The sequence below is a fragment of the Chromatiaceae bacterium genome (assembly GCA_016714645.1).
In the GTDB taxonomy this organism is placed as follows: Bacteria; Pseudomonadota; Gammaproteobacteria; order Chromatiales; family Chromatiaceae; genus M0108.
On record JADKCI010000005.1, the window covers coordinates 228,672 to 344,014 of the forward strand.

Sequence of the window (115,343 nt, forward strand, 5' to 3'; positions counted from 1 at the left end):
AGCCGCTGATGCTGTTCGAGCAACAGGCTAGCGCCCAGGGTGAGGGCCATGGTCAACAGGAAGGAGACCGCCACGGCCAGCCAGACGGAGGCGATGCCAGCCGCCATGAGCCCGGTCAGGCCGGTCTGGACGAGGAACTGCCAGACGAAGGAGTGGGCCAGGAAAATAAAGAGGGAACGGCGGCCGACGTAGGCCAAGAGGGTGGAGCGCATGAGCCAGGCCAGGCCCAGCGGACCATAAAAGGCCGCGATCAGGTAAAGGTCATGAAAGACCAGCTCCAGCGGGTGGTCGAGGGCCAGCAGCCTGCCGCCATTACTCATGCCGTAGCTGTTCATCCGCACGCTGGCATGGATGCAGAGCACAAAGACTACCAGTGTCCCCATAATTCCGATCCTGTCCCCGTAATTCGATGGCGCCATTGCTGCAGCCGATCTCAGAGCCAAACCCCTGGGGCCACCCTCCGCAAAACTTGACGCAGTTTCGACTTTAACAAAGTTTTTCCTGTGTGGTAATTTTCACCAGTAAATGCGGCGATACCAACAGGTGGGCATTCCCGCTTGAATCGAAGCACCACGGTTGGATCATTCCGAAAAGGGAGCACCCTTAACGCAACAAATTCTTCAAGGTGCGAGCAGCATCTGAGCATCTCCTCGCTCTGGCCAAAAAAGTGATCAAAATAAAAACTTTTTTCGATCAACATCAACTGCGTCCTAGCCTTAATAGGTGATCCAGTCTCGCGCCTGTAGGCTCGCCGACAGTCAACAGCGAAGCGTATATCTTGATCAAAGGTATCTAATAACTTGGAGATTTCGGGGAATATTAATCGTCCAGTAACCTTGAGGAAAATATTTGTCCCTGCCAGAAGATGACTATTGGTCACCGCGTACTCGAGATGTCCAAGCTCGGAATAACCGTAATGCATCCCGGCCGGCCGTGAGTTGCCCCCGAATGTCAGCCATTCTATCGGCAGATTCGCCGCCGATTCAGCTAGCCGGGTTTTCAACAATGTCAGCTCACCGCCAGAATTTTCGCAAAACACTACTCCCTTTATCCTCTGGTCGGTGATGCGTGCCCAAAACCCCAAGGCATGCACATAGTCTTCCGTCCGTAATCGTGGATCTGCACGTTGCACTGCATTGGAATAGAGCCCCGGATTCAGAGTCGCGGTCATCAATACCACAAGCGGCTGAGTGAACATGCACTTCCCCTCAGTTGACCAGTTGGCACATGCTAAAATAACGCATCAACATTAAACCGAATCCGCAGATTTCACTGCGCGGACAAGGTACTGGTGCACCAGAAAATCTCGTAGCGTTCCCGCGAGCAACATGTTTGCAATACAAGCGGCGCCACCTGATATCGATTTAATGCTTCGAAAGCGTATCGGACCGGTCATGCCGATTTGTTGAATTTCAAATCCAGCGCTTTTAAAAAGCGCAACCACCGATCGCCGGGTGAAGAAGCGCAAATGCGTCTTGTCCAGTATGCCCGCCGCCTGATACTGCCACTCACCCTTGAAGAGAAGCGGAAGAAGCACTTTGAGATTTCTTACATTAGGGATACTCGCAATGATGACTCCAGTCGGAGAAAGTAAGGGCTTGAATTCCTGCAAACGCGTCCACGGATCGCGAAGATGCTCCAGAACATCAAGTAAAAGCAGTAAGTCCACCTGCCCTACATAGGGTTCAAGTTGTTCTAATCCCTCATCCAGATCAGTTACCACAACTCGATCCAGCACTGTAGCCGCAATTGCTGCCACCCGTTGATCGACTTCCACTCCGATAGTCGTAATGCCTTCTCGGACCTGCTTCAGCCAACGTGAGGTCACCCCCGTGCCACATCCGACGTCCATGACTAACGACGGGCTTTCAGGCAGAAAGCTCTCGATCTCGTCTCGCAATACGTTGAAATAACCGGACATATCAGCGGCCTACGTTTTTCCCCGTGCACTCGGGGAATCAGTATCTGAGGGAAGCCTTCGAGCGCGCTGCCCTGTGTAGAAAAAACACGAAAAAACGGTCAGCACCCTTTTCCTGGTGAGGAAATGGTGTTGACCCCCTTATTCGGAAAGATCAGCCGGTAAAGCCGCTGGTGCTGTTCGAATAACAGGCTGGCACCCAGGGTGAGGGCCATGGTCAGCAGGAAGGAGACCGCCACGGCCAGCCAGACGGAGGCGATGCCAGCCGCCATGAGCCCGGTCAGGCCGGTCTGGACGAGGAACTGCCAGACGAAGGAGTGGGCCAGGAAAATAAAGAGGGAACGGCGGCCGACGTAGGCCAGGAGGGTGGAGCGCATGAGCCAGGCCAGGCCCAGCAGACCGAAAAAGGCCGCGATCAGGTAAAGGTCATGAAAGACCAGCTCCAGCGGGTGGTCGAGGGCCAGCAGCCTGCCGCCATTACTCATGCCGTAGCTGTTCATCCGCACGCTGGCATGGATGCAGAGCACAAAGACTACCAGGCAGGCGGCGTGAAACCACACCCGCCCCCCCCAGCGCGCCCACAAGGCCCCCACCGCGACACCCAGGGGGAACAGGAACAGCACCAGATCCAGGCTCCAGGGCACCACCGCCGTCAGGCTCCGCGGCGCCAGGCCCAGCAGGCCATGGGCGAGCAGGGCGCCGCCCAACAGGGACCCTCGCGCCTTGGGTCCCGCCGCGCGGTAGGCCCCGAGCAACACCACCATCGCGAACAGGGCGGGCAGAAACCAGAAGAGGCCAAAGCCGCAGGCCTCCTTATAGTGCTCCTGATCGGAGATCACCACCGCCAGCACCACCTTGCCGGCCCAGTCCGACAGGGCGGCCGCCTCCCAGGGCACCATGAAGAGCAAGTACAGCAGGCAGGCCAGGGCAAAAAACAGCAAGTGCGGCACGAAATAGCGCGCCAGCCGGTCCTTCAGCCCCGCCCGGCCAACCGCGGCGCCGGGCACGATAAACGGCAGCACCAAAAAACAGGCGACGTGAAAGTTGTACAGGACATTGAAGCACAGCGGGCAGGCCGCGAAGAAGAGGATGTTATGGCCGAGCACGATGAGGCTGATAAGGATGCCCTTGAAGGCATCCACCATCGCCCGGTCCGGGGCCGACGAAGCACTTTTCATCCCCTGGGTCATGACAAAAAGGGGCAACCGCATGGGTTCGACCAGGCTGGCTCCGCATTGCGATAGCCGTAACCATCAGGAAGGTTTTGCGCCATGTCTGACCCCTTTTTTTATCTTTCCGCTCGCAGCTCGATGCCGGCCATGGCCAGGGAAAACAGCATCCCTGCCACCAGACCGAGCAGGATCAGGATGGCGTGATCCCCGTACACCTGGGTGGCAACGGTAAAGGTGGCGATGTTGGCGATCAGCAGGGCGGCGAACGACGCCGCATAGTACGACAGGCTTTCACTGGCTTGCGCCAACAGCCGGAAGCCCTCCCACAGCCGCCGCGCGATACGGTACAGCAGCCAGAGAATGACCAGGGCGCCAGGGATGCCCAACTCGATGACAATCTTCCCCAACCCCGCCTCGGCCGCGCCGCCGACGGCCCCAGACACGCCGCCGGCATATTGCGTGCCTTGCGCCGAGACCCCCGCACCCAGGCCGATCCCCGCGGAGCGCGACACGGCCGATCGCAGCAAATCCAGGGATGTCTGGAAGCGCCCGCTCACGTCACCGAACACGGTTACGCCGCGCTCGAAATACAAGTCCGACTCGGAGTTCCGCTCCTGGGGATCCAGCAGGGTCAGCGCAAAGGACCCCACCACACCGAGCACCAGCAGCGTCAAGGTCTGGCGGTTCACACCCTTGTGCAAAAAGGCCAGCAGCGCCCACTGCACCGCCACGAAGATGGTCAGAGCCATCAACATCTTGCGCCGGCCGGTCAGAAGGATGGCACCCACCAGCGCCACCACCAGCAGCCCTGCAATGATTCGGTACGTCAGCGAGGGGCGGCGGGTCGCCAGCATGATCAGAATGGCGGCGGCGGTGGCGGCGTGCCAGGCGGCGATCTCGCCCACCCGGAACAGGCCGGGGTGGGAATCCAGCGCGGTACCCACGTCGTAAATGACCAACTGGCTGCCGACGAAGGAGCCGATGTCCCGGAGGATGGGCCACTGGTCCGAAAACTCCAGCGACAGGTAAACCGTCAGCGCCGCCGGCGTCATGATCAGGACATAGGCCGTCAGGAAGGCGGTGATCCGCCGCTCCGTGGAGGCAAAGGCCACCCCCAGCAGCAGGGCGGCGACGGGGCCGAAGTAAAAGAGCAGCCCGAGCACCGGCACCTGTGGATTGCCCCAGCGAACCAGGGCGTGGCCCGCCTGCGCCAGGACCACCAAAAAAAACAATCCCCAGGCCACCTTCAGCCGGGGGTCGTACAGGTAGAGCGGGCGCAAGCTCCGCACCGCCCCCCCGACGAATGCCGTGGCGAACACCGTCCCGAAGGTCATGGTCGTCCACAGCAGGTAATAGGCCGGTACACCGGGCGTAAGCTTACGGAACACATCCTGCAACACGGCGACGACCAGGATCGCCAACAGACCCCGGCGCCAGTCGCCGAGCGTCAGCGCGATCACGAAAAAGGCAACGAGGGCGGCAAGTTCGATCATGGGGTTAAGGCGCGGACCCCGCAGGCAAAGCCAACAGGTTGCCAAGCGCAGTGTCCTCTGCCTTAACAGACACGAGCCCACCGCGCCGGCCGAAACGATACAGAGCGTATCCCCAGTCCACGAGCAGTCGCCGCGGCTCCTCTCCCCCAGAAAGCTCCACCAGAATCGCCGCGATCCGTTGACGTTCCAAGTGCCGGCGTGCGCCTTCCAGTGCTTGCAACTCATGGCCCTCGACATCGAGCTTCCAGAGCTTGACCTCCGGGATGCGATTTTCGTCAAGAAAAGAGTCCAGGGTGGTCATCGGCAGGGAAAGGGTCTGCAAGTGTTGCTGCCGGTACCAATCTGTCCTAGTGGTCGAGCGCGCGCCATCGACCTGCATGATCACTGTTTCATCGGCGCTGGAAAGTCCCTTCCTGATCACCCTGACCGCCCATTTGGGGTAGCGCGCAAGGCACTCATCCAACCAGTCGGCGGCCGACGGCAAGGGCTCAAACGCGAACAGCTCGACCCCGGGCAACGGCGCCAAATACAGGGCCATCTGGCCAATATTGGCGCCGGAATCGATAACGACGCCTCCCCGATTCAACCAGCGGCGCAGCCAGCCCATTTGCGCGGGTCCCTCGTAATCCCCATAGACGATCCAGCGCTCGCACGGATGCTCCAGATCCAGCTTCCACACCGTGCCGTTCGACGCCTCCACCCAGACGATACCTTCCCGCGCCAACTGGCGGCCGTGAAGGCGTTCGAGTACACCAAGCTTATGGGGCAGCGGCAGGGACCTGAGTAGCCGCAGCCAGGCGGGAAGATGAATCGATACGGGGTTACTCAACTCTGCCTCTTATTTGTAAATTCTACCGGTCTTGCCCACACATCCAGATGTGCGCCTGCCGCGAGCATCCAATCTGCAGGATCGAGAAGCTGACCGTTAAGCCTACAAAGTTCATAACCACCCACCTGGGAAAAAAACTGGACATAGTCCTGGAAGCCCTTCCCACTGTTAATCGTACCCCAGGAATACTCAAAAATTATGCACGGCCGGTAAGTGCTTATCGTCCTTTTCGCTCCCAGCAGGGCTTCTAACTCATAACCTTCGATGTCAATTTTTATCCAGTTTGGCGGTGGAATTTCGCCATCGAAGACGAGACGATCCAGGCAAACCTGAGTTACTTCGCCCCGTTTCGCGGACTCCTGAGGAGCGATCGCGGTTGCGTGAACCGAATGCTCGGTAAAGAAAAATGGGATCACGGCGTCATCCGCGCCAACAGCGACACCGAGCACCTGTAAATTACGCAAGCCATTTAATTGGCTTGCCAACCCAATATTGTCGGCAAGTATCCGTTGAGGTTCAAACGAAATTACATGGATATCATCATCTTGCCTCACGTAAGCCAGCTCCAAGCTGATATACCCGACATTGGCGCCAATATCATAAAAGACATCCCCGGCAGCAATATTTTGGTTAATCACTCGAAAAACCCAATAATCCCAGCTATGTTCCTGCATCAACATCGTTGTGTAAACGTCAAGGGCTTCGGCCACTATCGGCAACAAGGCGCCATGACGGGTAACCATCGAGTGGTGAATCCAAGGCTTGAGGAATTTTCCTAGCTTCCTTGGAAAATAGCCTTTTCCTATTGGAGTTAACTTCGCTACCCAGAACGCAAAATTTAGTGAAAAGCAATTTGTAGCCTTCCAGCGTGCTAGTTCGCTCTTGTTATCAATCTTCATAGTTGCCCTGTAAAAAGAGACTTCAGATCCGTTTGTTTGCTTTCCTGAGGGACGGATGACCCGCAACAATTTCCACCATGCCTTGAAATGCAGAGGCCATGACGCGACGGCCTGATAAAGATACCGACGGGCAGCAGCGGGATCTCGATTCTGGAGAAGGCTACCCAAGAAATAGTTAAATCTGGCCAGAACCAAACCCGGAAACACTATTTCATCCGTCCGGGATTTTTCAAATTCCGCTTGCAGACGATCCAGCACTGTCCGTTCGCTTTCTCCCCGCCACCGGCAGGCGCAACACTCGAAAATCGCGTCGGTGGCCAGAACCTGTTGCTTGCGACGCAGGTGGCTGATCGAGCCTGGTTGCCAAACAGCGCGATAAAGTATTTCGGAGGTAGCCGCGCAACGGCCCTGCTCTACCAGCCGCATCCAAAGATCCAAATCCTGCGCGACCCGAAATTCCGGGCGATAGCCGCCGACGGCGTGATAGGCGGCCTGGTGAAACATCACGCTGCCGTGATGCGATGGTCCCCGAATGTGCTTGCTGTCGAGTTGCTCAAGACCCCGTTGCAACTCGTCGCCGTGCTGAACCTGCTCGTACAAAAGCTCACCCGCCGGTCCGACAAACCGGGTGCCGCAGGCGGTCAGCACCACCTCGGGGTTTGAGGCCAGGAAGGCGGACTGCCGAGCCAGCCGCCCCGGCAGGGAGATATCCCCCGCGTCCTGCCGGGCGATGAACGGGCCCCTTGCCTCGGCGCAACCGTGGATCAAGGCCCGCGTCAGCCCCCTGTTGTCCTGGTGAATCACCCGCAGCCGCTCATCGCGCCGGGCATGGTCATCAAGCAGTGCCCCGCTGCCGTCGGTCGAGCCATCGTCGACCACGATGAACTCGAACGCCACGCCTTCCTGCGCCAGGACACCATCCAGGGTTTCCGTCAGCGTCGCGGCGCCGTTGAAGACGCTCATGACCACGGTAACGAGCGGATCGTCACTCATGGCCGGAACTTATCCGTATTGCAGGACAGCCGACATCCCCGTTCCCAACCAAAAAGGCCAGCAGCCAAACCGTAAAGTCGGAAATCCAAGCCGTTACCCCGTTCAGAACGGCTTGTGCTGCGGGCCACTGAGAAGAGCTTTCTGGATTCACTGCCTGGGTAGCAACAGATCGTCGCTGTCCAGGTACTGGACGAAGTCGCCGCGGGCCACTTGCCGGACCGCCTCTCGCGCGACGCCCGGGCCGCCGTTGGCGATGTGGAGGACGCGAACCATGGCGGGATTGCCTGCCATCAATTCCTTCGCGACGCGACCGGTATCATCCATGGACCCGTCATCGACGATGGTGACCTCAATCGGCCGATAGGTCTGGTCCAGCACGCTAGCCACCACCTGCCGGCGGCAGGGCGCCGTCCAGCAGTCTAATCGGGATTTCCGCCCAACGCGCGGCAAAGCGCCCCTGCCGCAGGTGTCGGAGTGCCAGCAGCACGCTCGCCACCGTGGCCTTCACATCCTGGCTGGGCGCCAGGCGAAGGGAAGCCGCCGCCATCCGCCGGTACAGACCGGGATCCCCGGCCAGGGCGCCGATGGCTTGCGCCAGGGCACCCACATCCCCGCAGGGATAGACCAGGGCATTCACGCCTGGCCGGGCGGTGTCCGTCGGCCCCACACAACCGACCCGATCCGCGGCGATGATGGGATGCCCCAGGGCGAGGGATTCGGTGACGGACAGGGGATGGGCATCCCGGTCCGAGGTCACCGCCAACGCATCCGCCGCCAGCAACACCTGGGCGATCTCGCTCTGGTTGACAAAACCGGTGATGCGGGCGCGGGGTGCGATGCCGAGCTGGCGGATGCGGGCTTCGAGTTCGCCCCGCAGCGGACCGTCGCCCACGAACAAGGCGGCGATAGGCCGGGGGGAATCCGACAAGCGGGCGATGGCCTCCGCCAGGTCCAGGGGCCTTTTCCAGGGTTCGAGCTTGCCCGACAGCGCCACCACGAACGCCTCGGCCGGCAGACCAAACCGGCGCCGCACATCACCACACTCATCCCCGCTCATCTGGTCCCGCACGGCGGCGAAGCGGCCGATATCCACCGGACAGGCGCCGCGAAACAGCCGGTCCGGGGCGACGCCGTAATGACGGTAATAGCGTTCGTTGTTGTCGCCAATGGTGATGAAGGCGTCGCAGCGCCGGAAGAAGGCGGGCAGGACCAGGCGTTTCAGCGTCCGCGCCAGCGGCGAACGGACGTGCACCAGCTCCGAATCGCCGAAGTAGAGCGCCGCCGCCCCGTTGCGATTCGCCCAGCGCACCGCCCGCCAACTGATGCCCTGGCCATAGCCATGCACCCACAGGGCATGGGGCCGATACGCATCCAGCCGGTGGGTCAGGTCCGGGCTGTCGACCTCCCGAAAGCCAAAACTCGCGGGCGAGTAGCCGGGGCGCAGGAATTCATGATCGTAGCCGTCGAGCAGCGGCACATCCCACTTGAAGGCCTGGCCGAAGCCGGGATCGAAGGAATCCCGGACGCCATGATCGCAGAAATAGAAGACCTTCACCGCCAGGCCCGGCACCGTGGCCAAGGCGCGAAACACCGGTGAATAATGCTGGATCGGATGCGAGATAACGGCCGCGAAGCGCAATTCACTCATCAGGCTCTGTGACCCTTTTCGGTAGGCAATGGCAGCAGGGCGGGACCGCGGCGGTGCAGACGAGCGGCCCAGACCAGACCCCGTAGCTCGCCGGTCAGTTTGATGGGGATGCACCAGGGACGGGCCAGATGATAGCGGGTGCGAACCGACCGGAACAGCCGCCAGAGGATGAATCCCAGCCGCTCCCAGCCCCGGCCCTCGCGGAAGGCGAGATAGTATTCCCCCATGGAATGAGCCGGACTGGCGCTGCACAGGGGGTTGCCGTAGGCGCGGGTGCCGCCGCGCGCCGCCTGGAGGTGGCGCAGCGAGGCGGCCGGATCGAACCGGACCTTGCCACCGCTGAACCGGCGCAGTCGGCGGGCGAATTCGGTTTCGAAGCGATAGGCCACGCCCTGGAAGTTCTCATCGAAGCCCCCGGCTTGCAGGGCCACCTCTCGCCGCACCGAAAAATTGCAGCCAATGCTGTCGTAAATATCAGCTCCGTGAGTGCTGTTGAAGGGAAAGTCTAGATCCCGCCAAATCCCAGCCCGTATTCGCCGAACTGGGGGCTCAACGGGATGCTGTCCTGGTTGAAGAACCTGTCCCACCACCCCAACCACCAGCCGGTCTGTATAGTTGCGGGCATGGGCTCCCACCAACCCAGGTCCGGGAATAATGTCGTCGTCGAGAAACAGCACCAGCGGGAAACGGGCGGCCAGCAAGCCGGCGTTCATGGCGGCGGTGACCGATGGGCGCTCCAGGCGGCGCCAGCGGATGCAACCCGCCGCGTCCCACGCCGCCAGTTGATCCGCCGTGGCCGGCTCGTGCCGTTCGGTCTGATCGACCACCAGGATTTCGTCGGCCGGCGGCTCCTGGCGCAACAGGGCGTGCAGGGTATCGACCAGGACCTGCTCCCGGCGGTAGGTAGGGATGACAATGGAGATGGCGTTAGACGGTAGCATCGCGAATTGGATTCACACGGGATTGTCGTTCTTGACCAAATAACGGTGGCATCAACCACCGCATGGGGGTATCAGGGACCGACCAGGTTTCATTATTGATCTCCTGGCACCCAGCAGGTCAGGTTCCACTCGATGATCCAGGGATCTCACGGAAAAGTGGTCTGTCCCGGTTATTGTTCCGCCTGGAGGGGGCATGTAATCACGCGGGATTTCAACAGAGATCTTCCATCCTGGGAGGCCCCTTGCATTCAAAGATCAGCCTGCCTCATTGCGCCGCCAAAACCGGCGCAAGCGATTGTGAAGCGGCACATAACGGCGATAGCCGAGCAGACGTAAGAGTACCCGCTTGATCACCTGCCCTTCAACCACGGCATCAGGGAAAAACCCCGGACCTATTTCATCGAGGCGGGCGAGAATACGCCGGTAGTGGGGAAGGTCAAATCGGTGAGCCACATAAATGTCACGGTACAGATAGTTGCATAAACATTGGCGGCGCCAGGGCGTCAGAAGCTGCCTTTCCCGCATCACTGCGTAAATATGATCAAGAATATGGAAACGGGCATGGGCATACTCACTCAGCGAACTCGCGCTAGCGCGCGGTCCACCGTGATCCCGCCAAACGAACACGGGCTCTTCCAGGGTCGCGATTCGGGGCTCTCGAAGCAGCACCTTAATGAGAAAAAACCAATCATCCGGATGCGGCACTCGCGGATCCCAACGAACCTCCGCAATCGCCGTAGACCGGTACAAAACAGCCGATATCGGCGAGCCATAGCCGGAAAGGATGGCGTCGTAGGGATTGCCAGCATAAGGCATAGGATTCGAAGAAACGGCCCGCTCCAGATTCACATCGTCCATCGACGAGCGCAACCACCCGGAAATCACAAGATCCGACGAAGACCCCTCGATCGTGGCCACCTCTTTCACCAGCGCCCCGGGCAGCAGCAAGTCGTCGGAGTCGAGAAACTTGATGTACTTGCCACTGGCCACTGCCAGACCCTCGTTACGGGCCAACTGGGGACCGCGATTGCGCTGGAGCCGAATATAACGGCAGGTTGGGTGGTCACGGCAGAACTTCGCTAGCCGGCGGGCCTCCTCCGGCGCGGAGCCATCATCCACCACGATAACTTCATGAGACAGGGCAGGCCCCGCGCACAGAGCCACCGACGCGATAGCCTGTTCTGCAAGTCCGGCGCGGTCATGTACAGGAATAATGATCGAGACGATCATGGGCCTGACCGCCGTGAAAGCGGAAGTGCGCTTGCTAGCCGCGACTTAATCAAACGCAATCGCTCGCGAAGATAATAGGGTATTCCGACCCATTGTCTGGCCGCTTGACTCGTCTGCCTGGCATGCTGGACAAGAAGGGAGGGGTCGCCGATCCGCAGCCTGGGCTCCTGGCAAAGGCACTCCAGAAGGATGCGAGTAAACAACACGGAATAAATCCAAACGTCGTGTTGCAGCAGCACTATCCCAGACCGAGTGGCACGCGCGCTTTGCAGGAACTCCGAGACGGCGTCATTGAGGTTGTCTCGGGATAGATCCACCGCGGATTTTTCCCAGTCCCGGGTGGCATGAGTCCAGTTGAGCGGTAAGGAATACTGAGACAACGAGGCCCGACGCCACATGCGCAAAGTGCGGCCAAAATGCCATTGCCCCCAAGGCGGACGAAACAGACTGTGGGCTTGCCCGGTAATCTTGCGAAGGAGACAATCAGTTTTCTGTACCTCGTCAACACAGCACTCGGCGGGAAGCTGCAAGAACCGGGTGTGGCTAAACGAATGGTTACCCAACACGCTGCCGGAATCGTGCAATTTCCGCAGCACATCATGCGTGCTCTGATCGGCGTCCAGAGTATCGCCGCGCACAAAGAATAACGCACGCTGATCGTACTCGGCGAGAACACGCGCCAGATTAGCGGTTGTCGATGCTGCAAAGTTCCAACAGGGATCCACCGCCAGGATTGATTCACGTGCCGTCTCCGCGTCCTGAATCGAATCACCCCAGGCCGCAAAAGGCGATGCTGGACCGTCATCGTAGGTGAGAAAGACCAGCCCAGTGAGCGGTTCAAGAAACGAATCACTATTAAACCGAGCACCGAATCGAAACCAGAAGTCATACGCCACGACGCCCAGGAGCGCCAGCGGCACAAGAATCATGGCGAATGCAGTCATGGTCACAACAGGCTTCAGGACGTGCGCGTAAGGAGTCGGACGCTGTCTTCGTCGCCGGCGCTTGTGACGGCGAAGCCGAAGCGATCTCCAATCCAGCCGAGATCACGATCGTCAAGGCTCCAGCGTAGATCCCCGCCCGGGATGACCCAACGCATACCTCCTATGTCGGTAAGCGCCATGCCACCCGCTTTCAATAAAGCGCTGTAGCTGCACCACATGGTGAAGAAGTGAAACTTACAGCAGGCGGCAAAACTCGGATTGTTGTCGATAATGAAATCAAACTGATTTGGCAGTTGCGGCAGTGCTGGATCGTACTTGTTGATCAGATGGCAACTGTAATTCGGCAGGCCGAGGTCAACAGCGTGCTGCTGCTCGGTCGTGGCGATCGTGATCCCCACAATCTCTGCCACTTCACCGTGCCAGCGCTCGGCAAAGCCGGAGTTGCCCACTCCGACGTGGAGCACCCTTGCGCCTGTGTGCCTGAGAGCGCCGAATACCCGTTCGATGCGCAGTTGATCCGGGGTGGTATGTTTGCTGGACCAGTCGAAGATCCGCTCGCCATCACCCTCGTTCTCGCGGGCGAGGATTTGCGTCGTCCGCCACGTAAGGTCGGGGTTCCCGCAAAAGTCACAACAACCGAGGAAACTGCGCTTGGGGACAAGATTGGAGAGCGGCGCGGGAAGACGCCGGCGTAAGCTCGCTAAGCCGCGATCAAGCATGTTGTATCCATCCATCGGTGTATTTAAGGAATCGAAACGGAGGTAAAACGATCGCCCTCAAAAAGGATTCATGCCGGGGCCTATCGCTTTATAAAAAGCCCATTGTATCCCGCCAACGAAACCATACGATAGCCATGCGCGGACAGTTTCTGGTAAATTTCATTATGCATAATACTTTCCATAGCTTGATGATCCATTTCAATCAGAATAATTATCGGCCTGTATTTATCTAAGTCGATAGATCGTATGACGGCAGCATCATGACCCTCCACGTCCACTTTTAGCAATTCGAACTCTTTAGGGCACCGTTGCTCGTCCAAGATCGCAGTTAACGTCTTCGGGACGAGCTTTCTAACTTCGTTGATTCTGACAGATTCTTTCCAAGCTGCCGCATGTTCTCGCTCGACGGTACTGAGCAGGGAGCCCTCAAACATGATGAAATCCAGTTCTCTTGCCTCATCGGACACCAGGGTGGCAACGACTTGATCCCTAGGCCTGACTTTTTTGTACAGATCTGTCATTTCCTGGTTTGCGTCAATGGCGATGCCTCGCCAACCGAGCTGATAAAGCCTCCAAGTATTAGAGTGGTAAATCGGGTGATTGCAACCGACATCGACATAAAATCCGGGCGTTCGGATAGAGAGAACCTCCGTTAAGTAGAACCAGAGGAGTGCATCCTCCCCCAAGCTGCCCCAGACCAGGTCCACGTACGGATTTAACAGGTTACCAAGCCACCGATGCACCGCCAGTCCCAAGCCGCGCCGCCAACCCAGATGGCGGATATAGGCGCCGAGTCGCTCATAAACGCCTTTCACATCACGATCCCGCTAAAAGATTCATTCAACAGTTCCCGATATATCCCGATATAAGACCGCACCACGATCGGCAGGCCGAGGTCAAAACCCACGGGCGAGCAAAGTCGTCGTGGTTGATGACACACAGACGGCCTGCGTGGGCTCGAACGAATCCACAACCCGACAGCTCATCGGCGTAATGCCAGGTCCAATACTGGTAGCGATCGTCGATCAAGACCACGTCGGCCGTCGCCGGATCAGGAGACACCCGGATTTCGGGCACCTTGCCAGCGCTCTGCTCCAGTGCCTCGATGAAGGCGGCGTTACGCCCGGCAATGGCGGTATCCCCAGGCTTCGCAAAATAGATGTTCAAACTCATCGCGCAGCTCCGGCGGAGGGCTGCTCGCGCCGGCGGAGGCCCGCCAGCGGTTCCGCCCAGGTGGCGAGTCGCCGCCAACCCAGGATCTCCGCAATCCATCCATAGAGGCGATACTCGCCGCGGCGGGCCCTGTCGGTCTCGGCGGCGAGCCCGAGCAGTTGCTTCGCCTCGGCGGTCAGACCACGGGCTCCGGCTTGGCGCGCCAACCGAAACAGGTTGCGGGCAAAGTGCTTCATCTCCTTGGCTTCAGCCGGCACCCCTGCCGCTCGGGCATGGCCGAGCACCTGAACATGCGCGGACAGCAGATCCCGAAACGCCTGCTCGTCGCGGTGCCAACGCAGACCTTCACGCGGCCCGGCATGATGCCGAACGTCGGATACGAAGTCGTCGCAGTAATGGAGTTTCGCGCCCTGCGCACCCAGGCGGCATTCATATTCCCAGTCTTCGAGTATGCGCAGCCCCGACCAGGGCCCGATGCCCTGCAGGGCGGAAAGGCGGTAGAGTGGCGTCTCGGTTGCCCAAAGCCGCCCTTGTAGCGCCGCCGGGAACAGGGTCCGGTGCCTCTGGCCGGTGCGCCGGCTCGGGACAGCCCGAGGCATCTCGCCCAAGCTGTACTCACGCATCTTGCCGTAGGACAACGCACAGTCCGGATTGGCCTCCAATCCAGCCACCTGAAGCTCGAGCTTACGCGGAAGCAACAGATCGTCGCTGTCCAGAAATTGGATATAGTCACCGGCGGCCACCTCCAAGCCGGCCTGCCGGGCAAGTCCGGGCCCACGATTGGAAACGCGAATCGAGCGCACGACCTCGGGGGATTCGCCGATGAGCGACCTGATCTGATGCATCGCCTCCGCATCGGTCGAACCATCGTCCACGATAATGACCTCGATAGGCCGATAGGTCTGGGCCAGCGCACTCTGCACGGCCTCGCGCAACAGCCCGGTCCGATTGTAGACGGGAATGATGACCGAGACGAGCTGGCCGCGGATGCCCTTCATCGCCATCCGCGGGACCGCGCCCTTGTCGTCAGCGGAGCCCGATCAACGACTTTGCGCATGTCCTGGTTCTCCGCGCGGCGGCAGGCCGCAGTGCGACAGAATAAAATCCACGATGGGCGCGGGATCATCCAATCCATGGGGATGATGTCCTACTCCGGCTTTGCTGATCACCCTGATGTCGCCGCCGAGCGCCCGGTACCTTTCCACCACGACATGGGTGTTTTCCGCCACCGGCACGATATCATCGGCATCGCCAACGACATGCAAAATCGGCAGTTGCGCAACTGCCAGCAGTTCTAGCTGGTGAATCGGACTTGGAAACTCGTCGCACACATGTCCTGCTGCCGAGCCATAGGCGTTGACGACAGCGTCCCAGTCCTTTTTCGAACCGCGGCCTTTACCGTCCACTGGCGCGCATTCCCCTTGTTATCCCCATATTGATAATGCACTGCCGGGCACGGTCGCCGCGCCCCTTCAGTAACTGCCACGCCCCTTTCAAGCCGTATTCCAGCTCGCGGAGCCTCGAGCCGCGCACGCTAGGCGCAACATCGCCCATCCGCACGATGGCGACGCCCTTCTGAATACCGTACCGGTAAAGGTAGCCCCATCGAAACCGCGCCGGGTCTTGCCCATGCCAGGCGCTGGTCGCGCCAACATAAAAGCCGGTAAACCCGGCCAGCTTGAGCCGCTGGAAATAGTCCTCCTCCTCGCCCCGGCCAGGAACATCCCCCCTCACCCCTAGGTCGGTACGAAACCCCCCCATCTGCTCGAAAGCGGGTCGGCGCAGGGCGAAGCTGGCACCGAAGGGACAGGGATCCTCGTGCAAGTAAGACCGATTCTGCGCACCCAGGTCGTAGTAAACCAACAGTCCAGCAATCAGCGCCATGCTCTCGTCGCGTAACCAACGCGGCGGTCCGTCTTGCCAAAGGGGGCGGATGCGTCCACCGAACCAGCTGGCGTCTGGTTGGGCGGCGAACGCCTGCTCGTAAGCGACTAGCCAGTCAAGATCGAACCGGACGTCGTCATCGGTAAACAACAGCACCTGACCTCGGCATTCGCGCAACGCCCGGTTGCGGGCAGCCGACAGGCCCTGCTCCGGCTCAAAGACATAGCGCAGTGGCAACCGTCCGATAAACGACTCGGCCACGGCGCGGGTCTGGTCGCGTGAGTTGTTGTCGATCAGCAGCAACTCCCAATTGCCTGCGGGTGCCCGGCAGACCGCAAGACTGCCCAGGGCCTGGCCCAGAAGGGCGTCGCGGTTGTACGTACATAGAGCCAGCGAGAACATCAAACCTCCTGCGTACAAGGGCCTACGGACACGGTTCTCCGCCCCGTCGCGGACCCGCCGCCTTTACACATGCGATTTTAGAGCGCAACAAATATGCTTAGCGCCCTGACATGTTCAGTTTCGTCGTCGGGAATACAGTCTAATCCGGGCGGGGAATGCAACGGTTCAAAAAAAGACTAAAAATAGACAACCCGGTCGAATAACCGACCAAGCAGTCTTTGAAACTGTAAGGATGATAAAAGCAAACTCGGGTACAAACCGCTAAACCGTGGAGCGAGGACCTCACGTTCCAATCGCTGATAACGCTCTTTATTCGAAACCTTAAGGTAAGAATCCGGCACTGACGAAAACCATTGCCTTAGCCACCACATATGAAGCAAACAAGGATGCGAGAATCCGTCGAGTGTAATTTCCGTCGCCAAAAGATTTTTTTCGACTCCTGGAATAATGTATTGAATTGTTCCACCGGACGCGAGAACCGCCCAGAAAAACGGGTAATAAGGCTCTTTTCTGGAATAGCTGATTCTTGTGATATCCAACTTTTCCACATGGTCCCTATTTACCAAACGCTCAACGTCACTATACTCGTAATCCCTCCACCCCACGGCGGAAACCACTTTTTTCAAGGCACTTTTCCGGATAATTGCAAAAAAAGTATTGCATGCTGTCGGATTATAATGCCGGTGAAAAGTACCCCCATCGGGTGTCGCCATTACGGCCACAGCCGGATTTTCATCCAAGCAATCTAGCAACCGCAAGAACTGAGTACGGTCAAGAATAAAACAGTCCTCATCGACCAATACTTGATAATCCGTTTTGACGTCTTCACAGGTATTAACGAAATACAGTGGATCAAACTTCTTTGAGCCGGGAACCACTATTCGCTTGCATTCGGGGAAATTTAATTGCAGCAATCCTTGCGAATAGGCTAGCCATTTGGTCCCCATGGACGGTGTCAGAAAGGTAACGCGCTCCTCCAATCGCTTGGTCATGACGACCTACCTTCCTGCCTCGGTCTGGATGTTCTCGGCGACACATCTAGTCGGACCGCCTTCTCGAACAATGCAGCCTCATCAGCCGAGACCGCTGCCGTATGCGGCCACTCGCCGCCCGCTGATGCATGAGCAAAGCGAATGCCCAGTGTTCGCCGCATGGACTCCGCCAGCCCGACGCCAAACCACCGGTCAAGCCGCCCGGCAGGTCTAGGGCCGACCGCTGGAGCCGTGGCAGGAAGGGGTGGCATTCGGCGTAGCTCACCTACGCACCCAGCCCAAGCCCTAACCGACTGGCCGATGGAGTAGCGCTCGGCTACCATCTGGCGCCCTGCGGCCGCGATCGCAGTCCGCATCCCCACATCCCCCAAGCGGGCAACCTGAATCGATGCGGCTCTATAGTCGCCGACGTTGAATAGCAGAGAGTTCTTCTCGTGCTTCAGGGCACCCTCCAGGCCAGAGCCGACATAACGGCTGCTCACAACGGCCAAGCCAGCGGCCATGGCTTCCCAGATGACAATGGGCCCAGTCTCCCACGATGAGGTCAGCAGAAGGGCATCGCTCTGAGCATAAACACGTGGCCCAACATCCCTCGGAGGCACCACCCCAAGGTACTCGACACGCCCGGCCTGAATCCAAGGATTGAGCGCGTCAAGCAACGGCTGGCGTTCCGGGCCGTCCCCCGCGATTATAAGTCGATATTTGAAACCAATAGCGTCGAGTCCGCCAAGGATTGCAGCAATGCCATGTACGCGTTTCTGGTCTTGTTCCAGGCGCCCGACCCATGCCATGCGCAACACATCTGCCGCGGCAGAGAGCGGGAGCTTGGCCAAACCAGCGACATCGACGCCGTAAGGGGCATATAGCACCCGCGTCGGCGGCATTCCGGCCAGATCCGTGCACAGGTGGCAGACTAGGCGATTGGTGGCGATGACCGCATCCAGCACGTTCACCTCACGATTGACGTCGGCCAGCAGGTCCGCCGCAATGCCATGCAAGGCCATGGCCGTGCGTATATAGACGCCACGGGCGCGCAGCCGCCGGCTTGCCGTGTATAAGTCCGGGATATTCACCCCAATCGCTATGTCAGGCCGCACCTTACCCAAGATGGTTACCAGCGCGCGTATACGCCCCTCGGCGCTGCCGGTTGGGTTCTCTATCGCTATTGTAGGTAACCTCGGGTAGGCACTCCGATAGCACGCTACATTGTGCCAATGGCCGGAAACGAGCCCCGCCAGCGGTTCCCAGCCGTGGGCAGCCAAACCGGCTGAAAGGTAATCAAGCCATACCGCAACTCCCCCCAAGTCATAGGCTGATGGGGCTACAAACAAAACCCGCGGATTCTTTGCCATCTGTCCCTCTACTCCCGGCCCGCCCAATACTCTGGATAATTATTCTGATGGTCCACTTCAGAATACCCTCTTCTCTAATGCAGTAAGTATATCCCCCAAAAGCGCTTATCTCGGACAATACCTGGTTATGCCGTCAGGATCCGAATAGCCATCCCCTGTGTGTCAACATCCAGTCCAACAGTCTCTGATCGGTTTTATCTGTAACATTCAGGGCGGTTACGGAGTGGATACATGACCGATTCCAAAGAAGTTATCAGCGACCCGAGGCTAGAGAAGCGCACTCGTCGGCGGTTCAGCGTTGCTGAGAAGAAGCGGCTGCTGGCCGAAGCCGATGCACTGGGCCACGGAGACAAAGGGGCCTGGTTACGGCACAAGGGTCTGTATGCTGCCCAGCTGTCGACATGGCGCAGGGAGTTGGCCGAGCACGGGGAGGTCAGCCTGGCTGCCCGCAAGCCCGGTCGCAAGGCACTGGACTCGCGCGACAAGGAGATCGAGCGTCTGAAAAAGGCCAATGCGCGCCTGGAAAAACGGGCCTTTGTCGCTGAGCAACTGGTTGACCTCCAAAAAAAAGTGTTGCATCTGTTCGACACCGACAAGAGCGAGCCGGAGTCGTGACCGCCCTGCAGTCACTGCCCACAGGGGTCTCCAAGTCGGCAGCCTGCCGCGCCTTGGATGTCCCGCGGCATTGGTGCTATCCAGATCAGCGCCGGCGATATCAGCCCAAGCATCAGCCTGTGCCGGCACGGAGCTTAAGTCCGGCCGAAGATCAGGCGCTGCTGGATCATCTGCACTCCGAGCGTTTTCAGGACGCGGCACCCCGGCAGATCTACGCCACGCTGCTCAGTGAAGGCGAGGTGATCGCATCCGTCTCAACCATGTATCGGCGCTTGCGGGCCCGCCAGGAGTGCCGGGAACGGCGTCATCAGCGCCCGGCCCAGCACCACGTCACGCCCCAGCTAGAAGCCACGGCGCCGAATCAGATCGTTACCTGGGACATCACCAAGCTGCCGACCCTCACACGAGGCCTGTACCTGAACCTCTACGTCATCCTGGACCTATTTAGTCGTTACGTGGTCGGCTGGATGGTGTCGCGCAAGGAGAATGCTGGCCTGGCCCGACATCTCTTCTCCGAGGTCCTAACACGGCGCCAGATCGCCACTGAGGGGCTCATTGTCCATCAGGACCGCGGTTCACCAATGATTGCCCACAGCTTTGCTGAACTGCTGTCGGACCTGGGTGTTGAGCAGAGCTTCTCCCGGCCCAGAGTCAGCAACGACAACGCCTTCAGCGAGAGTCAGTTCAAGACCACCAAGTACTGGCCCAGCTATCCGGGTCGGTTCCGGGATACGCAACATGCCCGAGACTGGTGCCAGCGTTTTTTCCCGGCCTACAACCGCCGCCCCCATGAAGGACTAGCCTTGTTCACACCAGAGGATGTCTATACCGGCCAGATTGAAGCCGTCTGGAAGATCCGTCAGGCCGCGATAGACCAGCACTACGCGAACCATCCTGAGCGCTATGTCAAGGGCCCGCCCGTGGTGCGGCGTCCCGCTGAGCGAGTCTGCATCAATCCGAAAGATGGGCAGCCTGCTCAGGAGGTGCTGGCCAACCCGGACAGCTTCGAGACCAGCCCAACACCAGCGTGCCTCGAGCTACCCGAGGTTGTTATATAGAATGATCCGCCGATCTGCTGGGAAATGGTTGACACGTTCCGATCCATTACGTTTCCCAGAGCTTTAATTCTCCTCTCCTTAACAAAGTCTTTGCATGGGCCAGAGCGGGAACCGATCCGTACGAGCCCAGCCGCTAGATAGTCAAGCCAAACGGCCACCCCACCACGGGGAAAGGCCGATGCCGCAATGATCAGGACGCGAAAAGAGCAAGCCATGATGATCTACGTTAGATCTATGAAACCGAACTGCCGGAGAAATTATCCATAGGGTAAGGCACGGCAATAAGCCAGTTCATTCCGGCTGGCCGACCTTCGTTCATCAAGTTTCTTTTCAACCACTTCGGCATTGGCCAAGGTAAAGGAAACTCACGATGGACCCTTTCTCGGCTCATGATCACGTTTACACGATGGTACCGCCCCAGTCGTTTAGCAAGCTCCTGGCTACATCCGGGCAGCAGAAAGTCGTGCGCCTCGATCGCTAAAATGCTATTTTTTAAGCGTTCAACAACCCGAATACTCAGTAATTCCAATTCCGCACCTTCGACATCCATAATCAGCAAGTCACGAGAATCAGGTGTTGTTATGTCATAAAGATCATTTTCCTCACAAAGCCCGTAATTTTGAATTTTTTCATAAACCCCATTAATACTTGCGGACTTGCCAATAATATCCCGACCTTTCTCCAGCAATTCATAAGAGATTACTTGATCGACATTCCAGCGAACAGCTATACCAATAGCATAATAACCATCCGCTGCACCAACATCAATAATCCGGCGCCAATAAAGTCCGCTCATCATATTGAAAAAATCATGGAGCTCGGACTCGTAGGTGCCTAATAATTTTGCCATTGGGGCCCCGTAGATACATTCATCACTTCTCGTTACCCCAGAGAAAGGCCCTGATATTATTTTATTTCTCGCATATTTACTAATTATGAAGCTTGTAGCATTAATCACCACACTCCTGCTTTTTCTAATAAAAAAATGTTTTACGTGCCGCGCCAGATTAATTATGATTAAAAACATTGTCTTCATCATTATTTAATGGTCTTAAGAAGGAATATGTATCGATACGCTGCATCAGAGGGCACCAGATCGTACGAGCGGAACAGCGTGTTCGCCTCGATCGAAACTTGATTGCCATGCTGTCAGGCCCGTATCACCATCATGTTAAATAGCCGGTCGTTGACACGATTCACTCTTTCCCAAACGCCTGAATGTCACGTAGCCAGGCGTCAAGTAGGTCCAGTTCCTCCGGCCTGACTACCTGCCTTTCGACCAGCAGCGCATAGCAGCGGGCCAGGTTCGCACAGAGGGCATCCGGTCCCGGCGCGAGCAGCAGGCGCTCCAGCGCCGCCGCAATCTGGTCCGCGCCAAGGTAAATTGCCAGCTCGTCTCTGAAATCACGCATCAAATCATGGACGTTGCGCTCCTGCACCGCCGTCGGGGTCGTAAAGGCGACGCCTGCATCCATCTCCCACAGGCAGCGCATCGCCACGTAGCCGCGCACGATGTCGGTCGCGCGGAACGAGCAGGTGCTGGGCAGATACATCAACGGAAAAGCCGCCCGCGCCCAGCGGGTGTTCTGGCTGTTAAAGGGCGACCATACACCAGGTCCCAGAATCACGGGTGCGGCGACAGAAAACTCGACTCGTTGCCGGCGGGTCAACCGGAAGATGGCGTCCACATCGGGCTCGCCGGCCACCAGACCCTGCCATATCAGGGGACGGGCGGCCGCCTCGCCCGCTGCGCTCGTGAACCCCTGGTTGGCGGACAACACAAGCGCCAACGGGAAACCACGCGGCCAGGCATCGGCCCCAAACCACTCGTAGATGTTGAACCACCCCGTGCCCCGGACCGCGACGAGATCGTCCGCGTGGGCCACATCCCAGAAACCATCGGCGGGATAATTGTCGTCGTCGGTTTCCAGGATGAACTCGGCTCCGCGGGCCATGGCCTGGAGATAGCCGATATTCTTGCGTGCGTAGTGGCGCTCCGGCGCGATCCGGGCAAAAGCGAAAGGCAACTGCTTTTGCGCCGCCAGCGAAAGGAAGTCGCAGCCGTCAAGCGCGAAATCGGGCGGGCTGGGCACATCGCCCACGCAATAGAAAGGGATCGCGCGCGTCTGGGCGCCGGCCGCCAACCGCCGCATGCATTCGGTGGGCGCCGCAATGCTGGTCACGACCAGGGTAGTCTTATCCGTCGTTGCCATCAGGTCATCCTCGCCGCCACGATTCGTTCCGTCAGATCTGGACCGAGAAGGCCAAATTTGACCGGGTGATAGAAGGCCCGGTCCCCTGGCGTGTCGATGAAATTGCGGATGCGGTCACCGTTGCCCCGCCCTGCATCGAACTCCCAGGTAAATCCGGTCGCCAACGTCGGATTCCGATCCAACGCTAGGAAGACATTCGGTACGGCAATCTCGACGAACACCTTGCGCAGGGCCAGCGCATGGAAAGCAACGAGGGCGCGGCCAAGCAGGTCGCGATGGCAGCCGAAGAAATCGGCGCAACCACTGAAAACGAGCCGCTGGTTCGTTCCGCTGGTGCGGTCACCCGGGAAGCTCCATGCGCCGTAATCACACGCATAGACGCCGTCGGCGCGAAGCTTACTGATCACGGCATCGGAACTGCCCTGGAACCAGTTCACCCACTCATCTCTTGGGCAACAGGGTTTGCAAATGACCGAACGGGAACCCGGCGGCACCTTGAAGAAATCGAGAATGTTCCCCTGGTCGATCCCCGGATTGAGCAGCAGATCGTCCGCCACGAACCAGAACCATTCCGCGCTGGATGCGAGCAAGGCGTCCCGCGCCTGCCAGAAGAAATCCTGGAAGTAATACTTAAAGCCGATGACCTTGGCGACATCCGATCGGCAGTGAGCCCGGGGGTGTTCGTGGGGGTTACGCCGGCCGAGAAGGCGCCGCGCATGGTTGACGATCCGGTCACAGCCATTGGCGAGGCGGAAACTCCGCCCGGGGTAACGATACCAGCGCTCGAGCCGGGCGTAGTGGTCCGGGACAATGTAGGAGATCTGCCCGAACCTCCTGCCGTACACCCGCTCGAGGACCGGAATGTTTTTGGTGTAATCCTCGTTGAAAAACAGAACAAGATGATGGGTCATGGATACCGGTAGCCGACGATCAGGATACGACGAGCCGCTTGGCGCCACCCAAGAACGCACGGCTGAACAGGCTGCCCGGCGCCCAGCGTAGGGCACGTGCCAGATGACCGAGACGCGTCCGGCGGGGGCTATTCAGGTTTTGACCAAAGCGGATCTCGCAATATGCCAGTGTGTGGCGCAACTGCCGATTCAGCTCCTGGTAGCGCGGGTGATTTCTGGGCAGATACCGGCGGCGGGCGAGGGTCCAGTCGTATAGAAAAGCCTGACTGCGATTGACGATCTCGCCGTGGAAATTGCTGGTCTTGGATCTTTCGTGGATGCGGAAGGTCCCGGCGACAACATTGTTGATGCGATCCATGGCGTAGCCCCGCGCCACCATGCGCATGAAATACTCGGTATCCATGCCAAGGTGCAGGTCTTCATCGAGCAGACCGATAGCATCGGTGATGCCACGCGACCAGAAGGCGCCCTGCTGGTTGACTTGAACAGCGCTAATCAACCAGTCGTCCAACGAATTGGCCTCTTGCTGTGGGGTCACCGATTTGCGGCCCGAAGCCTCGTCAAAATGCTCGATGGCGAACACCGCCCAGAAACGAACCGGGTCCGATCCGCGACGGGCTTTGGCAACTTCATGAAATATGCCGGTCGAAAAGTAATCGTCGCTGTTGATCCAGGCGACGATGTCGCCAGTAGCGCGCGTCAATCCCTGGTTGATGGCATCGGACTGACCATGATCTTTCTCACTCACCCAACGAGTAATCCAGCACCCGTACTGATTGATGATATCAAGCGTACCGTCCTTACTCCCGCCATCCATGACGAGGTATTCCAAATCTGGATACCCTTGCAGCAGCACCGAGCGGATCGTTTCCTCGATAAACTGGCCCTGGTTATAAGAAGGCGTGACGATGGAGATGCGCGGCCAAGGGCTGCCGTCAGGCATCCGGTCGGGAAGCTGGGAGGATTCCTCGGTCCAGGGCCACCCCGTCCTCCCGGGGGGCGGCGGGGGCAACTCACTCAGGGTGGGGCAACGCATCAATTTTAGTACCACAATTTGGCCAAACCCCGGCCACGAGCCTTCGTGGCCCGTGGCGGAATTTGGTGTTCAGCCCATGACGGCATCGCAGCCGCATTCCAGTCGACTCCGGCGCCAGAAGGTTCAGGTTCAGCCTGGTGCCTTGAGCCAGTCAAGGGCATCGCTGCCCGCCCGCTCCGCCGCGACCATCATCCGCACCACGTCAGGCGCGCGGTAGGTGGCTTCCCAACCGAGACGCTGGCGGGCCTTTCCCGCGTTGCCTGCGCTCGTGCGAATGTCCGAGGCCCGCAGCAGCCCGGGGCTTACCTCGGTATGCTCGCGCCAATCCAGGTCGACCGCCTCAAAGGCGAGTCGGACGAAATCTTCGAGGCCGTAAGGCTCTCCGGTCGCAATGACATAGTCATCGGCGGCATCCTGCTGCAGCATGCGCCACATGGCGTCGACATACTCGGGCGCCCAGCCCCAGTCGCGGCAAATAGCGAGGTTGCCAAGCTGCAATCGCTCACCACTGCCCGCTGCGATGCGGCAGGCGGCCGCCACCACCTTGCGCGTCACGAACCGCTCCGGCCTGAGCGGCGACTCGTGATTAAAGAGGATGCCCGAGCAGGCAAACAAGTCGTAGGCATCGCGGTAGTTTGCCACCACCCAGAAGGCCGCGGCTTTGGCGACCGCATAGGGGCTCCGCGGATGAAACGGCGTGTTCTCATCCGCCGGAAGCTCGGTCTCGCCGAAGCACTCCCCGGAGCAGGCGTTGTAGAGTCTAACCCGCTCACCCAGGAACCGGATCGCCTCCAACAGATTGAGAACGCCCAACGCGTTACTCTCCATTGTCTCAACCGGTTGCTCGAACGAAAGGCCGACCGAGCTTTGCCCCGCCAGGTTGTAGACCTCATCCGGCCTTATCTTGGTCAACCCTTGAAAGACACTGCGAAAATCCGTCAGGGTCATCGACACCAGCTCAACCTGCCCGCGAATCGCCAGCCGCGCCAGGTTGGGAAAGGTTGCAATCTGCGCATCCCGGGATGTACCAAAGACGCGATAACCGCGTTGTAGGAGCAGCCGAGCAAGCAAGGCGCCGTCCTGACCGGATACGCCGCAGATGAGAGCCGTTTTCACCGAAACCTCACCTGGATACCGCCGCACTGGTCGCACGCATCCTAAACATCATAGCGCGACGACCCCTGAAGACGCAGCAGTCGATTCACGATCACCGAACTGTGCCAGTCGCAGATAGACCTGGCCGAGCGCATCTGCTACGCGGTCCCAGGAAAACGCCTGTGCCCGATCGAAGCCGAGGTCCAACAATCGTTGCCGGGTGTCCGGCTGAATGGCACGCGCCAACTGGCGAGCCAGAGCCAGATGGTCATGGGGATCGAAAAACAGTGCGGCATCGCCGCAGACCTCCCGGAACACGGGGATGTCCGATGCGACCACGGGCGTCCCGCAACGCATCGCTTCGATCAGCGGAATCCCGAACCCCTCCTGTAACGACGGAAACACGAAGGCATCCGCCGCGTTGTAGGCGAGGCAAAGCTGCCCATCCGTCGGATGCACCAATCTCACAATGCGCTGCTCGACTCTGGTGCTGATGGCCAAATCAAACAAGTGCGCCGCCACCTGCCCCATCGAGTGTCCCGCAAGCACGAGCAGATGATCCGATAGTTCCTCCGCCGCCGCAAACGCGCGAATCAGCGTTGCGAGGTTTTTGTACGAACCGGTCGAACCGACGAACAGAATAAACTGCTGCCCGTCCGTATACCGCTCCCGGAATGAATGCCGATCACTCGCGGCCCTGACCCTGAACACCGGACTGGCATCGAGATGTAGGGTACTGGTCCGCGTCGCGTCCAGGCCAAAGCGCGCAATCGCAGCGTCCGTACTCACCTGCGAAATGCCCACCACCGCGTCCGCCGCTGATAACACCTCCCCTTGCCGGCTGACAAAACCCGGCCCGTTCGGCATCGCGAACGGAAACTGATCATCAATAAGGTCATAGACCATCGCGAGAGACCGACAACCTTTCAGTGGACATGGCGTGTAATACGTCGAGTGAAACACCGTGGGCTGCCACGCCTGCAACGCGCGATCGAATCGCTTTCTTCTCCACGCATTGACCCGGCTAAACAGTCGAGATGGCCTGAGTGTAAGCGGTTGCCAGCGCACGACCTGGATGCGGTCGTGCACGGGCAGGACGGCGTTAGCAGCCTTACTTACAGTGACAGCGAACTCCCAATCAGCATGAAGGTCCGCGACCTTCGGCAAGACCTCGCGATAAATCCTGGCGATACCGCCGTGGGGATAGGTGTCGAATATTTGCCCATCGACCAAAACCTTAACGCCCATCCCCCCTCGTCCCTCAGCACTCATCGGTATCGCCGCGTTCACGCAATGATTGCTTTATCTTCTCGTGATCCAACCAAACCAAGCTCTGCCCGATATTTTTATGCCGTTCCGTGGGTTCCAGCAGCCGCCGGCCTAGACGGCTCGCAACCCGCTTGAGCAGGTTCGGCGTCGATGTTTGCGACTCGGCAAACACAACCAAGTCATCCCTGACTGAAAGGATATGGGTATTGCGACCATCCGAATACAGCTTCATCCCAAGTTTCTCGGCAAGCGACTCGAGCGCATTCAAAGAATAAAAAGTGACGTGCTGTCCCGTTTCCGGAACCAAATACCACCATTCCTCCACATCGCTTATCGCATTTGGGCGGATATGCGTTGTAAATAGAATCGTGCCGGAAAAATTTGTAATATCCCGAATCTGTGTTAATGGATCATTGAGATGTTCGAAAAGCTCGAACGCTGTGATTAGGTCATAAGAGCCCCTAGCTTCTGAATGCGAAAAGAAGCGAGCGAAAAGATTCGTACAGTATCTATCCATCCAATAGAAATCGAAGCCCTTATCACGCATTAGCCTCACAAACAATCCATACCCGCCAGCGAAATCCAGGAACACCCCACTTGGATCAAAGTTTCCCGAGATGACGTGTGCCGCCAACTCCGTCATCTGGATGTTACGCTGCACTAATCCAGTATCTAGATCGGCAATCGCGGATGAATATGCCTCCGACAACCAGTACGGATCCTCCGTCTTGACTAGCCCACACCCAGGGCACTCGAAGTAATCTACAATGTATTTGTTGAGAACCTTTTTGTCGAAGACCCGCCGCAATGAAGCGCTACAAACCGGACAGAGAAATAGAGGATCAGCCACGGCAGCCCCTCGAAGAAAACAGGAAAACTTAGTCGCACTTCGCTTGAACGCAACCTCTAAACCAGGCGTACGCTGGTCTCCGCTCATGCCAGTTGGGCAATCAGTGAGATAGACGGAGACCCAGCGTGATCCTCTTCAAAATGCGCCGTGCGATCGCGTGCAACCGCGGCTGCGGACGCAGACGCGACCCGCCGAACTGGTGGTCGAAGACATAACGGTCTGCTGCCAGGTTCTGGCGCACTTGCTTTGGATGCGTCAACGGACCGAGACGCGCGCTCGGAAGTCCATCCTGATGGACAGCGGCCGCGGTGTGCGTCGCGTCCGGCCCAAAGCCGATGTTCGACACCAGATTGACATTGGGCGTCGCCGTCAAGCCTCCGCCAAACCACACACTCGCCGTCCAAGGGTAGTCCCAAGTGTCGATCTCGTTCCGTGCCATACGATCGAAGATGCCCTCCCAATACCGACGCTCAACCAGGTCGGGCGCGCTCCATGCCCATGCCTGCGTTTGCCGCCAGCTTGGCCAGAACGACAGATCCCCGTCATAGTGCCGCCAGGCGCGGCGCCACGTCGCCCAGCCCCAGCAGTGCGGATACTTGGAGAAGTAATAGGCCGCGTTGCCGCGACGTTGCCCAGATTGGAAATTATCGCCCGTGATCGCCCACACTCGTTCGTCATCGACATAGCGATGGAGAAGCGTATCACAAAAGCCAAAGAAGTCCGGATGTGGCAGACAGTCATCCTCCAAAATGATCGCCTGGTCGACATGCGAGAACACCCAATCCAATCCGCTGCTGACACGCGCTTTACACCCGAGGTTGCGATCGGCATAGTTGTGTTTGACCTCGCACGGCCAGTCCACTTCTTCAACGATTTGCCGCACCTCCTCGCAGCGTACCGCGTCCGCTGAATTATTCGGACGCGGACCGTCCGCGATGATAAAAAGCAGCGCAGGCTGTTCAGCGCGGATTGCAGCGAAGGTTGTTCGTGTATGTTCCGGGCGATTAAAAACGATGTAGGCAATCGCTGTTGCAATCATGCTTAATTCCTCGCACTGCGCGAAAGAAATCGATCAGTCGAAACATCGGCGCAGATCGAAGCGCGAGTCTACAGAGACTGGACCTGAGATCTCTTACGCTTAGCGTGTATCCCAAAAGATAAGCGTTTTAACAGCTTTACTGATCAATTGGTAGCCTTGGTCACTCATGTAGGTAACCACCGCATCATCGGCGGCGTCGGCAAGCGTTTTCGCTTGCAAGGCTTCGGCCAATACAACGACTGGCCTGTATCTATCCCAATTATTAGAACGCAAAACATTTAGGTCGAGTCCTTCCGCGTCTACGCTGAGAAAATCAATTCGCTGCTCGTTGTTTATATTTTCGCCAAGGACGGTAGATAATCGACGCGTTTTGATCTGAGTTCGTTTTAAGAGCCGATAAGATCTGAGCCCATCGCGTTCCTGTGCTAGGCTTTCTGAGAAAGTATTCAGCGCAGACTCATTAAACTCATAGTAAGTTAATTCGCTATCGTTGTCAGAAATCGCGAACTCAAGATTGATATCACGAGGCCTTAGTTCGTTGAAAACCTTCATACATCCCGGAAATGGGTCGATATTGATTCCCCACCAACCCCGTAGGTAGAAGCGATAGGTATTCGAGAATCGTTGCGGATGGTGCGCACCCACATCAACGTAAAATCCAGGGTCTTTTTTGTCGTCGAAAAGACGCGACAAAATCACATCCTCCCCTTCTTGGGAAAAAGATATTTCGTGATGTTCTAATAAGGCCCGAGGGAAAATAAAATATTGCTTTGGGTAGAGTGCAGTGTGCAATCTAGCTTTAACGGACGAGATCCTTCCGCTAGTTCGTTCCAGAAACCTAATCAGATGATAGTTATTCATGTTGCCACAGCTCGCCAATCACCGCGCAACATGATGGGCCCAATACCACTATGGGGGACGCATCCCGTTCCATAAAAGTCTCCTCCTTCTACGTCTACGATCCCGACGGGATCTTTCGGCCAATCAAGTTCTCGTCTACCGCCCAGGATTCTCGCCCCTATGAGGTAACGTCCGGTAGACAATGGTAGGTCATCAACATAGCACCTAATTGTTCCGATTCCGACCAACTCCGAGAATTTATGGTGTGAGTAATCACTATACAAGATGGCCAGGGTATCACCCAAGGTTGTATGTACTGAAAAGCCGATACTGACATCTTTAACTGGCATAATGGAAAACACTTCATAGTCGAAAGCTAAAACGAGTTTAGAGCCAGACGCCACGGCATGACAAATATTACCTTTTGCATCCTCGATCCTGAAGCCGGTAAGTCTGATATCACCTGAACCGCTACGATTGATGTCGCGCGGTATGCTGCCATCTTCCGTGAGTGGCTTGATAAGTTGAAGATAGAACCCCAGCGCATTTTTTGTCAGCCCGCTGAAGGCTACTCGACCGTTTTTGAGCACTAGACAGTGCGTACACAAGTTTTCGATTGAAGCCATTTGATGGCTTACAAACAGAATGGTCCGCCCTTGATTGGCGACGTCTCCCATTTTTCCAAGGCACTTCTTTTGGAATGCCGCATCGCCCACCGCCAGCACCTCATCGATGATGAGAATCTCTGGCTCCAGGTGGGCGGCCACCGCGAACGCCAGCCGCACCGTCATCCCCGAGGAGTAGCGCTTGACCGGGGTGTCGATGAACTGCGCCATCTCGGCGAACTCAACAATCTCGTCGAGCTTCCGGCTGACCTCCGGGCGGGTCATGCCGAGGATGGTGCCGTTGAGGTAGATGTTTTCGCGGCCGGTGAGCTCCGGGTGGAAGCCGGTGCCGACTTCGAGCAGGCTGCCGACGCGGCCTTTGATCTTAACCCGGCCTTCGGTGGGGGCGGTGATGCGGGAGAGGATTTTGAGCAGGGTGCTCTTGCCGGCGCCGTTGCGGCCGATGATGCCGAGGATTTCGCCTTGCTTGACCTCGAGGTTGATGTCGCGCAGGGCCCAGATCTGGCCATCCTTGCGGTTGCCGTGGTCGCTTTCGCCGATCGGCAGCAGGGGATCGGGCTGGCCGCGGAGCTTGGCCCACCAGCGGTTGACGTCCTCGCGCAGAGTGCCGCCGCCGATGAGGCCGAGACGGTAGTATTTACTGAGGTGTTCGACTTGGATGACGACGGACATGAATGGCGGAGGTGAGGTTAAGGCTTTGTCTGCGTTGAGTGTTGAGCCATCGCCATGCCTTGTGCTTCAGGCTGCGTGTCGGGATGGGCCTGGGGCGTTGGTGGGGTTTGGCGGCGCTAGTCTTGGCTGAGAACCTCGTCGAGGGTCTGGGCGGTGAGTACCCGCTCGGACCAGATCAGCAGGGTGTCGGCGTCGGCGGATTCGATGCGTTTTTGGATGGCGTCGGGGAGTTCCCCGAAACGCAGCCGCACCAGGGCGGTGAGGACGCGGGCTTCGCCGCGTTGCACGCCCTGCTCGAGACCTTCTTGTCTGCCTTCTTGTCTGCCTTCTTGTCGGCCTTCTTGTCGGCCTTCTTGCCGGCCTTCTTGTCTGCCTTCTTGTTTGCCTTCTTCAATGAATCGCTGAGCAAATCCGGTCATGGTGCTGGCCTCTTGCGGGTAAAGTTGGGCGTAACGCTGGCGCTCATTGTCGTCCAGGTCGGCATAGATGTCGATGAAGTCAAGGTATTTGAGCCGCCGCTCGGGGTGGGGTTCCAGCTCAATGAGGCCGCGCATAGCCTGGGCGTACACCAGAATCTTGTCTTGGGGGTCGTAGGCCATGTTGGGCAGGTTGAGCCGGGCTACCAGGTTGCGGCTGGCCAGGTAGTCGCGGGCGGGGGCGGTCAGACCGTGTCCATGAAGGTGCGTTCGACCTTGTTGAACAACAGGATGCCGATCAGCAGGGTGATGCTGATGAGGACGGCGCTGTAGGCGAGCCCGACGAGGCTGAAGGTGCCGGCGCCGAGGTAGGCGAAGCGGAAGGCTTCCATGATGGGGGCAATGGGGTTCAGAGCCATCCAGGCCCGGTAGGGTTCCGGCAGGGCGGACAGGGGGTAGATGATGGGGGTGGCGTACATGAGAAGCTGCACGCCGAAGCCCACCAGGACGGTCAGGTCGCGGTAGCGGGTGGTGAGGGCCGAGACGATGACGCCGAGACCCATGCCCAGAGCGGCCATCAGGATGAGCAGCAAGGGGGTGAGCAGGACCCAGACGTTGGGGTTGAGGTCGGCGCCGCGCCAGATGAAGAAACCCAGGAAGCATAGGAAGAAAAAGAACTGGATGGCGAAGGCGATGAGTTTGGAGAGCAGGCTGGCCACGGGTACGGCCAGGCGCGGGAAATAGACCTTGCCGAAGATGCCGGCGTTGCCGATGAAGGTGTTGGAGGTCCCGGTGAGGACGTTGGCGAAATAGGTCCAGACGACGGTGCCGGCCATGTAGAAGAGGAAGGGGGGGGTGCCTTCCGTGGAGATTTGGGCGATGTGGCCGAAGACGACAGTGAAGATGAGGGTAGTGAAGAGGGGCTGGATGAAGTGCCAGGCCGGACCCAGGATGGTCTGTTTGTATTGGGCGACGAAGTCGCGGTGGACGAAGAGGTAGATGAGGTCGCGATAGCGCCAGAGTTCGCGGAGCTTGAGGTCGAAGAGGTGACCGTGGGGCTCGATGATCTGTGTCCATGCGGGCTCGGGGCTGGGTCGATCAAGTGTCATGTCTGCTGCGTGGGAGTTAAAAAAAGGGGTCAGTACCCTTTTCGGTTTAAGAAAAGGGTACTGACCCCGTTTTTTGCTCAGACTCGGCCATGCGGCGGACGATGTCCATGAGGCCGCAACGGGCGGTCCAGCCGAGGCGGTCCTGGGCTTTGCGGGCGTCGCCCCGATTGTCCATGATCTCCGCCGGGCGGAAGAGGGTGCGGTCGATCACGACGTGGTCGCGCCAGTCGAGCGAGAAGGTGCGGAAGGCGTGGTCGACGAATTCCTGCAAGCTGTGGGACTGCCCCGTGGCGATGACGAAATCGTCGGCCTGATCCTGTTGGAGCATGCGCCACATGGCGTCGACATACTCGGGCGCCCATCCCCAGTCCCGACGGATCTCGAGGTTGCCCAAGCAGAGTTGCTCCTTGCTACCCGCGGCGATGCGGCAGGCGCTTGCGATGATCTTGCGGGTCACGAACCGCTCGGGGCGTAAGGGGGATTCGTGGTTGAACAGGATGCCAGTACACGCGAAGAGTCCATAGGCTTCGCGGTAGTTCGCGACCTCCCAATAGGCGGCTGCCTTTGCCACGGCATAGGGGCTGCGGGGATGGAGGGGTGTGTCCTCGTTGGCCGCCCGGCCTCCGGTGTGGCCGAAGCCCTCGCTCGATCCGGCATTATAGAGTCGGATGGGCTGGCCGGTGAAACGGATGGCCTCGAGCAGGTTGAGCGTGCCGAGGGTGATACTTTCCAGGGTCTCGACGGGTTGCTCGAAGGAGAGGCCGACCGAGCTTTGACCGGCCAGGTTATAGACCTCGTCCGGGCGCACCCGGGTCAACGCACTGAGAACACTACGGAAGTCGGTGAGCACCATGGATTCGACCGACACGCGGTCGCGGATGCCGAGCCGCCGCAGATTCCCAAAGCCCGCCATCTGCGCGTCGCGCGAGGTCCCGACGACGCGATACCCCTGGTCGAGCAATAGCCTGGCCAGGTAGGCCCCGTCCTGCCCGGAGATGCCGCAGATGAGTGCCGTGGTCATGGGTATCCCGAGACGATCTCGCTCAGTCGCGCGGTGAAGCGCTCGAATGAAAAGTAGTCGAGCCCCGGGGGGATGGCCTTGGGGCGGCGCAGGGCTTGGGTGATGGCGTTGCGCAGGGCATCGCGATCATCCGGGTCGACCAGCAGGCCGAGCGCGCCGTCGCGCACAGCCTCGCGGCTACCGTCGAGCGTGCTGGCCACGACGGGCACGCCACAGGCCATGGCTTCGAGGAAGACGAAGCCAAACCCTTCGCCGCGACCCGGCATGACGAAGGCATCGGCCAATCGATAATGATCGGCCTTTTCCCCCTCCTCGATCCGGCCAGCAAAGACGACGCGATCGGAAACACCGAGCGCCTGGGCCTTTTGCTGCAGCCGGAGCCGATCATCGCCGTCGCCGACGACGAGGTACGCGAGGCCAGGGATCTCCCCGGCGAGGGCGGGGAGGACCTCCAGCATCTCGTCGATGCCTTTGTACCGCTCGGCGGCATCGAGGCGACCAAGCGTGAGCAGCACGGTTCGGCCGTCGAGTCGGTAACGGCGCAGGAGCGCGGGCTCCTTCGGCCCGGTTCCGTACCGCTCGGCGTGGATCGCGTTCGGCAGCAGGTAGACATGACGCACCTGCGAGCCAGTCCAATTCAGGAAGCGACGGCGGGTATGATCGCTGATCGACACCACCCGGTCGACCCGGCGGGCCAGGCGGTTGGACAACCCACTCGCGGTCGGCTGCCAGGCGTCGATCCCGTAGATCATGAGGAGCACTGGCGCTCCCGTCATCCGCCGCGCAAGATAGGCCAAGGGTAGCAGGTTGATATGCCCGCAGACGATCAGGTCGAAGGCCCGGTCCGAGACGAATCGACGCAGGAGCGCCATCACATAGCGGGCCTTTCCGCCGACCGACTCCGTGACGTAGGACAGCCGCGGCGGGAGTGGCTCCGGCTCCGGCTCCGCGGGCCGCAGGCGCGGCAGGGCGACCACCTCGGTGCAATGAGGCAGCGCACACAGGGCGGTGAGCAGGTCCCGGTTGTAGACCGAGATGCCACCAAAGCCGCCAAAGGCCTCCGTGACCAACGCAAGCACCCGCATCCGCGTCTAGCCCAAGGTGGTCCCGAGGACGTAGGCGAGTCGGCGTGACCAGTGGCAGCCGTCGCGGCGGAGCAGAGGGACGCGCCGCCAGTCGCCCAGGCGCTCGGCGCGTTCGACCCAACGGCCGGTGGGGATGGTGAAGCCGGTCTTGGGGCGGGCGAGGATCGCCGGGGGAAGGGGCCGGGTTGGGCTCGCGGCCAGGAGCGCCTTGCCGTTGAGTCGGGCCGCGGTCCCGAGCAGCCCGGCGAGGGTGCGCAGGAGGGTGGCATCGACCAGGGGCAGGCGGATCTCGAGGGAGTGGCTCATGCCGGCCCAGTCGGCATCGCGGAGCAGTTGATTGCGCATGTAGAGGGATGATTCCATGGCGGCAACCCGGGCAAAGGGGGTCTGGGGGTCGGGCCGCAGGGTCGCCTGGATGTGGTCGAGGGGCAGGAGCCGGGTCAGGCCCTCATGGGCCAGGTCCGCGCCAATGAGGGCCGGGAGTTCCCAGGGCATGAAGAGCCCGCGGCGCAGGAGGTAGGCCCCGGGGTAGGTGCCGCCGTATTCGATGAGGCCGCCGGCCTTGGGGCTGAGGGCGGGTAGCCAGGGGCCGAGGGCGGTGAACAGGTGGCGCAGGGCGCGGCCGAGGCCGGGGATGCGGCCAACGAGGGCGAAGCGGCCGACCCAGCGGGGGATGTCGCGGAAGGCGGGATAGCCGCCAAACAGTTCGTCGCCGCCGAGGCCGGAGATGGCCACCTTTAGCCCCTGCTCGCGGGCGGCCTGGCTGACGAACCAGGTGTTGATGCCGTCGATGCTGGGCTGGTCCATGGCGTCGATCACGGCGGGCAGGTGGGCCTGGAAGCTCTGCTCGGTAATGACGCGCGTGATATGGGCGGTGCCGTAGCGGCGGGCGATCGCCTCGGCGAGGGGCGACTCATCGTCGGGGGTGCCGCGATATTCCTCGAAGGCGAGGGTGATGGTTTGCAGCCGCGGGCGGTCCGCCGGGAGTCCGGCGCTGTCGGCGGGGGGCATGGTCCCGGGCATCGGCTCCGTCATCGGCTCGGCCATGAGGGCTAAGAGGGTGCTGGAGTCCACCCCCGCCGACAGGAAGGCGCCGACGGGGACGTCCGCGACCAGGTGGTGCCGGACCGAGTCGACCAGGGCCTGGCGGACGCCGGACGCCAGGGCGATGGGGTCGTTGGCCGTGGGGACATTGCTGGCCGCGGCAAAGGTGGCGGCCACCGAGAAGTAGCACACCGGCGCCGCCACCCCCTGCTCGCCGGCGAGGAGGTAGCTGCCGGCGGGCAGTTCGTGGATGGCGCGGTAGCGGGTGTAGGGCTCGGGGACGCTGCCAAAGAGGTAGAAGCCGACGATCCCGGCGGGATCGGGGTCGCGGGCAATGGCACCTCCAGCCAGGAGCGCCTTGACCTGGGAGGCAAGGCGCAGGGTGTTGCCGTCGTCCGACCAGTAGAGGGGCTTGATGCCGTAGGGATCGCGGGCGAGAAACAGGTTGCGCCGGGCGCCGTCCCACAGGGCAAAGGCGAACATGCCGCGGAGGTCGTGGACCATGGCCGCACCCTTATCGGCGTAGAGGTGGAGCAGGACCTCGGTGTCGGAGTTGGAGCGGAAGACGCGGCCCTTGGCCTCCAGGTCCCGCCGGAGGGCGCGGTAGTTGTAGATCTCGCCGTTGAAGGTGACCACCAGGCAGCCGTCGGCACTCACCATGGGCTGGGCGCCGCGCGGGGACAGGTCGATGATCGAGAGGCGACGATGACCGAGGGCGAGGCGGCCGTCGTCGGAATACCACTCGCCCTGGCCGTCCGGGCCGCGCGCCTGCATCTGGTCGCGGATGCGGCGTAGTTCATCCCGGTCCACCGAGGCGGTCGGGCGGTAGGCGTAGAGGCCGGCGATGCCGCACATGGGGTTGGATGACCGGTGGGGGGTGAGGGGTGTGCGGGAAGGTGTTTGTCGCGGAAGGACCAGACTGGCGCCACTGGTCCTCATGCCCTGGCACCCCTTCCAAGGGGGCCGTCGGATGGCACGCTACCGCCCTACCCTGTCCAACTGGTCGGGTATGGATGGGTTTTTGGCCCAAATGGACCGGTATCCATGCGCCAGCCACCAGGCCCGACGCCCTTCCACCTAGGGAGGCGGCGCGCTCTGAAAGAACAGGGCCGCGAGAATCAAGACGCAGATCAGGACCAGCCCCGTGAAGAAGCGATGCTCGAAGCTGGCCGCACTGCCGAGGGCCTGGCGGATACGTTCGCCGATGAAGGGCAAGGATCGCGGGGCACGCCGAGGGCGATGGCGCCGGGCAGGCCCTCGGGTGCGCACGGGAAGCGGCTGGGCGGGGTCGCGGGAGGCCGCGGTGTGGTGGGGCCGCTGGGTGAAGGCCGCATAGGCGAGGTTGATGGCCTCCAGCCGGCCGTTGAGTTGCGTCGCTCGTTGGGGTTGGCGGTCGGGATGATAGGCATGGATGAGATGGTGATAACGCCGGCGGGCGGCCGCCGGGTCGGTGCCCTCGGCCAAGCCTAGGATGCGTGCCGGGTGACCGGGCGGCCCGGCGAAAAGCAGTTGGTCGAGCAGGGCATAGCCGCGTTCGCCGGAGAGGGCGCGGGTGAGGCCGCAGCGCCTGATCGCCTCGTCGAGCACGGCAACCCTGGGATTGTCGGGGTTCCCCAGCCAAACCAGCAGCGGGTCGAGGTGCTCCAGCACCACCGGGTCGGAACGGCCGGTGAGCAGGGCCAGGGCGATCTGATGCGGCCAGTCCGTGTTCATGGCAGACGGGTGAGGGCGAAGTCATCGAGCCAGAGTGTCCCCGCCAGGTGGCGGTCGATGGCATTGGTGGCCGCGCGCCGCACCCGCAGAACCAGCAATAGACCCGTGTCCGGGACATCGAGCTGGAGATCGATAGGCGCCCAATCCCAACTGCCGCGGCGGGCTTCGGTTTGGACTCGCGCCGCTGGCTGGGCATCGACCGTAGCGAGTTCGACGAAGACGCCGGAGCGGGTGCCGAGTTCGTCGGCCGCCCACTGCCCGGTGAGGCGATAGCGTCCACCGGGGGCCACGCGCATGATCTGGGTCGGCTGGCCGAGATTGACGTTATGGGTGCCAGCGAAGTCGATGCGCAGGCTGTGACGGCCCGCATAGACCCGCTCGGTATCGATGGTGATGCGGAAGCCCTCGCCGCCGCTGGCGTGGCGCCAGCCGGGGGTGGCCCAGCCCGGTTGGAAGTCGGGGCCGAGCGGTGTCAGCGGCTCCTCGAAGCCCCCATTGACGACACCGGGGGGGGCACCCCGGGCATCGCTCCAGACCCGTTCCGCGGCGGTGTAGTGCCCCTGCTCGGCCAAGAGCTGAAGGTAGGGAAAGAGGAGGACTTCCAGCGCGCGACTAGCGGGGTCCAACCGGTCCCAAAGACTCTGGGCCAGCTCGAGGTCTTGCGCCCGCCGCGCCTGGTTCAGCAGTTCGCGCTGATAGACAAGGGGCTCGCTCGGCCCCTGCCGCCAGACCTGGTGAGCGGCGGCTACCAGATCACCGGCGGTCGGGCTGAGGCGGCGGGCGAGGGACAAGGTGCGCGCCGAGTCGCTGGGGGCGACGCTCCAATAGTGCATGAGGGCATCGAGGGCGTGCTCCGGCGGGCCGAGCCCGACCTGAAGCCAGGCCGCGCGGCGCAGTAGGGGTGGCCGGCCGGGCCACAGGGCGCGGGCGAGGGCAATGGCGCGGGCGGCCCCGTCCTGATCCCGAACCGACTGCCGCAGCTCTGCCCAATCAAGCCAGGTGGGGGCGTCCAGGGGGCGTTCCCCCAGGCCCGCCCGCAGGAGCCCCAGGGCCTTGGGATGCGGGTCGGGGTCGGTCACCATGAGTTGGCGCACCCAGGCGCGTGCGGCCTCCCCGCCGCTCCAGGGGAGATGGGGGGGCTGAGGAGGCTCTTGTGAAACCTGGCTGGGCAGGGGCGCCACCCAGACCCTCGTCTCCAGCCGCTTAACCCAGCCCCCATGGAGCGCCGCCGCGGACCAGAGGGCGCAGGCCGCGGTAAGCGCGGCCAAGGCCCCTAAACGGATTAGCCAGGAGCGAGCGGGCGGTAGCACGGCGGACGATGAAGGGTCGGCGTTCATCCCTGCTAGCCTCGCCCGCCGCGATCAGGCTGCCTTGCTCTGGTCGTGTTTGTCGGATGCGCCGTAGTTGTAGTAGTAGCTGGTGTAGTAGGCGTACTGGCTGCTGTGACGCTCGACCCGGTTGAGCACGGAGCCGAGCAGGGTGGCGTCGACGGCGCGCAGGCGTTTGACGGCCTCGCGTAGGGCCGAGCGCCCGACCTTGCCGGCGGCGGAGACCAGCAGGACGCCGCCGACCTTGGTGGTGAGCGCGATGGGATCGGCCAGCCCCATGATAGGGCTGGAGTCGACAATCACATAGTCGTAGCGCCGCGCCAATTCCTCGAACAAGTGGCTGCTCGTCGATGAACTCAGCAGCTCGGCTGGGTTGGGCGGGGGTGTGCCCGCCGTGAGGAGGGTCAGATTATCGATACCCGTTGCATAAAAGACGCTGTCCATCCCTTCCTGCACCAACAGTTCGGTAAGGCCGGGCCCTCGCGGCACCTTGAAGACGCGATGCAGCCGGGGTTTGCGCAGGTCGGCATCCACCAGCAACACCGATGCGCCGGTATGGGCCAGGACTATGCCCAGATTGACCGTGGTGGTGGATTTGCCCTCGCCCGGTACCGAACTGGCGACCATGAGCAGCTTGGGGGCGCCGCCCGCCGCCGAGAACATGAGACTGGTGCGGACCGACCGGAAGGCCTCCGACAGGCTGTGGTCGCGGTGCGAATGGGACACCAACTCGATGGAGGTGCCCGCCGGCAGCCCCTTGAGATCGATGCTGGGTACCACGCCAAGATTCGCCAGGCTGGTCAGGCGCCCGACGTCCTCGGGGTCGCGGACGGTGTTGTCGAGCAAATTGAGCAGGAACGCCAGCCCGACACCACCGAGGAGGCCGAACAGCAGGGCCTTCATCAGGTTGTTGCGAAGGTAGGGACCGGAGGGGACGGTGGGGACGAGGGCGCGGTCGATTACGGAGCCGACGGCGCGCTCCATGCCCGCGACTACGCCGACCTCTTTCACGCGCTCCAGGAGGGCAACATAGAGGCTGCGATTGGTCTCCCACTCGCGTTTCAGGATCTGGTATTGGATGGATCGATCCTGCAACTCGAGCAGTTCCTGCTTCTGCTCCTCGACCGCCTGGGTGAGGCGCGCCTCCCGATCGGTGAGACCGGCGAGATTGACCTCCAGACTCTTGACCAGGTTGCTCTGCGCCTCCTCGAGCCCCTGGCGAACCTCTTCCATCTGGCGTTTCAACTCCTGCATCCGCGGGTATTCATCGGTGTAAGTCTGACTCAGGCGCGCATATTCGCTGCGCAGTTCGAACAGCTTGGCCCTCAGTTCCTTGAGCCGCTCGTCCTGGACCACGGCCGGCAGGGTGTTCACATCCGTTTGGGCCACCTGATGCGCCAGTGACTGGGCGGCGATGAGATCGCTCCTCACCTTGGTCAGATCGCTGTTGAGCACCGACAAACGCGTCGCCATGATGTTGGATCGATCCTCGGTATCGACGACCTGGTTCTGCCGGGCAAACTCGTTCAGGTCCTTCTCGGAGGTTTCGAGCTTGGCCTGCATGTCGGTGATCTCGCGGCGCAGGAAGGCCTCGGCTCCCGTGGACCGCTCGAAGCGCATGGCGTTGCTCAGCACCAGATATTCTTCAGCGATCGCGTCCGCGACCTGGGCGGCCATGTGCCTGTCCAGGCTCGTGAAGCTGACCTCAACCAGATTGGAGAGATCGGAGGTGGTGACCTCGAGACTTCCCTGCACAGCCTGGGCCAAGGCACGGACCCCGGCCTGGCCGCCATCTTCCTTAGGGGGGGCGGACGCGGTCGGGGCCGGACTTGCAACCTCCGGGGTGCCTTGCAGCAGTTGGCGCAGGCCGGTAAGGACGGGACGTGCCAGGTTGGCCACCAGGTCGCGAAGCCCGCTCACGAGATCGCGCTGGCGCAGTTTACCATTGAAGGCCGGATGGTCGCCGAGATTCAGCCTCCTTACCACGGCCTCGGCGACGGCCCGGCTCTGAATGATCTGGGTCTGGGTTTTGCGAAAGGTGAACCAATCTTCGGCGCCGGTATTGACGTTGCGGAACTGAACCATACTCGGCGGCTGGGGCGAAATCTCCAGTACCGTGGTGGCTCTATAGACCGGGATCTGGATGAGGGTCGCCGCGACGACCGTAATGACGACGATCGTGGCAAAGAGCAGGATGGTCCACCGATATTTGACGACAATCCGCCACAACTCGCGCAGATCGAGCCCCGTGTCGCTTGGGGGCTCCTGATAATAGGACGGCTCAACGCCGGCGATGGCGCGCTCGGCCTGCCGCAACTCGGGAAAGCGCCCGGAGGCACCGGCGTTAGGGGGCGGTAAGGGCCTCACTTGAGCACTCCTGGCAGGTCAAAATAGAGCGCCCAACGCAATCACCCGGAAGGTATTATCCCAGAGCGTCACGAACCCGGACTTGACGGCATTGGTGTCCACAACGACGACGTCGCCCTCCTGGAGCGGCATGTCGGGCGCGCCCCGATCCCGCACCGCCGCGATGTCGACAATCTTCTCGACGGGGTTCCCGCTTTCGTCGGTACGGATCACCCGGACCTGGTCCAACACGGCATCCCATTTAGTGCCACCGGCGATAGTCGCGGCCTTGTAGGCCGAGGTACCAGGCTGCAGCGGATAGGCACCGGGTCTTCCCACGGCGCCGTCAACAAAGTAGTACCCCGCTTGGGCGACGTAAATGCTGTCTCCGCCGCGTACCAGCAGGCCGTTGGAGTTAGGGTCCTTGAGAAGCTCCTTGATGTCGATGATGAAACGCTGGGGAGCGGACTGCCCGGTACGGGGATCCGACGCCTGGGTGCGGACGTCGATGGTCGAGCCCGCCCCGCTCGCGAGGCCACCAGCCAGGGAGAGCACTTCGATGAGGGTGCGTGGGCGCTGGATGGGGTAAACACCCGGCTTCACGACCGCGCCGGTGACGGTGATTTCTTGTGAGGTATACTCAGCGATGGAGACCGAAACCTGAGGTTGGTGGATGTATTTGGCGAGCCGCTCCACCACCGCCTGCTGCGCCTGGGTGGTAGTCATCCCGCCCAGAGCCACCTCGCCGAGCAGAGGCAGGGCGATGGTGCCGGGTCCTGACAGGCGGGCGGTGAGGCCATTGATCTCCGGGGCCTGTGGGGCCTCGATCTTGATGAGGTCTCCGGGCCCGAGGCGGTAATCGAAGGCCGTGCGGTCCGCGATGGGGCTGGCGCTCGCCCGGGTGGCGAGCTGGCGATTGAGTTCGGCCATGCGGGCCTCGCCAGCCAGCGCCTGGGCGCTCTGGAGACTCGATGCCGCGGGTGTGGCGGCGGGATCCGTCTGGGACTCCGGCATCGACCGGGAGACGCAGCCCTGGAGCGAGGCCAGCAGCAAGGCCAGGACCGGGAAGATAACGGCGCGCCACGCGACCCGTCTGTTGTGGGTCCAGGAGATTGGGGTTTGTTGTCTCATGGTCTCAAGTCTTCACCCGCCACGCGGGAGGGAACCCGTTGCCGGATGGTCTTCCCCGTCACTGGGGCGATGGGGCCACGGGGCTCGAGGGTTCCGCGTCGCCCCGGCCCCAGGACCCCGCGGCCATCGCGGCCCCCGCGGCCACCGCGGCCGCGCCGACAAGGGGAATGGTGACCCCGGGGTTGACTGGCATGGCGAAGAGGCCGCTCTGGCAACCGCACCAGGCCGCGTCGGGGCCGAGTTGGGCGTCAACCAAGCGGGCAATGGCATGACCGACCGGTAAAACCCCCGCCGCCGGAAGGTCGGTGACCAGGTTTCTGCCACCGTTTTCACCCTGCTGCAACAAATAGCCCTCTGCACGGTCCGCCGAGACCGCGACCCGCCCCCTCCCCGTCTTGGCCGTGAGTTCGAACTCCTGGCTGTCCCAGCGCAAGAAGACCCGGTGGCAGTCGCCATCGGAGGCGTCCTTGTCGCAAACCCTGAAGCTGTAGCAAAGCAGACCGTAGAGGCTTTCGACGATATAGTTCTCGCCCTGGCGACGGACGAGGACATGGGTATCGGAGGCGATGCGGATGGTGCCGGCTTCCGGGATCTGCAGCACGGACCAATCTTTCCAGTCCTGGCTAGTGCGGACCCTGACGTCGTCGTTGGGGAACACCAGATAGCTATCGCCGTCCTGAAGCTTGATCTCGGTGTTGCGGCTCTTGACAACCGTCGGCTGAGCCACTGTCAGGTCGCCAATGCGCTCGTCGAGCTCCGCAAGGACGGGGTTGATCAGCCCGCCAAGCAGCGTGAGCAGGATCAGTGGTTGGTGCAAGCGCATCGGGCCTCCACTAGGGTTTGGGTTAAACTGAGTGGTCTCTTAGTCTACGGAATACCCTGATTTTGTCCACACTCTTTCGCCCCGACGGGTCCTGGCCGGGCGTGCCTGGCCAAGTGACTGCCCAACGGCCTGGCCAGGGGTTTGGTACGGGAGGCGGTGGTCGCAAGGGGTCCACGGCGTTGGGGATCTGGCTCCGGTCTGCCAGAGGTGCCACCGCCGCATGATCGACTGCCACATTCACCTTCTGCCGGGGATCGACGATGGCGCACATAACCTGGAGACGGCTCTGAAAATGGCCCGGATCGCCGTGGACTCCGGCGTCACCGCGGTTATCTGCACGCCGCACCATTTTAATGGTGTCTATGACAACCCGGTGGGGCGAATCCGGCGGGCCGTCGCCCGTCTGGCGGAGGACCTGGGCGAGGCGGGGATCCCCTTGAGTCTCTACCCTGGCGCGGAGTTGCACCTGGTGCCTGAGCTGCCCGGTGCGGTCGAGCAGGCCACCGCGCTCACCTATAACGACCGGCGCCAGGCCGTACTGGTGGAACTGCCAACGACCACGATACCGCTGGGCGCCGAGATCGTTCTGGAGCAACTGCTGTATCGGGGGGTGACGCCGGTGATCGCCCACCCCGAACGCAACGCCGTGCTGGCCCACAACCCGGAAAGACTCGGTGACTGGGTGATGCTGGGCTGTAAGGTGCAACTGACCGCCCAAAGCTGTAGCGGGGACTTCGGTGCCAAGATACAGGGGGGGTGCAGGCGCTGGCTGGAGAGGGGCTGGGTGCATCTGATGGCCTCCGATGCGCACCGCCCGACCGGGCGCAGCCCCGACAAGCTGGCCAAGGGACGGGACGCGGTGGCGGCATGGCTCGGCGACGCGGCGGCCGAGGTCCTGACGCTGACCAATCCCCAGCGCCTGCTGGACGGTGAGCCGCTGCTTGATCTCCCGCGCGAGGGGCTGGCCGTGGCGTTACCGGCGGGGACGTGGTGGACGCGGTTCTTGGGCCGACTTCGCTGACGCGGCCGGGCAAGCGTTGACGAATTCACCGAGGCGGATCAAACGCGAAGTCGCGTGCCCTGGAACTGGGCTGGGATTGGGCTCTGGAATCAGGCTGGCCATGGGGATGGGGATGGGGATGGGTTTGTCCGCTGCTTGCACGGTCGCGGGCAGGGGCACCCCCGCCCGCAAGGGTGCTGACTCGTCTGACTCAGACCAGTGCCGCCTCTTTTTGCGCCTCTTAAGGGGCCCGTGCTCAAGCGCGCGATTGGTGAGGACACCGAGCGTTACCCAGAACACGAAGGCCGTGCCAGGAATCTGCAGGTTGAAATCGCCCAGGCTGTGCAGGGCGATGGCGGCCAGCCCGCCCATGGCACCGGCGCGCAGGCGATCGAGGCGTGAAGGCCTGACCCGGCGCCACCAAGGGATCAGCACCACCAGGACCCCCGCGAGGCCAAGGATACCCAGCTCCAGCAGGAGCTGGACCCAGTCATTGTGCAAATACTCAAGGGATTCCATGATCGAGGCGGGTTGCGCCAGCTTAAAAACGTCCTGGAAGGCCCCGGCCCCGGCCCCGGCCAGCCAGGTCTTGGCGGGCAAGGCCGCAAGCGCGACGAGGGCCGCGAGACGGCCCGTATCGTCGATGCTCTGGGCGTAACGCAACAGCAGGGGGACCAGGCCAAAACTGATGGCGAGACCCAGCGCTACCAGTCCCGCGAGCAGGAGCCAGAATCGCTCTAGCCCAGATACCCGCTCTGACCGGTTGGCGCGGGCGAACAGCGCGAACACGAGGAGTCCAAAAAGGCCGGCGGCGGTGCCGAGGCGAGATAGGGTGTTGAAGAGCGCCAGGGCCATGACAATGCAGAACAGTACCAGGAGGGCATAACGCACCTCATGGATGCGATCGGGGTAGGTTTTGACGCTGAACAAGAGATAGGCGATGCCAAGGGGCCAGCCGAGGGCGAGCAGCCCGGCGAGGTGATTGCGATTCCAGAAGGTGCCAACCACCACGCTGTGATTGTCGCGTGCCGGCCACAGGCCGAGGACCGTCTCGAACCTACTGATATGGGCAATGATGCCGTAGAGGGCCTCGGCGGATATCAAGGACACGAGGAGCGCGACCAGAACGCCGAGCTGGCGGCGGGGCAGGCCCGCGGTGAGGTAGGCGGCGGCCCAGTAGGTCGTGAATGTCCCCCAGTAGCCGATGGTGGCGGCGAGGTTGGGCGTTAGCCGGGTGACCGGGAATTCCGGGTACAGATCGAGGAGGACTGGTGGATAGGCGCCGATCCAGAAGAAAATTTGCCGGGGCAGCGGTAGCAACTGCAAAAGGATCCAGAGGGATACCGCGAGCCAGACCCAGAGCCAGGCATAGTCCCAGTCATCGGGAACGGCGTCGCGAGCGATGCGCCAGGCCCAGGTGAGGAAAAACAGCAGGGCCATCGCCACCCCGGTGGCACCGCGCACAGCCGGGTAAACGCCGCCCATCACCAGCATCAGCATCGCCGCCACCCCAGCCATGACGGCAACCTGTACCCAGAAAAAAAAGGGGCCAGTACCCTTTTCCTCACAGGTCCCCAACGTTCCCCTCTCTCGCGGGGAACAGGCTGCTAACCCCCTTTTCTTTGTTCAGCCCCTTTTCTTTGTTATGGAAAAACTGGGGGAGTTTGGATAGGTTCTTCCAGGCCAGGGCCCCGAAGCCGCCAATACCATTGGCCCGCAATGCTCGGTAATCCTCCCAGGACTTGAGGAGGATTTTAGACAAGGAGCGGTTGCTGGTCCCGCCCACCCGCATGCGCACCAGGACCCGGGGCAGATAGACCACCTGCCCCTCCGGCCGGCCCCCTCCGCCACCCAGCATGCGCAATATAAGGTCATAGTCCGCGGCGATCCGATAGCACGGGTCGAACCCCCCATGGCGCTGAAGAACCGAGCGTCGCAGGTAGAGGGTCGGATGGGGCGGCATCCAGCCCCAGCGCAGCCGGGCCGGCTGGAATTCCCCCGCGCGCCAATAGCGAATCACCCGGCCCGTATTCTGCTTGGCCACGTACACCAGGTCGCCATAGACCGCCTCCACGGTCCCTTGATCGGTAGGGGTGGCAAAGGCGGCGGCGATGCGCGTCAGCACGTTCGCGTCGGCGAAGAGGTCGTCGGCGTGCAGAAAGCCGACCACGTCACCGGTCGCCAGCGCTAGGCCCTTGTTCAGGGCCTCGTAGAGGCCTTGGTCAGGTTCGCTCACCAGCGCCGCGAACTGGGGGCGATGGGCCTCCAACACTGCCAGGGTGCCATCGGTGCTGGTGCCAACGATGACGATATGCTCGCGGTCGGGGTATGACTGGCCTGCCACCGAGGCCAGGCAGTCTGGCAGGGTATCGACATCTTGCCGGGTGGCGGTGATGATGGAAATCTTCATGAGTGCTTGCCGCCGTGACGCTTATCCATCCACTGGAATGGCAGGCACATTTTGGTAACCTGCTCGTAAACCGCAGAGCCCTGCCCGGTCAGCAGCTCTTGCGTCTTGAGCACGATCAGATACTCGTAGAGGGCCATTAGCCGGCAATAGGTCAGGCCCGCGTGGCCATCCAGAAAGCCACGGCGCAGCAGGTACATGTAGAGAAAGCGCAGCGAAGGACGAAACGGCAAGCGGTAGGACAAGGCCTTCAGGGTGCGACGGTAGCGGGTCTGATCCCGCGACCACAAACCGCCCCAATCGATATCCCAGTCACCAGCCAACCGCCGCACCGTTTCGCTCGCCTCGTCACTGGCATAGCGGTTGTGCTTCTCAAACCACTCGGTGAGGCCCTTGGAGAAGGAATAGTGCAGATAGGGCTCGGCCAGGGTACCGACACGCCCTGGCGCCAAATCCTCGCGCTGGCCGTGGCCAACCTGTTTGAAGCGGAACCGTTCGCGATACCCAAGCCTGACCTGATAACTGGGGTAAAGACCCGAATAGCGCAGCCAGCGTCCGCGGAACATCATCTTGGAGGGGATGCGATAGGCATCGGCCAGCCCAGTCTGGATGGCCCCCCGCATTTCGGCCCGCAAGGCGGGCGTGACGATCTCGTCGGCATCCAAATGCAGGATCCAGTCGTGCTTGAAGTCGATGTGGTCCAAGGCATGGTTACGCTGTCCGGCGAAGGAATCGAAGGCCCGCTGATAGACGCGCGCCCCCAAGCGCTCGGCCACGGCGACGGTGTCGTCCTGGCTGAAGGAGTCGAGGACCACCACATCGTCCGACCAGGCGACAGCGGCGAGGCAGGCCGGCAGATTGGCTGCTTCGTTGAGGGTCAGGAACAGGACGGAGATGCTCATGAGGATTTTAGCAACAGATACCGCCCCAAACAAAGCGCATCCATATCCGTGCGCTTGAAGCAGTCCAGGGCCTGCTCGGGGGTGTCCACGATGGGCTCGTTCTCGTTGAAACTGGTGTTAAGCACCATGCCCACGCCGGTCTTGCGCCGGAAGGCGTCGATAAGCTGGTAATAGAGAGGGTTGCTGGCCCGGTCAACCGTTTGCAGGCGTCCGGTGCCGTCGACATGGGTCACCGCCGGCAGGCGGTCACGCCACTCGTGGCGGATCTTGACTACGTGCATCATGAAGGGGCTGTCCACCCTTTGCTCGAAATAGGTCGGCACCATTTCCTTCAGCACGCTCGGCGCGAAGGGCCGGAAGGATTCGCGACGCTTGATCTTGGCATTGAGGGTGTCCTTCATGGTCGGGATGGCGGGATTGGCCAGGATGGAACGGTTGCCCAAGGCGCGCGGCCCCCACTCACCGCGGCCCTGGTACCAGCCGGTAACCAACCCGTCGGCGATCAGGCCCGCCGCCGCCTCCACCAGCTCGGGCTCATCGGCACAAACACGCACCGCGAATCCGCTGGCCTCGGCCACCGTTCGGATGCGGTCGTCCGAGTAGCCAGGCCCCCAGAAGGCATGCTGCATGTGGAAGCGTTCCGATCGACCCAAGACGGTATGCCAGCAATAAAAAGCCGCGCCCAGGCAGGTGCCGTCGTCCGAGGCCGCCGCCTGGAGATAATGCTCCTTGAAGGGCGTTTCGCGCTGGATGCGGGCGTTGGCCACGCCATTCAGTGCACAGCCGCCCGCCATCGCCAGGCGCCTGGTCGGGACACGCGACTGAAGGCGCGTCAGACAGTGCATGGCCGCCTCCTCGAAGCGGATCTGCGTGGATCGGGCGATATCCTTCTCTCGCTGGGTGAGTGGATCGGCGCGCCGGCGGGGCGCGCCCAGCGCCTCGGACAGGCGGTCGGTGTAGAAGCGACCCATCAGGATCCGCCGCGTCTCATCAACCGCCCCGCTCTCCCCCCCCGCGTGCATCCCAAAGTAATCAGGTGCCAATCGATACCAGTGCCGGTCATCCAGCCGCACCAGCTCGCGCATCAGATCGCCGTAGCGGTCCTGGCCATAGGGCGCCAGACCCATCACCTTGTATTCCTCGCCGAATTCATCGAAGCCGATGAACTGGCACAGGGCGGTGTAGAAGAAACCCAGGCTGTGCGGCAGGGTGACCCTGTCAAGCACCTCGATACGGGTCCCCTCGCAGCGGGCGGCCATCATACTGGCAAAGTCACCGGAGGCGTCGTACGAAAAGCCGGCCGTCAGGTCCTCGAAGGGCGACAGATAATAGGCGCTGGCGATATGGGCCAGATGATGCTCGACGCTGACCGTCTCGAACCGGACCCTGGCCGGGTCCTCGTCGCAGACCTCGGCGAGCTGCTCCAGGGTGCCCTGGGTACGCCGGTTGCGCCTCAGATGCTCGATCACGGCCCCGGCGGCCTTGAGGGGATGCTGGGCGACATAGGCCATTTTGGCCGCCCGGTTGGCCTTGGGGTCCCGCGCCAGGGCGACATGAGTGACGTCCGCCAGCCGCAGACCCGCGTCCGCGAGCAGGCGGCGGATCGCCTGGGCGGGAAAGGCCGGGCTGTGCTTTTGGCGCTCGCCCAGGCGCTCTTCCGCCACCGCACCGACGAGTTGACCGTCGACCACCAGGCAGGCGGCGGAGTCGGCGTGGAAGGCATTGAAACCGAGGATGACGTTCATCGGGCAGGGTCCGTTAGCAGGTACAGGCACATCGCCTGGGCAAGGAGCCCGAGTCAGTCGAGCTGGACGCAGTCGGGACGGTCACCCTGGCCGAGCAGCCACCGATACAAGTCCAGGGTTTGCCCGGCGATCACCTCCCAGTCGAAACGCCGCACATAGGCTCGGCCGCGCTCGCCCATGGCCCGGCGTTCGGCGTCGCTCAGCGCCATGGCCTCACGCAGGGCCAATACCAGCGGGGGGACCCCGGTCTCGATCCACCAGCCACAGCCGTGGGTCTCCAGATCCGCCCAAGGGGCGCCGCGGGTGGTGATCACCGGCACCCCGGCGGCCAGGGCCTCGGCCACGACCAGGCCGAAATTCTCGCTGAAGGTGGGCAGCACGAAGAGATCCGCCTCGCGATAAAGCGCCGCCTTCGCCTCATCCTCCATCGGGCCAACATAGTCGATGACGGCCTCCAGGCCTAACTGCCCCACCAGGCGCGTCGCCTCGCCCCCATGCCCGCCCTCGTCGGGCCCGGCGATGCGCAGCCGCCAGCCCACCGGGGCCAACTGGCTCCAGGCCCGCACCAGGTCCAGCACGCCCTTCTTCGGATGCAGGCGCGACAAAAACAGCGCCACACGCTCGCGGTTGCCCGGCCGACGGTCTGACCCCCTCGACAAGGGGGTCATGGCCGGCAAGGTCACTCCGTTCGGGATCACCGCCACCGGCTGATGCAAACCGAGGCGGCGCAGATGCTCGTATTCCATCACGGCGGTGGCAACGAAGGCCCGTGCCGTTTCGAGATCCCGCCGCTGAAACAGCCGCAGCGCCAGCCGCTTCTTCAATGGCTTCTGACTCAGGGCCCAGGGCTCGAGCATGCCCCGCGGATGAATGATCAGCGGCACGCCCCAGGTGCGAGCAGCCCGCGCGGCCCAGTGGTTGACCGGGTGCCAGACACCATGGCTATGGATGAGGGCGGGCCGTGCCGAAGAGCCCACGCCCAGCAACCCCCACCGGAATGGCAGACCCAGCGCCAAGGCCAACCGGGAGCGGCTGGTGACGACCCGCCGCGTGACTCGCGGCTCGGCCGATGGAGTCATTGGCCCCTCCCGGGCGCCCTGGCCCAAGAGACAGATTGCGAAACGCGGGCACCGCGCCAGGGCATCGGTGAGGGCCACCAGGGTGCGCGAGGGGCCACCGTGCCGGGGGTTGAGACTGGGGATGCAATGAAACACCCGGCTGGAGTTTGGTTCCTCCATCAGGCCCCTCCCCCCTGCACTCTGTCAAGCATCCGGTTCTACCGCTTCTGGAGCAACTGCTCGATTAGGGGCGTTTTAGTCGCCCAGGGGTCGTTCTTGCAGGGGACGCCGTCGCTCAAGGGGGCGCGGGAGCTGTCCGGTCGGGTCTCGGGCACGCTACCGCCCTACCGTGACATGGACGGTACGGGGTGCGGGGCCATTTGCCAGGGCTTGTTTGGGCAAGCTGAGTCGTGCGTTCAGCCCGGAACGCGGGCGCATGTAACCATGGGGGGGGGGGTTAGTCAACTCGATCGTGGGATCTCCCAGGATAAGTTGCCGCCGTACCTGGGCATCTATTGGTTCAAGTACAATCATCCCAAGTCCCATGACAAAATCCCAGTTCGCCCAGCTACTCGCCGATGTGCCCCCACCGGGGCGCCTTACTGTTATCTCCTCGGCGGTACCGGCGCGACCATCCAACCAAGGGCTTAAATGGGGTACGGGGGTGATGACGTTAGAAACCCAAAAATTTTTGTCCAGGCAGGGTCAAGCCTTGGGCGAGTCGATGCTCGATGAATATCGGTTGAATAATCTGGGGAAAGAATTTGCGGCACGCAACCTGGCACCCGTGATCGTCAAAGGGCAGGCGATCGTCGACTTAGCCTTTCCCAAGGACGAGTTTCGCTTGTCGTCTGACATTGACCTGTTGGTGGGTGATGACGCGGAACCTATTGCCACGGCGCTGACAGAGATTGGCTATGAAGAAGATACGCCACACTCGCGCCATTTTCGGTTCGGGGAGCGCGCATTCCATCAGCATGAAAAGCGGCTACCCGCTTGGGTTGAAGTGCATCGCTGCCTGGACAAGATTCTGCTCCGCCCCATTCCGTATGCCGAGATCCTTGCGCGCGCCAACCCATCGGGCAGAAAGGGTTTCCGTTACCCTACGATCGAAGACCTGTTGTTATTGGTCGTTCTCCACGCCAGCGCCGATCCCCATTTTCATCCGGAAAGGGTCCAGCGCGATCTGCGGTTTCTCATCGGCCATGGCAAGCCCGACATGGATATCGTCTGGTTACGGGCCCACCAGTGGGAGTTGGCGCGGGCGTTGCGGCGGCTGTTGAGCGGGCGACACCCGCAAACAGCCCCCACCCCCGGCGGGTGGTCGGCATCAAAGACGGCAAGCTACCTCATGGGTCAATTGCTGTGGCACGACAGTCCGCTTACCGTCTTGCGCGGTCTCGCAAAATATGCCCTGGCACGCGCGCGGGATCGGCTCTGGCCTTAAAAGAAGGCAACCCCGTGGCCTAGCCGAGGGTCGATACCGATCACCTTACCTTACGCCAGGCTGATCACCCCCTGGGCCATCAGCTCTTGCGCCAGCTTCAGGGTGTCCCGTTCCAGCTCTTCCCGCGAGACATCGTATTCGTCTAGCATCAGGTCGCGAATCTCGGCGAGGGTCTTGCCCTCGCCCATCAGCTCCCAGATCCGCGCCCCGACCGGGTCGAGGCCGAAGTAGGTCCCGCTGGCGAGGTCCAGGATCACCGTCTCGTCGCCCACCGTGCGTGCCATCACCTGCGGCGGGATACACACCCAATCCGACAAATTCATACTGTAACGCCCTCCTCGCCCGCATGTTCCACAATAGCCGGCGGACTTTCAGGTTTCGGGCCGTTGGTCGGCATCCCGTGCCGACGGCGATGCCCAGCGGGGTACCGCTCTCATGAAAACCTGCCCGGCTTGGCGTCGGTGCTGACCGCGAGATCGCGGCGGCAAGGGATTGCCGCCCTAGGCGCTAGAGGCGTCGTCTCGTCTGGGTGTGCTAAGAGGCAATCGGGCCGGAAGGGCAATTAATCGGATTGCCTTTGGAGGTGCCACCCCGACAAACGGCGGCAACCGCCTCCAGGGGTTCCCTGGAAAGGATACGGGGGGGCTCGTAGGACCTCTTCTTCGGCTCACCAGTGGCTTCGGTTTCGGGGTGGGATGGCTGGGTCATGGTGTACTTCACACTCGTGGTGCCTGGGATTGGTCTGGTCAATGGGTCAACTGCAAGGCCGGGTCGCCGAGCAGGCTGTACACGCGGAGCATGTATGCGGGCATGTCGACTCGCCCGGTGTTTTCCTGGAGCGACTGCTGGACCGCCTCGCCCAGGGTCGGAACCCATCGCTGGAAGACCGCATCGAAAAGGCTTCCATTCAGGTCCACGGCGGGCCCATTCAGCGATAGCCCCGTTGGCGACCAGACGGCGATCGCCCCACCATCCGCATCGAGGGCCAAACGCGCGCCCAGTGGGGCATAGCCGGGGACCTCGAACCGGTTTGCAGCGCAGGTCAGGGCGCTGATCACCGGCAGCCGGCCGGTGCTGCTCAGGACACCCAGATCGTCGACAGTCAACAGCCCTTGCGAGCTGAATCGGTCGATACCGCCGTGGCCCAGATAGTTGACCCAGCCGGTCCCCTGGTTCATGCCTGCAAACAGCAGGGACCGTGCCGTGCCGATGGGGTTCTGGTCGAGATAAATCCGGGTGACGGCCACCTCGGCCGGCAGCAACTGCGCCACCTGGTCGCTATTGTTGGGGAAGTCTCCGGCGGCGCCATCCGCATTGTCCGCTAGCAGCATCGCGCCGGCCAGGTCCAGCGGTCCCGCAGTCGCTTCATAGGTGCCGACCTTGGTGAGATAGGTTTGGATCTCCGCCGGGGTCGCAGCAGCGATGCGACCAATCGGGATGTCCGGTGCGCCGTCGCCGTCGAAATCCACAAGGCAGTTGTCGCAGCCGAACAGGCCGTTGGGGGTGGACGTCATCAAGGTGGGCGCCTGGGGCTCGCCGCGCCCTCCGAGGTCCCGGTAATCAAAGCTACCCATGCCAGCCAGGACGACGTAGCGCACGCCCCAGGTCCCGCTGACATGGCGGAGGAACTCGCGCAAGGCCTCTGGGCTAGCGATGCCCCAGTTGAAGCTGTCGTAGATCTCGTCTGTGCCCACGACCCGGCTGGACAGGCCCTTCGTCTGCCGGTAGTCCGCCAACTGTTGGGCGGCGTCACGCAAACCCGGCGGGGCAATGACCAAGTAATCCACCGGATCGGTGGCAAGCTGGAGATCAGCGGCGGTCATTGACACCGGCGCTGCGGCGGCAATGGCCGCGCTGGACAATGCCAGATAGCGCGCACTCAGCTTGGCGTTGAAGGTGACGCCTTGGCCCACCGCACCGGGGGCCAGGGTCACGGCCGTCAGGTGCCGTGGGGTCTTGGGATCCGTGATGTCGAAGACATGGATCTCGCCGGAGCTGAAGCCGTCCACGGCGAGGGGGCCGGTGACCTCGGCACTCAGCGTCAGCCGATCGCCAACGGCCCGCGCCAAGCGGCGGTACTGCACCGCAATGCGGTCCAGGTAGAACATGTTTTCGGTGCCACCTAGGGCCCGAACCTCGACGAGGTTGTCGCCACTCTGGAGCTGGCTGGTCGGTACGGGGATGCGCAGCTCGTAGTTCGTCAGCCCTTCCCAGGACCCCCCACCAAGGGAATGACCATTGATCGACACAGTCACCGGGTGTGCGCCCAGACCCGCGCCCTTGAGGAACACCCGGAGCAGGCCGTCGCCCGCCACGTTGGGCAGTGGGATGGTGAAGCTCTTCGCGCTCCACCCGTCAATACCGCCGCCGATAAAGCCATCCCAGTACCAGTAATCGCTCCCGGGGTCCGTCGCTACCACCGTCGCGGCGAAGCGGTCCTGCTCGGCCCAGAGAGTGTCGGCGAAGCTGCCCGCTATCATTGGCTCCGGCGCGGTTTCCTTGACCGGTGAGCCTTTCATCCGGACACCGACCTGTGCGACCCGCACCCGATACAGGTTGTCCAGGGTGTACAGGCTATCGATGGGCTCGCCGTAGAAGTAGATTCCAGCGTTGCCGGCCGCCGGCATCCAGGCCACGTCCCGGCCGCCCGTCGTGAGCTGCAGCTCCGCCCGCTTTATCCATCTGACGACGGCCGCCTCGGTGCGCCCAAGGACCCTGGCCAGGTCGGCGGCGCTGGCATAGTAGAGGCCATCCGCCTGGACGGGGATCTGCACCGAGTCCGAGCTGAGGCTCGCGGCCAGGACGACCGCCTGTGCACCCTGGGCGATCCCGGCATCTTCGATCCCGAAGGCCAGGGCCTGGCGATTCCGCCCCGTCTTGTTCCCATGAGCGATTGCCCTGTACCTGCGCTCCGGGTCATCAATGCCTTGATCGGACTCGATCACCGGCGATGCTCCCTGAAGCACCGCCCGCGCGAGCGCCCGTGCCGGCTCGGCCGGTGTCACCTTGAAAGGCCCGTGCGTTCGGGTACCGCCCCACACCTCCTGCTCCACCAGGCGATAGCTGTAGCCCTGTCCAGGCCAGGCGCCGGGATCGACGTAGCTGTAGCTGCCGCCCTGGGGTGAGGTGATGAGCGCCGGCAGCAGCTCGTCGTTGACGCGCTCGTAGTCGCCGAGGATAGGATCGAGCCGCTCGACGTGGAAGCCGGCCGTCCCCAGTTCGAAGGCGGTCTCCCATGTCAGAAGGACCTGTCCGCCGTCGGCGGTCGCCCCGAATCGCGACACGCTGGCCAGGGTGACTTTGCAGGTCGCGCCGGAGCCGACGCCGGGGATCTGACTTTCGGCGAGCGTGGCATTAGCCACGCCGGTCGCGCCGGGGGTGGCGTTGAACGCGATGGCGCTAGTGGTTGTAGTACCGTTGGCACCGCCGGCCACACTGGTGGAACCGGCGGAGCTGGAGAGGTAGGTCACGCCGCCCGCGCCGCCCCCACCGGGACCGTGCGCAACCCCGGTGGGGTCGGCGTCCGTACCGTTCGCCCCATTGGCGTTGACTGTCAGGCTGGTCAACACGCCGGTGCGGGCGAAGACCAGCACGCTGCCCCCAGCGCCGCCACCGCCGCCGCCATCGTTGGCTGGCGTGACCCCGACCCCGCCGTTGGCGCTCAGGGTCCCGGTGCCGGTGACGCCGTTGGCGCGGACCAAGATGATGCCGCCGCCCTGCCCCCCGCTTGACGCGTTGGTGGCACCCACGTTGTTTCTGCTGCCGCTGCCGCCGCCGCCGCCCATGGCCAGGGTGCCCGCACCAGCGGGGAAGGCCGCTCCGCCGAAACCACCACGCGGCAGATTGCTGTTCCAGGTATTGCCCCCTGTACCGCCCGCGCCGCCATTGCCACCGCCCCCGCCACCGCTGTTCTCATCATTTGCGCTCGGGCGGCCGTCGGTCCCGCCGCCCCCGGCGTTGCCGGGAGCGCCGCGGGCGCGGCTGGCGTCTGCATTGGCGCCGTCGGGATAGCCGGTGCCGGCCGCAAGGGTCCCAGTGCCGTTGTACATGAAGTTCGGTGAGCCGGCGACCCCCTCGGCCTTGTTGCCGTTGGTGGCCACGGTGACCCGGGTGCGGTAGTCGGTGTTGGCCCCACCCCCACCCGCGAGCTGCTGCCCGCCACCACCGCGGAAGCCCAGGGCATTTACGTTGATCGACCCGCCGGAGAGGGTCAGGGTGTTGGCCACATCCAGGGCCACGATCCCACCGGTGGTGCCATTCCAGGCGGAAGCCGTCACGGCCCCGGTCACGGTGGCATCGTAGAACTGGGGCACCCGAACCACCTGGAAGCGGCGCTGGCCCTGGGTGGCACTGGCATTGTCGTTGGTGTAGGTGTTGATCAGGCCGCCGCCAGGGCCCTTGCCCTCGATCTGGACGCTGCCGCCCGCGACCGAGCTCTTGGCCACCACGAACTCGTACTTGCCGGCGTTGTTGTAATTGGTGGCGCCGCTGCCGTTGCCCGTGGTGTTCCCCGCCGTGCCGGTGCCATCGCCATAACGCTCGTCGTTGCTGGTGTTGATGATCGCGTCCTGCATCTGTATCACCAGCAGCAGGTCGCCGGCGACGATGGGGGTCGCGGCTCCGCGCGCAGTGCCGACTGAGATGCTCACGGCGCCTGCATTGGCGGTGGCCGTACCGGGGTAGTAGGTGTTGTAGGTACCGGCCGGCAGGGTCGTGGTACCGGTGCTCGGCGGATTGGCGCACAAGGTGCTGGTGAAGGGCCGCAGGGCGACCGTGGCGGCGACCCAGGCTTCATTGTTGGAGCCAAACGCGGCTGTTCCCGTGTCACTGGCACTGGCTTGGGTGGCGTCGCTTACGCCGAGCGCCACGTCGTTCCCACCGTTAGTGGGGTTGTAGTTGAGGGTAACCCTTGAGGTTGAAGGTACCGATGAAAGCGTGTTGTCCCCGATCCCCGCGACCCGGACAACAGTGGTGTCGGCCACCGTGGTGGTAACGGCCGGAGCGGTGGGCGTGGGGCTGGCACCCGTGCTGATGGCCGATACGTCGATGGGCGTCCGCGGGTCCACCCCCGTGTAGCGCAGGATGGCCCCCGCCACCCCCACGCTGGCGCTCAGGGTGAACGTGTAGTTGGCAGCCGCGATGTCGGCGGCCGTGGCCACCCGGTAGAAGACCGCCAGGGTCTGGAGGGTGCCGTTGTTGGTTCGCTGGATCTGGGCCCAGCCGGCGGGGGCGGTGATGGTGGTGTTGCCCCGGGCGGCGAGGGTCGCGAGCAGCAGGTCGTTCTGCACCACCCCCGTCGGTTTGGTGATGGTCAGCGACGTAGTCGTGGCATTGTTGGTCGCGAAGCTCTGGAGGGCCGGTGCCGCCTCGGCCGCCGGCCAGGGCATCGCCCATCCCAGCGCCAGAATCAATATCGCATACAGAAACGCCCATCGATTCGCGTTTGTGCTTTTGTCTGTTCGCATCACCGCCATTACTCCCCCGCAGCCACCGTCAGCAAAGCCATGCCTTTTTGGGTCCTAAAAATTTAGGGTACTTAACCATCTATACTCAGATCTAGCCGGTTTACCCCCGCCGCCGCCAGCGACCCTTCCCATTATGTCCCGCGCGCGCCCAATGCAGGTTGCCCGCCAGAAGCCACCATGGCACGCATAAAGTACACGACGGGGCCCCAGGGGTCCACCCCCCGCCGCGGGATAGTAGATCCGGCATGCCTCAGCTTTAATGATCGGTCACGAGCAACAAAAGGAAACCCGGGTCGGGGGCGAAATCCAGCGTCCCCGCGCGCACTTGGGCCAGCAGGCCTGTCAGATTGCGCAACAGGCCGTCCACTCGATAGGGATCTTCATTGACGACCGGCGCGCAAACCAACAACCGCGCCAATGCCAGGGAGCCCGACAGGGGTCGTACGGCGTGGGTCGTGGCTTGTTGCAGCCAGTATAGCCCGGCAATGGGATAGGCGCGGCTCCGGCTTGGCGTCTGCCCCAGGTCGCCAGCGAAGGGCAGCTTCTCCACCCGCCAGCCGCCCGGATCGGGCAGCAGGGCGTTCATATCGTCGGACAGCACCTCCCAGCCGGCGTTGAGGGCGAGCCGGGAACTGGTGGATTTGCCGGCCCCGGAGCGCCCGAATACCACTTGGGCGCGGCCGTCGCGGGCAAAGGCGCCGCTGTGCAGCAAGACCCCGCCGGCATGCATGACCCGATAGGCGACCAGTACCCGGAAGAAATTTTCGAACAGGCTGGAGAAACGTTCCGCGTCGGTCCGGCTGGTCCACAGCCGGCCCCGCAAGCCAGGCGTGAAGCGGATTTCAGCCACGAAATCCCGCCCCGCCAAGCAGAGGTGATCGGAGTAATAATCCCGGTCGTAGGTGTATTCCCAGCCGCGGGTGTCGATCTCCCGAAACGCGCTCCCGGGCAAGCGGTGTAAAGTGATGGAAACAGGCGCGGGGGTTGCTGCGACGGCACCGCACAGGGACTGGAATCGCGCTCGCGCCCACGCCGCCTGGGCAGGCGCCATCCCTGAGAATCGATAGGAGTCGCCCGCCAGGCCGATGGCGAGCGCTCTGGAACCCCAGGGTTCCAGAGGCAAATCGCCGACCGCCAGGGACCGAAGGAGATAAGCATCACCGAAAGCCACTTCAGGGCCCCCGGCGGGCGACGCGGACCAACGCCCCGTTTGTCCGCAGGGGCGCCCTACCATCCCCACTGACCGGCAAGAGGCGCATCCGCGGCCAATTCACGGAGTGCGCGAGCAATACGGGGGGAAATTGAAGGCGCAAAAAGTGTCCCTATCCACGTTATCGAGGTTGCCGACTGACTGCCAGGACCCGGCGTGCCTACCGCCACGGCGGTTTCAGCGGTTTCGCATCCGGCATTCTGCCTGTAGAGAGGGGAGGAAATCCAGCCCGGCTTGACAAGTTCCGCTCAATCCAAGCCCACCCTTCAGGCCATGTTGCCGATAGGTGGCCAGGCACCCCCCGCCCTCTTCTTGCCTCTGGCGGGTGCGGGCCGGATACTAGGCCCATGCCATACGCATCCACTCCCGTCCACCCGTTCCTCATCGCCATGCCAGGGCCGTGGGATCCGAATTGCTCGCGCACCCTGACTTCCATGCCCTTATGATCACCCATTCTGAACGGCACGACATTCTGCGAGAACTCGCCACGGAGCCGCTGTGCCTGGGCGTCTCCGGGTGGTGTATGTGGCCCTGGATTGCGGACGGCGCCCGGGTATGGGTACGCAGAGCCTGTTGGTACTGGCCTGGCGATGTGGTCGTGGTCCGCGCCGGGGATGGCCGCTGGTTGATTCATCGGGTGATCGGCGGCTATCCGCGCCACGGGTGCTGGCGGTGGCTCACCCAAGCCGATGCGGCCTCTCGACCGGATGCCTCCCGGCCCGGCGAGCAGTTGCTGGGGAAGGTGTGCGGTGGCGACTGCTCCGCTCAGGCGGTGCGAGTTCCGTTCGCACACCGCCTCGGGGCGCTTGGGCGGTTCATACGGTTTTTGGTGGGCCGAGCCGTGATGCATGAATTTTGGCGACGATGAGGCGTTACGGAGCGCACTGTCATGATCGAGGACACAACGATTTATCAACTGCGGCCGGACATCCGTTTTCGGAACGTCAACGGGGAGGGTGTCGTCCTGCGCCAGGCGGCTGGCGAAGTGCTTGTACTCAACGAGACGGGTATCCGGGTGCTCGAAGCGGTGAACGCCGTCCGTCCGGTGAGCGACATCATCCAGGCGCTGGCGGCGGAGTATGAGGTGGAGCCAACACAAGCGGCGTATGACATCAAGGCTTATCTGCGGGAACTGTTCGATGCCCAGATCATCGCCGAATGTGCCGAAGGTATTGAATCAGGGTGACCGCCATGTCCTACGCCCGGATTCTCAACAGGACCTGGACTGAACACCTTCTCCATTCAGTCCTGCTGGAGCTCACTTACCGCTGCAACCTAAACTGTGTTGTCTGCTACAACGACCGCGAGCTTCAGGAATCGCCGCTCGCCACCGGACAATACCAGCGCCTGTTTGAAGACCTGCGGGACCTGGGCACGTTCGACTTGACGTTCAGCGGCGGCGAACCGCTCCTTCATCCGGCATTTTTTCAACTGGGTGCTCGGGCCCGATCGTTGGGCTTTGTCGTGCGGGTGAAAACCAACGGTCACGCCCTGGGCCAGCGCCTGGCTCGACGTCTGAAGGACGAGATCGATCCCTTTGTCGTCGAAGTGAGCCTGCATGGCGCCAAGGCGGCCAGCCATGACCAGCAGACCCGTACAGCGGGAAGTTTCGAGCGACTGCTGGGTCACCTGCGGGACATGCGGGAGGTGGGGCTGCGGGTTCGGCTGAAAAGCCCCTTGACCGCTTGGAATGAGCAGGAGATCGAGGAGATGTTCGAGCTGGCGGATCGGTTGGGTTTGCCGTTGGACATTGACCTCCAGCTCACACCCCGGGACGATGGCGACCGCGCGCCCCTCGCCATCGCCGCCTCGGCGGAGGGCAGGCGCAGGCTGTTCGCCCGGTTTGCCCAGCGCGGGCGAGCCCACTCCGATCCGAGGGAACAGACCCTGCGTCAGGCCGCGCCGTTACCCGATACCCCGCCAGTCCCGAGTCAATACTGTGGGGCGGGTTCCGCCAACGTCGTCATTGACCCTTTCGGCAACGTCTATCCTTGCGTCCAGTGGCGCCGCCCATTGGGCAATCTGCACCGGCAGTCCATTCGCGAGATCTGGACCGCCTCTCCCGCGCTGGCCGAGGTGCGCCAGTTGGGAGCCCAGGTCAAGACCTGGCTGGATGGTCACGACACCCAGGCAAGGGCTGTCGGCTTCTGTCCCGGACTGGCGGAACAAATGACCGGCAGTCCTCTATGCCTCTATCCCAGTGTCCAACCCGATCTGGTGACACTCAATCCCTGAAAGAGTCACATGTGGCTGAATGCCAGGTGATTCGACTCGCGCCGGACCATCCCGGGTGTCTGCCAAAAACGCTCGACCGGAAGCGCATCGCCAACCTGCGCGGCCAGATCGGCCGGGTGGCCCAGCACATGCTGCTGAACGGATTTGCGGCACGCAACCTGGCCCCCGTGACACCGGTCACCTAGCGGTCGGACTTTTCCGCACCCGAGCTTGATCTTGGTCAAGGTTGCGGCGGGAGGCTTCCTCTCAAATGGTCCCCGGCCGCAACTGCTTCCAGAGGACCACTCAACATGGCACAAACCTTTACCAAAACGATGGCACGGAACATCTTCTATGGTGGCTCCGTGTTCTTTTTCCTGCTTTTCCTGGCGTTATCCTTCGATACCACCATGGCGCTGCCCGATCGTGACCGGCGCGAACTGCTCGATCCCAGCACGGAACTCGGGCGCCAGATTGCCCATGGCAAGGATCTGTGGGAGACCAATAACTGCATTGGTTGCCACTCCCTGCTGGGGGAAGGCGCCTATTTCGCCCCGGAATTAGGCAATGTCTATGTGCGCTTCGGTAACAACACCGACGCGATCAAGGCGTTCATCCAGAGCCGCCCCGCCGACGGCATTCCTGGCCGCCGCAGCATGCCGCAGTTCAATTTTGCCCCCGCCGAGCTCGAGGCCATTGCCCAGTTCCTGAAGTATGCCTCGGAGATCAACACCGCCGGCTGGCCACCCAACAAGCAGGGCTAATTGGATTCCCAACCTAGGAGAACGAATGATGAAGTATCAATCCCAAGGGGTGGCCAAGCTGTATTTCATGGCCGCCATCGCGCTGTTCGTCGCCCAGATCCTCTTCGGGCTCATCATGGGCCTGCAGTATGTGGTCGGGGACTTCCTGTTCCCCGAAATCCCCTTCAACGTGGCGCGCATGGTCCATACCAACGCCCTTATCGTCTGGCTGCTCATGGGTTTCATGGGCGCGGCCTATTATCTGGTGCCCGAGGAGGCGGAACGGGAATTGGCGTTACCCTGGCTGGCCGTCCTCATGTTCTGGGTCTTCCTGATCGCCGCGGCCCTCACTGTAGCGGGGTATCTCCTGGTGCCCTACGCGGGCCTGGCCAAGCTGACGGGCAACGACATCCTGCCGACCATGGGCCGGGAGTTCTTGGAGCAGCCCACCATTACTAAGGTAGGTATCGTCATCGTCGCCCTCGCCTTCCTGTTCAACATCGGCCTGACCATCCTCAAGGGGCGTAAGACCGTGGTCAACCTGGTGCTCTTGATCGGCCTTACGGGGCTGGCGGTCTTCTTCCTCTTTGCCTTCTACAACCCGACCAACCTGGTGCTGGATAAGTTCTTCTGGTGGTGGGTGGTGCATTTGTGGGTCGAGGGCGTCTGGGAACTCATCCTGGGCTCCATCCTGGCCTTCGTGCTCATCAAGACCACGGGCGTGGACCGCGAGGTGGTGGAAAAGTGGCTCTATGTCATCATCGCCATGACCCTGATCACCGGCATCATCGGTACGGGACATCACTATTACTGGATTGGCGCGCCGGAATACTGGCAGTGGTGGGGTTCCATCTTCTCCGCCATGGAGCCGATTCCCTTCTTCATGATGACGGTCTTTGCCTTCAACATGGTCAACCGTCGCCGCCGCAATCATCCCAACAAGGCCGCCGTCCTCTGGGCCTTGGGTACCGCCGTCATGGCCTTCCTGGGGGCGGGCGTCTGGGGCTTCCTGCACACCCTGTCGCCGGTGAACTACTACACCCATGGCACCCAGATCACCGCCGCCCACGGCCATATGGCCTTCTACGGGGCCTATGTGATGATCGTTTTGGGCATGATCTCCTACGCCATGCCGATCCTGAGTGGTCGTGAGGCCAATAGCCAGCGCTCCCAGGTGTTGGAGATGTGGTCCTTCTGGCTGATGACGGTCTCCATGGTCTTCATCACCCTCTTCCTGACCGCCGCCGGCATCCTGCAGGTCTATCTGCAACGCTTCAGCGACGCGCCGCTCCAGTTCATGCTCGTCCAGGACAAGATCGCCATCTTCTACTGGATGCGTGAGCTGACCGGCCTGGTCTTCCTCATTGGCCTGGTCCTCTACATCTGGAGCTTCTTCGTCGCCGCCAAGGAACCCGGCCTCACGGCTACCGCCAACGGTCTGCAAATCGAGGGGGCGGCCGCGGCCTAGTGTCGGCTACCACAAGGCAAATTCCAGGATAACGCTAAGGTCAAGGACGACCCTCTATCCCCTTTTTGCGACCTCGCAACCCCGAGCCCCCACGCGCAACCGGATGGGGGCTCGGGGTTTTTTGTTGATGTCCCTCGGGATACCCTGGCCAACATCCGTCTCCGTCATCCCGGGCTTGCATAGTCTAGGATATGCCGCATAATTAGACCCTCTTATAGGACATTATGAGAGGCAAATTCATGTCCACCCGCCCTGGTTTCCTGGAGTCCGTCATCGACGCCGAGGGTCTGGTCGCCACCGACCACTTGGCGGAGCAGTTACATATCACCAAGACCGAATTGGCCATCGCCACGGGCCTGTCCCGGGACGCGGTCTCTAAACAGGCGCGGACCGCTAGCCGGGCGACCCAGGCGCGGCTACGCGACACCACGGAGATCATTAACCGGGTCACACGCTGGTCAGGGTCCGTCGGGCGCGCCTTTGCCTGGTTTCGCTCCGAGCCCCTGCCGTCCTTCGGCGACAAGACCGCCGAGGATCTGGTCAAGGAGGGGCGGGCCCAGGCGGTTAAGGATTACCTGACGCGCATCGCCGAGGGCGGCTACGCATGAAGGCGGCGGCCCTGGCGCAGCGATTTGCCGGGACTCTCTTCCGTGCCCACAATCCGCGTTGGGCCTTTGCCCCGACCAGCGGAGCCGGGGCCGCCCGGTTCGGTGGGCGCTTCAACCGGCCGGGTCTCCCGGCCCTCTATACCTCCCTGACCCCCAAGACCGCCTGGATGGAGGCCCAGCAGGGGTTCCCCTTCAAGGCGCAGCCCCTGACCCTGGTCGCCTACCAGGTGGATTGCGCGGCCATCGTCGATCTGACCAAACCTGAAGTGATAGCCACCCTGGGTGTGGATGGCGCGATCCTCGCCTGTCCCTGGGAGGACATCGCTTCCCGCGGGCAGCCTCCGCCGACCTGGGGCCTGGCCGATGGTCTGGTCGCCGCAGGCTGCCAGGGGGCGCTGGTCCCCAGCTTCGCCCCCGGAACGGACCCGGGAGACCTCAACCTGGTGCTGTGGACCTGGTCCGACACCGCCCCCTGCCGGGTAGAGGTAGTGGACGACTTTGGCCGCCTGCCGCGGGACGACGCCTCCTGGCGCTAAGGAGCGACTTGAATAAAATCGCCAAGGGGGCCATTATTGCTGCACTGCACAATAATGCTCGGCCTTGGCGGCGATCCCGCCCAAGCTCGGGCCCTGCCTTAGTGGTAGGAGGTTTACCATGCTCGACCGATCTTACCCTGATCATCCGATCGCCAGCACCAAGCCATTGGCGGATGGCACAACCTATTTGATCCGGGCTTCCACCCCGGACGACCGCGAACTGCTGCCGCGCTGCTTCTCGGCCCTCTCGCCACGTTCCCGGCGCCTGCGCTTCTTCATCGAAAAACAGGCCCTGATGCCCGAGGAACTGGAGCGCTTTTCCCAGGTGGATGGGCATGACCACATCGCATTCGTCGCGATCCGGGTCGATGCGCGGGGCCGGGAGCTGGAACCGCTGGGCTTCGCCCGCTGCCAGCGTCTTAGCCCGGGGGGCGCGGTCGCCGAACTCTCCATGGTCACCCTGGACCAGGTGCAGGGCATGGGGGTGGGCTCCGCCCTCCTCTCTCGTCTGATCGTCGCCGCCCAGCGCCAGGGCATCGACCGCTTCTGGTTTGAGGTGCTGATGGAAAACCACGGCATGCGCCGGCTGGCACAAAAAATCCACTCCAAGGCCCAATGGGCGGATGACGGCACCCTGGAGTATGACTGCCTTCTGGCCGATGCCGTGCCAGAGGCCCTCCCCGCACCCATCCTGGCGACGCCACCGCTTACCAAGCCCGCCCAACCCGAGCCCAGCCGCGACTGGCCCTGGTACCTGGACCCCGTCTTCTGGATGGAGCCTTGGACCGAGACCTGGCGATCCGACCTGGCCGCTTACCTGAGCCTGCTGGAGGCCGCCAACGAGGATGCCAGCCACTGGCTGGAGGGGCAGGGGCCCCTGCCCCTCTACGGCCAGGTCTGGCGGGCCGCGGCCTAGATCGTTCTGACCCCCCCACTCACAATGGAAACGCCATGACTCCGGAACTGATGGGGGTCCTCCTCCTGCTCGCCGCGGCTATCCTCATGTTCGCCCTCAACCGACCTCGGGCGGATGCCGTCGCCCTCATGATGATGCTGGCCCTGCCCTTCACCGGCATCATTACCATCGGCGAGGCCATCGCCGGCTTCAGCAATTCCAACATCGTGCTCATTGGCGCCATGTTCGTGGTTGGCGAGGCCCTGGCGCGGACCGGTGTCGCCAAGGGTATTGGCGACTGGCTCGCGGACCGGGGCGGCAGCAGCGCCTGGTTGCTGACCCTGCTCATCATGCTGGCGGTGGGCCTGCTCGGCTCCCTCATGAGCAGCACGGGGGTTGTGGCCATCTTCATCCCGGTGGTGCTCCGCATCGCCAACCGGACTGGGGTCGACCCCGCCCAACTCCTCATGCCCATGGCCTATGCCGCCCTGGTTAGCGGCATGCTGACCCTGGTGGCCACCTCGCCCAACCTCATCATCAACTACGAACTGGTGCGCTCCGGTGTCGAGGGCCTGAACTTCTTCAGCTTCACCCCCTTCGGCCTGCCGATTCTGGTGGTGACCATCCTCTACATGCTGGTGGCGCGGCGCTGGCTGCGCTCGACCCGATCGGACGTGTCCGGCGGGCGGCCCCAACCGGAAATGATGGACTGGATCGACCGCTATGGCCTGGCGAATCGTGAATATCGGGTGCGGGTCCTGCCGGGGTCTTGCCTGCTGATGCGATCGCTTGGCGAGATTGATTTACCGAGTAAAATCGGGGTAAGAGTGCTCCTTATCGAGCGCGGCACCGGCCCCTCCCGGCGGATTCTGGCACGCTCGCCGGACACCGTCCTGGAGGTGGATGACATCCTCTTGCTGGATGTTGACACCGACCGGGGCGATGTAAAAGGCCTCAGCAACCGGTATCAGGTCGAGGTGTTGCCTCGCTCCCAGCGCTACTTCATTGATAAGGCGGATAACGTCGGCATGATCGAGGTCATGGTCCCACAGGAGTCCCAGCTCATCGATATGACGGTGGCCGAGGCCATGGAGTTGACCGACGCCCAGTTGACGGTGGTCGGCCTGCGCCGGGGCCGCGACCCGCATCCGCCCTTTGGTCTCCGCGAGGAGATCCTGCAGGGCGGCGACACCCTGCTCCTCGCCGGACCCTGGAAGCCCCTCCGCCAACTCCAGAAGGGTGGTCACGATCTGGTCGCCCTGAATCTTCCCAAGGAATTCGACGAGGTCCTGCCCGCGGCCAAGAAGGCGCCCCAAGCCATCCTGGTCCTCCTCCTGACGGTGACCCTCATGGCCACGGGCATCATCCCCAATGTCCATGCCGCCCTCCTCGGCGCCTTCCTCATGGGCGCCTTCGGCTGCATCAAGATCGATAAGGCCTATCGGGCGATCCAGTGGAAGACCCTCATCATGATCGTCGGCATGATGCCCTTCGCCCTGGCCCTGGAACGGACCGGTGGCGTTGATCTAGCGGCCAATGCGCTCGTGCAGTTGCTGGGTACGGCCCATCCCCGCGTCATCCTGGGCGTTCTTTTCGCCATTACGGTCATGTCCGGCCTCTTTATCGTCAATACCGCCAATGCCGTTCTGATCATTCCCATCGCCCTGGCGGTCGCCCACCACCTGGGGGCCTCGCCCTACCCCTTCGCCATGATCGTGGCCCTGGGCGCCTCCGCCACCTTCATGACCCACATCTCCCCCATCAACATCCTGGTCCAAAGCAAAGGCAACTATGGCTTTATCGACTTCGTCCGCATCGGCTTGCCCCTGACCCTCATCATCGGCTTCACCTCCGTGTTCCTGGTTTCCTGGTTGTTGCCTTTATACTGATCCGTCATTGAGCGCCGGGTCGCCAACAGCGGCCATCCCCGCGCCTCGGCCCTACTTAACCCTACCGGCGGTGATAGCCCGCCCACAGCCCCCAACCGCGGAAACCCTTCCCATGGACACGAAAACCCCCAAATCCAACCGCCCCCCGGTCCAGATTGACCTCGCCCTCCAGGGGGGCGGGTCTCATGGTGCCCTGACCTGGGGGGTGCTGGACCGGCTGCTGGAGGAGGACTGGCTGGTGATCGAGGGGATCTCGGGCACCTCGGCGGGCGCCATGAACGCAGCGGTACTCTGCGACGGCTTTGTCCGGGGTGGCCCCCAGGGGGCGCGGGCGGCGATGACGGATTTCTGGCGGCAGGTCGCGGAGGCGGCCCGCTGGAGCCCCCTGCAGCGGACCCCCCTGGACCGGCTCATGGGGCGCTGGACCCTCGAACAATCACCGGTCTTCATCGCCTTCGAACTCGCCGCGCGCATGATCTCGCCCTACGACATGAATCCCGCCGCCTATCACCCCTTGCGCGACATCCTGGCCCAGTGCATCGACGTCAAGCGTCTTGCGGCCTCCCCCATCAAGCTGTTCATCACGGCCACCAAGGTCAGCACGGGCCGCGGCCGGGTCTTTCGCAACGCGGACATCTGTCCGGAGGTCCTGCTCGCCTCGGCCTGCCTGCCCACCCTCTTCCAGGCCATCGAGATCGAGGGCGAGGCCTACTGGGATGGGGGCTATGCCGGTAATCCGACCATTACCCCCCTGGTGCGGGAGTCCGATGCCCACGACACCATTCTGGTCCAGATCAACCCCGTGGAGCGCCTGGACATACCGCGCAACGCCAGCGAGATCCATAACCGGCTGAACGAGGTCGCCTTCAACGCCCCCTTGCTCAAGGAGTTGCGCATGATGGCCCTCTTGCGCCAGGTGGCGGACCCGGGTCAATCCGAGGGGGCGCGATGGGCGGCGATGCGCATGCACCGTATTTCCAGCCCTTTGATGCTGGAGTTGGGCTATTCCTCCAAGATGAACGCCGAATGGGAGTTTCTGTGTCTGTTGCGGGACGAGGGCCGCCGCCAGGCCGGACTGTTCCTGGAGCAACACGGCGACGATCTGGGCCACCGCTCGTCGCTGGACCTCGACACCTTTATTGACTGGGAGTGAATCCGGAGCGGATTTCAACTCATCCACCTCTTAACCCAACTATCTGGACTGAAGCATGGGACTCCTGGGAATTCTACTCGGCCTCGCCCTCCTGATCGGCCTTGCCTACCGGGGCTGGAGCGTCCTCTTGCTTGCCCCGGCCGCCGGCATGGTCGCCACCCTCTTCACCAGCGAGCCCCTGCTCGCCCACTGGACCCAGACCTTCATGGGCAGCGCGGCCGGTTTCCTGGCCCAGTTCTTCCCCCTCTTCCTCCTCGGCGCCCTCTTTGGCAAGCTGATGGACGACAGCGGCTCGGTCACCGCCATCGCCCACTTCATGAGCACCCGGCTGGGTCCGCGCCGCGCCGTGCTGGCGGTGGTCCTGGCCGGCGCCCTGGTGACTTACGGCGGGGTCAGCCTCTTTGTCGCCTTCTTCGTCCTGGCGCCCATGGCCCAGGCCTTGTTTCGGGACGCCAAAATTCCGGGACACCTGGCGCCGGGGGCCATCTGGCTGGGGGCCGCGACCTTCACCATGTCGGCCATGCCTGGCACCCCCGCGATTCAAAATGCCATTCCCATGCCCTTCTTTGGCTCCACCCCCTTCGCCGCGCCGGGCCTGGGGCTGATTGCCTCCGCCATCATGCTGGTCTTCGGACTCTGGTGGCTGGGTCTCCGTGTCGCCAAGGCCCGGCGCCTGGAGCTGGTTATTAGCGATGTTCTGGCCCAGAACTCCGCGCCAGATAGGGCGGCGGAGGATCCTCTGGTGCGGGAGCGTTCCACCATCGTCCAGAACTTTGACCCACCGGAGATGCACCACGGCCATCGCAGCCCGGACTTGCCCTCCGCCCTGGTAGCCTTCCTGCCCCTGATCGTAGTGATCGGGGTCAATCTCCTCATGTCCCTGGTCGTCCTCCCCCGGCTGCACCTGGATTTTCTGGCCGAGGACCGCTGGGGGCCCACCTCGCTCCAGGCCGTTGGCGGGATCTGGGCGGTGCTCATCGCCCTCTTTGCCGCCATCCTGGTCTTGCTGGCCCTCAATTCACGTCGCCTGACCCAGATCCGCGAGACCATGGACGCCGGCGCCAATGCCTCCGTCCTCCCGGCCCTGAGCGTCGCCAGCCTGGTCGGTTTTGGGGCCGTGGTCGCCGCCCTCCCCGCCTTCGAGCTGGTGCGCGACTGGGTGCTGGCGATCGAGGGCGGCCCCCTGGTGTCCCTCGCCGTCTCCACGAACATCCTCTCGGCCCTCACCGGCTCGGCCTCCGGCGGCATGACCATCGCCCTGGATGCCCTGGGCGCCACCTATCTGCAAATGGCCAACGACATGGGCATGGATCCCGGCTTGCTGCATCGCGTCGCCGTCATCGCCTCCGGCACCCTGGACAGCCTGCCCCACAACGGCGCCGTGGTCACCCTGTTCGCCGTGTGCGGCGTGACCCACCGCGACAGCTATCTCGATATCGTCATGGTCGGTATACTCGGTGCCCTGCTGGCCTTGGTAGCCGTCATCGTCCTGGGGACCCTGCTTGGGTCCTTTTAATTTGTTATGTTCAAACGGATATGCAATAACCAGATGAAAGAACACCGCTTTATATCCTGGCCAGGCATCCTGCTGGCCATCCTGGCGAGCGTCGCCACCCTGTCCGGGGCCCAGGCTGGCGATTTCGCCGCCTGCGCGGATATTCTCAACGACCAGGGGCGCCTGGCCTGTTATGACCGCGCCGCCAGGACGGTCCCGGTAGCGGCCGCGAACCCCAGCGGTAGCGCCAATAGCCAACCCATGACGGCGCCCGCGAAGGGGCCTGGGACGGCAACCCCCACCGTGACCCATGCCGAGTCCGCGCCAGGAGCGGCGGTAGCTCCGACAAGTCCGCCCGCCACCTCCCTGCTCGGCACGGCCTGGGCGCTGAGCCCGGATTCCGCCCGCTACGGCATCAACCTCTATCGCCCCAACTATCTCCTGGTCGCCCGCTACTCCGATAATCCCAATGAGCACCCCTTCACACCGCTTTTCCCCCCGGGGTATGTGAACTTTGATCAGGTCGAGGCCCGCTTCCAGCTCAGCTTCAAGTTCCGGCTTTGGGCCACCGATGATCGTCGCTTCGGTGTCTGGGCGGCCTACACCCAGCAAAACCAGTGGCAGGTTTATAACAAGGCCATGTCGAGCCCCTTCCGGGAAACCAACTACGAGCCCGAGGCGATGCTCACCTACAACCCCGATCTGGCCCTGGGCGGCGGTTTCCATTGGCGCCTCTTCAACCTCGGCCTGAATCACCAATCCAACGGCCGCACGGATGCCTTGTCCCGGAGCTGGAACCGCGTTATCGCCACCTTTGGCGTTGAGACCGATAACTTCGTCCTGCTGGTGCGGCCCTGGTATCGCATCGGAGAGGAAGAAGCCGAGGACGACAACCCGGATATCGAGGATTACCTGGGCTACGGCGATATCACCGGCATCTACAAGTGGCACGGTCACAGCTTCACCCTCATGGGCCGGGGCAATCCCAGCACCGGCAAGGGGGCGGCCCAGATTGCCTGGACCACGCCGCCGCTGTTAGGGCCCCTGCGCGGCTATGTCCAGGCCTTCACCGGCTATGGCGACAGCATGATCGACTACAACTGGAGCCAGAACGCCATCGGCATCGGCGTTTCCCTGAATGACCTGCTCGATCAACCCATCCAGCGGTTTTGAACCCTAGCCCCTTAAACTTCCCGGACCGGCCAAGAGCCCATGCCGCCCCTTGCCCACGGCCGTGTCGAGGACTAATATCCCGCCTTCTGGCACGTCATCTTTCCCTAAACCTGGCTTGGACCTCATATCGGCTGGATCTGGATCAGCCCAGGCGACCCAAGTTACCCTGACCCATAGCCCGCCTCTGGCGGCCGAGGAAGCTTATGTTCAAGAACACCCTGGACGATCCCCAATACGCCAAGGTCGATAGCCTGGCGGTTACTTTCGAGCGCACGGGCCGCACCGGTTTCTGGGCGCAACTGGTGCTGGGCACCTTCCCGGTAGTGGTCATGGCCTTTGTCCTCTTCTACGCCGGCAGCCTGTCCGGCACCCGCGCCGGGGTACCCATCGTCGAGTGGCTGGCCCTGGGCAACATCCTTCTCCTCTTCTTCACCACCTACTGGTTCCATCGTTACCGGGGCCTGGGCAAGCGGATTGCCGACCCCGTCGCCCGTCCCACCGGCGAGGAAGTGGCTGGCAAGGTCTGGACCGGTCTGATGGCCAGCGGCCTGGGCATCCTCTTCTCCATCCTGGTGATGCTCTTCGAGGTGGGCCAAATCTTTTTCTACTTCCTGACCGCCCCCCAAGGAGGCGTTCCCACTGTCCAGGTGAACGGGGCAACCTTTGTCTCCGCCATCGACATGGCAAGCCTCATGGCCCTGGTGATGACCATGGCCGCCGAGGTGCTGGTGACCATTATGGGCCTCTGGCTCCTCTTCCGGACCAGCCGCGCCTATGCGGTGGCCAAGCCAGCCTAGGTCCCAAGAGCCGCAAGGTTTGCCCCGATTACCGGGGCATGCCTGAAAGCCTTGCTCATTCGTAGCCGGCCATGCCAGCCCGTACGCAAGGACGCCCCCGGCGCTGGCCGCGCTGGCTGGCCATCACCTTGGTCGCCCTGGCCGCCCTGATACTGGGCTGGACCTGGTGGTCCGGGGATAATCCCCGCGCCGACCGCCACCTGCGCGGCCTCATCAGCCAACAACTCCATGCCTGGTTTCCCACCGCCATGGCGCCAGATGACGGCTGGCACGGCCTCTATCGGCGTGACCCCCAGGCCCCGCCCCAGGCCCCGCCCGTCCTCTTAATTCATGGCCTGGATGAGCCCGGCGATATCTGGGATGACCTGGCGCCCGCCTTGACGCAGGCGGGTTTCGCGGTATGGGAGTTCCGCTATCCCAACGACCAGGGCATCGACCGCAGCACCGCCTACCTGGCGCAACACTGGCCGGAATTGCCCGCGGACCAGCCGCTGGTTCTCATTGGCCACAGCATGGGTGGGCTGGTGGCGCGGGAATTCGTCTCCCGTTGGCGGCACCCGGTCGCGACGATTCCCCTGGTGGACGGCGCCCCCGTGGGTGGGGTCATCCTGGTAGGCACCCCGAATCAGGGTTCGGAGTGGGCCAGGCTGCGCATCTGGCTGGAATTGCGCGATCACCTCGCCAACCAGCGCCCAGGCCCCCTCGACCCGCTGGCCGGGCTGAGGGACGGCCTCGGCGAGGCCAAGATCGATTTGCTCCCGGGCAGCGACTTCCTCAAGGTGCTCAATGACCGCCCCTGGCCAGCGACGGTGCCGCTGTTTATCATCGCTGCCCGGCTGATCGGCCCCCCCGGCGAGCGACTGGCGGATTTGAAGGCGGCGGCGGTCGCCACGGGCCTGGGTGAATTGGCCAGGGAACTGGCAGACCTGGATGCCCAACTCGGGGAGGGGCTGGGGGATGGTCTGGTGAGCCTGGAATCCGCCCGGCTAGCGGCCCTCGAACCCTTGGTGGTCAATGCCTCCCACCGTGGCATGATTCGCCGACTGTTCGCGGGTAACCCGGAACCGCCCGCCATTGCCCCCATTCTGACCACCCTGCGGCAGTGGCAAGCACCGGAGCCAACCGCGAAATAACGGCCCCGACCCTGCCGGCCGGGAACCCGGGGCAAGACATCTCTTCGAAACCCAGGGCGTCCATGTCGGACACCCGCCTACTCAATAAGGAAAATTATCGTGACCCAATTCTGGGATATTCTCCAACTCATCGCCTCGACCATCCTGTTCGTGGCCTACCTCATCGTCCTCTTCCACGTGGTCGTCGACCTCTTCCGGGATCCCGAGATCGGCGGCGGCTATAAGGCCATCTGGATCATAGGCCTACTGTTCATTCCGGTCCTGACGGTCATCCTCTACCTGCTCACCCGGGGCGGCGGCATGGCCGAGCGCGAGCGCGCGGTTTACACCCAGGCCAAGTCCGACGCCGACGCCTACATCCGTCAGGTCGCCGGCAAGTCCCCGGCGGAACAAATCGCCGATGCCAAGGCCCTGCTGGATGCCGGCACCATCAACGAGGCGGAATACGCCAAATTGAAGGCCAAGGCCCTGAATTGATCTTCCCCCGCCCCAGGGGTCAGCCCTGGGGCGGGCACGCCTCGCAACCGAGATCCCGGGCGCCCCTCATGAAACGCCTCGCCCTCTTGCTGCCCCTCGCCCTCCTGATCTGGGCCTTTCTGGCCCTGGGTCTGGACCAACACCTCACCCTGGACGCCTTCCAGGCCAGCCACGACGCCTTTGCCGCCTGGTATGAAGAACATCCCTGGCTGGTCATCGGCGGCTACATGGTGGCCTACATCCTTATGACTCTCTTTCTGCCCATCGCCGCCCTGATGACGGTGGTCGGCGGCGCCCTGTTCGGCTTCTGGAAGGGCGTCCCCATCGCCTCCTTCGCCGCCGCCCTAGGGGCCACCCTGGCCTTTTGGCTCTCGCGCTTCGTCTTGCACGACAGCGTCCAGCGCCATTTCGGCGAGCGCCTCGCCGCCGTCAATGCCGGCATCGCCAAGGACGGGGCCTTTTATCTCTTCTCGCTGCGGCTGGTACCCGTCATCCCCTTTTTTATGATCAATCTGGTGATGGGGCTCTCGCCCATGCGGACTCCGACCTTTTTTGGGGTCACCCAAGCCGGCATGTTGGTGGGCATCCTCATCTATGTGAATGCCGGCACCCAACTTGCCGAGGTGGATGAGTTGGGCGATATCCTGTCCCCCGGGCTCCTCGGCTCCCTGGTCCTGCTGGGCATCTTTCCCCTCCTGGCCAGGAAGGTCCTGACATGGATGCGCGCTCGCCTCACCCCGAATGACCAGGCCTTGATGTAAAGGCGGCGGCAGCCGTAGGCGCGCAAGCCGCGGAGAACAGGGTTTTGGGATCAAGGGTGCCGCCCATCCGGCCCGAGTCCACCCGCGGCGGCTGAGTAATTTCCGACCGGCTGCTAGGCTGCCGCCGCCTCCGCGGTCGCCTGAACGGGTGGCCCCATGAGAATGGCGATGGGCCGGGTCTGGGGACTGGCCTCCAGAGCGGTCATGAGGGCCATGGTCAGGGGCACGGAGAGAAAAACGCCGATGGTGCCCAGTACCCAGCCCCAAAAGAGCAGGGATACGAAAACGACGAAGGTCGAAATCCCCAGGCCCCGGCCCATGATGCGCGGTTCGAGGATATTCCCGATGAGGATATTGACGGCCAGATAGGCGATGGCGACCCAAAGGACGGTCCCGATGTCGTGGTTAACCAAGGCGAAGAGCAGGGTCGGAATGGCCATCAAGACGGACCCGACGAAGGGCACGAAATTGAGGAGGAAGGCCAGCACCACCCAGACCACGATAAAATCCAGGCCCAGCAGCCAGAGCCAGAGACCGACAAGGATCGCGGTCGTCAGGCTGGTCAGGGACTTGATGATCATGTAACGGTTGATGGAGGACAACAGCCCCCGCAGACGGGCCTCGCCCCCAGGCGTTATGTCAAACGCCATCTTCAGCTTCTCCGGCAGGGTCGCCGTCTCCATCAGGAGGAATATCACCGCCATCAACACCAGCACGCCGGTGGCGGCCAGGTTGCCGACGTTGGACAGCAGGAAGCGCACCCCCCGCATGGCCTCGGCGGGATCAAAGATATCGGGCAAGGCCGCGCTGGAGCCCTCGATACCCATCTCCTCCAGCCATGCGCCCATTTGGGAACCCAGGAGCAGGAATCGCTCCTGATAACCGGGCAGGTTGTCACGCAGCCCTTCCAGGGCACCGGTAGTCATGAGCAGCAGAATGCTGCCCAGGTCCATGAGCAGGAAGAGAATGAGGGGCAGTGAGATCCACTTGGGCACGCGGTAGCGGCCCATCCAGCGCAACAGCGGCGTGAGGATGATGGCGATGAAGATCGCCAGCAGCATGGGCGCGAGGATGGGGGCGGCCAACCGGGTGGCGGCAACGAGAATGGCGATGGCCGCCGCGACCACGAGGCCCCGGGCGGGGGCACCGAAGCCCGCAAAGGCATTTCCCATTTTCTACTCCATATTTGAGTGATGGCCATCGAACCGAAGCCCGGGCCTGTCGGACATGATCACAATCCTAGCCAGGATGGTGGTCCGCCGCAAGGCAAAGAGGAACCGCTAGCGGAAGTGGCGGTCCCACAAGTGGCGGAAATGGCGGGGCTTGCTTATCATCCGCACAGGATTGAGCGGCGTGACGGTCCGGCCGTGCCAATAATCTTGAATCCACGCCTCGCCAGCCTGCACAATGACCATCCCCACCCATCGGAGCATGCATCATGACCACCCCATTTCGGACCCTGCGCAGGGCCAGCCTGCTGTTGCTGGCGGCCGCTCCCCTCATCCTCGCCGGCTGCGGGACGACCACCACCAGCCGTGCCGGCAGTGGCGCCGCCTTTGGCGCTGTCAGCGGCGCCGCTATCGGCTCCCTCAGCGGTAACGCGGGTCAGGGTGCCCTCATTGGCGCTGGTGCGGGCGCCCTGGGGGGCTTTCTCTACGATCAGCATCGCAAGGGCAACATCGACTGAACCTTCCCTCCCATGACAGCGGTAGGGAGCAGCCCCGTCAGGGGCCGTGAAATTCAGGCGCGAGGGCGTAGAATGGCCACCCTCAATCTTGCGGGCCTGGCCCGCGCCAACGTGCGGGAACAGTCCGCGCACCAGACCCACCAGCGAGACCCGGAGCCTAAGCGAGCATGACGACAGTCAAATTTTACGGCGGTGAAGCGATTCCCCTGGAAATGCACAAGGTGCGCATCGTCCAGAAACTCCACCTGCCACCGGTGGAACGTCGCCTGGACGCCATGAACGAGGCGGGCAACAACACCTTCCTGTTGCAGAACGTCGAGGTCTTCATGGATATGCTCACCGATAGCGGTGTGAATGCCATGAGTGACCAGCAATTGGCCGCCATGATGATCGCCGACGACAGCTACGCCGGCAGCGCCACCTACACGCGCCTGGAGAGCAAGCTGCGGGAACTCTTCGGGATGCACTACATCCTGCCCACCCACCAGGGCCGTGCCTGCGAGAACATCCTCGCCCAGGTCCTGGTGTCGCCGGGTACCGTGGTGCCGATGAATTATCACTTTACCACCACCAAGGCCCACATCACCCTCAACGGCGGCAGCATCGAGGAACTGGTCGCCGAGGAAGGGCTGGAGGTCGTCAGCGTCCATCCCTTCAAGGGCAACATGGACATCGCCAAGCTGCGGGCCGTTATCGCCAACCATGGCGCCCCCCAGATCGCCTTCGTGCGCATGGAGGCCGGCACCAACCTGATCGGCGGTCAGCCCTTCTCCCTCCAGAATCTCGCCGATGTCCGCCAGGTGTGCGACGAGCATGACCTCCTGCTGGTACTGGATGCCAGCCTGCTGGCCGATAACCTCTACTTCATCAAGGAGCGCGAGGCCGCCTGCAAAGATATGAGCATCCGCGAGATCACCCGTCGCTTCGCGGACCTCTCCGATGTCATCTACTTCTCCGCTCGCAAGCTGGGCTGCGTGCGCGGCGGCGGCATGTGCATGCGTTCCGAGGAACTGTATCGGCGGATGCGTGGCCTGGTGCCGCTTTACGAGGGCTTCCTCACCTACGGTGGCATGTCGGTGCGTGAGATCGAGGCCCTTACCGTCGGTCTCGAGGAGACCATGGACGAGGACATGATCAACCAGGGGCCCCTCTTTATCGCCTATATGGTGGAGGAGCTGGAGCGGCGCGGTATCCCCGTCATCACCCCGGCGGGCGGGCTCGGCTGCCATATCAATGCCCTCAAGTTCCTCGATCACATCCCCCAGTCCGAATATCCCGCCGGCGCCCTGGCTTCGGCCCTTTATATCGCCAGTGGTATCCGGGGCATGGAGCGCGGCACCCTGTCCGAGCAGCGCGAACCCGACGGTACCGAGGTCTTCGCCAACATGGAGTTGTTGCGCCTCGCCCTGCCCCGGCGTGTCTTCACCCTCTCCCAGGTGAAGTACGCCATCGACCGCATCCAGTGGCTCTGGGACAACCGCCGCCTCATCGGCGGGCTAGTGTTCACCGAGGAGCCCGAGATCCTGCGCTTCTTCTTCGGCCGTTTGACGCCGGTTTCCAATTGGCAGCAGGAACTGGTCGCCAAATTCCGCCAGGACTTCGGCGACAGCCTCTGATCCAGGGTCAGCCCCCCGCGATTCCTGGGGATCGCCGTGGGGCGCCCACCCCTTGAGGGCGGCATCCGTCCATGACCCAAGACTACCGCATCGACATCGAACTGCCCCGCCATGACGCCAGTCTCGGCGCCGTCCAGGCGCTGTTCGCCAACCTGTGCGGCAGCCTGGGGGTATCCGACCCAATCCGCCGGGAGGTTGAACTGGCCCTGGAAGAGGGCCTGATTAACTTCTTCAAGCACGCCATTCCGGAGGGGGTGGACACCCCGGTCCGTCTCCGAATCGAATTCCAGGACGCGGCCATCCGCCTGGTGGCGCGGGCCGCCGGCCGGCCCTTCGACTTCGCCCGGCTGCCCCATTACCAGGCGCCCCGATCCCTGGAGGAGACCCCGCGGGGCCTGGGCACCTTCCTGATCGAAAGGACCATGGATAGCGTCAAGTGGCGCTACCTCGAGAAGGAGGGGCAGGAATTCGAGCTGATCAAGCGGCTGCCGGCGCCCCTGCCGCCGGGCCAGGGCCATGACATCCTGCGTCCCGACCGGCATCAGGTCCGGATCCAGGGTGAGATCCGCTACCGTCGCCTCCAGACCACCGAGGAGGCCCTGGCCCTCGCCAGCGCCGCCTGGGACCTCTATGGCTATGGCTACAAGGATGTCATCTACTACCCGGAGAGAGTCCTGGAACAAAGCCGCACCGGCCAACTCCTGTCCTGGATCGCTATCGACGAGGCCGGCACCGTCATCGGCCACTACGCCATGATGCGCCACCGCCCGGATGACCCTTTGGGCGAGATGGGTGCCGCCTTCGTCCTGCCCGAGGCGCGCAAGGGTGGGGTCTTCCGCCAACTCTCGGACCAGTTGCACGCCGACGCCGCCCAGAGCGGTGTCCGCGCCATCTACTCCCTGTCGGTCACCCATCACGTCGCCACCCAGAAGGCCAGCGAGGCCCTGGGCCGGATCACCGTCGGGCTGCGCCTCGCCTCCAGCCCCGCCGTCTTCGTCGAGGGCGCCCGGCCCGGCGACCGCATCACCACCACCTTCAACTATCACCAGCTGGTGCCGCGGGGCCCCCGGACCCTTTACCCCCCAAGCCGCCACCGGGAGATGATCCGCCATAGCTACGACTGGCTGGGCCTTAATGTGACGGAGGCCGATCCCTCCGCCCTCCCACGATTGGGTGGGGCTGACTTTCTGGAGTATCACCGCGATCTGACCTGGAACCGGGCCCTCATCGAGGCCGCTGGCGGCGAGGCCGTCCACTACAAACTGGCCGCCTTTACCGCCTTCCTCCTCGAGCAGGGTATCGCCTGTATCCTCCTGTCCATCGACCTGGAGGACCCCAGCGCCCCCGCTCTCACCGCAGCCGCCGAGGCGTTGGGCTACTTCTACTCGGGCATCTTCCCCGAGAGCGGCCGTCAGGGGCACGATGTCCTCGAACTCCAGTTCCTGAACGGCATCACCCTGGACCCCAGCCAGATCCAGCTTTACCAGCCCTCCGCCAAGGCCATTCTGAGCTATATCCTGGCCCTGAAGCCCCCCTGCCTGGTGGCGGCCCCATCCAGCACGGCTGCCCCACCCCCGACCGCGAATCCCACCTAGCCCCCATGCCCCTCGCCCAAGACCCCCGGTTGCGCCTGGTCTTCGGCGCCAGCGGCTACATCGGTACCTACCTGGTCCCTTACCTGCGCGCGGCGGGCGTGGCGGCGGTGCGGGTATCGTCCCGCAACCCCCGCTCCCTGGCGGCCAGGAACTGGCCGGGCGTGGAGATTATCGGCGCGGACGCCCTCGACCCGGCCAGCCTGCCCGCAGCCCTCGCCGGGGTGAGTATTGCCTATTACCTGGTCCACTCCATGGGGGCCGGGAAGGAGTTTGGACGCCTGGACCTGGAGGCGGCGGCCAACTTCGCCGCCGCCGCCGCGGCGGCCGGGGTGGAGCGCATCTGCTATCTGGGCGGGCTGGTTCCGAAGGACGCCGCGACCGAGCACATCGTCTCGCGCCGCGATACCGGGGAGATGCTGCGCCGGGGCTCGGTGCCGGTGACCGAGATCCGCGCCGGTATCGTCGTCGGCCCGGGGTCCGCCGCCTTTGAGGTGATGCGCGACCTGGTCTATCACCTGCCTGTCATGATCACCCCCCGCTGGGTCACGGCCAAGTCTCCGCCCATCGCTCTCGATAACCTGCTGGAATATCTGACCCTGGCCCCGGGCTTACCCGAGACGGCCGATGCCATCCTGGATGCGGCCGGGCCGGAGATCCTGACCTACGCCCAGATGATGCGCATTCTGGCCGAGGCGGCGGGCCGACGCCCGCCCTGGATCATCCCGGTACCCGTCCTGAGCCCCAGGCTTTCCGCCTATTGGCTGCGCTTCGTCACCGCCGTGCCCACCAACGTCGCCCGGGCCCTGATCGAAGGCCTCAAGCACGACTTTACCGCCCACCCGCGGGAGTTACGCCGGCTGGTCCCCCAGCGCCTGCTCAGCTTCCGGGCATCCGTCGCCGCCGCCTTCGCGGCCGAACGCAACGCACAGGTCCTGGCCCGCTGGACCGAGGGAGCCTTCAACATGCGCCAGGGCCGTATCGACTACGCCTATTACGCCAAGCGCGCCGGAGGCAGCGCCATCGCCAAGGCCCCCGCGACGGCGGTCTGGGCCATCGTCGCCGCCATCGGCGGGGACAATCGCTATTACTACCTGAATTCCCTCTGGACTGTCCGCGAGACCCTGGACTGGCTGGTCGGCGGACGTGGCTTGGCCAGGGGTCGGCGCCATCCGACGGAGGTGCGAGTCGGCGACCGCATCGATACCTGGGAGGTGATCGGGATGGAACCCGAGCGGCGCCTGACCCTGGTCTTTGGTATGCGGGCGCCGGGGGCCGGGGTACTGGAATTCGATCTGGAGCCACTAGCGGGTGGGCACACCCGCCTCACCGCTACCGCCTACTGGCACCCGGCCGGAGTCTGGGGGCTTATGTATTGGCTCTCCATGGAGCCCTTCCATCAAGTCATCTTCTCGGGGCTAACCCGGGAGATCTGTCGTCGGGCCGAGGCGCGGCAGCTTGGCAAAATTTAGACAAAACAAAGGGCGGACCAAGTTGCGACATCTGCAACCAACCCGGTCCGCCCCCTGGTGGCAACGCCTATTTGATCATGATGCTAGTCGCGGCGGCCCTGGCGTTATTCGTCTCGTTGGCTTCCGTAATCAGGCCTGTGTAGTCGGCGATAACCCCCAGATAGTAGGCGCGCGGCGTTAGGCTGGTCGGAATCGTGACCGATACCGAGCAGGTTTGCGTGGTCCCGACCGGGATGCCCGCACTGTGATAGCAGGTGGCGGAGGCGATGTCGGTGGTACTGATCGCGGTATCCGTGGAGAAATAGAGCCGGGAATAATGGGCGCCCGCTTTGGCCGTGCCCTGATTCTTGACCTGCCATTTCACCGTGATCGTTTTGCCGCGGGTGCCGGTCGTGGGGCCGGTCACTGTAGTGACGATCAGATCCGGGCGGGCGGACGAGGCGCGATAGCCGGTGTTGTAACTGGAGAAGCCGCTACAGCCCGCGCTGTTACAGGCCTTGAGCCAATAGTAGTAGATCGTGCCCGCCACCGCGCCCCGGTCGTCATAACTGGCGGCGGTGGGCGAGCCCAGCAAGGTCTTGGTGCCACTGGCGCTGGTCGCGCGATAGACCTCGTATTTGGTCGCGCCACTCACGGCGGTCCAGGTGATGCCAACCCGGTCGCTATAGGTGCCATCACTGGCATTGGGTGTGGCCGGTATCGCGGGGATAGTTCCGCCAGCCACAAACTGAATCCAATTGGCCCCATAGCCGACCTTGGAGTTAGCGCCGGTGGGATCGTACTTAATGCGCATGTAACCCCGCTCGGTACCACCAGCGGTCTCGCCCCAATTCGTGCCCCAGCTATTGCGCAAAATCCAGCTTTGGTCGGCGTCATTCCAACCCACCAGGAGGATGGCGTGATTAACGGAGTTGCCACAGCCATTGGACGCTGGGCTATAGACGCCACCCGTATAACGAGACCAGCCACTGTCCGCGCAGACGGCGGCGGCGACGGCCCCGTAGGTCATGATGGCGGTTTTAATCAGGTCATTGGCGGGTATTGAAGATTGATAACCCACGAACTGCCACTGGGAGGCCTGGTAGGGGTGGGATAAATTCGTGGTACAGGTCCCATTGGTGGCCGTGTAGGGTTTGGCCGCTTCCAGGGTGGCGCCGGCCGTCGTCTGATTGTAGCCGAGGGTGGTGTAATGATATTTGCTGGCAAACCAGCCGCCATCACAGTCCCACCCTTCCTTGTTACAGGACACCAGGAATTGCTCGGAAAGGTCGGTCAGGGGACCGCCCCCCTGCTTGATCGCGGTTTCCATCACCCCCACGGTACCGAAGGCCCAGCAGGAGCCGCAGCTACCCTGGTTGCGCACGGGCGGGATGAGGCCTTGCGTACGCGCATCGTAGGCGGTGGGTAGGGCCAGGGCGGGCAGCGCCAGGTCGGGCTGGGCCATGACGCCAGCGCCGGGCTGACTGCTTGCCCCGGAGTCAATGGGCGTGGGATCGGTCAACTCGATCACGCCGCCCGCCAGCGGAGTAGTGGCGCGCAGATTCATGCGCAGACGGATGGGGGCCTCCGGCTCGAAGGGGCGGCGATACACCAACTGGACGACATTGTCCCCCCGGCCTTGGGGTTGGAGTTCAATCTTCTGAATGGCCGGCGCGCCAGGTCCGGCATAGCGCATCTCGACGTGGTCCGCTTCCTGTTGCCGGTAGCGGCCCTGCTCGGAGGCCAGCACTTCCCAACGGTAGCCGGTGGTGACCCGCGCTTCCAACTCCAGGGTGATCGGCTGATTGTTCGCCGGCAGGGTCAGGGTCAAGGCGACCGGCCCCCCTAGAAAATTGATCTGTCCCGATTCTTCGTCAAAAAGGGTGGTACGCAATTGATCAAGGCTTTGTTGACCCGCCAGCCGGAGCTGGCCATCGGCGAGGCTCGACTTAACGCTCAGGGGTTGCAGGGCTGTCGCGAGTTCCGCCAGGGCGCTGGATTTATCGCCCCTTGCCCCGCCGGCAAGATCGGTTACGGCGGGCGGCGCCTCGATCTCCACGTCCCATTGCACCAGGGGTGCGGCCAGGGCAACCCCCGCGAAAGAGGAAGCACCGAGCAGGGGTGGTGATGATTAGCCCAATTTTACTCTTCATGATCCTGACCTGGTTTGAATTCGGTCAGAATCTCGCAGATTTCAGGCCAAGAGGCCCTTGGCCGGGAATCCCGGCCCTGCCTTAAATCTAATCCATTAATCTTGCTGAGAATGCCAAGAGCATAACGCAAAATTCATCTTCAGCTCGGCCCCCCCGCGAATCCCACCCTGTCGACCTTGATCAGGAATTGTCACAATGTGACATCGTAACCGAGACAGGCCCAACTCGCTGGGAACCCCGCAACCTCCTTCAGGAGGTCCAGGGGTACAGCCCAGGGGTTTTAGGCTCCTGGCTCTCTTCCTGCCCCGTTCCGGCGACCTCTGCCTCGCGCCTTTTTCCGAAGGCAAAGAGCCGCCGGCTGGACTTGCGCCAGAGACCCTGGGCGGTGAAACAACCCCACCCCCAACGCAACCAATTGAGCAGACTGTTGGCGAGCCAGAATGCCCAAGCCAGCATCAGAAGTCGATAGACCCAGAGGGGCACCGAGATGACCCAGGGCTGGGGCAGGGTATCGCCAGCCCGGTCCTGGTACCAGAGGAGCTGGCCGGCATGGGAGCCATTGCCGGCGATCTGCATGGCGGGTTGCCCCAGCAGGCCCTCGGCTACCGCCGCGGCCAGGGCGCTCAAAGCCTGGAGGCTGAGCAGGACCAGGCCGATCTGGACCAGATTGAAGGCGCCGTTGCTCAGGCTTTGGCCTTGGGCCCCGCGCCAGGCCAGGGCCAGCAGCCAGCCGACGACCAGGATGGCCCCCAAGGGCGGCGCCTGACTGAGACCCAGCAGCAAGAGGCCCCATTGCCAGGGGCTGACGGGACTGAGCCGCAACCGGCCCAGGACCAGGGCAAACAGCAGGATCAGAGGGATCAGGCTCCAGAAGAGCACGGCCGGTCCCAGAGTGGGACCGCCCAGCCACAGCACCCAGCGATCTGGCCCTAATTCGATGCGCGTGGTGGCATTGACGCTGGGCGCGCCCAGACCCACGGCAGGCATAACGAGATGTATATCGATGCCAACTTCCTGAATCCAGATCAATACCGCCTGCTGGTTACCCGGATGGACCGGCAGCAGAACCTGCCCCGCCTCCAGACGGATGGGCTGGGCCACGCCATCCAGGGTAACGGACTGCAATCGGGCCCCCTCGGGCAGGCGCACCGGCTGCCGGCCGCCCCGCGAGGCACGCAGGTCCAGCGTCAGCGTGGCCTCGGTGGAGCGATCCCCCGGTCGCAGGCGCAGTTCGCTGGCATCCACCGTCAAGCTGGTCCCCGGGGCCCCCAGGGGCCGGCTGATACTCAGGTCCAGGGTCTCCCCCGCCCAGGGTCGCCATTCCGGCCACCACTGGCCCGTGGGGCTCTGGTGGTGGATCGGGGCCAGCCCGCTGAATTCGACATGCCAGAGGGGGCTGGCGTCCAGGCGCCAGACTTCGTTCCAGTCCCGGGTCACCGGGGCCGTCAGGGTCAGGGCGTCCCGGGGTTCCAACTGGGATTGCCAGACCAGCTCCCGCTGGCCCCCGGGGAGATTGGCGGTGAGGCGGCCATCGGTCACCTTGAGGCCCGGCGTGAGTACCGCCTCCCCCGGCAGGAGGGGGATCTCGACCCGGACGGGCGCATCCGCCGGGGTCAGGCGCCGCAGGCGCGTTTCCACCCGCCAGGAGAGACCAAGCCCCAGGGTCCGTTCCACCTCCAGAAAGGGCGGCAGGGCGGCGGTATCCCGCCAGTCCGTATCCTCGGCCCCGGCATCGCTCCCGACTCCGGCGCCCGCCCCCCCGACCTGCTCCCGGATGAGTTGGAGCTGGACCTCCGGGACGCCCTGGTCACCCACGCCGGAGAGGCGCCAACCCTCGGTATTGGCGGTGACCCGGCGCGGCTTGAGGGGCAAAGGCAGGGCGACACGATCCCGATCCGGCAGGGCGCCAGCGAGGCGGACGCGATGCCGACCCGCCGTCACCAGGACCCAGGGATAGCCCTCCTCGTCACGCAGCAGGGCCCGGGCGGGCTGATCGTCGATCTCGACCTGGGACGGCAGCCACTGTCCCACCTGGGCTGGCAGGGGGATACCAACCCGCTCTTGGGCATCGACCTCCAGGTCCAGCCGCAAGGCCTGGGGGCTGGCGTTCAGGGTCAGGCGGGTGATCTCGGCGCACTGGGGGTGGCAATCCGGCGGTGCCAGCAGGCGTGCCTTGAGTTCGTTGAGTAGCTCGGGACTGGGGAAGTCGCCGGCCCTGGCGCTGGGCACGAGGGCGATCGCCAGCATGACCAGGAGCAGACCACCGCCCAGGCGCCGCCAGTTCGCTATCCCCTTGACCAGGCCACCGGCAAGGAGGAAGGCCAGAGCCAGGATCAGGGCCACCCGCAGGATTCCCAGCAGGAGATTACCGGCGGGGGGGATCAGGAGCAGCCGCAGCTCCTGGCCACTCTGGACCGGTCCCTGCCAGGTCAGGGCCACCCGATTCCAGTGCCAGTTGGGCATGCCGGGCCCGGTTTGAGTCAGGGCATCGGGATCGATCCGCTTGATGTCCGAGGGTGGACTGGGCGAGGGGGCAACCGGGCGCGAGAGTGCGGGACGCAGCTTGGAATCAGCCCCTCGCCCTTCGGTCTCGGCCCGGGAGGCCGAGGCCATGGATCCCAATTCCTGGTCCGCCAGGATTTCCAGGGGTGCCATGGCCTTGAATTTGCCATCCATCTGGCCGGAGGTTCCCGCCGACTGTGCCAGGTAGGGATTCTGCAGTTGGGGATAGAGACCGAACCGTAACTGATCAGCCATGAAGGGCATGGCAATGACGGCCAGGGCCAGGATGGCGAGCAGGCGATAGGCCCGAATCCAGCGTGCCAGGGCGCCCGCGGGCAGTACACGCTCCAAGGCAATGGCGGCCAGCAGGTTGAGCCACACAAATTGAGGCGCGCCGGGTTCTTGCCAGATCAGCGCCAGCGTGACGAGGGCCAGGACGGCGGTTCCCCAACCGTAGAGCCGCCCCATGGCCAGGGTGATGACGAGGACCACGAAAAAATCCAGGAGGGTCCAGGCGGCCAGCCAACTGCCCTGGGCCTGATCCACACCGAAGGCGCCAAAGAGGCGCCAGCCTGGCGGCAGGTTCAATTCGGCGCCAACCTGTTGGAAATCCTGGGCCCAGCCCGTCGCCGACAGGGAAGTGGCCATGGGCAGGCGACTTTCGGCCGTCAGGTCGAGCTGGCCGCGCCGGACCTCCACGCCCAAGGCACCGGAGACCCGATCCAGAGTAATCGACTGGGGCTCGCCTTCGATATCGACCCGCCCCAGGGTCATGCCCTCACCGGCATTGAGGCGCCAGCCTTGGGTCATGGTCCCCCCGATTCGATCCCGCACGCTGTAGCCCTGGCCATCGAAGTCGAGCCAGATTTGGCGCCGCAGGCTCAGTCGATCCGGCTCCGGGATGGGATCGCCACGCCGGATCACACTGAAATTCAGGGTCGCGCCCGCGCTCAACCGAAAGGCTGGGAGGGATCGCCACTCCTCGGGCAACTCGGTCTGGCGGGGGTCCACCGGGGCTGCATCCAGGATTTCAACAAGGCGGATAGCGGGATTCGACTGGTAGGCCCAGATCTCCTCCAGAGGCCAAGGCGCCGGGAGCGGCGCGAAGGGGAAGGCGGTCCGGTCACCCGCGTAACGGGCTTGAATATCCAGGACCCAACGACCGGGACGCGCCTGCAGGAGCAGCCGACCATCGGGGTCCAGGCGCGCGGCCAGGGGGCTCTGGATCGCCATGGGGATGGCGCCCTCCGGCAGGGTAGCCGGCAGGACAATCTCGCGGGGACTGCCGGCGATATCGAACACCAGACGGCTGCTCAACCGCATGGGCACCCCCTCCTCCAGGCGCCGGAAGACCTGGAGCCGAAGGCTGTCCTCCGGGGTGGCGGCGAGGGGGCTCGTCGGACCCGAAGCCGAGAGCCAAACCTGGCCCTGATCATTCAGCGCGGGGAAGGGTAGTGGGGCGCCGTCGATACGCAATTCGACCAGGGCCAACCGGGGTGGCAGGGTCAAGGCCGTCGGTAACCGGTCCCAGAGGAAGCGGCCGCCTAGACTATGCTGGCCTGGCGGTAGCCAGACAACGGGCCGGCCCTCGCGGCTGACCACCGGCACGGGCTGGTCCTTGGCCATGACCGCCAGGGGCCAGTGATCGCCATCCCCTGGCAAGGGGATGGGCTGATCCGCGAAGGTCTCGACCTCCAGACCAAAGGTGCCGCCGGCCGCGTCGAGGGCCAGGCGCAGGGTGGCGGGCCAGACGCAGGGACGGGTCTGGGTGTCACCCGTGAGCCGGGGGCAGGCGTGGCTGGGATCGTTCCATAGGACCCAGGCAGTCCAGTCCTGTAAAGACCCGGGCACCTCGCCAGGGTTCAAGGGGGCGGCCTGAGCCTGGCCAAGCAGCAGTAAGCCACCGAGTAACAGGGTAAGGAAGGGTCGATGGGCCATGCGTCACTAGCCTGTGGAGGACAATGGGATAAGTGTAGCCGCCGCGGCCACCGCCTGCCCGAGGGCCAGACCACCGTCGTTGGCGGGGACCTGGCGATGCGTCAGCACCCGCAGCCCTTGTTGACGCAAGCGCTGGGTGATGGCCTCGAATAGAGTCTTGTTCTGGAAGACACCGCCGGAAAGGGCGATGGTGGCGATGCCCCGCTCCGCGGCCAGGCGGCCGGCCAGATCGGCGGCGCTCTGGGCGAGTCCGAGATGAAAACGCGCGGCTATAATCTCCGGGTTCAGCCCACTGGCCAAATCAGCCAGAAGGGCCCGCCACATGGGTGCCGGGTCCAGCAGCCACCGATCCCCCGCCGTGACCAGGCCGAAGGGATAGGCCCCGCCCTCCTCGCCCGTAGCAGCCCGGAGCGCCAGGGTCTCCAGTTCGATGGCGGCCTGACCCTCATAGGCGATGGCCTCGCGGCAGATACCCAGGGCGGCGGCGACGGCATCGAAGAGGCGGCCGGCGGAGCTGGTCCGGGGCGAATTGAGGCCCCGGGCCATCATGGTATCCAGGGTGGCGAGGGGCTTGGCGGCCAGGTAGCGAACCATCTCCAGGTCCGGATAGGCGGCGATACAGGCCTCCCAGCTTAGACAGATCGCGAGCTGGGCATAGAGGTTGCGCCAGGGCTCGCGCATAGCTCGCGTCCCCCCCGGCAGGGGCACGGAACGCAGATGGCCGAGGCGCTCCCAACCCCGGTAATCGGCGAGGAGGAATTCCCCGCCCCAGACGCTACCGTCCTCGCCCCAACCCAGGCCATCGAAGGCGAGGCCCAGGACCTTACCACCCTCCAGCGGCCAGCCCGCGTCCGCCAGGACACTGGCCAGGTGCGCGAAGTGATGCTGGACCGCGATGACCTCGATCCCTCGCGCCGCCGCCAGGGCACGGCCCACCCAGGTCGAGCGGTAGTCCGGATGCCGGTCCAGGGCGATGGCCAGGGGCTCATGCTGAAAGAGCTGTTGGTACAGATCGAGTGTTAGCTCGAACTCCTCGGCGGTGCGGGCATCCTCCAGGTCGCCCAAATGCTGGGACAGGATGGCCTGGCCGGGGCGCAGCAGGCAGAGGGTATTCTTGAGCTCGCCCCCCATCGCCAGGATGGGTGGCGCGGCCTCGAAGCCGGGCGGCAGGGGGATGGGGGCGGGGGCCAGGCCCCGTGCCCGCCGCAGGGGCCGCGGCACCCCGTCCATGACCCGTATCACCGAATCATCCACCCGATTGAGGATGTCGCGGTCGTGGAGCAGCAGTACATCCGCCAGCCCGGCCAGGCGCTGGCGGGCCTCGGCATTGGTGATGCACTGGGGCTCCTCGCTGCGGTTGCCGCTGGTCATGACCAGGGGGCGGTCCCAATCCTGGAGCAGGAGATGGTGCAGAGGGCTGTAGGGGAGCATGAAACCGAGCGTAGTCTGACCTGGGGCCACCTCGGGCGCGATCCATGCTGCATTATCCGATACCCTTGAGGCCGCCACATCCGCCGCGGGCGCGTCATGGCTGGACCCAACACCCAAGCGGTTCAGGCTATCCGGGCCGGGTGACGGCGGGCGGGGGACGCCGTGAATACATCCCTGTAGGCTTGGCGACAGCATCCCTGCTGTCGACACCCCCGCCCGCCGCCACCCGACCCTCCCGGTCGCTGCCGAAGATGCATCGGTTTTTTCTGAACCCTTAGGGATGGTATCAACCTTGGCCGCCTCAGGGGCTGGATTCCTGGCTTCCAGCAGCACTACCGGCGCCGCTGGGCTCGTTATCAGGCGGGCCTCGGCCTCGGCCAGGTGAGCGAAGCGGCGTATGACCTCCAGGTCGCGCGCCATGAGGGCGAAGGGTTTGCAATAGCGACCTTTGCGCTGGCGTAGCGCGGCGACGGCCTGGGCATTGCTGGCGTCGCAGGCCAGGTGAAAGCCGCCAATGCCTTTGATGGCCAGTATCTTGCCTTGGGCCAGTAGCCGACTAGCGGCGGCGACGGCATCTTGGGCGCCGAAGGTGGCGGGGTCCAGCCTGGCAAAGAGGGAAAAGTTCGCATCGCAAGCGTCCCGGGGGGCGCCAGGGAGGCCGGCGCTGGCAAGGTGGGGAGATGGCTCGGCCACCCCGGACAATGAAGGCTCCCTGTCTGGCGCGGCGAGACCTGTGGTGCCCTCCAGCCATACCCGGGGACCGCAGACTGGACAGGCGATGGGTTGGGCATGAAAGCGCCGATCCGCCGGGTTCTGGTACTCCCGCTGGCAGTCCGGACAGAGGGGGAAGGCCGCCATGCTGGTGTTGGCACGGTCATAGGGGATGGCGCGGACGATGCTCAGGCGCGGGCCGCAATGGGTGCAGTTGGCGAAGGGGTAGCGATAACGCCGGTCCGCCGGGTCGGCGATCTCGGCGGTGCAGGCGGCGCAGGTGGCGGCATCCGCCATGACCCCGGTAGCGATGGGGCCGGCGGTGCTGGCCAGGATGTGGAAGCCGGCCCCAGCCAATGGCTCGGTCAAGGGTCCCCGTTCCACGGCATCAATGCGAGCCAGGACGGGACACTCTTTTAGCAGCCGGCGGCAAAAGTCATCCAGGTCCGTCTGACCCGCCTGGACGCGGATCAGCACCCCCTCGCCGTCATTGCGCACGTCCCCCGCCAGGCCCAAGTCCCGCGCCAGCCGCCAGACGGTAGGCCGGAAGCCGACACCCTGCACCAGGCCGCGCACGCGGATACGCTCGGCCACCAGGCTTGGAGGGTCATCGGCCATTCGGATTCCTTCCGCCACGGGGCGCGGGGCTAATTACCAGCCGGGTGCGCTCTCGACCCTGCCAGCGGCGATCGCGCGTCGGAGTTGGGCGTGATCGCGCTCGTTCTGGTCGGCATATTGGCGCGCGAAGTCACGCAGGGCCGTGACGAACTGGGCGCCTTGGCCGAGGTAGGCGCTGATGGCCACGGCATCTCCCGTGCGAGCGTGGGCCCGGGCCAGGGTCTCGCCGCAGGCGGTGGCGAACTCGACCAGGACGGGGGCGAGCAACTGGATGTCGGGGACGATCTTCATGTCGCGGAACTGCCGCACATAGTAGTCCCGTCCCTCGAACGAGCCCCAGCCGACGAAGATGTCGGTCGCGCTCTGCAGGGCCCGCTTGCCGGCGATGACCCGGGCGCCGTGGTTGGTGTGTTGGCTGGGATCGAGGTGAGACTCGAGGACCGAAGGGCCAGCCTGCTTGATCTGCAGGAAGAGGGGGTCGTCGCCGCTGCGGCCCTCCAGCAGGGCCAGATAGACCCGCATGCCCACGCTGCCCACCCCCACGACCTGGCGAACCAGGTCAACGAGCGTGAAGCGATCGAAGAGGTGGCGCCGATCCTCCTGCAGGGTTAACCGGTAGCCGCCCAGGCACTGATCGGTTAGCGCATCCTGCTCCTCGTCATCAATGCGGGTGCGGAGGGGCGGGTCCTCGTCGATCCGGGGCTGGCCCTGGACCATGGCGGTGAGCTTGGCGAAGGCGCCGCGGTGGGTGCGACGCTTGGACTCCTTCTCGATGTGAACCGACAACTGCCCACGGTCCGCCGGCGCGAAGTACTTGATCAGACTATCCACGTGGGTCCCGTCGTACCAGAGATCGAGCTCCCGCGTGGCGGCGTAGCGGGCCATCCGGTCCCGGTAGGCCTTCCCGGCCGCGACCACCGCGGCATTGGCCGTGGACGCCTTGAGGCCATCCTCCCGCGCCGCCACCACCAGGCTGGCGGCGAGGCGCAGCAGATCCCATTCGAAGGGCCCGGGCAGGGTCTCGTCGAAGTCGCGCAGGTCGAACCGGAGGTTCCGCTCGGGCGTGGCCCAGAGGCCAAAGTTGAGGACATGCGCGTCCCCGCAAAGCTGGACCCGCAGCCCGCTATGGGGCCGGGAAGCGAGATCGGCAGCCATCACCGCAGCCGCGCCACGGTAATAGGTCCAGGGCGAGGCGACCATGCGTCCATGGCGGATGGGAACCAGCTCGGGGGCCCGGATGGCGTTCTGGGCCAGGATCGTCTCGAGGGCATCGTGGCCGCGCGCGGCCTCGTCCCACTGCCCCTGCGAGCCACGAGGGGCCTGCTGGCGGGCGGCCTGACCGGCCGCGCGTCGTTCCTCAAGGGTCTCCCGCAGATCGCGCACCGGGGGCGGGGCGGGCGGGGTCATGTTCGAGTCGGTATCTGTCATGAGGGTCGGTCCTCGAATCCCAAAAAAATTCTACCCTTGATCGTGGTAGCTAACCTTGGGCTGGAGACGCTGTTCAAAGCCTCCGCCAGGCAGGCATCCGTTGGTTGGCCACCCATGCCATATCACCGGAGCCCGACCCCATAAACGACTTCGGTAACACCTTGGCGCCCAATCTGCATCAGGTCGAAGAAGGCCGGGGGCACCAGGCCGAGCACCAGGGCGCCCAGGGCCAGCCCTAGCACCAGCAGCTCCTGATGGCGTCGCGGGGGCTTCAGCAGGGTCGGCGGCCGACTCAGGCCGGACAGGGCATTGAAGAGCACCCACAACAGGTAGGTCGCGGTGAGCAGTCCGCCAGCGTTTAGGGCCAGGGCCCACCACCATTGCCCCGAGGCATCGGCCGCCGCGGTCAGCAGCGTCTTGGCCGCGTAGCCGCCGCTGGGCTCCAGCCCCACCAGGGACAGGCTGGCCACCACGAAGGCGAGGATTGTGATCGGCAGGGCGCGGGCGATGCCGCCCAGGTTTCGGATCTGATCATGGCCCAGGGCCGCGGCGATGACCCCGGCGCCCATGAACATGGATGCCTTGGCAAAGGCATGAGCGATCAGTTGTAGCATGCCGCCGGTCAGGGCCCCCGCGGCCTCGGGTCCAGCGGGCGCCGCGGCGCTGCCCAGGGTCAGGGGGAAGACCAGGAAGAGGTAGCCGATCTGGGCCACCGTTGAATAGGCGATGAGCATCTTGAGTCGCGCCTGGCGCAGGGCCTGGGCCCCGCCGAACAGGATCGCCGCCACCCCCAGGGCGGCGAGCAGCGGCGCCGCCTGCTGGGTCAGAGGCGCAGGCAGGACATCGAGCCAGAGCCGCAGGATCAGGAAGAAGGACGCCTTGACCACCAGGGCCGAGAGCACGGCGCTGGCGGCGGGCGGGGCGCCCGCATGGGCCGGTGGCAGCCAAAAGTGCAGGGGGAAGAGCGCGGTCTTGGCCAACAGTCCCACCGTCATCAGCGCGACGGCCACCAGGACGACGGGCCCCGCCGGCTCGCCGCTCGCCAGGTCCGCGGTCAGCCTCGCGGAAAGCAGGGCTATATCCAGGGTGCCATAGGCGCCATAAAGCAGGGCCGAGCCGAGCACATAGAGGACGGAACCCAGGAGGGCGAAGAGCAGATAGCGCAGGGCCGCGGCCAGGGTCTCGGGGCGACCGCTAAGGCAGACCAGGGGTACCGCGGAAAAGGTCACCAGTTCCAGAGCGACATAGAGGTTGAACAGATCCTGGCCCAGGAAGACGGCGTTGAGCCCAGCCCAGACGCCAAGCAACAGGCTCCAGAAGGCCAGCGGGACTCGGGTCTCCCGGGTCCCGGGTGGGACGCGAAACTCCGGCCAGGCGTAGAGACCGACGGCCCCCAGAATCACAGGGGTGACGAGCAGCATGGTGGCGGAGAGGCCATCGGCCTTCAGGGCCACGCCCAGGGGCGGGGCCCAGCCCCCCAGGTTATAACTCAGGGCCGCGCCGCCATGGAGCACCGCGGCGACGATGGCGACCGCCACGCCGAGCCCAAGCGCCAGGGACGCCAGGGCGACGCGGCCCGCCCAAGGCCCGCCCAGGGGAAAGGCCAGCAGTAGAGCCAGAACCGGCAGCACCAGGGCGAACACCAGGAGGTTGCCGCCCTGCGCGAGAGCCACCTCCAGCAGGGGCAGGAGGATCTCCATTAGCGGTCGGTCTCGGGCGAGGACGGTAGCCCGGGCGGTTCGGCGTCCAGGGTGACCTGGCCGGTCGCCCCGGCGAGCCGCAGCAGCAGCGCGACCGCGAGCACCGTGGCGGCGAAGGCGACCACCAAGGCCGTGATGATGATGGCCTGGGGTACCGGATCGCTGCCTGGGTCTGCTCCCAGGGCGACCCCGCCACCACGCCGGGCAATGACGCCGACCAGCAGGAAGACACCGCCGCTAAGGAGGTTGAAGGCAAGGATTTTGCGCAGGGCCCCGGGGTGGCTGATGAGGCCATAGAGACCAAGCCCCACCAAGGCGGCGCCGGACAGCCCGTAGAGGGTGGTGACAGTCATGCCCCGCCCCCCCGGTCCGCCACCGGCGGCCCCAATAAGAGCAGCCCCAGGATGGCGGCGAGCGACGGGGTCAGGAGGATCTCGATGGCGAGGATCAGGGGCTTGGCCAGGCCGTCCGGGTAGGCCAGGAAAGCCCCCGCGAGCCAGACTCCCGAAAGCCCGATGGCGATGAAGGCTAGGGACCCCAGGACGATCAGCCAGCGCAATGGGCGGCCGGCCAGGGCCGGTGGCCGCCACAGCCCCGCCACCAGGACGAGGACCCACATGGCGGCCAATATGACCCCGCCCTGGAACTTGCCGCCGGGGGCGTCGGCCCCAATCCATAGGATATGGACCCCCACCAGGATGCCAAAGGGGGGCAGGACCTGGGCCAGCAGGGTCAGGGCGCTCCCCGGGTCCTTGGGTCCGGGCGACGCCGGGCGCCCACCCCAGGCCGAGTCCGACGCCAGGGACCAGACCGCGACCAGGGCTAGTACCAGGACCACGGACTCCAACAGGGTGTCCACGGCGCGATAGGCGAGCAGGACCCCGGTGACCGGGTTCTTGATCCCGAGCCCTGGCAGCTGCTCTGCCACCGCCGAGGCCAGGGTTGGGGCTGGCTGCGGCAGGAGCAGGACGACGGCGGCCAACCCCGCGGTCACCGCCCCGCACAGGGACCCGATCAGCAGGCGCAGCCAGGGGCCGGGCCGCCCCCGGCGCTCGGCCGCCTCGTAAGGTGCCAGACGCGCCGCTGCCCCGAGGAGCAGGAGTCCGGTGAGCCCGCTGCCCAGAGACGCCTCGGTCATGGCCACATCCACCGAGCCCAGGCGCACCCAGACCAGCGCCACCAGGATCCCGTAGGCCACAAAGCCAACCACGGCGGCATAAGTCTCGGACGCGGCGATGATCCAGACCGCCAACCCCAGAATCAGCAGGGCGAGGAAGGCATCGGCGGCCAGGGCGAGGCTCATGGGGCTGGCTCCTCCGTGGGGGTGGCGCGGACACCTGGGGTGTCCGGCTGGGGCCGTGCGGCGAAACCCAGGAGTTGCCCCACCGTGGCCCCGGCCAGGAGGGCGAGCAGCCAGACCGCGATGAGCTTGAGCGCACCCAGGGGCCAGGCCACCTGGGGCAGGAGACCGAGCACCACCAGGCCCAGACCCAGGTTATCCGCCTTGGTCAGGGCGTGCAGACGCGTCAGGGTGTCCGGGAAGCGCAGCAGGCCCAGGGTGCCCGCCAAAAAGAAGAAAGCCCCGAGGGACACGCAGATGACCGTAACCATGTTGAGTGCCAGGGTCATGCCTTGTCCCGCGCCTCCCGGTCGTCCGGGTCCTGATCCCGGGTGGGTGCCGCCGGACCTGGGCGTTGGGAGCCGGTCACGAAGGCCACCCCGGCGAAAGCGGCGAGCAGGGCTAGCAGCAGGGCCAGGTCCCCAACCGCCTTGACCCCGTTGGCCACGCCCAGCAGCAGGAGGGACGCGACGCCGCCGGTGCCCAGCAACTGGGCCGCCAGCATGCGATCCGCATCCTCGGGGCCGCGCAAGACGCGGATCAGGCCCAAGGCGACGGCACCGAGCACGAAGATCGCGGCGGCGAGGAGGAACTCAGTCATCGGCGCGATCCCCGCCTTGGGCCTCGATCAAGAGGGCCTCGTCCTTGGCAAGCCCCTCCGCCACCGGTTGGCTCGGGTCGAGGCAGTGATAGACCAGGGTGTCCCCAGGACCGGCACCCACCAGCAGGGTGCCGGGCAGCAGGCTAGTAAGAGCCCCGAAAAGGGCTCGCCCAGGGCCCGGCGGGATCCGCGTCGGGTAGTTCAGATAGCCGGGTCGCAGGACCAGGCGCGGAGCAAAGGCCAGACGCGCAATCCCGATCCCGGCGACCACCGATTGCCAGAGAAAGCGCCAGCCGAGTCGGGCCAGGGCGCCATACCGGACCCGTCCGGGACCCGGTGGCAGCAGCCGCAGACTGACCCAGGTGGCCGCGGCGGCGGCCAGCAGGCCCACGGCCAGATCGGCGATCAGGTTGGCACCCGTACCGAGGGTGGCAAGCAGTAGCCAGCAACCAAAAAATCCGGCCGCCCGTGCCAGCGCTACGCCGTTCCTGGTGGCAAGGGTGGTCATGGTCGGATCTCCATGGTGCCGAGAAGGTCGAGTCGCCAGGATGGTATGCCGGAGTTGATTTCAACGTCAAGGCGCCTGCCGGCGCCTGGATTCACCGGGTGTTGGCGGTCGGGGATTTCAGCCGGCGCCCCAGGGCCATCCCCTAGACCCCGAGGCCCTGACGGAAGCGCGCGATGACGGCGCTGAACCAGATTCACCCCCTGGGCCCTTCGCAGGCTCAATCTTGCCGGCTAAGGGCCAGCAAACGGTTGCGACTCTATATCGTCGGGGAGGAAGGTGGACAACAGGGCCTCCAGGCGCACCGGGATGCCAGGCACGGCGGTCGGGGCGAGATTGCGTCCCGTCGGCCCCGAGGGTCGTTGGATGCCTTCATCGATCCGTTCGAGCAGATAGGGGAAGAAGGGATTGGATGGCAGGCGGGTCAGAAAATCCTGATCGACGACCAGGGTGCCCCGCTCACCGCGCGCGCTCATGGCCCCGAGACTGAAGCCGAATTCGGGCGGCGCCTTGGGGTCGGGCTGGAGCCCATACAGGGGGTCGTCCATGGGTATCGGGATCGCCAGGTGCGACAGCGAGAAGATGCCGGGGGGATACGGCAGCTCCAGTGCGCGGTCCTCTGCTTGCAATTGGCCGGGCCCGATGCTGCGCTCGATCGTGGCATCAGTGTCATCGCTCGCATTCATGATTGCTGTGAAGCGATAGGGCTGCGGGGAGGTCGGCGTCAACCGATCGAGCGCCACATAGGCGGAGGGCCGCAGCAGCGGGCCGAATTTCAGGGTCCGGTTCACATCGAACAGCACGATCTCACTGCCATTATCGGGCAGGAGCGCATAGAGCGCCGTCAGGATCGCCGGGGTGCTGACGGTGAAATCGATCACCGATTGAAAGGTCAGCACCGGCGGTAGGCCGCCGAGCCGGCCGGCCCGCGCGAGGCGCTGGAGTTGGCTTTGCAAGGCATCGGTCAGGCGGAACGATTGGCGCGCCCCGTTGACCGGGAAGGAGTTGTACTTGAACGGATTGAACTCCGGCACGACGCTGAGCCAGGCCGCGTTGGCAAAGGGCGGCAGCACGGCGGGCAAACCCGCCAGGCCGGCAAAGCGCGCAAAGCGGGTGATGCCGATCATCGGCGTGACCAATACGATGCGGTTGGCGGGGGGCAAATCCGGGTCCTCGATCACGTCGAGAGCATACTTCATAGCGAGGGCGCCGCCGTTAGAAAAGCCGACCAGGTGCAAGGGCCCCGGGGCAGGCACACGTTGGCGTGCCTCGCGGACCGCAAGCCGGGTGGCGGCCATCCAATCTTCCCAGCGCACGTCGGTCAGGCCGGCCGGCACGGTGCCGTGCCCCGGCAGGCGGACGCCGATGGCGACGAAGCCACGATCACGGTACCGCTTAGCAATATGCCTCAAGCTGTAGGGTGAGTCCGTCAGCCCATGGAGCAGCACCACGGCCCCGATCGGCTGGCCGTCGGGTTGCATAACATAGGATCGGTTCCAGTCCTGGGCAAAGTGTGCCGGATAGACGGGGCTGTCCTCGAAGTAGCGATTGATCGGCACCCGCTCGTCCGGATCGAGCTTCTGGCTGACCTCGGCGCGAACGCTGGCGAAGATCGATTCCTCCCGCGCCTGGTAGCCTGACCAGTCCGCCGCATCGAGTTCGCCCTCATGCAGCTCAGCCGGGACGAAAGTGTGCCAGGGATGGAGCGGCGGGCCGCTGAGGGCCCGATACGACCGCAGCGTGAGCAGGGTCGCGCCGACCCCGACGACCCCGATCAATGCCCACTTGAGTAGCCTCTTGATAGCCATCCGCATCCTCTCTCTTGGCGACGAATCGCGATGATCGCGATCATGTTCAGTGTGTTAAGTGGCCGGAGCCAAGGACAAGGAGCCGCCCTACCCCTGAGGGGTCAGGGTGAGGAAAAGCGCGTTTAGACCCTCTCGGTGAAACGGCCATCGCGCCTCCGGAGCACCAGCATCCGCGCCACGACCAGGCCCGCGATCGCCGCGGCCACATGCTTGAGGGTGTGACCGCTCACCACTTGTCCGACCGCGAGGACCTCCTGGTCGAAGGTCTCGAAGACCTTGGCCAGCGCATAGGCCAAGAATACCCAGTAGATGTCGTTACCGCGCGTATAGCGTGAGGGATAGAGCCACGCCATCGCCAGCAGGATCACCACCGAATAGGCTTGCAGGATACCGTAGGGCACCACATTACCTGCCCCGGCACGCTCCGTCACGAGCCAATAGACGGCGGAGGCCATTCCCGCCAGCAAGAGGGGCGGCAACAGGACGAGGCCCGCCCTGAGGCTGATGCGATCGACGATCTGGGCCGCGATCAGGGCCATGAAGGTGATGGTCATCGGCAGACGGTCCCAGAACAGACGCTCGTTGTCCGGCAGGAGGTGATAGTAGCCGGAGCCCAGCGCGGTCAGGATCAGGCCCGCGAAGAAGATGGCATACGTCCATCGTTCGCCCGGGTGCTCGAAGGGCGTGCCTGGCTTGAGGACGACAGCCAGACCCGCGACGCCCGCCAGCAGGAAGCCAGCGTTGGACAGGACATCCAGAAAATTCTCGACCCCGAACAGGTCTCGTTGATCGGCAAAGTCATGGTACGCGGTGGGCTGCGGCATGGCCGGCACCAGGAAGGCCGCCACGACGCTGAGTGCCGTGAAAGCAAGGATCATCCAAGTGCGGGTGGTCAAGGTGCAGCGCCTCCGGGTGTTTGTGCTGACCTGGCGTTACCGCGCTCGGCACGGACAAGCCCACCGAGACCGACTCCGCGATCCAACGGTCACCGAGTGCCGATCACGCCTCTGCGTTCGCCAAGTCACATGGCAAAATAGTATAGGCCATGTGGCAGGCGCGCAAACCAGCATAGGCGTCAGGGCCACTCGCGGCGCGGCAGCGACCGGCTACCAGCGGTCCCGCCCTCGCCGGATGGTCCATGGAAGTAGCTCAGCATCTTGTTACGGCCTGCTCCACGGGCCACAAATCGTAGCCGAGGGCCTGGGCCACGGCCGGGTGGGTCACCCGCCCATCGCAACAGTTGAGGCCTGCACGTAGATAAGGATCGTCCGCCAGGGCGCGTCGCCACCCCTTATCGGCCAGGGTTAGGACAGCGGGCAGGGTGGCATTGTTGAGGGCATAGGCGGATGTGCGCGGCACAGCGCCTGGCATATTTGCCACGCAATAGTGGACGATCCCTTCCTCCCTATAGGTCGGATGTGCGTGAGTCGTGGGTCTTGATGTCTCGAAGCAGCCGCCCTGGTCGATCGACACGTCCGCCAGCACCGATCCCGGGCGCATGCGAGCGAGCATCGACCGCGACACCAGCCGTGGTGTCGAGGCCCCAGGGACCAAGACGGCCCCTATGACCAGATCGGCCGAGGTAACGGCGGACTCCACTGCCGCGCGGGTCGAGTAGAGGACCCGGGCGGTCGCCCCGAAATAGGCGGCCAGGCGCTCCAGGGTCGCCGGGTTTCGGTCCAGGATAGTGACGTCCGCCTGCAGCCCCACGGCCATCTGAGCAGCATTGAACCCTACGGTCCCACCGCCCAATACCACGACCCGCGCCGGGGCTACGCCCGGCACCCCGCCGAGCAGAAGACCGCTGCCACCGTGCTCGCGCTCCAGGGCTGTAGCACCGGCTTGAACGGACAGTCGCCCTGCTACTTGGCTCATCGGTTTGAGCAGTGGTAGTCCGCCTTGAGCGTCGGTCACGGTCTCGTAAGCGATGCAGACAGCACCGGAGGCCAGCAGGTCCCGCGTCTGGTCCGGATCGGGTGCAAGGTGCAGAAAGGTAAAGAGTACCTGGCCGGGGCGTAGACGCGCCCGTTCCTGCCTTTGGGGCTCTTTAACTTTGACGATCAACTCGGCCCGTGAAAAGACCGACTCGGGATCCCTGGCGATCAGCGCACCCGCCGCCCGATAGGCCGCGTCTTCCGCACCTATCCCCTGTCCCGCATCGGTCTCGATGAGAACCTCGTGACCCTGATGGACGAGTTCGGCGACCGACTCAGGGGTCAATCCGACCCGATACTCTTGAGGTTTGATCTCCCGTGGTACACCAATGAGCATCTGCTTGTTCCTGTACTTAGATGGGTGCAAGGGCCCGAATTCGTCCGGGCACTCGCTCGGGCTGGGAGCCGATGCCAATCGGGGCCCATGCCGTCCCGTCGGTAGGATGGCGCGCGATCCGGTCTGGGGCGCGGTCCCAGGCCGTCCGCCTGGCATCGAATCCGGCCCCGATAGCCCACGAAAAAGAAGCGTAGGACAGGTCGATGAGGTCCTGGTCCATGAACAGGGGTGTCAGCGTCGACGATGCAATATACGCTTCCTGGGCTTCGCGCCTCAGCCGGCTCCACAGGGCGTCTGCAAACTCCTCCGGGTGATCCAGCGGAACAAACTCAGGGTGCTCTAGTGCTTGATCTCCTTGCGGGGAGGAAAATTTCGCGGCGGGGAACAGTATAATCACTTCAGCTTTTATTTCTGGCCTGTCCCTCTTCCCCAATGGCTTCCATGTCCTGCCCTCGCTTCAGGTTCAATCCCTGCCCGCCCCTGACGCTGGTCAAGGGCGGCTGGCGCGGGTCCGGGTCCCGGAGGCTTTTCTGAACCCCTCCGACCTCTTTGGGGCCCTGGTGGGCTCGGCGGCCTGGCCTTATCTGCGGATAGGTCTGCATGGCACCTTCTTTGTGGTGGCCTTTTTCCTCCTCAAGCGCATTTATGACTGGCGCCGCGAGACGGAGCCGCGCCATTTGGGGCCGGCACGCAGACCCCTGCTGATCCCGGCCCTGGGGTTGATCCTGCTGTTTGGAGCCCTGCTGGCTTATCAGGGAAGCTGGCAGTTGGCCGGCATCTTCCGGCCCCAGTTCCTGGCCTTCATGCAGACCTATGATCGCCGCCTCTTCAACCCCGCCCATGGCATTCAGCGCGGGCGCATCCTGGACCGGCGCGGCAAGGTGCTGGCCTACAGCGAGGAGGCGGAGGGTCAGGTCTGGCGCCGCTATCCCTTCGGCGCGGCCTTCGCCCACAGCATCGGCTACAGCCACCCCAAATTTGGGGCCGCCGGGGTCGAGGCGGCGGCCAGCCAGCACCTCAATGGCGCCACGCCGGAACGCCTGGCGTCCTGGGGCGAACTGGGCCGCCACTTACTGATCCAGGACAAGCGGCCCCGCGGCCAGGACCTGGTCCTGACCCTGGACTCGGAATTGCAAATGGCGGCCATCCAGGGCCTGGGCAACCGGCGCGGGGCCCTGGTCCTGCTCCGCATCGAGGACGGTGCCATCCTGGCCCTGGCGAGCACCCCCTCCTTCGATCCCAGCCAACTCTCCCCTGCCCTCTTTAGCGGCAACCTGGCGGATTCGCCCCTGCTGAACCGGGCGACCCAGGGCCTCTATCCCCCCGGCTCTACCTTTAAGATTGCCCTCGCCGCCGAGGCCTTGGATCAGGGCTTCTCCGGCACCCTCCAGTGTCCGGCGGAGGGCTTCACTACCTCGCCCCGCTATCCCCTGATCCGGGATCACGAATACTACAGCGCCCAACGCGCCGGACGATCCTGGGGGGGGCATGGCAATCTCGATCTCACCACCGCCTTTGTCGAGTCGTCCAACGTCTTTTTCGCCCAACTCGGGGTCAAATACGGCCACGAGGCCTTTCGCGCCAATTTGGAGAGATTGCTGTTTGGCCAGCCGGTGCGCATCTATCCGGGTCTGGACCGTACCGGGGCCATCAATACAAGCCGGGTGCCCCGCATCGCCGACAAGGACCGCTATGGCCTGGCCCAGGCGTCCATCGGCCAGGGGGTGGTGACGGCCTCGCCCGCCCACCTGGCGCTCATCGCCGCCGCCGTCGCCAACCAGGGGGTCGCCATGAAGCCCCGCCTGATCGCGACGGAGCCGCCCGCGATACTGGCCCCACTCATGTCCGAGGCCACGGCAGGCCGGCTGGCGAAAATGATGCGCCGCGTAGTGACTAGGGGTACGGGCAAAACCATTAACACCGACATACTGGCCATTGCCGGCAAGACGGGCACGGCGGAGAACCCGCATGGTGCCTCCCATGGCTGGTTCGTGGGCTTCGCCCCGGCGGACCAGCCGCGCCTGGCGGTCGCGGTGCTGGTGGAACAGGGCGGCTATGGGGCCACCAGTGCCGCCCCCATTGCCCGCGATGTGCTGCTCCGGGCGCAAGCGCTGGGGCTGATGCCATGAAGGCCGCCAGCCCCTGGGATCAGCGGCGACCCGAACGGGAGCTCCTGCTGATCTGCCTGGGCGGCATCGGACTGGGCGTCATCCTGGTCATGGGCTCCCTGCAGGGCGTCGGCACGCCCCTGGGCCTGGCCCATCTGCTGCCCTTCCTCCTTTACGCCCTCAGCCTGGCCGGGCTCCATCTGGCCCTGGTCATGGCCGGCTTTCGCGGCGACCAGATCCTGGTGGTGGCGGTGGCCTTCCTGACCGGGTTTGGGCTGCTGGCGCAAACCCGGCTTGGGGCCTTTGCCTTGGGCGGTGGTGAGGCGGGACTGACCGATTTCGCCTTCGTCGGCGGCTTGGGGATCATGCTCGCCATCGCGATGGGCTTCATGAGCGGGCGTTACCGGACGCTGGCGGAGGGCCACTGGGTCTGGGTCTGGGCCGGGATTTCGCTGCTGCTGGTGCCCGTCGTCCTGATCACCGGGCAGCGCTTTCGTGGCGCCGTCTTCGGGGCTGGCTTTATCACTCCGACCGAATTGCTCAAGGTCAGCTTCGTCCTCTTCGCCGCCGTCTATATCGATCGCCAGGCCAAGGCCCTCGGCGTCTGGGCCTTTCATGGCCTGATCCCACCCTGGCGCCCCCTCGCGCCCCTGGTGGGGGTCTGGGTGGCCCTGGTGGTGCTGCTGCTCGTCCAGCGTGACCTGGGCATGGTCATGATGCTGGGGCTGATCCCGCCCATCCTGCTGACGCTGGGAACGGGGCGCTGGGGTTATCTGGGCCTGGGCTTGGGCGGGGCGGGCCTCCTCGGCTGGCTGCTGCTGGCAGTCTTTCAACATGGGGAGCGGCGCATCCAGGCCTGGCTGGCACCCTTCCAGGACCCGACCGGGGACAGTTGGCAAGTCCTTCAGGGGCTGTCGGGCATGTATGCGGGTGGGCTCTGGGGCGAAGGCTTCGGCGCCGGCAATCCGGAATACACCCCCATCGCCGAGTCGGATTTCATCTATGCCGTGATTGGCGAGGAACTGGGTTTCGTCGGCACGGCCCTGGTCATGGCTTTTTTCCTGCTGATGTTCCTGCGGGGACTGCAAATCGCCTACCGGAGCCGGTCCCCCTTCGGACTCCTGCTGGCCAGCGGGCTGACCACGGTTCTGGCCACCCAAACCTTTCTCAACATCGGCGGGGTGACCAACTTCATCCCCCTGACGGGCATTACCCTGCCCTTCATCAGCCAGGGCGGGAGCAGCCTCCTGACGGCCTTCGCCATTCTGGGCCTCTTACTGGCGATTTCGGATGGGGAGCCCAGTGGCACCCGGGCTAGGACCAGGACCCCACGACCGGCGCGTCCCAAACCCGCTAAGCGCCCCCGCCCAGCAGACACACCCGCGGTAGGGCAAACTCCAGGCCATAATGATCCGCCACCGCCACCAGGGGCGCCAGGCTTGGGGCGGAGGCGCCGAGGACGAGCACCGCCAGCAGCATCGCCAGACTTGCCCAGGGATAATCGAGACTGAAGGGCTTGAGAGCGGAACCCAGCGAGCGCCTGATACGGCGACCTTGGAGATCGACGCTGGCGATCTCGTCCAGGCAGAGATGGGTGAGGTAACCCAGAACCATGAAGAGGCCGGCGAGCCAGGATTCCCAGGCGGTCAGACCCACTGCGTGGTAGGCGAGATTAGCGCTCGCCAGACCCGCGGCGAGGGCCGCCAGCCCGGAGTGCCAGATGCCGCGATGAACCGTATAGCGCGCGAACAGCACGAAAACGCCATAGCGTACCGTCACGAAGACCAGGGCCCAGATCAAGGCCAGCCCCATCAGGGGGAAACGGCCCGCGAAGGAAAAGGTCATGCTGAAGGCGAGCACCAACCCGATCAGGGTAAAAAAACCGCGGATGGGCGTGGATTTGGGGCAATCGATATCGGGCAGCAGGCCACCGGCGACGCCGACCAGAAAGCAGACCAGGACCTGGCGTGGCCCCGTCCAACCCAGACTATGCACGCTCAAGGCGGCCAGGCCGCTGCTCGTGGCGGCGCCATAGAGATGAACATTGAAATCCGCCATCCGATCTTGCGGTTACTTCCTGTTTAAAAGCCTGGTAGTGAGATTAGGATAGCACAGTCTTGTTTTTGATAGGGCTGGCTAACAGACATACTGGCAGCTTTACACCGGATCGCGATTGCAAAGGACTCCCAAGGGTTTGCACAATAAAGACTCCTGACTGGGAGATGCCTGTCTTGCCCAAACACCCGCTGCAAGTGACGATCCGTGCCCTGCGCCTGGTTGAGGACACCCTCCTGGCCTTGCTGCTCATGGCCATGATCGGGCTCTCCGCCACCCAGATCCTGCTGCGCAACCTGTTCGAAACGGGGCTGCCCTGGGCCGATCCCCTCTTGCGCCTGCTGGTGCTCTGGCTGGCCCTGGCCGGCGCCCTGGCCGCGACGCGGGAAAACCGGCACATCCGTATCGACCTCCTGTCCCGCTTCCTCAGTGGCGCCTTGAACCAGGCCGCGGATCGGCTGGCGTCGATTTTCACCGCCGGCATCTGCGCCCTGCTCGCCTGGCACGGCGGGCGCCTGGTGTGGTTCGAGTATCAGGACGCCACCCTGCTGGGGGCCGGCATCCCGGCCTGGGTGGCCCAGATCGTCATCCCCCTTGGGTTTGGGCTCATGGCCCTGCGCTTCGCCCTGCTGGCCTTGACGCCCGCCGAGCCCCGGCCCCCCGCCACCCGTGAGTCGCCCTCCTGATGCTGGCCACCCTGGCGCTACTGGGGTTGGCGCTGCTCGGCGCCCCCCTCTTTGCCATCATCGCCGCAGGCGCCCTGCTCGGTTTCCACCAGTCCGGCGTCGACCTTTCAGTGGTTGCCATCGAATTCTTCCGCCTGGCGGAGATGCCGATCTTGCTGGCGATCCCCCTCTTCACCTTCGCCGGCTACCTCCTGAGCGAGAGCCAGGCGCCGCGCCGCCTGGTGCGCCTGACTCAGGCCCTGCTCGGCTGGCTACCGGGTGGCCTGGCGTTGGTGTCGCTGGCGGCCTGCGCCTTTTTCACCGCCTTCACCGGGGCCTCCGGGGTCACCATCGTCGCCATCGGCGCCCTGCTGCTGCCGGCCCTGCGTCAGGCCGGCTACGGGGAAAACTTCAGCCTGGGGCTGGTGACGACCTCCGGTAGCCTGGGCCTGCTGTTTGCCCCCGCCCTGCCCCTGATCCTTTACGCCGTCATCGCCCAGCAACTGGGCATCGCCGACTCGGCCACGGTGGAGAACATGTTCCGGGCCGGGGTGCTGCCGGGCCTGCTGATGCTGGTGCCTCTGGCGGCCTTCAGCATCTGGTCGGCGCGGGGACTGGCGCTAACACCCTTCGATGTTCGCGAGGCCGTTCAGGCCCTGCGCGAGGCGGTCTGGGAACTCCCCCTGCCCCTGGTGGTGCTGGGAGGCATCTATGGGGGTTGGCTGGCGGTGTCCGAGGCGGCGGCGGCCACGGCCTTGTATGTCCTGCTGGTCGTGGTCCTGATCCGCCGCGAGGTGCCCTGGCGGGAACTGTCCCGGGTGATGCGCGAATCCATGCAAATGGTCGGTGGCATCCTGCTGATTCTGGGCGTCTCCCTGGCCTCAACCAATTACCTCATCGACGCCGAGGTGCCGACTCGCCTGTTCGAGACCATTCGGGCCTGGGTCGATAGTCGGCTGGGCTTTCTGTTGCTGCTGAATGTGTTCCTGCTGATGCTGGGCACCCTGCTCGACATCTTCTCCGCCCTGGTGCTGATGGTGCCCCTGCTGCTCCCCATCGCCCTGGGTTACGACATCCACCCCGTACATCTTGGCATCATCTTTCTGGCCAATATGCAGATCGGCTACTTCACCCCCCCGGTGGGCCTGAACCTCTTCATCGCCAGCTACCGCTTCAACCAGCCCATCCTGCGTCTCTACCGCGCCACCCTGCCCTGGTTTATCCTGCTGCTGGGCGCCGTTCTGGTCATCACCTATTGGCCCGCCCTGTCCTTGTTATGGATAGATCAAGGCGCCAACGGGGAGCAGCCAGGAACAACGCCTATTGAGGTTCCCCTAGGGAACCTATAGGTTTAGGATGACCCCATTTTCAGGAGGCCAGGATGTCCATCAACGTCAAACTCTCCGCAACCCTGGTCGATCAGGCCAAGCGTTACGCAACCCTTCAGCAGCGGTCCCTGCCTAAGCAAATCGAATTCTGGACACGCATCGGCAAAATCGCCGAGGAAAATCCGGACCTGCCCTATAGCGTGATTCGCGACATCCTGATCTCGGATCAGGAAGAGCCCATCGGCGAGTACAAATTCGGTTGATGCGCCTTCTCGTCACCCCAACCTTCGAGCGTACCGTCAAGAAACTGCACCCTCGACAAAAGGCTGACCTTGACGAGGCGGTGAAAATGATTGCCAGCAATGCCCAGGTCGGCGAGGCCAAAGTTGGAGATCTCGCGGGTATCCAGGTCTATAAATTTCGGCTTGGAGACCAATTGTGCCTATTGGCCTACCGCAGGCTTGACGAAGCCAGTCTGAAGCTACTGATGCTCGGCCCCCACGAAAATTTTTACCGTAATCTCAAACGGTTGGAGAACCAAGGATGAGCCATGCGCTCAAGACGATCGTCGCCCGCCAACGCATGCTGTTGCAGGGGCGTCTGGCCACCGCACTGGACCGGCTCGTGGCGCCCTGCCGCACTGCCTGGCCCGATCGGGCGGCGCTGGAGGGCATCCTGCTCCTCGCGCTTCCCGGGCTCGCCTCCTGCAAATACATCTATATCCTCGACGCCGAGGCCCGGCAGTTGACCGCCAACGTCTCGCCCCAGGGTCTGCTGCCCGAGCATTTTGGTCGCGACCGTGGCCAGCGTCCCTACCTGACCGAGGCGCTGGCTGGGGAGCGCTTCTCCCTGTCACCCATCTATATCAGCCGCAATGCCCGGCGCCCATCCCTCACCGCCATTCGGCGGATCGAGGACGCGTCCGGCAAGCTGATGGGCTTTCTTGGCGCCGATTTCGATCTGCGGGATCTACCGCTGACGCGCAAACTCTACGAACAACCCGAGCAATGGGTGCAACTCAAGGGCGATCCCGCCATCCGCGCGGGGCTCTTTCATCAGGAGCGGGTCGAGAGCCTATTGGATCGACACATCGACGAGATTCTGGCCCTAATCGCCGAACTCATCACCGCCCATGGCGTCTTTCACGGCAAACTGCATTTCTCCAGTTCCCGGGCCAACCTCTGGCTGATGGACGATCCCTTCCGCTACCGGATTCTGGACTACGAGGATCTCGCCGATCCGGGTATTTGCCTGGCCTACCCGCCCCGACCCTATCCCGAGGATGCCGCTATCCCTCAAAACCGGGTTGGCGAGGTCCTTACCACCTTCAAGGCCCTGCGCTTCATGGACGAGAATATCTATCTGCGCTCGGGGTCCCTCAACATCTTCAATGGCATCGTGGGCCTAAACTTCTCCTGCGACGGCTCCCATTACATGCCTTGGGATGATTTCCTGCACAAGAGCCTCGAATTCTGGCTGGGCTCGGGGCAGCCCTGCGTCCTGGAGGATGAGGGCGCCCTGGCGTCGCGAGGGACCGGCTCGGGGGATCAGTCTCCCGCCTGATGGGGGCCCGCCGCGCCCAGGGATACCAGGACCCGCGTCTCGGTGGGCACCAGCTCCACCGGGGCGCCGGATTCGATGAGCTTCTGGGTTTCCAGCACCTCCAGCACGGCCTCCAGGACCTCGGGGTCCTGCCGGGCAATGGCATTGAGGGCGTCGCCCACCACGGCGGGACGGGCGGCGGAGGCCTCGGCCATCTTTTGGGAGACCTTGTAGGCGGTCTGGCTTTTAATGAGGCCGACGCGATTCTCCCCGTCCTGCTTCATGGCGCTGGTGACCTGGACCAGCCGTTTGACCACCTTGTCGGTGATGTTATCCACCATCTGGCGGTCCGTGAAGGCGACCTTGCGGATATAGACGGAGCCCAGCCGGTAGCCCCACTTTTCCGATAGGGGTGAAACGGTATGGCGCACCTGCTGGCTGAGCTGATGGCGGTCCTCCAGCATCTTGTCCATCTCCAGATTGCTCAGGGTCGAGATGGCGGCACTGGAGACATTCGCCTCCAGGGAACCCTCCGGGTTGGCATTGGCGAAGAGATAGGACACGGTGTCGTTGACCTGCATCTCGTACCAGATGCCTACCCCCATGGGGGTCCCCTCCCCCGAGTTCACCATCTGATCCCGCAGATAATTCTGGCGCAGCCGGGTATCGACGCGATGCAGTTCGCCGAAAAAGGGCACCAGCAGGGCCTTGAGGCCGAAATGGCCGATGGGAAAGCGGATGCCCGGCTCGTCCAGGGTGCCCAGGACCTTGCCGAAGAGGGTGAAGACCTGGGCCTCGCGTTCCGCGACGATAGCATAGAGGCCGAGGCGACGGGCCAGGCCCAGCACCAGGGGTAAAAAGAGGACCCCGAGCAGGAGGGCCAGGAGGTTATCGAGGTTGTAGTCGCCAGTCATGTGATGTTCCTCTTCCCTTGACGTTGCAGGCTTAGGCGCCCATGGCGCGGACAATGCGGCGCGCCCGGCCGAGCAGCGGCAACCGCATATTGCGCAGGTAGGCGCGCAGGGCCGCGGCGCCGCCCTCGGCCTTGATGGCGGTCAGGGTCTCCGCCAACTCATGGAGGGGCGCCACCTCCGCCTGGGCATTGTTCATGGCGATATCCACCGCCCGCTTGCTCATGGTGATCTGCTGCTCGGCATCGGCACGGGCGGTGCTGATATCGGCGGCCACATGGTTGCGGGTGCTATTGATGGCCGACAGGGCCCGGTCCACCTCGGGGGGCGGGTCGATTTGGGTAATGAGGGCCGCGTCCAGCTCGATCCCGTAGCGCGCCCCGGTGGAGCGGCACTGCTGCTCCATGTAGTCATTGAGCAGCGGCAGGTTTTTGCGCAGGTCGTTGATGGAGACCCCCTCGGACAGGTCGGAGGCCACGGCGGACAGATATTCCGGGGAGTCTTCCGGCAACTCAGGGTTCGCCAGCAAAGAGGCGCCCCGCGGATCGACGAAATTGGCCACCCGCTCCCGCATCACCGAGATGAAGTAGCCCATCACATGCTCCAGGGGCTGGGCAACTCCGAAGAGATAGGCGTAAAGGTTGCGTTCAGCGACCCGGAAGCGGATCTGGCCGTCCACCCCCGTGGTCAGATTGTCCTTGGTTACCGCCTCCACCGTGGTTTGGTTCTTGGTGGGGTCCCAGGTCAGCGGCAGGGAACGGGTGGCGACGCTGACCTTGCGCACCTCCTGCCAGGGCCACTTGAAGTAAGGACCGCCGGGCCGAATGACGTGCACCACGGGGAATTGGTAACGTTTCTGGTCTTCCTCGTCCAGGGAGGGGTCGGTCACCAGGACGTTACCCATCCGCTGGGCGCGGCCGAAGCTGGTCATCACCGCCCGCTCATCCGGCTTGACGGTGTAGAAACCACGAATGAGAACCCTGACAGTAAAGTAGATCAGGATGCCGATAAAAAAGACCAAGGGCAGCATGGGCGGAAATCTCGTGACAGCGGCGTGCCGTTAAGCATAGACCCCCAGCCTGCGCGATGAAACCCAGGAAAATGGCGGCCTTGGCACCGCTGGGAATGGCTGGGTGCCAGGGTGCCCGGTCGAATCGCCCTCCGCCGAGACAGGCGTCCCTCCCGCGGGCTATCAAACTGCCCCGCACCCACCTGGCGGGCTATACTTGCGCACCCCTCAAAACCAGCCCCTTTAGCCTTAACCCATGGCCATCAATCCTGTCTCCGGTCCCGCCTATCTCCTCGAAGGTATGCGCCTCATCGCCCGCCCCGGACTCCGCCGCTTTGTAGCCATTCCCCTGGCCATTAATATCCTGGTTTTTGCCGCCGCCCTCTACTGGGGCATCAGCCGCTTCGAGGGGCTGATCGCCTGGCTCCATTCCCTGCTGCCCACCCTGCCAGACTGGCTGGCCTGGCTGGAACGGGGTCTGGATTGGATTCTCTGGCCTTTGTTCATCCTGCTGGCGGTCGTGCTGGTCTTTCAGGGCTTTACCCTGATTGCCAATCTCATCGCGGCACCCTTCAATGGACTCTTGGCGGAAAAGGTCGCGAATCACCTCCGCGGTGGGCCTCCCGACAGCGAAGCGGGCATGGGCCAGGTCCTGACCACCTTCCTACCCGCCCTGCTAGACGAAATCAGGAAACTGTTGTATGCCCTCCTGTGGGCCATCCCCTTTTTTGGCCTGTCCCTGGTCCTACCCCTGATAGGCCCCCTCCTCTGGTTTCTCTTTTCCGCCTGGATCCTGGCGCTGGAATATCTCGATTACCCCATGGGTAACCAGGGCCTCGGCGCTCGGGAGATTCGGCGACGGCTCCGGGGACGCCCGGTTTTGAGCCTGGGTTTCGGCGCGGCGACCGTCGCGCTGACCATGATTCCATTGGTCAATTTCATTGCCATGCCCAGCGCCGTGGCGGGTGCCACGGCGCTGTGGGTCAAGGAGTTCGACGCGCGAGGTAAACGGATTTTCCCATCGGCCTAGGGCGGATGGACAGGTCCACAGGAGTCATGCCCACCCCCTGGTCATGGCCCACCTTGCCTCCGGCCAGCCCGCCTCAAACCACCCAATCGAAATCGAAGGCCTCCAACAAGGCGCCGGTGACGGCGCCCGCGATCAGGCCACCAAACATGGCCCCAGGCAGGAAGGTCATGATGGCGTCTAGCAGTGCGTAGTAACCTCCATCGACGGCGCCAATCAGCGGCCCGCCAAACACCCAGAGACTGCCGGCCGCGACGGTGGCAACCATGCCGATCACCATGGCCTCGATGACCTGGCAAGGCTTGCCGCCCTTGACCTTGGCCTGACGCAGCCACCAGCCGACGGTAGCCGAGTAGGAGGTGCCATTGACCGATACCAGGAAGGCGACGATAGCCGTGAGGTTGAAGTTTACGGGGTGAAAGATCTCCACCAACCCCAGCAGGGCCCCACAGACCAGGCCGCTCATCAAACCCGCCACGGCCTTGCCCGGCGCCTGGAGCGCGCACTGGTCCGGAAAACGCGTCAGCCGCCCCAGCAAGGCGCCCGCCACGGCCGCCGCCAGGGCAACCTGCCAAAAGGCGACGGTACCCGGCATCAGCATGAAGAGGATCGTGGTCGTTACCAGACCAATGACGGCACCGATCAGGGCGACCTCGCGGGCGCTGTAGAAGGCCGCCCCGACCGCCCCGGCAATGGCGGCGGCGGGCGCGAAGGCCCAGTGCCCTAACCCCATGGCCTGAAAGAGGACGAAGAGGGCGGTAAAGAGCGGAGCATAAATGAGGCCGATGATGGCCCAGACGAGTCCCCGCACAAAGACCAGGGATGTCCGCGAAGCGGCTAGGGTGGTGGACATGAAGATACCGAACAGTTACAGCAGTCGGGCGCCGGGGTGACGCCAGGTTTCGTCGGGAGTCTTTATTTTCCACAGGCACCCAGGAACAGGCAACCTGTATTATCAGTATTTGCTTAATAACCCAAGTTACCGAGAGGCCGATGGGATTGCGCACCCTCCACGGGTGCGGAGGGTGCCACCCGGGATCTGGTGCGGTGAGCCGGGTGCCCCAAAAAATACGGGGCCCGCGGGCCCCGTTTTGTCACCTTTTTAGCTTGGGTTTAGCCAGCCTTCAAGGTCCAGGAGGCGCACCAGCCGTTGGCGTTTACCGCCTTGCCGGGGAAGAGGGAGCAGGGACGCCACTCACCCTCGGCGGCCTGAATGAATTGGCAGTTGGCGCAGTGCTGATTGGCGGCTGGGGTGCCGGCCTTGTCGACGCGGGTGGCCTTGGTGGCATCGCTGACGTACTTCAGGGCCTTGGCGGTCGGGTCGGTGGCCTCGTCCACATGGGGCAGGTCGGCGGCCTGGGCACTCGTCATGCCGACAAGGTTCAGAACGGGCACGGCGGCCAGGCCAGCGAGCATCAGCTTAACGGCATCGCGGCGGCTCTTGTTCAACTCGGACATTGCTGTCTTCTCCTCTTGGGGATTGTAGGGATGCAGGACCCGCCGGCCTAGAGTCAGGGGTCTAATGGGAATTTTGCACCATGCGTGGGCGGAACTCCACCCCTCTTTAAGGCAATAGTATGAAATCCGCTGGCGGCATGGCGGGGGTCGGGCCGCCGAGGCCCTCAGCGGAAATAGGTTCCGGCCCCGGTCGTGTGACTGCGCCAAAAGGCATCGGTGAAAGTGGCCAACTTGACCTCGTCGGCGCTGGAGGAGGCATGGACGAAACGCGTAGGGTCCACTACCAGGCCGACGTGACTATCACCCTTGACACGGAAGAAGATGAGGTCCCCCGGCTTGACCTTCGTCAACTTAACGGGCTTGGCATCGGCCTTCTGGTCGGTGGAGACGCGCGGTATCCTGAGCCCCGCCCTCTTGTAGGAATGTTGGGTCAAGCCACTGCAATCCAGGCCCTTTCCGGGCTTGGTTCCCCCATAAACATAAGGCGTCCCGATCTCCTCCAGGGCCGCCGTGACCGCCTTGCCCCGCGGTCCGGAAGGAATCTTGATCCCGTACTTGTCACCAATACTCCCACAACCCGCTAGCAGCAACAGCAAGCCGCCCAGGATAAGCCATCCTGGAAAAGCCCAGCCTTTAGCGCTCATCTTCCGCTCCTTTGGTCGAAGGTTATGCAAGGGGGTTGTTATGCAGTTTTATTAATACAGGCTAGGCGGATTGTCAACGCCCGAGACGCCTGAACCCTGAGCTATACCTAAAGCTGGTCAGGCTTCGACATAAAGCCGGAGGGCCGGGTGGCGGTTGGTGGTTGGCGGGGGTGTCGACAGCAGGGATGCTGTCGCCAAGCCTACAGGGATGTATTCACGGCGTCCCCCGCCAGCCACCAACCGCCACCCGGCCCGGGAATCCGCAAATTCAGGCATCTTGGGTATAGCGGCCGCTCGCTGAATCCGGCCCGGCCAGCAGTCTTCGCCTTGCGCTATCATGTAAAGGCCTCGCCCGATGTCATTTCGTCCCAGCAATGCTATGGAACGAGCCAGTCGCGACCCCGATTACCCCACCCCTCAACATGAACACCCCGCCGCTTTCCGTTATGAGCTACCAAGAACCTGTCATCGGTACCCTGAGCCCCGCCGAACTGAGAGACGACAGGCCGGAACCCTGGCTGGCGAATGCACCCCAGGACCCGCCCCCTGCCCCACCCGCCCCGGACGATCCCGAGGAAGAGGCGCGTCTGCTGGGCCAATCACTAGGGGCACTGATCCGTGGGGATGGCCCCGCCGCCGTGACGAAGGCGCCGGTCAGCGAGGTCGCCAGGCCAGTGCCGCCCCTACCGGCGCCGGACTTATGGGCCGAGGGGTTTGATAGCCGTCCGACCTCCCACCCGCCTTACCCGAGTTCCTGGCTGAGCTTCCGGCGCCTGCTGGATCTGGTCGGCATGAGCCTGGCCTTTCTGCTGTTTTGGATCGCCTATCGCGGCTTCATCGCCCTGCCCCAGGCCCCGGACCAATCCCCCTGGGCCCGGTTGGGCAGTGCCCGCCTGGAGGCAACGCCAGCCCTGAACGGGTCGGTAGCCAGTGCCCCCGGCAAGAATCTCCCCCCCATCGGCCAATTCGACTTTGGTCAAAGCGTCCCCCCAGAGGCCCTGCCCGCCTTGGCCCAGCAACAGCCGGTAGAACTTTACCGCTCCATCTACCAACTGGAAGATGCCTTCGAGGCCAGGTATGTGCCACCCCCCACCTGTGCGGGCCTGGACGCGAACAACGCGGCGGACCCGACGGACTGCGTCAATCATCGTTTACGTGCGCGACGCGCCTTCCTGGCGAGCAATGGCCGCAGCATGGTGCCGGAAGAGGCCCCCTGGGTCAGGACATCAGGACCGGGCTGGGAGATGGAGGGCGGCGAGCCCTGGTCGAACCCGCAGTGACTAAAATCTTCGCTCACGATCCACCCAGAGCCAGGCAATCGTGAAGCCGAGGGCGGCCACCAGGGAGGAGGCGACAAAGGTCGCCTGGGGCCCCGCCGTACTCCAGAGAAGGCCGCTCCCCAAACTGCCGACGGCACCACCCGCGCCATAGACGAGGCTGCCGAACAAGGCCTGGCCCTGGCCCTGGAGGCGACCGGTAAAATAATGGTGAGTGAGATGGATGGCGCCGGCATGGAAGGCGCCAAAGGTGGCGGCGTGGAGGGCCTGGGCCAGAATGAGGATGACTGGCTCGGTCACGAAGGCCCCAATCAGCAGCCAGCGCACCACGGCCAGGCCCAGACTGGTCAAGAGGACGCGACGCGCGCCGAAGCGCTCCAACAGATGGTGCATGATAGCGAAGACCAGCACCTCCACCACCACGCCCCAGGCCCAAAAGGCGCCGATGGTCCCGCTGGCGTAGCCGGTCTCGGTCAGGTAAATCGAGTAGAAGGCATAGTAAACGCCGTGACTGATCTGCATGAAGAAACCGCAGAGCAGGAAGGCGGCGACTTCGGGACGGCGCGCCAGGCTCAGGATGGAGATCCCCTCCGCCGCCGGGCGGCTTTCCACCGGCCGTTCCACGACCAGCAGACTGGTGATCCAGATCCCGACTTGCAGGGCCAGGGCCATGAGGGGCACCACGCCACTGCCCTGCCGCTGCACCAGGACCCCCAGCACCGTGACCGCCAGGATGAAACCCACCGACCCCCAGAGGCGGATACCCGCGTAACGCCGCATCCGCGCGCCCAGGTGGTTGATGGTCACCACCTCCATCTGCGGCAGCGAGGCATTCCAGAAAAAGCTGAAGACCATCATCACCAGGGCCGTGCCCCAGAAGCCCTGGACCGCGAAAATGCCCAGGAAGGCGAGCCAGGTCAGGAGCGAGGCTAACCGAATGATGCTCAGGGTGCGCCCCGTCCGATCCGCCAGCCAGCCCCAGACGTTGGGGGCGACGATCTTGGTCGCCTGGAGAATGGCCATCAACTGACCGATGGCCAGGGCCGTGAAGCCCTGATCCTGGAGATAAACACCCCAGAAGGGCAAGAGGGCGCCCAGGGAGGCAAAATAGAAGAGGTAGAAGCTGGAAAGTCGCCAATAAGGCATGGAGGGGGCCAAGGATGGCAAGCCATGAAACCGGGCTAGGGACCAGTCAACCTGGCCCCGCGGGTCAGGCCGGTTGAGGAGGGACGGCTCGGGGAATCGCCCGAACCCAATCCTTTAAGCGCCGGCCCTGGCGGGGATAAGGGGCGCCGAGGGCGTCACGTCCGCGTTCTGGCCCCGATGGCGTAACCAGTGGTCCACCAGCACCAGGGCCAGCATGGCCTCGGCGATAGGCGTGGCGCGGATGCCCACGCAGGGGTCATGGCGGCCCTTGGTAACGATCTCGGCGGCCTGCCCCCAGCGGTCCACCGTCTGGCCCGGCAGACGGATACTTGAGGTCGGTTTGAGGGCGAGCCGGGCGACGATATCCTGGCCACTGGAAATGCCCCCCAGGACGCCACCCGCGTGATTGCTCAGGAAGCCCTCCGGGGTCATGAGATCCCGGTGCTCACTGCCCTTCTGGGTCACGCAGCCGAAGCCCGCGCCAATCTCCACCCCCTTGACGGCATTGATGCACATGAGGGCATGGGCGATATCGGCATCCAGGCGATCGAAGATGGGCTCGCCGAGCCCCGGCGGTACCCCCTCGGCCACCACCGTCACCTCGGCGCCAATGGAATCGCCCGACTTGCGAAGGGCGTCCATGTAGGCCTCCAGTTCCGGCACGGCCGCAGCATCCGGACAGAAAAAGGGATTGAGTTCGACCTGTTCCCAGTCGAAGCCCTGGGGCCGAAGGGGTCCCAGTTGGGAGAGATAACCCCGCACCCGCACCCCCAGTCGATCACGCAGGTACTTCTTGGCGATCCCCCCGGCGGCGACCCGAATGGCCGTCTCGCGGGCCGAGGACCGGCCACCGCCGCGATAATCCCGGTGGCCGTATTTATAGCTGTAGGTGTAATCGGCGTGACCGGGCCGAAATTTTTCGGCGATCTCGGCGTAGTCCTTGGAGCGCTGATCCTCGTTGTAGATCACCAGGCCAATGGGGGCGCCCGTGGTCCGGCCCTCGAAGACGCCGGAGAGGATATGCACCTGATCGGATTCCCGCCGCTGGGTGGTATGACGGGACTGGCCAGGGCGGCGCCGATCCAGATCCACTTGCAGGTCCGCCTCGGTGAGCTCCAGCCCCGGCGGACAGCCATCCACGATGCCACCAATGGCCGGGCCGTGACTCTCGCCGAAGCTGGTGGTCACGAAGGATTTGCCGAAGCTGTTGCCTGACATGGGCTGGAGAGAAGGCTCGGTCGCTTAGAAGCTGTTAGGGGTCAAGAGCTCACTCGGATTCAACCAAGTATTGGCCCGATCGATCACATCCCGGTTCAGCCCGCTGGTGGCTTGATAGAGTTTCAAGCCGAAAATGATGTAATCGTAGCGAGCCGAAAGATAGAGATATTCATTTTCATAGAGCTGCCTTTGGGCATTC

Annotated in this window: 104 protein-coding genes and 1 pseudogene (2 of these 105 cut by a window edge); 34 read left to right on the plus strand and 71 right to left on the minus strand. The window is 63.6% G+C overall.

Features of this window, described 5'->3' with window-relative positions; all coding sequences use genetic code 11:
* The 20 genes from IPN92_17660 to IPN92_17755 form a co-directional block, all read right to left on the minus strand.
* A protein-coding gene (locus IPN92_17660) for a hypothetical protein (protein MBK8640011.1) crosses the window boundary here: on the minus strand, positions 1-383 show its 5' portion. It extends 49 nt beyond the left edge of the window; 383 of the gene's 432 nt are visible here — the first part of the coding sequence; its start codon is at positions 381-383; its stop codon lies off the left edge, out of view.
* 50 nt (positions 384-433) lie between these two features.
* On the minus strand, positions 434-1,198 hold the full coding sequence (locus IPN92_17665) for a hypothetical protein (GenBank protein ID MBK8640012.1): 765 nt from the start codon (positions 1,196-1,198) through the stop codon (positions 434-436).
* 51 nt (positions 1,199-1,249) lie between these two features.
* The gene (locus IPN92_17670; protein ID MBK8640013.1) at positions 1,250-1,921 is read right to left on the minus strand and encodes a class I SAM-dependent methyltransferase; all 672 of its coding nucleotides are present in this window, start codon (positions 1,919-1,921) and stop codon (positions 1,250-1,252) included.
* A 98-nt stretch (positions 1,922-2,019) separates the two neighbouring features.
* Positions 2,020-3,096: a hypothetical protein gene (locus IPN92_17675; protein MBK8640014.1), complete on the minus strand. Its 1,077-nt coding sequence runs from the start codon at positions 3,094-3,096 to the stop codon at positions 2,020-2,022.
* Positions 3,097-3,206: 110 nt separating this feature from the next.
* Positions 3,207-4,583, minus strand: a complete 1,377-nt coding sequence (locus IPN92_17680) for a hypothetical protein (GenBank protein MBK8640015.1) — start codon at positions 4,581-4,583, stop codon at positions 3,207-3,209.
* A gap of 4 nt (positions 4,584-4,587) precedes the next feature.
* Positions 4,588-5,412, minus strand: coding sequence for an FkbM family methyltransferase (locus tag IPN92_17685; GenBank protein MBK8640016.1), 825 nt, complete (start codon positions 5,410-5,412; stop codon positions 4,588-4,590).
* Positions 5,409-7,304: an FkbM family methyltransferase gene (locus tag IPN92_17690; GenBank protein MBK8640017.1), complete on the minus strand. Its 1,896-nt coding sequence runs from the start codon at positions 7,302-7,304 to the stop codon at positions 5,409-5,411. Before IPN92_17690 ends, IPN92_17685 begins: the two co-directional genes overlap by 4 nt.
* Positions 7,305-7,451: 147 nt before the next feature.
* A complete protein-coding gene (locus tag IPN92_17695; GenBank protein MBK8640018.1) occupies positions 7,452-7,682 on the minus strand; it encodes a glycosyltransferase family 2 protein in 231 nt (76 codons plus the stop codon).
* 1 nt (position 7,683) lies between these two features.
* Positions 7,684-8,952 carry a glycosyltransferase family 4 protein gene (locus IPN92_17700; GenBank protein ID MBK8640019.1) on the minus strand — a complete coding sequence of 423 codons (1,269 nt, stop codon included), beginning with the start codon at positions 8,950-8,952 and terminating at the stop codon, positions 7,684-7,686.
* Positions 8,952-9,893: a glycosyltransferase gene (locus IPN92_17705; protein MBK8640020.1), complete on the minus strand. Its 942-nt coding sequence runs from the start codon at positions 9,891-9,893 to the stop codon at positions 8,952-8,954. The genes IPN92_17700 and IPN92_17705 overlap by 1 nt, the downstream gene beginning before the upstream one ends.
* Positions 9,894-10,148: 255 nt before the next feature.
* Positions 10,149-11,123 (minus strand): glycosyltransferase family 2 protein, encoded by a 975-nt coding sequence (locus IPN92_17710; protein ID MBK8640021.1) that lies wholly within the window; start codon positions 11,121-11,123, stop codon positions 10,149-10,151.
* Complete coding sequence (locus tag IPN92_17715) at positions 11,120-12,067, minus strand: polysaccharide deacetylase family protein (protein MBK8640022.1); 948 nt, start codon at positions 12,065-12,067, stop codon at positions 11,120-11,122. Before IPN92_17715 ends, IPN92_17710 begins: the two co-directional genes overlap by 4 nt.
* Before the next feature lie 14 nt (positions 12,068-12,081).
* Complete coding sequence (locus tag IPN92_17720; protein MBK8640023.1) at positions 12,082-12,786, minus strand: hypothetical protein; 705 nt, start codon at positions 12,784-12,786, stop codon at positions 12,082-12,084.
* A gap of 80 nt (positions 12,787-12,866) precedes the next feature.
* Positions 12,867-13,601 (minus strand): FkbM family methyltransferase, encoded by a 735-nt coding sequence (locus IPN92_17725; protein MBK8640024.1) that lies wholly within the window; start codon positions 13,599-13,601, stop codon positions 12,867-12,869.
* Positions 13,602-13,626: 25 nt separating this feature from the next.
* Positions 13,627-13,959, minus strand: a complete 333-nt coding sequence (locus tag IPN92_17730; GenBank protein MBK8640025.1) for a hypothetical protein — start codon at positions 13,957-13,959, stop codon at positions 13,627-13,629.
* Entirely contained in the window at positions 13,956-14,957 is a 1,002-nt protein-coding gene (locus IPN92_17735; protein ID MBK8640026.1) for a glycosyltransferase family 2 protein, read from the minus strand. The genes IPN92_17730 and IPN92_17735 overlap by 4 nt, the downstream gene beginning before the upstream one ends.
* 42 nt (positions 14,958-14,999) lie before the next feature.
* On the minus strand, positions 15,000-15,365 hold the full coding sequence (locus tag IPN92_17740; protein MBK8640027.1) for a hypothetical protein: 366 nt from the start codon (positions 15,363-15,365) through the stop codon (positions 15,000-15,002).
* On the minus strand, positions 15,355-16,245 hold the full coding sequence (locus tag IPN92_17745) for a glycosyltransferase family 2 protein (GenBank protein MBK8640028.1): 891 nt from the start codon (positions 16,243-16,245) through the stop codon (positions 15,355-15,357). The genes IPN92_17740 and IPN92_17745 overlap by 11 nt, the downstream gene beginning before the upstream one ends.
* Before the next feature lie 176 nt (positions 16,246-16,421).
* Positions 16,422-17,237, minus strand: coding sequence for a hypothetical protein (locus IPN92_17750; GenBank protein ID MBK8640029.1), 816 nt, complete (start codon positions 17,235-17,237; stop codon positions 16,422-16,424).
* Positions 17,234-18,343 carry a glycosyltransferase family 4 protein gene (locus IPN92_17755; protein MBK8640030.1) on the minus strand — a complete coding sequence of 370 codons (1,110 nt, stop codon included), beginning with the start codon at positions 18,341-18,343 and terminating at the stop codon, positions 17,234-17,236. The genes IPN92_17750 and IPN92_17755 overlap by 4 nt, the downstream gene beginning before the upstream one ends.
* Positions 18,344-18,820: 477 nt before the next feature.
* Between IPN92_17755 and IPN92_17760 the strand changes: the two genes are divergently transcribed.
* Together IPN92_17760 and IPN92_17765 are read left to right on the plus strand one after the other, a co-directional pair.
* On the plus strand, positions 18,821-19,204 hold the full coding sequence (locus IPN92_17760) for a transposase (GenBank protein ID MBK8640031.1): 384 nt from the start codon (positions 18,821-18,823) through the stop codon (positions 19,202-19,204).
* Positions 19,201-20,262, plus strand: a complete 1,062-nt coding sequence (locus tag IPN92_17765; protein MBK8640032.1) for an IS3 family transposase — start codon at positions 19,201-19,203, stop codon at positions 20,260-20,262. Before IPN92_17760 ends, IPN92_17765 begins: the two co-directional genes overlap by 4 nt.
* 232 nt (positions 20,263-20,494) lie before the next feature.
* On the opposite strand, the gene IPN92_17770 is transcribed toward IPN92_17765, so the two are convergent.
* The 20 genes from IPN92_17770 to IPN92_17865 all read right to left on the minus strand — a co-directional run bounded on the left by IPN92_17770 (position 20,495) and on the right by IPN92_17865 (position 42,823).
* Positions 20,495-21,301 (minus strand): FkbM family methyltransferase, encoded by an 807-nt coding sequence (locus tag IPN92_17770; protein MBK8640033.1) that lies wholly within the window; start codon positions 21,299-21,301, stop codon positions 20,495-20,497.
* A 157-nt stretch (positions 21,302-21,458) separates the two neighbouring features.
* Positions 21,459-22,475 carry a DUF288 domain-containing protein gene (locus IPN92_17775; protein MBK8640034.1) on the minus strand — a complete coding sequence of 339 codons (1,017 nt, stop codon included), beginning with the start codon at positions 22,473-22,475 and terminating at the stop codon, positions 21,459-21,461.
* Positions 22,475-23,434, minus strand: coding sequence for a hypothetical protein (locus IPN92_17780; protein ID MBK8640035.1), 960 nt, complete (start codon positions 23,432-23,434; stop codon positions 22,475-22,477). Before IPN92_17780 ends, IPN92_17775 begins: the two co-directional genes overlap by 1 nt.
* Positions 23,406-24,422, minus strand: coding sequence for a glycosyltransferase (locus IPN92_17785; GenBank protein ID MBK8640036.1), 1,017 nt, complete (start codon positions 24,420-24,422; stop codon positions 23,406-23,408). Before IPN92_17785 ends, IPN92_17780 begins: the two co-directional genes overlap by 29 nt.
* Positions 24,423-24,551: 129 nt before the next feature.
* Positions 24,552-25,538, minus strand: coding sequence for a GDP-mannose 4,6-dehydratase (locus tag IPN92_17790; protein MBK8640037.1), 987 nt, complete (start codon positions 25,536-25,538; stop codon positions 24,552-24,554).
* 48 nt (positions 25,539-25,586) lie between these two features.
* A complete protein-coding gene (locus tag IPN92_17795) occupies positions 25,587-26,765 on the minus strand; it encodes a glycosyltransferase family 4 protein (protein MBK8640038.1) in 1,179 nt (392 codons plus the stop codon).
* 13 nt (positions 26,766-26,778) lie between these two features.
* Positions 26,779-27,447: a class I SAM-dependent methyltransferase gene (locus tag IPN92_17800; protein MBK8640039.1), complete on the minus strand. Its 669-nt coding sequence runs from the start codon at positions 27,445-27,447 to the stop codon at positions 26,779-26,781.
* 289 nt (positions 27,448-27,736) lie between these two features.
* On the minus strand, positions 27,737-28,675 hold the full coding sequence (locus IPN92_17805) for a glycosyltransferase family 2 protein (GenBank protein ID MBK8640040.1): 939 nt from the start codon (positions 28,673-28,675) through the stop codon (positions 27,737-27,739).
* Between the two features lie 99 nt (positions 28,676-28,774).
* Complete coding sequence (locus IPN92_17810; protein ID MBK8640041.1) at positions 28,775-29,536, minus strand: FkbM family methyltransferase; 762 nt, start codon at positions 29,534-29,536, stop codon at positions 28,775-28,777.
* Positions 29,533-30,813 (minus strand): ABC transporter ATP-binding protein, encoded by a 1,281-nt coding sequence (locus IPN92_17815; protein MBK8640042.1) that lies wholly within the window; start codon positions 30,811-30,813, stop codon positions 29,533-29,535. Before IPN92_17815 ends, IPN92_17810 begins: the two co-directional genes overlap by 4 nt.
* A gap of 116 nt (positions 30,814-30,929) precedes the next feature.
* Complete coding sequence (locus tag IPN92_17820) at positions 30,930-31,412, minus strand: transposase (protein MBK8640043.1); 483 nt, start codon at positions 31,410-31,412, stop codon at positions 30,930-30,932.
* Positions 31,413-31,474: 62 nt separating this feature from the next.
* Positions 31,475-32,338, minus strand: coding sequence for an ABC transporter permease (locus IPN92_17825; protein ID MBK8640044.1), 864 nt, complete (start codon positions 32,336-32,338; stop codon positions 31,475-31,477).
* A gap of 46 nt (positions 32,339-32,384) precedes the next feature.
* Positions 32,385-33,359 (minus strand): GDP-mannose 4,6-dehydratase, encoded by a 975-nt coding sequence (locus IPN92_17830; GenBank protein MBK8640045.1) that lies wholly within the window; start codon positions 33,357-33,359, stop codon positions 32,385-32,387.
* Positions 33,356-34,444 (minus strand): glycosyltransferase family 4 protein, encoded by a 1,089-nt coding sequence (locus IPN92_17835; protein ID MBK8640046.1) that lies wholly within the window; start codon positions 34,442-34,444, stop codon positions 33,356-33,358. Before IPN92_17835 ends, IPN92_17830 begins: the two co-directional genes overlap by 4 nt.
* A gap of 6 nt (positions 34,445-34,450) precedes the next feature.
* Positions 34,451-36,343, minus strand: coding sequence for an asparagine synthase (glutamine-hydrolyzing) (asnB, locus tag IPN92_17840; GenBank protein MBK8640047.1), 1,893 nt, complete (start codon positions 36,341-36,343; stop codon positions 34,451-34,453).
* A 222-nt stretch (positions 36,344-36,565) separates the two neighbouring features.
* Entirely contained in the window at positions 36,566-37,201 is a 636-nt protein-coding gene (locus tag IPN92_17845) for a J domain-containing protein (GenBank protein ID MBK8640048.1), read from the minus strand.
* Positions 37,198-38,538, minus strand: coding sequence for a hypothetical protein (locus IPN92_17850; GenBank protein MBK8640049.1), 1,341 nt, complete (start codon positions 38,536-38,538; stop codon positions 37,198-37,200). The genes IPN92_17845 and IPN92_17850 overlap by 4 nt, the downstream gene beginning before the upstream one ends.
* Before the next feature lie 24 nt (positions 38,539-38,562).
* On the minus strand, positions 38,563-40,896 hold the full coding sequence (locus tag IPN92_17855; protein MBK8640050.1) for a polysaccharide biosynthesis tyrosine autokinase: 2,334 nt from the start codon (positions 40,894-40,896) through the stop codon (positions 38,563-38,565).
* An 18-nt stretch (positions 40,897-40,914) separates the two neighbouring features.
* Entirely contained in the window at positions 40,915-42,006 is a 1,092-nt protein-coding gene (locus IPN92_17860; GenBank protein ID MBK8640051.1) for a polysaccharide biosynthesis/export family protein, read from the minus strand.
* 58 nt (positions 42,007-42,064) lie between these two features.
* Positions 42,065-42,823 (minus strand): hypothetical protein, encoded by a 759-nt coding sequence (locus IPN92_17865; GenBank protein MBK8640052.1) that lies wholly within the window; start codon positions 42,821-42,823, stop codon positions 42,065-42,067.
* Between the two features lie 226 nt (positions 42,824-43,049).
* Here IPN92_17865 and IPN92_17870 point away from each other — a divergent pair, with 226 nt between their 5' ends.
* The gene (locus tag IPN92_17870; GenBank protein MBK8640053.1) at positions 43,050-43,850 is read left to right on the plus strand and encodes a protein-tyrosine-phosphatase; all 801 of its coding nucleotides are present in this window, start codon (positions 43,050-43,052) and stop codon (positions 43,848-43,850) included.
* Here the strand turns inward: IPN92_17870 and IPN92_17875 are convergent.
* The 5 genes from IPN92_17875 to IPN92_17895 are packed head-to-tail and all read right to left on the minus strand — an operon-like array spanning position 43,803 to position 50,121.
* Positions 43,803-45,407: an O-antigen ligase family protein gene (locus tag IPN92_17875; protein MBK8640054.1), complete on the minus strand. Its 1,605-nt coding sequence runs from the start codon at positions 45,405-45,407 to the stop codon at positions 43,803-43,805. The genes IPN92_17870 and IPN92_17875 overlap by 48 nt on opposite strands.
* A complete protein-coding gene (locus IPN92_17880; protein ID MBK8640055.1) occupies positions 45,394-46,239 on the minus strand; it encodes a glycosyltransferase in 846 nt (281 codons plus the stop codon). Before IPN92_17880 ends, IPN92_17875 begins: the two co-directional genes overlap by 14 nt.
* Complete coding sequence (locus IPN92_17885) at positions 46,236-47,138, minus strand: glycosyltransferase family 2 protein (protein ID MBK8640056.1); 903 nt, start codon at positions 47,136-47,138, stop codon at positions 46,236-46,238. Before IPN92_17885 ends, IPN92_17880 begins: the two co-directional genes overlap by 4 nt.
* Positions 47,135-48,883, minus strand: a complete 1,749-nt coding sequence (locus tag IPN92_17890) for a carbamoyltransferase (protein MBK8640057.1) — start codon at positions 48,881-48,883, stop codon at positions 47,135-47,137. Before IPN92_17890 ends, IPN92_17885 begins: the two co-directional genes overlap by 4 nt.
* 53 nt (positions 48,884-48,936) lie before the next feature.
* The gene (locus IPN92_17895; GenBank protein ID MBK8640058.1) at positions 48,937-50,121 is read right to left on the minus strand and encodes a glycosyltransferase; all 1,185 of its coding nucleotides are present in this window, start codon (positions 50,119-50,121) and stop codon (positions 48,937-48,939) included.
* Positions 50,122-50,608: 487 nt separating this feature from the next.
* Here IPN92_17895 and IPN92_17900 point away from each other — a divergent pair, with 487 nt between their 5' ends.
* Entirely contained in the window at positions 50,609-51,388 is a 780-nt protein-coding gene (locus tag IPN92_17900) for a nucleotidyltransferase family protein (GenBank protein MBK8640059.1), read from the plus strand.
* Positions 51,389-51,438: 50 nt separating this feature from the next.
* Here the strand turns inward: IPN92_17900 and IPN92_17905 are convergent, their stop codons facing one another.
* From IPN92_17905 to IPN92_17915, 3 genes are all read right to left on the minus strand, one after another.
* The gene (locus tag IPN92_17905; protein MBK8640060.1) at positions 51,439-51,711 is read right to left on the minus strand and encodes a PqqD family protein; all 273 of its coding nucleotides are present in this window, start codon (positions 51,709-51,711) and stop codon (positions 51,439-51,441) included.
* Positions 51,712-52,134: 423 nt separating this feature from the next.
* Positions 52,135-56,775 (minus strand): hypothetical protein, encoded by a 4,641-nt coding sequence (locus tag IPN92_17910; protein ID MBK8640061.1) that lies wholly within the window; start codon positions 56,773-56,775, stop codon positions 52,135-52,137.
* A 334-nt stretch (positions 56,776-57,109) separates the two neighbouring features.
* Positions 57,110-57,904 (minus strand): hypothetical protein, encoded by a 795-nt coding sequence (locus IPN92_17915; GenBank protein ID MBK8640062.1) that lies wholly within the window; start codon positions 57,902-57,904, stop codon positions 57,110-57,112.
* Between the two features lie 601 nt (positions 57,905-58,505).
* Here IPN92_17915 and IPN92_17920 point away from each other — a divergent pair.
* From IPN92_17920 to IPN92_18000, 17 genes are all read left to right on the plus strand, one after another.
* Positions 58,506-58,931, plus strand: coding sequence for a S24/S26 family peptidase (locus IPN92_17920; protein MBK8640063.1), 426 nt, complete (start codon positions 58,506-58,508; stop codon positions 58,929-58,931).
* 21 nt (positions 58,932-58,952) lie between these two features.
* Positions 58,953-59,249, plus strand: a complete 297-nt coding sequence (locus IPN92_17925) for a PqqD family protein (GenBank protein MBK8640064.1) — start codon at positions 58,953-58,955, stop codon at positions 59,247-59,249.
* 5 nt (positions 59,250-59,254) lie between these two features.
* Complete coding sequence (locus tag IPN92_17930) at positions 59,255-60,298, plus strand: radical SAM protein (GenBank protein MBK8640065.1); 1,044 nt, start codon at positions 59,255-59,257, stop codon at positions 60,296-60,298.
* 26 nt (positions 60,299-60,324) lie between these two features.
* Positions 60,325-60,483, plus strand: coding sequence for a hypothetical protein (locus IPN92_17935; GenBank protein MBK8640066.1), 159 nt, complete (start codon positions 60,325-60,327; stop codon positions 60,481-60,483).
* A 105-nt stretch (positions 60,484-60,588) separates the two neighbouring features.
* Positions 60,589-61,041, plus strand: coding sequence for a cytochrome c (locus tag IPN92_17940; GenBank protein MBK8640067.1), 453 nt, complete (start codon positions 60,589-60,591; stop codon positions 61,039-61,041).
* A gap of 28 nt (positions 61,042-61,069) precedes the next feature.
* Entirely contained in the window at positions 61,070-62,488 is a 1,419-nt protein-coding gene (locus IPN92_17945; protein ID MBK8640068.1) for a cbb3-type cytochrome c oxidase subunit I, read from the plus strand.
* Between the two features lie 239 nt (positions 62,489-62,727).
* Positions 62,728-63,096, plus strand: coding sequence for a DUF2384 domain-containing protein (locus IPN92_17950; protein MBK8640069.1), 369 nt, complete (start codon positions 62,728-62,730; stop codon positions 63,094-63,096).
* On the plus strand, positions 63,093-63,632 hold the full coding sequence (locus IPN92_17955; protein ID MBK8640070.1) for an RES domain-containing protein: 540 nt from the start codon (positions 63,093-63,095) through the stop codon (positions 63,630-63,632). Before IPN92_17950 ends, IPN92_17955 begins: the two co-directional genes overlap by 4 nt.
* A 118-nt stretch (positions 63,633-63,750) precedes the next feature.
* Complete coding sequence (locus tag IPN92_17960) at positions 63,751-64,548, plus strand: GNAT family N-acetyltransferase (GenBank protein MBK8640071.1); 798 nt, start codon at positions 63,751-63,753, stop codon at positions 64,546-64,548.
* A gap of 35 nt (positions 64,549-64,583) precedes the next feature.
* The gene (locus IPN92_17965) at positions 64,584-66,416 is read left to right on the plus strand and encodes an anion permease (GenBank protein ID MBK8640072.1); all 1,833 of its coding nucleotides are present in this window, start codon (positions 64,584-64,586) and stop codon (positions 66,414-66,416) included.
* A gap of 112 nt (positions 66,417-66,528) precedes the next feature.
* The gene (locus IPN92_17970) at positions 66,529-67,569 is read left to right on the plus strand and encodes a patatin-like phospholipase family protein (GenBank protein MBK8640073.1); all 1,041 of its coding nucleotides are present in this window, start codon (positions 66,529-66,531) and stop codon (positions 67,567-67,569) included.
* Positions 67,570-67,624: 55 nt separating this feature from the next.
* The gene (locus IPN92_17975) at positions 67,625-69,085 is read left to right on the plus strand and encodes a GntP family permease (protein ID MBK8640074.1); all 1,461 of its coding nucleotides are present in this window, start codon (positions 67,625-67,627) and stop codon (positions 69,083-69,085) included.
* Between the two features lie 33 nt (positions 69,086-69,118).
* Positions 69,119-70,237, plus strand: coding sequence for a phospholipase A (locus IPN92_17980; protein ID MBK8640075.1), 1,119 nt, complete (start codon positions 69,119-69,121; stop codon positions 70,235-70,237).
* Between the two features lie 203 nt (positions 70,238-70,440).
* Entirely contained in the window at positions 70,441-71,034 is a 594-nt protein-coding gene (locus IPN92_17985) for a DUF3611 family protein (protein ID MBK8640076.1), read from the plus strand.
* 71 nt (positions 71,035-71,105) lie between these two features.
* Complete coding sequence (locus IPN92_17990; protein ID MBK8640077.1) at positions 71,106-72,167, plus strand: alpha/beta hydrolase; 1,062 nt, start codon at positions 71,106-71,108, stop codon at positions 72,165-72,167.
* Positions 72,168-72,266: 99 nt separating this feature from the next.
* Positions 72,267-72,644, plus strand: a complete 378-nt coding sequence (locus tag IPN92_17995; GenBank protein ID MBK8640078.1) for an SHOCT domain-containing protein — start codon at positions 72,267-72,269, stop codon at positions 72,642-72,644.
* Positions 72,645-72,712: 68 nt separating this feature from the next.
* Positions 72,713-73,405: a TVP38/TMEM64 family protein gene (locus IPN92_18000; protein ID MBK8640079.1), complete on the plus strand. Its 693-nt coding sequence runs from the start codon at positions 72,713-72,715 to the stop codon at positions 73,403-73,405.
* A 113-nt stretch (positions 73,406-73,518) separates the two neighbouring features.
* On the opposite strand, the gene IPN92_18005 is transcribed toward IPN92_18000, so the two are convergent.
* Positions 73,519-74,577 carry an AI-2E family transporter gene (locus IPN92_18005; protein MBK8640080.1) on the minus strand — a complete coding sequence of 353 codons (1,059 nt, stop codon included), beginning with the start codon at positions 74,575-74,577 and terminating at the stop codon, positions 73,519-73,521.
* A 266-nt stretch (positions 74,578-74,843) separates the two neighbouring features.
* Here IPN92_18005 and IPN92_18010 point away from each other — a divergent pair, with 266 nt between their 5' ends.
* The 4 genes from IPN92_18010 to IPN92_18025 all read left to right on the plus strand — a co-directional run bounded on the left by IPN92_18010 (position 74,844) and on the right by IPN92_18025 (position 79,772).
* Positions 74,844-75,092: a hypothetical protein gene (locus IPN92_18010; GenBank protein MBK8640081.1), complete on the plus strand. Its 249-nt coding sequence runs from the start codon at positions 74,844-74,846 to the stop codon at positions 75,090-75,092.
* 167 nt (positions 75,093-75,259) lie between these two features.
* Positions 75,260-76,708 (plus strand): tryptophanase, encoded by a 1,449-nt coding sequence (locus IPN92_18015; protein ID MBK8640082.1) that lies wholly within the window; start codon positions 75,260-75,262, stop codon positions 76,706-76,708.
* A gap of 71 nt (positions 76,709-76,779) precedes the next feature.
* A complete protein-coding gene (locus IPN92_18020; protein MBK8640083.1) occupies positions 76,780-78,303 on the plus strand; it encodes an ATP-binding protein in 1,524 nt (507 codons plus the stop codon).
* A 5-nt stretch (positions 78,304-78,308) separates the two neighbouring features.
* Complete coding sequence (locus IPN92_18025) at positions 78,309-79,772, plus strand: DUF2867 domain-containing protein (GenBank protein MBK8640084.1); 1,464 nt, start codon at positions 78,309-78,311, stop codon at positions 79,770-79,772.
* A 67-nt stretch (positions 79,773-79,839) separates the two neighbouring features.
* On the opposite strand, the gene IPN92_18030 is transcribed toward IPN92_18025, so the two are convergent.
* The 14 genes and pseudogenes from IPN92_18030 to ald all read right to left on the minus strand — a co-directional run bounded on the left by IPN92_18030 (position 79,840) and on the right by ald (position 98,756).
* Positions 79,840-81,822: a protease inhibitor I42 family protein gene (locus tag IPN92_18030; GenBank protein MBK8640085.1), complete on the minus strand. Its 1,983-nt coding sequence runs from the start codon at positions 81,820-81,822 to the stop codon at positions 79,840-79,842.
* A gap of 331 nt (positions 81,823-82,153) precedes the next feature.
* Positions 82,154-86,344 carry a hypothetical protein gene (locus tag IPN92_18035; protein MBK8640086.1) on the minus strand — a complete coding sequence of 1,397 codons (4,191 nt, stop codon included), beginning with the start codon at positions 86,342-86,344 and terminating at the stop codon, positions 82,154-82,156.
* A gap of 6 nt (positions 86,345-86,350) precedes the next feature.
* Entirely contained in the window at positions 86,351-87,970 is a 1,620-nt protein-coding gene (locus IPN92_18040; protein MBK8640087.1) for a carbamoyltransferase HypF, read from the minus strand.
* A gap of 99 nt (positions 87,971-88,069) precedes the next feature.
* Positions 88,070-89,104: pseudogene (locus IPN92_18045) on the minus strand (carbamoyltransferase HypF).
* A gap of 33 nt (positions 89,105-89,137) precedes the next feature.
* Entirely contained in the window at positions 89,138-90,511 is a 1,374-nt protein-coding gene (locus IPN92_18050; GenBank protein MBK8640088.1) for a DUF2252 domain-containing protein, read from the minus strand.
* Positions 90,512-90,654: 143 nt separating this feature from the next.
* Positions 90,655-92,232 (minus strand): NADH-quinone oxidoreductase subunit J, encoded by a 1,578-nt coding sequence (locus tag IPN92_18055; GenBank protein ID MBK8640089.1) that lies wholly within the window; start codon positions 92,230-92,232, stop codon positions 90,655-90,657.
* On the minus strand, positions 92,232-92,585 hold the full coding sequence (locus tag IPN92_18060; protein MBK8640090.1) for an NADH-quinone oxidoreductase subunit K: 354 nt from the start codon (positions 92,583-92,585) through the stop codon (positions 92,232-92,234). Before IPN92_18060 ends, IPN92_18055 begins: the two co-directional genes overlap by 1 nt.
* Entirely contained in the window at positions 92,582-93,535 is a 954-nt protein-coding gene (locus tag IPN92_18065; protein MBK8640091.1) for a DUF4040 domain-containing protein, read from the minus strand. The genes IPN92_18060 and IPN92_18065 overlap by 4 nt, the downstream gene beginning before the upstream one ends.
* Positions 93,532-93,861: a monovalent cation/H(+) antiporter subunit G gene (locus IPN92_18070; GenBank protein ID MBK8640092.1), complete on the minus strand. Its 330-nt coding sequence runs from the start codon at positions 93,859-93,861 to the stop codon at positions 93,532-93,534. Before IPN92_18070 ends, IPN92_18065 begins: the two co-directional genes overlap by 4 nt.
* Positions 93,858-94,172 carry a sodium:proton antiporter gene (locus tag IPN92_18075; protein ID MBK8640093.1) on the minus strand — a complete coding sequence of 105 codons (315 nt, stop codon included), beginning with the start codon at positions 94,170-94,172 and terminating at the stop codon, positions 93,858-93,860. The genes IPN92_18070 and IPN92_18075 overlap by 4 nt, the downstream gene beginning before the upstream one ends.
* Positions 94,165-94,680, minus strand: a complete 516-nt coding sequence (locus IPN92_18080; GenBank protein ID MBK8640094.1) for a Na+/H+ antiporter subunit E — start codon at positions 94,678-94,680, stop codon at positions 94,165-94,167. Before IPN92_18080 ends, IPN92_18075 begins: the two co-directional genes overlap by 8 nt.
* 230 nt (positions 94,681-94,910) lie before the next feature.
* Positions 94,911-96,491: an alpha/beta fold hydrolase gene (locus IPN92_18085; GenBank protein ID MBK8640095.1), complete on the minus strand. Its 1,581-nt coding sequence runs from the start codon at positions 96,489-96,491 to the stop codon at positions 94,911-94,913.
* 116 nt (positions 96,492-96,607) lie between these two features.
* Positions 96,608-97,381: an alkaline phytoceramidase gene (locus IPN92_18090; protein ID MBK8640096.1), complete on the minus strand. Its 774-nt coding sequence runs from the start codon at positions 97,379-97,381 to the stop codon at positions 96,608-96,610.
* A 253-nt stretch (positions 97,382-97,634) separates the two neighbouring features.
* Positions 97,635-98,756: an alanine dehydrogenase gene (gene ald, locus IPN92_18095; protein MBK8640097.1), complete on the minus strand. Its 1,122-nt coding sequence runs from the start codon at positions 98,754-98,756 to the stop codon at positions 97,635-97,637.
* Positions 98,757-99,286: 530 nt separating this feature from the next.
* On the opposite strand from ald, the gene IPN92_18100 reads away from it, so the two are divergent.
* From IPN92_18100 to IPN92_18130, 7 genes are all read left to right on the plus strand, one after another.
* Positions 99,287-100,885, plus strand: coding sequence for a penicillin-binding protein 2 (locus IPN92_18100; protein MBK8640098.1), 1,599 nt, complete (start codon positions 99,287-99,289; stop codon positions 100,883-100,885).
* Positions 100,882-102,375 (plus strand): FtsW/RodA/SpoVE family cell cycle protein, encoded by a 1,494-nt coding sequence (locus IPN92_18105; protein ID MBK8640099.1) that lies wholly within the window; start codon positions 100,882-100,884, stop codon positions 102,373-102,375. The genes IPN92_18100 and IPN92_18105 overlap by 4 nt, the downstream gene beginning before the upstream one ends.
* 711 nt (positions 102,376-103,086) lie before the next feature.
* On the plus strand, positions 103,087-103,605 hold the full coding sequence (locus tag IPN92_18110) for a TRAP transporter small permease (GenBank protein ID MBK8640100.1): 519 nt from the start codon (positions 103,087-103,089) through the stop codon (positions 103,603-103,605).
* Positions 103,605-104,933, plus strand: coding sequence for a TRAP transporter large permease subunit (locus IPN92_18115; GenBank protein ID MBK8640101.1), 1,329 nt, complete (start codon positions 103,605-103,607; stop codon positions 104,931-104,933). The genes IPN92_18110 and IPN92_18115 overlap by 1 nt, the downstream gene beginning before the upstream one ends.
* Before the next feature lie 32 nt (positions 104,934-104,965).
* The gene (locus IPN92_18120) at positions 104,966-105,175 is read left to right on the plus strand and encodes a hypothetical protein (protein MBK8640102.1); all 210 of its coding nucleotides are present in this window, start codon (positions 104,966-104,968) and stop codon (positions 105,173-105,175) included.
* Entirely contained in the window at positions 105,175-105,459 is a 285-nt protein-coding gene (locus tag IPN92_18125; protein ID MBK8640103.1) for a type II toxin-antitoxin system RelE/ParE family toxin, read from the plus strand. Before IPN92_18120 ends, IPN92_18125 begins: the two co-directional genes overlap by 1 nt.
* The gene (locus IPN92_18130; protein ID MBK8640104.1) at positions 105,456-106,475 is read left to right on the plus strand and encodes a PDC sensor domain-containing protein; all 1,020 of its coding nucleotides are present in this window, start codon (positions 105,456-105,458) and stop codon (positions 106,473-106,475) included. Before IPN92_18125 ends, IPN92_18130 begins: the two co-directional genes overlap by 4 nt.
* On the opposite strand, the gene IPN92_18135 is transcribed toward IPN92_18130, so the two are convergent.
* Positions 106,460-107,368, minus strand: a complete 909-nt coding sequence (locus tag IPN92_18135; protein MBK8640105.1) for an SPFH domain-containing protein — start codon at positions 107,366-107,368, stop codon at positions 106,460-106,462. The two genes, IPN92_18130 and IPN92_18135, sit on opposite strands and share 16 nt — an antisense overlap.
* Before the next feature lie 31 nt (positions 107,369-107,399).
* Positions 107,400-108,395, minus strand: a complete 996-nt coding sequence (locus IPN92_18140; GenBank protein ID MBK8640106.1) for an SPFH domain-containing protein — start codon at positions 108,393-108,395, stop codon at positions 107,400-107,402.
* Between the two features lie 235 nt (positions 108,396-108,630).
* Between IPN92_18140 and cysZ the strand changes: the two genes are divergently transcribed.
* On the plus strand, positions 108,631-109,404 hold the full coding sequence (gene cysZ, locus IPN92_18145) for a sulfate transporter CysZ (protein MBK8640107.1): 774 nt from the start codon (positions 108,631-108,633) through the stop codon (positions 109,402-109,404).
* Between the two features lie 73 nt (positions 109,405-109,477).
* Here the strand turns inward: cysZ and IPN92_18150 are convergent, their stop codons facing one another.
* The 3 genes from IPN92_18150 to IPN92_18160 form a co-directional block, all read right to left on the minus strand.
* On the minus strand, positions 109,478-110,254 hold the full coding sequence (locus tag IPN92_18150) for a hypothetical protein (GenBank protein ID MBK8640108.1): 777 nt from the start codon (positions 110,252-110,254) through the stop codon (positions 109,478-109,480).
* A 260-nt stretch (positions 110,255-110,514) separates the two neighbouring features.
* Positions 110,515-110,859: a high-potential iron-sulfur protein gene (locus IPN92_18155; protein MBK8640109.1), complete on the minus strand. Its 345-nt coding sequence runs from the start codon at positions 110,857-110,859 to the stop codon at positions 110,515-110,517.
* A 164-nt stretch (positions 110,860-111,023) separates the two neighbouring features.
* The gene (locus IPN92_18160; GenBank protein MBK8640110.1) at positions 111,024-111,503 is read right to left on the minus strand and encodes a C40 family peptidase; all 480 of its coding nucleotides are present in this window, start codon (positions 111,501-111,503) and stop codon (positions 111,024-111,026) included.
* Between the two features lie 446 nt (positions 111,504-111,949).
* Here IPN92_18160 and IPN92_18165 point away from each other — a divergent pair, with 446 nt between their 5' ends.
* A complete protein-coding gene (locus IPN92_18165) occupies positions 111,950-112,783 on the plus strand; it encodes a hypothetical protein (protein ID MBK8640111.1) in 834 nt (277 codons plus the stop codon).
* On the opposite strand, the gene IPN92_18170 is transcribed toward IPN92_18165, so the two are convergent.
* The 3 genes from IPN92_18170 to IPN92_18180 all read right to left on the minus strand — a co-directional run.
* On the minus strand, positions 112,784-113,926 hold the full coding sequence (locus IPN92_18170; GenBank protein MBK8640112.1) for an MFS transporter: 1,143 nt from the start codon (positions 113,924-113,926) through the stop codon (positions 112,784-112,786).
* Positions 113,927-114,040: 114 nt separating this feature from the next.
* Entirely contained in the window at positions 114,041-115,144 is a 1,104-nt protein-coding gene (aroC, locus tag IPN92_18175) for a chorismate synthase (protein ID MBK8640113.1), read from the minus strand.
* Positions 115,145-115,168: 24 nt separating this feature from the next.
* A protein-coding gene (locus IPN92_18180) for a TolC family outer membrane protein (GenBank protein ID MBK8640114.1) crosses the window boundary here: on the minus strand, positions 115,169-115,343 show its 3' portion. Its footprint extends 1,187 nt past the window's final position; 175 of the gene's 1,362 nt are visible here — the last part of the coding sequence; its start codon lies off the right edge, out of view; it ends in the stop codon at positions 115,169-115,171.

Coding starts and splice junctions, on each gene's coding strand:
- IPN92_17665 (MBK8640012.1), bottom strand. CDS start 1,198: ATGTTCACTCAGCCGCTTGTGGTATTGATGACCGCGACTCTGAATCCG.
- IPN92_17670 (MBK8640013.1), bottom strand. CDS start 1,921: ATGTCCGGTTATTTCAACGTATTGCGAGACGAGATCGAGAGCTTTCTG.
- IPN92_17675 (MBK8640014.1), bottom strand. CDS start 3,096: ATGAAAAGTGCTTCGTCGGCCCCGGACCGGGCGATGGTGGATGCCTTC.
- IPN92_17680 (MBK8640015.1), bottom strand. CDS start 4,583: ATGATCGAACTTGCCGCCCTCGTTGCCTTTTTCGTGATCGCGCTGACG.
- IPN92_17690 (MBK8640017.1), bottom strand. CDS start 7,304: ATGAGTGACGATCCGCTCGTTACCGTGGTCATGAGCGTCTTCAACGGC.
- IPN92_17700 (MBK8640019.1), bottom strand. CDS start 8,952: ATGAGTGAATTGCGCTTCGCGGCCGTTATCTCGCATCCGATCCAGCAT.
- IPN92_17705 (MBK8640020.1), bottom strand. CDS start 9,893: ATGCTACCGTCTAACGCCATCTCCATTGTCATCCCTACCTACCGCCGG.
- IPN92_17710 (MBK8640021.1), bottom strand. CDS start 11,123: ATGATCGTCTCGATCATTATTCCTGTACATGACCGCGCCGGACTTGCA.
- IPN92_17715 (MBK8640022.1), bottom strand. CDS start 12,067: ATGACTGCATTCGCCATGATTCTTGTGCCGCTGGCGCTCCTGGGCGTC.
- IPN92_17720 (MBK8640023.1), bottom strand. CDS start 12,786: ATGCTTGATCGCGGCTTAGCGAGCTTACGCCGGCGTCTTCCCGCGCCG.
- IPN92_17730 (MBK8640025.1), bottom strand. CDS start 13,959: ATGAGTTTGAACATCTATTTTGCGAAGCCTGGGGATACCGCCATTGCC.
- IPN92_17735 (MBK8640026.1), bottom strand. CDS start 14,957: ATGAAGGGCATCCGCGGCCAGCTCGTCTCGGTCATCATTCCCGTCTAC.
- IPN92_17745 (MBK8640028.1), bottom strand. CDS start 16,245: ATGTTCTCGCTGGCTCTATGTACGTACAACCGCGACGCCCTTCTGGGC.
- IPN92_17750 (MBK8640029.1), bottom strand. CDS start 17,237: ATGACCAAGCGATTGGAGGAGCGCGTTACCTTTCTGACACCGTCCATG.
- IPN92_17760 (MBK8640031.1), top strand. CDS start 18,821: ATGACCGATTCCAAAGAAGTTATCAGCGACCCGAGGCTAGAGAAGCGC.
- IPN92_17770 (MBK8640033.1), bottom strand. CDS start 21,301: ATGATGAAGACAATGTTTTTAATCATAATTAATCTGGCGCGGCACGTA.
- IPN92_17775 (MBK8640034.1), bottom strand. CDS start 22,475: ATGGCAACGACGGATAAGACTACCCTGGTCGTGACCAGCATTGCGGCG.
- IPN92_17785 (MBK8640036.1), bottom strand. CDS start 24,422: ATGCGTTGCCCCACCCTGAGTGAGTTGCCCCCGCCGCCCCCCGGGAGG.
- IPN92_17795 (MBK8640038.1), bottom strand. CDS start 26,765: ATGGGCGTTAAGGTTTTGGTCGATGGGCAAATATTCGACACCTATCCC.
- IPN92_17805 (MBK8640040.1), bottom strand. CDS start 28,675: ATGATTGCAACAGCGATTGCCTACATCGTTTTTAATCGCCCGGAACAT.
- IPN92_17810 (MBK8640041.1), bottom strand. CDS start 29,536: ATGAATAACTATCATCTGATTAGGTTTCTGGAACGAACTAGCGGAAGG.
- IPN92_17815 (MBK8640042.1), bottom strand. CDS start 30,813: ATGTCCGTCGTCATCCAAGTCGAACACCTCAGTAAATACTACCGTCTC.
- IPN92_17820 (MBK8640043.1), bottom strand. CDS start 31,412: ATGGCCTACGACCCCCAAGACAAGATTCTGGTGTACGCCCAGGCTATG.
- IPN92_17825 (MBK8640044.1), bottom strand. CDS start 32,338: ATGACACTTGATCGACCCAGCCCCGAGCCCGCATGGACACAGATCATC.
- IPN92_17830 (MBK8640045.1), bottom strand. CDS start 33,359: ATGACCACGGCACTCATCTGCGGCATCTCCGGGCAGGACGGGGCCTAC.
- IPN92_17835 (MBK8640046.1), bottom strand. CDS start 34,444: ATGCGGGTGCTTGCGTTGGTCACGGAGGCCTTTGGCGGCTTTGGTGGC.
- asnB (MBK8640047.1), bottom strand. CDS start 36,343: ATGTGCGGCATCGCCGGCCTCTACGCCTACCGCCCGACCGCCTCGGTG.
- IPN92_17845 (MBK8640048.1), bottom strand. CDS start 37,201: ATGAACACGGACTGGCCGCATCAGATCGCCCTGGCCCTGCTCACCGGC.
- IPN92_17850 (MBK8640049.1), bottom strand. CDS start 38,538: ATGAACGCCGACCCTTCATCGTCCGCCGTGCTACCGCCCGCTCGCTCC.
- IPN92_17860 (MBK8640051.1), bottom strand. CDS start 42,006: ATGAGACAACAAACCCCAATCTCCTGGACCCACAACAGACGGGTCGCG.
- IPN92_17870 (MBK8640053.1), top strand. CDS start 43,050: ATGATCGACTGCCACATTCACCTTCTGCCGGGGATCGACGATGGCGCA.
- IPN92_17880 (MBK8640055.1), bottom strand. CDS start 46,239: ATGAAGATTTCCATCATCACCGCCACCCGGCAAGATGTCGATACCCTG.
- IPN92_17885 (MBK8640056.1), bottom strand. CDS start 47,138: ATGAGCATCTCCGTCCTGTTCCTGACCCTCAACGAAGCAGCCAATCTG.
- IPN92_17890 (MBK8640057.1), bottom strand. CDS start 48,883: ATGAACGTCATCCTCGGTTTCAATGCCTTCCACGCCGACTCCGCCGCC.
- IPN92_17895 (MBK8640058.1), bottom strand. CDS start 50,121: ATGGAGGAACCAAACTCCAGCCGGGTGTTTCATTGCATCCCCAGTCTC.
- IPN92_17900 (MBK8640059.1), top strand. CDS start 50,609: ATGACGTTAGAAACCCAAAAATTTTTGTCCAGGCAGGGTCAAGCCTTG.
- IPN92_17905 (MBK8640060.1), bottom strand. CDS start 51,711: ATGAATTTGTCGGATTGGGTGTGTATCCCGCCGCAGGTGATGGCACGC.
- IPN92_17910 (MBK8640061.1), bottom strand. CDS start 56,775: ATGCCCTGGCCGGCGGCCGAGGCGGCACCGGCCCTCCAGAGCTTCGCG.
- IPN92_17915 (MBK8640062.1), bottom strand. CDS start 57,904: ATGGCGCCTGCCCAGGCGGCGTGGGCGCGAGCGCGATTCCAGTCCCTG.
- IPN92_17920 (MBK8640063.1), top strand. CDS start 58,506: ATGATCACCCATTCTGAACGGCACGACATTCTGCGAGAACTCGCCACG.
- IPN92_17925 (MBK8640064.1), top strand. CDS start 58,953: ATGATCGAGGACACAACGATTTATCAACTGCGGCCGGACATCCGTTTT.
- IPN92_17930 (MBK8640065.1), top strand. CDS start 59,255: ATGTCCTACGCCCGGATTCTCAACAGGACCTGGACTGAACACCTTCTC.
- IPN92_17940 (MBK8640067.1), top strand. CDS start 60,589: ATGGCACAAACCTTTACCAAAACGATGGCACGGAACATCTTCTATGGT.
- IPN92_17945 (MBK8640068.1), top strand. CDS start 61,070: ATGAAGTATCAATCCCAAGGGGTGGCCAAGCTGTATTTCATGGCCGCC.
- IPN92_17950 (MBK8640069.1), top strand. CDS start 62,728: ATGTCCACCCGCCCTGGTTTCCTGGAGTCCGTCATCGACGCCGAGGGT.
- IPN92_17955 (MBK8640070.1), top strand. CDS start 63,093: ATGAAGGCGGCGGCCCTGGCGCAGCGATTTGCCGGGACTCTCTTCCGT.
- IPN92_17960 (MBK8640071.1), top strand. CDS start 63,751: ATGCTCGACCGATCTTACCCTGATCATCCGATCGCCAGCACCAAGCCA.
- IPN92_17965 (MBK8640072.1), top strand. CDS start 64,584: ATGACTCCGGAACTGATGGGGGTCCTCCTCCTGCTCGCCGCGGCTATC.
- IPN92_17970 (MBK8640073.1), top strand. CDS start 66,529: ATGGACACGAAAACCCCCAAATCCAACCGCCCCCCGGTCCAGATTGAC.
- IPN92_17975 (MBK8640074.1), top strand. CDS start 67,625: ATGGGACTCCTGGGAATTCTACTCGGCCTCGCCCTCCTGATCGGCCTT.
- IPN92_17980 (MBK8640075.1), top strand. CDS start 69,119: ATGAAAGAACACCGCTTTATATCCTGGCCAGGCATCCTGCTGGCCATC.
- IPN92_17985 (MBK8640076.1), top strand. CDS start 70,441: ATGTTCAAGAACACCCTGGACGATCCCCAATACGCCAAGGTCGATAGC.
- IPN92_17990 (MBK8640077.1), top strand. CDS start 71,106: ATGCCAGCCCGTACGCAAGGACGCCCCCGGCGCTGGCCGCGCTGGCTG.
- IPN92_18000 (MBK8640079.1), top strand. CDS start 72,713: ATGAAACGCCTCGCCCTCTTGCTGCCCCTCGCCCTCCTGATCTGGGCC.
- IPN92_18005 (MBK8640080.1), bottom strand. CDS start 74,577: ATGGGAAATGCCTTTGCGGGCTTCGGTGCCCCCGCCCGGGGCCTCGTG.
- IPN92_18010 (MBK8640081.1), top strand. CDS start 74,844: ATGACCACCCCATTTCGGACCCTGCGCAGGGCCAGCCTGCTGTTGCTG.
- IPN92_18015 (MBK8640082.1), top strand. CDS start 75,260: ATGACGACAGTCAAATTTTACGGCGGTGAAGCGATTCCCCTGGAAATG.
- IPN92_18020 (MBK8640083.1), top strand. CDS start 76,780: ATGACCCAAGACTACCGCATCGACATCGAACTGCCCCGCCATGACGCC.
- IPN92_18025 (MBK8640084.1), top strand. CDS start 78,309: ATGCCCCTCGCCCAAGACCCCCGGTTGCGCCTGGTCTTCGGCGCCAGC.
- IPN92_18035 (MBK8640086.1), bottom strand. CDS start 86,344: ATGGCCCATCGACCCTTCCTTACCCTGTTACTCGGTGGCTTACTGCTG.
- IPN92_18040 (MBK8640087.1), bottom strand. CDS start 87,970: ATGCTGTCGCCAAGCCTACAGGGATGTATTCACGGCGTCCCCCGCCCG.
- IPN92_18050 (MBK8640088.1), bottom strand. CDS start 90,511: ATGACCCCGCCCGCCCCGCCCCCGGTGCGCGATCTGCGGGAGACCCTT.
- IPN92_18055 (MBK8640089.1), bottom strand. CDS start 92,232: ATGGAGATCCTCCTGCCCCTGCTGGAGGTGGCTCTCGCGCAGGGCGGC.
- IPN92_18060 (MBK8640090.1), bottom strand. CDS start 92,585: ATGACTGTCACCACCCTCTACGGGCTGTCCGGCGCCGCCTTGGTGGGG.
- IPN92_18065 (MBK8640091.1), bottom strand. CDS start 93,535: ATGAGCCTCGCCCTGGCCGCCGATGCCTTCCTCGCCCTGCTGATTCTG.
- IPN92_18070 (MBK8640092.1), bottom strand. CDS start 93,861: ATGACCCTGGCACTCAACATGGTTACGGTCATCTGCGTGTCCCTCGGG.
- IPN92_18075 (MBK8640093.1), bottom strand. CDS start 94,172: ATGACTGAGTTCCTCCTCGCCGCCGCGATCTTCGTGCTCGGTGCCGTC.
- IPN92_18080 (MBK8640094.1), bottom strand. CDS start 94,680: ATGACCACCCTTGCCACCAGGAACGGCGTAGCGCTGGCACGGGCGGCC.
- IPN92_18085 (MBK8640095.1), bottom strand. CDS start 96,491: ATGCGGATGGCTATCAAGAGGCTACTCAAGTGGGCATTGATCGGGGTC.
- ald (MBK8640097.1), bottom strand. CDS start 98,756: ATGCTCATTGGTGTACCACGGGAGATCAAACCTCAAGAGTATCGGGTC.
- IPN92_18105 (MBK8640099.1), top strand. CDS start 100,882: ATGAAGGCCGCCAGCCCCTGGGATCAGCGGCGACCCGAACGGGAGCTC.
- IPN92_18110 (MBK8640100.1), top strand. CDS start 103,087: ATGCCTGTCTTGCCCAAACACCCGCTGCAAGTGACGATCCGTGCCCTG.
- IPN92_18115 (MBK8640101.1), top strand. CDS start 103,605: ATGCTGGCCACCCTGGCGCTACTGGGGTTGGCGCTGCTCGGCGCCCCC.
- IPN92_18120 (MBK8640102.1), top strand. CDS start 104,966: ATGTCCATCAACGTCAAACTCTCCGCAACCCTGGTCGATCAGGCCAAG.
- IPN92_18125 (MBK8640103.1), top strand. CDS start 105,175: ATGCGCCTTCTCGTCACCCCAACCTTCGAGCGTACCGTCAAGAAACTG.
- IPN92_18130 (MBK8640104.1), top strand. CDS start 105,456: ATGAGCCATGCGCTCAAGACGATCGTCGCCCGCCAACGCATGCTGTTG.
- IPN92_18135 (MBK8640105.1), bottom strand. CDS start 107,368: ATGACTGGCGACTACAACCTCGATAACCTCCTGGCCCTCCTGCTCGGG.
- IPN92_18140 (MBK8640106.1), bottom strand. CDS start 108,395: ATGCTGCCCTTGGTCTTTTTTATCGGCATCCTGATCTACTTTACTGTC.
- cysZ (MBK8640107.1), top strand. CDS start 108,631: ATGGCCATCAATCCTGTCTCCGGTCCCGCCTATCTCCTCGAAGGTATG.
- IPN92_18150 (MBK8640108.1), bottom strand. CDS start 110,254: ATGTCCACCACCCTAGCCGCTTCGCGGACATCCCTGGTCTTTGTGCGG.
- IPN92_18155 (MBK8640109.1), bottom strand. CDS start 110,859: ATGTCCGAGTTGAACAAGAGCCGCCGCGATGCCGTTAAGCTGATGCTC.
- IPN92_18160 (MBK8640110.1), bottom strand. CDS start 111,503: ATGAGCGCTAAAGGCTGGGCTTTTCCAGGATGGCTTATCCTGGGCGGC.
- IPN92_18165 (MBK8640111.1), top strand. CDS start 111,950: ATGAGCTACCAAGAACCTGTCATCGGTACCCTGAGCCCCGCCGAACTG.
- IPN92_18170 (MBK8640112.1), bottom strand. CDS start 113,926: ATGCCTTATTGGCGACTTTCCAGCTTCTACCTCTTCTATTTTGCCTCC.
- aroC (MBK8640113.1), bottom strand. CDS start 115,144: ATGTCAGGCAACAGCTTCGGCAAATCCTTCGTGACCACCAGCTTCGGC.